We start from the raw sequence: 115,343 nt of genomic DNA on the forward strand, positions 1-115,343 counted from the left end.
AAGAACCAGGTCGGCTATAAGGCCGCCTCGGCGGGCTTTTGATCTGGGGGCCCCGTTGACCACGCTGGCCGAACGCAGGTATTGCGCAGTGGGCATCCCGGCATGGATGCCGGGATAGCCGCGCTGGGCCATGGATGGCCCTTCGCGGCGGGCCCACGGAGCAATGCCGGAGTGAGGGCACACCGAGCCTAGGCGAGGTGCCGAGTGGTGGGGCAAAGACTTTTTGGTTACTTTTGGGGCGTTTGCCAAAAGTGACCCGCTGTAAGAGCGGAACCATAAGCCGCCGTTACCGCAGCAATGGATATGTACTCCGTCAACAACATCCTGGCCGGCTGTCATGCCGCCATCGCGAGCAGGCTCGCTCCCACAATTGGATCGGGGGACAACCGAAAGAGATAAGCCCGCTCCCACAGGGGATTGGAGGTGTCGCAGATATCACCGGCAACACAAAACAACTGTGGGAGCGAGCTTGCTCGCGATGGCGGCGGGTCAGTCGACATAGATGCCAACTGAACGGACGCTATCGCGAGCAAGCTCGCTCCCACAGGTTTTGGCTGCTGACCAACGATCAGCAGCCCTCACTCAATCAAACATTCGGGCAAGGCACCGGTGCCCAGTCGCCCAGGTCCGGGTTCTTGCACATGCTGTTGACCTGAGTGGTACCGGCACTGGCAACCTGCTTGCTTTCATCCTGCTTGGCCTTGGCGGTCAGCAGGGTTTTCTCGGTGGTCACCGCTTCTTTCGGCACGGTCGGCAGGTCTTTCTTCTTCGCCGGCTGCACTTTCTTGATTTTCTTGTTGTTGGTGGTCTGAGCCACGACCGGCGTGGTATCGGCAGTGGCCACAGTCACCACGTCAGTACGCTGCACGCCCACTTGCTGCAGGTCTTTCTCGTAGGCCTGGGTGTAGTTGTTCAGGTCTTCGGAGGCTTTGCCGTTGACCGCGACGATCAGGTCGTTCGACTCTTTCAGGCCAGCGACGATTTCCGCCAGGCGCTTGCGGCCTTCGGTGTCGTTGACGGTCTTGGCCTTGCGGTCGGCAACCAGTTTGCTGAACGCGTTCTGGTAGCACTGCTGCGAGGTCTTGGCGTAGGCGGTGCTGCGGTCGATGTCGGAGACGCTTTTGTTGACGTCGGCGGCGTAGGAGGCGATGCGCTGGTTGTCGTCGGCGATCTGCTTCTGGCGCTCGGTGTAGTAACCGGCGGCACCACCGGCCAATGCACCGCCCGCGGCACCGATGGCGGCGTTGCGGCCACGGTCTTCCTTGTCGGCGGTCAGGGCGCCCAGCAGTGCACCACCGACGGCACCGACAGCGGCACCGGTGACGACCGACTTGGTCATGTTGCCTTCGGTGGAGCGCAGGTGCTGCACCGGCTCGTAGCAGTTAGGGTAGTACTCGACCTTGGTGCTCGACGCGACCTTGGAGGTCGGCGACGTGGCGCAGCCCGTCAGCACGGTGCTGAAGCCGACAGCCACCAGCAACAAATGACGCTTGGAAACCGAAGCAAAAGGTTTACGGGAGAAAAGCATAGTTGTGTTCTCGTTTAAGTTTTGACCAGCTCAGCGCGGCCCTATCGCCGCCTGAGTCCCTTCCAAGCTCGCTGACAACGAACACTCAAGACCGCTGAGCGTTCGATGCGAGCAATTCCTTCAATATCGCCGCCGGATCGGCTCGTTTTTGCTGACGATAATCCCCGACATGACGAACGAATAACGTTGCGCGCGCCACCAGGCTCTTGCCCAGTACCGGCTTGCGTTCCAACTCTTCCTTGATGCGCTGGAACTGCGCCTGGATCACGGCATCGGTGTAGCGCGTGCCGGTGGCCAGGTTGTCGATGTAGATCGCCACTGCGCCATCCAGCGCGCTGCGACCGTTGTCGATGGCCGTGGCGAACAGTTGCGCGCTGGCCTCATCCTTGGCATCCAGCGCGGCCTGCCGGCTGTTCTGCAGATTGGTCAGGCGAATGTTGTAGTTGTTGACGGTCTCGGCCACCAGGGCCGACGACTGGATCAGGTTGCCCGCTGCTTCCTCGCGCTGCTGGGCGATGAGCGAGACGTTGCGCTTGAGCTCTTCGTTGACCAGGCCCAGTTCGGCTTGCAGGCGCGGGTCGACGCTGGCGGCGATAATACTGTCCAGGCGTTTGGTCGGGTCGTCGGCGTCATCGATGGCGTCGGTCAGGGACGCGAGGCGCCCCTCTTTCTGCCATTGGGCGAACAATTCCTTGTAGCGCGAGCGTGGCGCCGACAACGCTCCAACGGCCACGCGGAAGCCGGTGGTTTCGTTGCTCTGCTCGGTACCGTCGGCGGCGAACAGCGGGTACTCGCGACGCATCCCGGTGAACAACGTGCCCTCGCCTTCCAGGTAGTTGCCGCCCTTGACCACGAAGCCGCCATAGGCGCCCTGGCGGCGACCGGCGTGCACCAACTGGAAGGACTCCTGGACCATCTCGGCCGCGTTGCCCACCACATCGAACAGGCCGATGGGGTTCGGCAGCTTGGTGCCGATGGGCATCAACCGCGCGGCCTGGCCGGTGCCGCCAGCGACCTGGTTGAACACCGCCCAATCGGCCAGCGGCCCGTCGCTTTCACTGCCTTCCAGGCGGCGCGGAAACAGGCGCCCTTCCAAGTCCTGACGGCTCACGGCCTGCCCGCCGCGGGCGGCGAATTCCCATTCGACTTCCGTCGGCAAGCGCACGAAGCCCAACCCGCCGTCTTCGGCGGAGGTGCCGCGACCGCTCACCGGCAGCAGGTCCTTGTGGTATTTCATCAACCAGGCGCTGTACACCGCCGAGAAGCGCTCGGCCTCGAACTTCGACAGTTTCACCTTGGGCAAACGCCCCGCCACGCCTTGGGGCAAATCGGCTTGCAGGGTTTCGCAGGCCGGCGCCGCTTCGCCGCTGGCCAGCGATTGCGCCTGGGCCATGACCTGGGCGTATTGGCGGGCCGTGACCTCGTACTTGCCGATGAAGTACAGCATCGGTTTTAGCGGCGTCTTGGCGTCGGTCTTGGGCATCAACGGCGTGATGGTCTTGTTCCAGTCCGTGGGCAGGTCCTTGAGGGTGAACTGGCCGTTGATGAAGTCGCGCCGGTAGCCGGAAATGAACGACTGCTGATAACCCGCCTCGCCTTCGCTGAACGGGTAACCGAGGCTGATCTCGCGGTCGTCCAGGGTGCCCTGGGCGAGGATGTAGACGTAGCGAAACACCATCTGGCCTTCGCACGGCAGCGGCAGGCTGACGTCGTCGGGTAATGGCTTGGGGTTGTCCAGCTTGTCCGTGCTTTCATCAGCCCAGACCAGTCCGGCCAGACTCAGCGCCACGGCGGCGCCCAATAACTTATACATCGCGAATTCCTTCACACGCCTGGATGCGCGCCACCCGCCAGCCACCACAAGCCGCCGCGACAGCGCTGACGCCGAGCACGGCCAGCAGGGCCAAGGTGTAATGACGCACCAGCAGATGACTGGCGTACTCACCCGGCATCTGCGCAAATAAATGGTTCAGGCCCGACTGCGCCAGGCCATACAGGCCGGCACTCAGCAAGGCGGCAAACGTGGCACTGTAGAGCGCCTGCAACACCACGAACAGCAACAGCGCAGCAGTGGAAACCCCCAGCAGGCGCAACACCGACAGCTCCCGGCGCTTACGCTCGACCGCCGCCAGGGCGCCGGCAAAGATCGCCGCGAACGCGCCGGCCAAGGCCAACCCGGCGATGATCCAGAACACGATCGACAGATTGCGGCTCAGCGATTGCACTTGTGCGATGGTCTGGGCCTGGGTCGAGACCAGCAGATTCTGCCCGGCGAAATACTGACGCAGCGGCTCGACGTCGCCAAGGCTGCGGGCATACAAACGAAACGCCGGGTAGACCCGTTGCCCGGCCACACTCACCGCATCGCCCGGCCAGCCAAACGCGGGCACGGCGCGGCCATCGCGGTAATCCTCGGCGGCCTCCAGCAAGGCCAGCGGTGCAAACAGGCCGTCCCGGGCGAAGGCTTCCAAGGGCAGTACGTGCAGGACCTGTACGCGGGTGCGCTGCGCCTCGCTGCGACCGGCCACCTGCCGGCCGAAACTGGCCTGCACCCAATCGCCGGCCTTGGCGCCGAGCTTTTCAGCGGCGGTCTGGCTGAGCACCACTTGATCCAGGCCTTGAGGCACCGGCAAATGCTCGAACAAGGGATCGTGGGCCGCGGTGGGAATCATCTCGACCGTGACAGCCGAAGCATCGCTGCTCAGCTCCGCCGTGGCGGCGATCTGGCGGGTACGCGGCAAGGCAAAGGCCACGTCGCCGCGCTGGCTTAACTGTTCGATGAATTCGGCACTGAAGCGACCGCCGCCCAAGGGGATGATTTCCCGGGTGGCCGGGTCGTTCTGCAAGCGCTCGGTCAGGCTGCTGACCAGGCCGAACTTCAGGCCGAACAACACCAGCAGCGGCGCCACCACGGCCACCAGCGCGAGCACCGAGCAGGCCGACAGCCAGGCATCGTTGCGGTAATCCTGCCAGGCCAGGGAAGCCACCAGTGCGCCGCGCATCAGCAAGCCTCCCCGAGGGTGGCGGTGACACCGCCGTCGGCATCGCGACGGCAACTGATGCGTCGCACCTGCAAACCGCTGGCGCGGGCCAGCGCCTCGTCGTGGGTGGCGACCACACAGCACACGCCATGTTCGCGAGCCTGGGCCACCAGCAACCGCATGACGCGCTCGGCGTTCAGCGGGTCGAGGGCGGCGGTCGGTTCATCGGCCAGCAGCAGGCGCGGCCCATGGGCCAACGCCCGGGCACAGCTGACCCGCTGGCGCTGGCCGACGGATAAGTCCGCCGGCTTCTTGTCCAGTTGATCGGCGATGTCCAACTGCCCAGCCAGGCGCGTCACGCTTGCGTCATCCTTCAAGCCCAGCAATTTGCGCGACAACGCGATGTTGCCGCGCACATCCAGGAAGCCCAACAGGCCGCCGGTTTGCAGAACATAACCCAGGTAACGGCTGCGCAGCTCGGCCAAGGTGCCCTGTTGCGACGCACGCCACAATTTGGCGATGTCCAGCGGCGTGTCGGCGGGCGTGAAGTCGAACTGCCCGGCCTGATCCGGTGCCAATACCAGCGCCAGCAGGTCCAGCAACGTACTCTTGCCACAACCGCTGGGACCGACCACCGCCAGTTGTTCACCGCCGCGCAATTGCAGCCGTGGAATCACCAGGCTGTAGCGCTGGCTGCCGGCGCCCCGGCTTTTGTGCACAGCGTTGAGGCTCAGCATCACGGCAGCGTCGACAACGGAACGCGGTACAAGGCATCGCCCGGCTCGGCGTCGCCGAAGCGCACCCAGTTGGCGAGGTCGTTGTGGAAGGTTTCGTAGAGGCGGATTTTCGAATCCAGCTCGTCGATGAAATCTTCCTGCTCGGCCACGCTCAAGGACAGCCACAAGTCCTGGGTCATGTTCAGCGACTTGCTGCGGTACGGCAGCCCTTCCAGGTACTCGCCCAGAATGCCGCCGTCGGCCAGGTTGCCGCCCTTGCGCAGGGCCGACGGGTCGCGGCTCATGTAGGCACTGGCGCTGGCGATTTCCTGGAAGAAATCCTTGGGCGAGCTCTGGGTCTTGCGGGCCGCGTCGACGATCAGTTTCAGCGACTGCTGCAGGTCGTTGAGTTGCAGCTTGGTCAGCATCACGCAGACCTGGAACGCCGGCAGCGCCGGGTTGGTCAGGTCGCGGTCGGCGGTCCAGGCGCTGACCAGTTGCGGCGCCTGGCTGGCGGATTTGCGCCCCAGGAAATCCATGTGCATCGCGTAGCCGACCGCGGCCGACTTGTCGGCCAGGCTCGGCGCGGCACTGAGCAGCGGCACGCTTTGCGCCTTGTTGCTGCGCACCTGATGCACCAGGTCGGCGAACACCGAACCGATCTCGTCGACCCGCTCGCCGAACTTGCGCACGTCGGCGCCCGGCACCGGAATGTACAGGTCCCCGATCTGCGGGTTGGCGTCGGCGGTCAGGGTGCGGTACTGGCTCTGGGCGCCGGCATGGGTTTTCTTGCCCGCGTCGCTGAGCAGGTGCAAGGCGTAGATCTTGATCTGCTTGCCCAGCGCCGCCTGGCGCACTTCGGCCTCGTTCATTTGCGTGGCGGCAAATGGATCGTTCTTGCGCAGGGCACCGGCGTCGGTGACCAACAGGATCAAGCGCCCGCCGTAACCGGACCAGTCCATGCCTTCAACGGCTTCCATGACCCCGGCGAACGCATCTTCGTTGAACGAATGGCTGGACACCGTCGATGCCTTGACCTGCCGCGCCAGCTCCATGAAGCGCTGCGGGTCGCGGCCCTGCTCGAGGGTGATCAGGGTCTTGGCGACGTATTCCAGGCCCGGGGTTTTCTTGACGCTGCTGCGGAAACCCACCATGCCGAAGCTGACGCTGTCCAACTCGCCGCGCTCGGCGATGCGGGTTTGCAGTTCGTGGACCACGTCGCGCACCTGGTCGATGTAGGGCTGCATCGACACGGTGGTGTCCACCACCAGCACTACGGCGGTGCGGAACGCGTCGGCGTTGGCGGTGGTGATCGGCGTGTTGCCCGCCGCCTTGGGGGTGTTGCCCGGGTCGATGGACGCCACGTTCAGCAACTGCACCGGCTGGCCGTTTTCATCGAGGCTTTCGCGGGAATCGAAGATCGGCAACAGATAGAACTGGCTCTGCGGCACCGCGCTGGCGGCCGGCTCAAGGGCCAGCACTTGCTGGTCGTCCTGCGGGCTCTGCTGGGCCTTGAGCAACACGTTCTTGGCGGCTGATGGGTTAGCCAGGAGCTTTTCCACTTCCCCAGGCTGACGCAGGAACATCACTGGCGCACGGCCGGAACGTTCGGTGAACTTGAGCACCAGGCTTTGCTTCCAGTCGCTGACCTGGGCGGCGGGCAACCAGCCGTCGCTGCGCCCGTCGGTGGCCGCGCCGACCCGCACCCACGCGCTGCCATCGACGTCTTTGCGCTGATACACGTACAACACCGAAAACGCCGGCAGTGCCTTGCCCGGTGCGGCACCCGGCGCCTCGGCGAGTTTCGCCCCCGGCTTGCTGAGCACACGCTGGAACAGGGTTTTCTTGCCGGCCATCAAGAGCGGACGCTGGCCACCGTCGGCCTCGGTCGCCACGGGGGGCTGGGCCGGCGGGGCGACGGGTGGCTTGACCGCCGGCACGTCCGGGGCCTTCGGCGGCTTCACTTCCGGTGGCTTGGCCGAGGGGGTCGTGGCCACCGGCGTCTTCACTTCTTTGCCATCGTCACCGGCCAACCACCAATAACCCGCGCCACCCAACGCCAGCGCCACGGCGACCGCAACGGCAGCCAGGGCGAACACCGGTCCCTTGCGTTGCTCCGACACCGAGGATTGAACCGTCGGTTTTATCGGCGGCGGAACGGGCTTGGACTGTGGCTGCGGTGGTGAATAAGCCGGGCCGCTGGGAATGTCGATGGACATGGGCGTCAAGCCCGCCAGGTCATCCACCGCAGGCGACGTGGTCGGCAGTTGCAACGACAACGGCCGGATCAGCGTCGCTTCCGACTCCTCAGGCAGGTTATCCAGCGCCCGCAGCAACGCCGCCGCGTCCGGGAAACGCTCCGCCGGGTCCTTCGCCAACAGTTTGCGCAACACGTCCTGATAACGGCCGTGGTGCACCGGTAACTCCGGCAACGGTTCGGTCAGGTGCGCCAGGGCCGTGGACAGTGCGTCGTTGCCGGTATACGGCAGTTTGCCAACGAGGATTTCGTAGAGCACCACGCCCAGGGCGTACAGGTCGGCGCGACCGTCGATGTCTTGCCCACGGGCCTGTTCCGGGCTCATGTAGCTGGGCGTACCGACGGCAAAGCCGGCCTGGGTGAACTGGGTGCGGTCGTCCAGGGACTTGGCGATGCCGAAGTCCGAGAGCACCGCCGTGCCATCGGCGCGGAACAGGATGTTGGCCGGCTTGACGTCGCGGTGGACCAGGCCCAAACCGTGGGCATACCCCAGGGCCGAGGCGATCTGGCGGATGTAGGTCAGGCCCTGCTCCGGCGTCAGGCCCGCGGCGATGCGTTCCTTGAGCGTGCCGTTGGGCAGGTATTCCATCGCCATGTAATACAGCTCACCGACGTTGCCGATGTCATGGATGGTGACGGTGTGCGGGTGCGACAGGCGCGCCAGGGTCTTGCCTTCGCGCAAAAAACGCTCGCAGAACGTCGGGTCGGCGGCCAGGGCCGCCGCCATCACTTTCAACGCCACCTTGCGCTCCAGCGAACGCTGGGTCGCCAGGTACACGCTGGCCATCGCGCCTTCGCCGATCGGCCCTTCGATGTCGTAGCCGGGGATGACAATGTTCAGGGTCAAGCTCATGACGGCACCTTCACGACCACCACGGTGATGTTGTCCGGCGCGCCGCGCATCAGGCCCAGGGACACCAGGCTGCTGGCGATTTCGCCGGGCTCGTCGTGGCTCAGTACTTCGCGGATCTCCTCGTCCTCGACGGTCTTGGTCAGCCCGTCGCTGCACAACAGATAGCTGTCGCCAGGCACCAGCAGCAGTTCGGTCAGCGCCAGGTTCAGTTGCGCCTCGACGCCAATGGCCCGGGTGACGATGTTCGCCCGCGGGTGCACCCGCGCCTCGGCTTCGCTGAGCAGGCCGCTGTCCTGTAGATCCTGGACGTAGCTGTGGTCCCGGGAGATCCCTTCGAGCACGCCGTCGCGCAGGCGATACAGGCGGCTGTCACCGGCCCACAGGCACATGCCCCGCAGGTCGCGGACGGCCAGTACCACCACGGTACTGCCCATCATGGTCACGCCACGGTTGGCGGTTTCTTCCCGCACGGCGGCGTTGACCCGTAGCAGGTCGCTCTGCAGCGCCGCGACGTATTCGTCCAGCGAACGCCCCATGGCGATGCTGCGCAGGCTGTCGACGATCAGGCTGCTGACGTAATCGCCCGCCGCGTGCCCACCCATGCCATCGGCCACCACCCAGAGGCCGTTTTCCGGCAGGTCCAGGCAGGCGTCTTCGTTGACCTGGCGGACCATCCCGACATGGCTCTTGCTTGCAGACTTGATTGCTTTTCCGGCACTTGGACGCATCTACACAACACCTTCTTGGCCGAGCAAAAATTGCGCAAAATCGGCGGCTGCCGGCAATCCCTGGCAGCGCATCAAACCCGGGGCAATGCGCTCCGACCCCTGGCCCCACCACAGGCTCGCGCCTTCGCAGGCCGCCTCGGCCAGGGCGCTCAGACGCCGCTGCGGATCGGTGGCGTCGAAGCGATGCAGGCTGGCGAAACGGCTGCTCGACGTGCGTGGCAGGTACATCGGGCTACCGAGGGTTTCCAGCTGTTCGTTGAACGCCTCGAAACTGGCCTCCACGCTCAACGTGCTCAGCAACAGGTTCTCGACCCGCTCGAACCACTCGTCCGCACCGCCCACCACGGACGCCGGGTCCGCGTCAGGCTCCAGCAGCACCGCGACGGTCAGCGGGAAATAACGGCCGACCCGGTCGATGCTCGGCATCACCACCCCGACGGCGGCGTCCGGGCCACACACACCCGGCGCGACCATGAAGCGCCACAACGGGCTGACCAGATAAGCATCCAGCCAGCGCTCGCCGAGGCTGCTCTGGCTGGCGAGCAGACCCGCCGCCAACCACGAATCCCACGGGCCGATAAACCCCTGGGGCAAACCCCGGCTGACGAAGTCGCCGCGGCTGGCCAACTTTCCGTAGAAGCCCGGCGTACTCATAGCCGCTCCGGCAGGCTGAAGCCGCTGAGCACCCGGCTCTTGAACGGGTTGAAGGCGCTGTTGGCCCGCAGCTCGTAAGAGGCGCTGGCACCATCGACCCGCAGCCGCAGGTTGAAGCGATCCGGCGAGTTGCCGGCGGTCAGGTCCGATTGCTCCAGCAAGCGGAACCAGGCCCACGGCCCGTCCAGGGTGATGCCGGAACGACCGCTGGAAGACGGCGGCATGATGGAGATCCGCACCACGCCGATGCTGCCCGGGTTCGGCCACTGCATGGCGGTCGGACGGCTCGGGCCGTGGTCGTAGCTCAACTGCTGGCCGTCGAGGTCGAGCAGGAACTGGGTGATGGTCGAGTCCATCGCCACCGGCTTGAGTTCGAAGCGCACCATCGGCTGGGTGCCGCCGGAACGGAAGAACGCATCGCGGATGGTCGCCGCGCGCTGGAAGGTCTGCAGCGCGCCGGGGGAGATGCCGAGCTTCTGCGCCGCGCCCGGCTGCCAGCGCCAGGTCGGCGTCGAGGTGTCGACGTAGGGTTGCAGGTACTTGCGGAAGTAGTTGTCCATCACTCCGCCGACGCCGAAGAACTGGCCGAAATCATCCAGGGTCGCGTCCCGCGCACTGCCCGGCGACATCGGATAGCGCCCGGCCAGGGACTGGCGATAGATGTTCACCACTTCGCTGGTCCAGGCGGCGTTCAGTTGGTTGCGCACCCCGCCCATCATGCTGTTGGTGGTGGAGTTGACCACCGACTTGACCAGGCCCTGCACCAGCGGCGGCTGGCGTTCGGCGTTGAGGCTGACCCGCGTGGCGGCGGCCGTGGCCTGGTTCTTGGCTTCGCCGAGCAAGGCGTCGCCGCTGGCCCCGACCATGGCGCTGACCTGTACGTACAGGGCGTTCATGTCGGCCAACAGACCGTCGATGGCCGCCGGCTCGCCTTCGCTTTTGCTGACGATGCTGTTGAGCTCGGCGAAGTGCGCGGTGATCGGGTCGTCGCTCGCCGCCGGCGCGTTTGGCGTCGCCTGCTCCTGGCCGAGCAAGCTGCCCAGGCGTTCCTTGAGCTTGTCCACGCCACCTTCCACCGGCGCACCTTGGGCGGCCAGCAGGCGTTCATCCTGTTGCAGGTCGGTTTCCTTCGCCACCGCCACCAGCAGTTTTTTCAGCGGCGAGGTCGGGCCGGAAATCACCCGCAGCACATCGGCGGCCTGGGCCACGCTGGTGATCGGCACGAAGTCGATGTCGGCCAGCAAGGCGTCCCATTGGCGCAGGTAGTCCTGGAAGTACAAGCGACGCACATCGGCGGCCAGGCTGGCGACGTTCTGCTGATCGGCTTGCTCAAAGCCCAGCACCCATTGCTCTTCGGCCAGGGTGCCGGTCTGGCTCAGGCTGGTGAGCAAGAAGCCCTGGCGGTAGCCTTTGACGGTGAAGAACCCACTCAGCGGCTCGCCCAGCGGCTTGCCGCTCTTGCGGCTGAACACCAGCGCCGCGTCACGCCCGGCGGCTTCGTTGATGCGGAAGTCCGGGATGCCTTCGGGCAGTTTCTGGCGCTTGATCCGGTCATAGACCCGCTGGGCCACCGGCAATTGCTGCAACTGGCGGCGCAGGTCTTCGACCAGGCGCGTGTCCAGGCGCGCGAGGGGCGGACGCCGCTCGAACAACGCCTGCAAATGCGCGGTCAGGGCCTGGCGCTGCTCGGCCGGCAAGTCCCGCGGCAGGCTGCGGTCCCAATCCAGGGCGATCCAGGCCTTGATGAAGTCGGCGTCGTAATGCTCGGTGTCGGCGAGCATCAGGTAGGCCTTCAAGCCTTCGTAGAGGAAATCCGAATTGCCGCCGCTGTGCAGTTGCTCTTCGATGCGCGTCAGCAGGCGTGGCGCGAACACCGCGATCAGCAGCTTGCGGTAGACGCTGCCGGACTCGGCTTCGAGCATGTCGCCCTGGTACAGGCCCAGGCCTTCGGCCCAGCTCGGGGCGTCGTCGGCCAGGTGTTTCACGGCGTTGAGCAATGGCAACACCGCGAGCACATCCCGTTGCGCCGGGCTGAGGTTCTGCACGGTCTGGCCCAAGGGCGCGACCTTCTGATCGACCTGGGCGATGTAGGCCTGGTTGGCACGGTAGCTGACCCACCACAACGTGCTGACCACCAGCACCAGCACCACCGTGGAGGCCAGAACGCCGCGGGCGATCCACTTGCGCCGACGCTCGACTTTCGGGTCGACGCCCACCAGCCCGCGCTCGGCGAAGGCCACGGCGGTGAAGAGTTTCTCGATGAAGTAGCTGCGCCCGGTGCCGGTCTGGCGCGCCAGGTGCTGACGGTCCAGGTTCATGCTCTGGGCCATGGAACCGATCAGGCGGTCGATCGGGCTGCCTTCCTGGGTGCCGCTGGTGAAATACACACCGCGCAGCAACACGCGCTCTTCGAAGGCGTTGGGTTTGAACACCCCTTCGAGGAAACTTTGCAGGCAATCCTTCAGGGCGCCGAACTGCTGCGGGAAGCCGTAGATCAGGTCGCGCCGCGCCGGGTCGCGCTCTTGTTGCAGGCGCTCCACCAGACGGTCGTTGAGGCGTTGCTCAAGGCCGGTGAATTCGCTTTGCAGGTGCGCCAGCGGGCTGTCGTTGCTCTTGCCATCGTCCAGGGCGAAGGTCATGCCCCAGACCTGGGCGCGCTCTTCCTTGCTCAGGGTATCGAAATACTCCATGAACCCGGGCACCAGATCGAGCTTGGTCAGCATCAGGTAAATCGGGAAGCGTACGCCCAGCTGGGTGTACAGCTCCTGGATCCGCAAGCGAATCGCCGCGGCATGGGCGGCGCGCTCGGCGTCGCTGCCCAGCAGCAGGTCGGACAGGCTGATGGCGATGAACGCACCGTCAATCGGGCGTCGGGCCCGTTGCTTTTTCAACAGCCCCAGGAAACCCAGCCAGGCGACCTTGTCGATGGTCGCGTCGCTGTCCTGGGTGGTGTAGCGGCCGGCGGTGTCGAGCAGGACCGCCTGGTCGGTGAACCACCAATCGCAATTGCGCGTGCCGCCGACACCGCGCACGGCACCGGCGCCCAGTTGCGCGGCCAGGGGGAAATGCAACCCGGAGTTGACCAGCGCGGTGGTCTTGCCCGAACCCGGCGGGCCGATGATCACGTACCACGGCAGCTCGTAGAGGTTGCGGCGCTCGTCCCCGCCCAGCTTGGCTTTCTTGAGCAGGGCCAAGGCTTCGTCCATGCGCTGGCGCAGGGTTTCGAGCTCTTCGGCGGTGGCGATGCTGGTGGGGTCGGGCGGGGTTTGCGCGGCCAGGCTGCGCATCACTTCGGCGGCCTGGCGGCGCGCCTGGATGATGCGGAACACGCGGTAGGCGATCCACACCGCGAACACCAGGATGATCAAGGCCCAGCGGCGGCCTTCAGGCACCAGCCAATCGAGCAGCGGGCCGACGAACCAGATGATCAGGCTCAGGGCGATCAGCCCCAGCAATGGGATGACCCAGCGGGTCATAAAACTGAAAAACGCCTTCACTCGACCCCCTCCGCCAATACTGTGATTTCAACCCGACGATTACGCGCACGCCCCTCTGGGGTGGCGTTGGACGCCAACGGCTCGGTGTCGCTGCGGCCTTCGGCGCTGAAGCGCTCGGGCTGGCCGGTCTTGGCCGAAAGGATTTGCAGCACCGATTGGGCCCGTGCTTCGGACAACGCCCAGTTGGATGGGAACCGGAGGGTGGCGATCGGCCGATTGTCGCTGTGGCCGGTGACCAGGACCTGGCCCTTGACCTTGCGCACCGCATCGGCGATGCGCAGCATCAGCGGCTGGAAATCGTCCTTGATGCTGGCGCTGCCCGAGGCGAACAGTTCGTCGCCGCGGATGGTCACCACCGAGCGGTCGACGGCGTCTTCCACGGCAATCCGGTTGGCCCGGATTTCATCGGCCAGAAAGCCTGCCAGGCGTGGGCGCTCGACCACTTTCGGCTGCACCACGGGGCGGTCGATGGTCTGCACCGGGATTTCGCCCAGGAAGTGTATGTTCTTGAACACCGGCTCGGCATCGGAAGCCAGTTTCATGCGCAGGCCGAACAGCAGCGCCAGCAGCAAGGCCGCGCCGATGGCCACGGCGATCCACGGCGGCATGAACTGCGCCAGTCGATCACGGGCCACGGTGACACCGCGCCAGTGCGGCGACAACTCGCGTTCGTAGTCGCCCCGGGCGCTGCGGATCACCGCACTGGTGCGCTCACGCAACGCTTCCAGTTGGCTGCGACCGTCGTTCATCACCCGGTAGCGCCCCTCGAAACCCAGGCACATGCACAGGTACAACAGCTCCAGCAGGTACAGGCGCTCGCGGGGGCTTTGCAGGCAATGCTCCAGCAACTGGAACACCTTCTCGCCGCCCCAGGCTTCGTTGTGCACGGTGATCAACAGGCTTTGCTTGCCCCAGTCACTGGTGCCGCCCCACGGCGTGCTCAACACCGCTTCGTCCAGCGCGGTGCACAAGGCATAGCGGGCCAGCAACACATCGTTGCGCACCACACCGGCGGCCTCGGCGCGCTCTTCGAACTGGCGCAGGTAGGCCAGCAGTTGCGCGCGCAAACTGGCCGGCGCCGGGTGGGCGATGGTGTTGCGCAGGCGCGTCAGCAGGGCCAACAGCGGGCCGGCGGCGCTTTCCAACGGGTTGAGGCCCTCGGCCTTGCCGGTCAGGACCGGCGCGGCCGGCATCGACAGCGGCGCCGGCTGTGGACGACCCGGGTCCGGACGGCCAGGGTCCGGGCGGAATGGATCGGCGCCACGGCCACCGGGCGTCGGCATGAATTGGGTACGATCGTCGTTGCTCATCGCGGTTTATCCTCGGATCGCCCAGAAAGCCAGGTTCAGCCCCGGGAACTGGCCGGCGATGTGGAACGCAAAGCCGCCGGAGTTGCTCAACTGCTGCCAGTGGTCGCTGCCCCGGTCGAGTTCGTAGTAGGTGGAGCCGGCGTGATACGGCAGTTGCCGTGGCGCCACCGGCAACGGCAGCAGGCCGATGCCCGGCAGTTGCAGGTTGACCAGGTCGCGGATGTGCTCCACCGAGCCGACCTTGCTCTGCTGGCCGAAGCGGCTGCGCAGGGTTTCGGCCGGCACATCGGCACGCACCACCAGGATGAAGCTGGCGCTGTCGAGCAGGGTCTTGTCGGCCAGCATCGCCACGTGGATGCCGTAGGCTTTCTCGACAATCGGAATCGGCGTCGCCTTGCTGTCGATCAGCATCGACAGGGCTTCGCGCAGGGCCTGCATCACCGGCGCGTAGCTGAGGGCCAGGTCATCGTGCTGGTATGGCGGGTATTGCTGCGGTCGTCGCCCCGACGCGGTGAACGTGGAAAACTCCCCGGCCAGGCTCACCAGTTCGCTGTAGAAGCGCTCGGGGTGCAGCGGGCTCAACTGGCTCAGGTGCTGGATCAGCGGCTGGGCGCGGTTGACCAGTTGCAGCAGCATGAAGTCGGCAATCTCCGAGGCGCCACCGGCACCGGACGCCACCACCCGCCCGGCCAAGGCTTCGCCGCGTTGATGCAGCAGGCCCAGCAGTTCGCTGCGAAACGCCGCCAGCGGTTTGGAGGCGATGACATCCAGCAGTGGCGGGATGTAGGTGTCGTCGAGCACCAAGGCACGGTCGGCACGTTTTTCCTTGATGCGTACCACACCGATGGCGGCGTAGTCGCCGATGCCATCCTGTTCGGTCAACAACCGCAGGGCCCGGGAGCCAAGGGCCACCGGCGCGCGGTTTTCGAACGGCGCGTTATCGTCGCGCACTTCGCACACCTGGCTCACATAACGCGCGGCGCCGAGGTCTTCGCCTTCGTCCACGGTGTCACGGGCGCCGGCGCGCTTGAGCGGCAAGGCCAGGTACACCAAGCCGTCGCGCAGGTTGTCGTCGACGTTCAGCGGTGTGGGCGCCAGGTCATCCTGGGGAATGTTGAAGGGCGTGCCGTCCGGCAACAGGCCCCGCGCCGAGATGATCGCCAGCTTGCCCTGGGCCAGCAGGCCCTGGTCGATCAGCAATTCGGAAAAACCCCAGGCGCCGGCCGACAATGGGCGGCTGCGTGCGTCGATGAGGTTTTCCAGGTAACGGTCATGCTGTTGGAAGTGCTGCGTTCCAATGAACATGCCTTCCGACCAGACCACGCGATTGTTCCAGGACATGGGGGCTCCGATTGCTTATTGGGCAGGGCTGGATGGGGGAACGACGACGGCGCTGCGCACGGCGCGCACATCGAGGCTGATCTGGTATTCGGTGTATTCGCGCGCCGGGACATTCATCACCGTGCGCCACAACGACTGGTCCAGTTCGCGATAGCCCACCAGTATGCCGATGTGCCGCGTGGCCGGGTCGAGGTCGCGTTGCAGGCTCAATTGCTGGCCGGGCTGGATCAGCACCTCGTCCTGGTCGATCAGGTCGGCACCCAGCGTGGCCTGGGCCCGCTCGGCCAGGGCGAAATAATCGGAACGGCCAAAGGTCGCGGCATTTTTCAGTTCGAAAATGCGCACCCGGACCGGGGCCGGCTGGCCGGTGGCACCGGGGTTGAGCCCGGCAATGGCATGGAAATGCAACTCGATGGCGGCGGTGTCGGCCTCAGCCTCTTCGGGCTGGGGATTGGCCGCATCCTTGGCGCACGCCGTCAGCAGAAGCGCGGTGGCGACTGCGAGTAAAAACCTGGGAATCATCCTGCGTCCTCAATGACGTTTGAGCTATCCGTTGTTGGCTGATCAATATTGTTCTAGGACGGCGCCGCTCAACGGCGTCGCTGTCGTGTGCTGTGTTCTTCGTAGGCGCGACTGAACTCGCGACCGAACAGGTCCTGGAAATCCTCCTGGGCTTCCCGGGAAATGTTGCTGTAGAGCTCGGTGAACTGCTGCCAGTACTGGGCCTGCCGCGAGCCGCTGAAAATCCCCGAAAGCCCACCGGGCTTGGCCATGCGCTCTTCCAGTTGCGCCGGCTCGAAGCGCCCCAGCAAATGCTTGATGGCCGCTTCCACACCGGCCATTACCGCCAGTTGGTGGGCGCGCAAATCGTCGAAACTGTCACGCACCGCCGCGTCCGGGGCCATGAACGCCTGGTTGCCGTGGCGCAACAGCAACAGCAAGGCTTCATCGACATTGGGGGCGAACTTCAGCGGGTTGTTTTCCACCGGCTGGATCATCGTCTGCTGGATGCGGAACTCACCCTTGAGGCTGCTGCGGGCGCGCAAGACATCGATCAGGCCTTCGACCATCAAGCGATAACTGCGCCCGATGTTTTCCATCTGTGCTTCGGCATTGGCCTTGTCCAGGCGCAACTGGTCCAGCCCGGCACCGCGCAGGAAGGCTTGCAGCAAGTCGGGTTGGGCGGCCTCGACCGGCGCGGCCGGAGCAACCGGGGTAACTGGAGCAACCGGCGGTGCGACCGGGGCCTCGACGCGGGTCACCGGTGCTTCACGCACGGGCGCCGGCGGCGGTGCACTGATTTCAGCAAAGATGTCGACGAGCGGAGGCTGCGAAACCGGGGTCGCGATCGGCTCAACCACCGGCGGTAGCGGCGGCGGGGTTACGGGCTGCGGGGTAACCGCCACCGGTGCCGGCTTGTCGCTGAACGGGTCCCAGTCATCCGGAATCACCGAGACAGACGGCGGTACAACCGGCTCGACCACAGGTGGCGGGCTCGGCCGGGCAATTGGCGTCGGCGGGCGGAAGTTGTGCTGCTCGGCCGGGACATGGTCAGGCTGGGTGGCCGGCGGGACACTGCTCGGGGTCAAGAAGTCGAACAGGTCCGGCAGGGTGTCCATGGCCGACACGCCCTGGAAATGCGCAGGCGAGGCCACCTGGATCGGTGACGGCACATGCGCGGCGGTGCTCTGCTGCCCCATCAAGGCCTCGAAACTGCTGGGCGATTCGGCGAACGGATTGCTGTCGGTGACCGGGAGGTTGAAATCGACGCGGGCCTGGATTTCATAGTCACCAATGCGGATCACTTCGCCATCTTGCAGGGGCTCGCTGTTGCCCTTGCGCAAGCGAACGCCGGCCTTGACCAATTCCACACCGTTGGTGCTGTTATCGGTCAAATAATAACGCCCGTCTTTGTATTGGATAACACAATGTTTACCGGAAACCAGGCGCTCGGGGTCCGGTAATACCCAGTCGTTATCGGAATTACGGCCAATTGCCATCACTCCCTGGTCCATGGACTTTTCAGAACACTGGCCTGGGGTAATTTTGTGATAACTAGTGATAGTCAAACACAGCGGCATCTTGCCTCCTTGCTGAATACTTCGCGCGCGGGCGGGGTGAGAGGGTTCAGACCCTGACGACCGCCGGCAACCTGCCAACAACCGTAAGAACGGCTTTTTGCCAGCATGATTGCTGATCATAACCGCCTTGCGTGACAAAAACCCCACGTCAGTTGCCGCTTCGACCGGCAGGTCGGGCAGGCTGTTAAGCGCATCACAACTGTTACATGGGGCATACACAGGCGAAATAGCTTACCTTGACAAGCGATAAGTACTACACCAAAAATGCACAACTTCTTGAATATACATGATGGCACTTTAGGATCATCGCAGATCTAAAGGGCTATTACCGTCAAGGAACATGTGAAGTTTCATTCGAAACTTGCGTGTGAACTGCCCGACTTCTATCAAGCGGGTGATAGGGAGATCGATCCAAGTGGATGTGCCTTTGCTGCTCGCCGCCGTTTCCGCGACTTCTCCGTGCGGTGAAGATCTGGAATATGACGCGGATTTCCTGCGCCTGGAACGCGACTCCCGGGGCCAACCCGAGCGCAGCATGGGCGATTCGATCCTGCCTGCCGAACCCCCTGAATGGCGCAGCATCCAGCAGCAGAGCCTGGACTTGCTGCAGCGCAGCAAAGACCTGCGCATCACCCATTTCCTGATGCAAAGCTCCCTGGCCCTCGAAGGCCTGCCGGGCATGGCCCGTGTGCTGACGCTGATCAGCGAGCTGCTCAAGCAATACTGGGCCGAACTGCATCCGCGCCTGGACGCCGATGACGACAACGACCCCACTGTGCGCATCAATGCCCTCGCCGGCCTGACGTCCGATGTCACCATCCGCCTGCTGCGTGAAAGCATCCTGACCCGTTCGCGGACCTTCGGTGCCGTCAGCCTGCGCGCCGCCGCCAACGCCAGTGGCCTGCAGAGTTTCCCGGATGAAAACCTCGGTGCCGAACAGCTCGCCGGGGCCCTGCTCGACAGCGACCCCGAGCAGCTGGAAATCACCCGCGCCGCCCTGCTCGAAGCCCGTAGCGCCGCCGAAGCCATCGAACAGCAGGTCAGCGACCAGGTCGGTTCCGCCCAAGGCGTGGACCTCGGCCCGTTGAAGCAACCTTTGAAGATGGCCCTGCAGATTCTCGGCCAGTTCGCCCCGCAGAGTGGCGACAGCGCCCAGGCCGATCCCGTCAGCGACAACAGCGCAGCGCCCGCTGAGCATGTAAATGTCACAAGCTCACCGCGTAATACCAACACCGTCAGCGGCGACATCAACAACCGCGACGACGTGCTGCGCAGCCTGGACCGGATTCTCGCTTACTACACCCGTCATGAGCCCTCCAGCCCGTTGCCGGTGCTGTTGAACCGGGCCAAGCATCTGGTGCACGCCGATTTCGCGGCCATTGTGCGCAACCTGATTCCCGACGGCATGAGTCAATTTGAAAACCTGCGCGGCCCAGACAGCGAATAAAAAGCGAGCGGATCACGCAGTCACGTCACCGGTACCCCCGATGACGCCAACACCGTCGCTCAAGCGACCAGGAGCAGCAACGTGGCGAAGCAAAGTTCTCAGAAATTCATCGCGCGCAACCGCGCGCCTCGAGTGCAGATCGAGTACGACGTCGAGCTCTACGGCGCCGAGAAAAAGGTCCAGTTGCCCTTCGTCATGGGGGTAATGGCCGACCTCGCCGGCAAGCCCGCCGAGCCTCTGGCCCCGGTGGCCGACCGCAAGTTCCTCGAGATCGACGTCGACAACTTCGACTCGCGCCTCAAGGCCATGCAGCCGCGCGTGGCGTTCCATGTGCCTAACGAACTGACCGGCGAAGGCAACCTGAGCCTGGACCTGACGTTCGAAAGCATGGACGACTTCAGCCCGGCGGCCGTGGCCCGCAAGGTCGACTCGCTGAACAAGCTGCTCGAAGCGCGCACCCAGTTGGCCAACCTGCTGACCTACATGGACGGCAAGACCGGCGCCGAAGAAATCATCATGAAGGCGATCAAGGACCCAGCGCTGTTGCAGGCCCTGGCGAGCGCGCCGAAGCCAGCACAGGACCAATGATCATGACTGACAATACAGCCCGCGAAGGCGCACAGAACCTGGGCGCAACCCAAGAAACCAGCGAGTTCGCGTCCCTGCTGCTGCAAGAATTCAAACCCAAGACCGAGCGTGCCCGCGAAGCCGTTGAAACGGCCGTGCGCACCCTGGCCGAGCAGGCCCTGGCGCAAACCGACCTGGTGTCCAACGACGCCATCAAGTCGATCGAATCGATCATCGCCGCCATCGACGCCAAGCTCACCGCCCAGGTCAACCAGGTCATCCACCACCCCGACTTCCAGCAACTGGAAAGCGCCTGGCGTGGCCTGCACTACCTGGTCAACAACACCGAGACCGATGAGCAGCTCAAGATCCGCGTGCTCAACATCTCCAAGACCGACCTGCACAAGACCCTGAAGAAATTCAAGGGCACCGCGTGGGACCAGAGCCCGATCTTCAAGAAGATGTACGAAGAAGAATACGGCCAGTTCGGCGGCGAGCCTTACGGCTGCCTGGTGGGCGACTACTACTTCGACCAGTCGCCACCGGATGTCGAGCTGCTGGGCGAGCTGTCGAAAGTCTGCGCGGCCATGCACTCCCCGTTCATCGCCGCGGCATCGCCGACCGTGATGGGCATGGGTTCGTGGCAGGAACTGTCGAACCCGCGCGACCTGACCAAGATCTTCACCACCCCGGAATACGCCGGCTGGCGCTCGCTGCGTGAGTCGGAAGACTCGCGCTACATCGGCCTGACCATGCCGCGTTTCCTGGCGCGCCTGCCTTATGGCGCCAAGACCGACCCGGTGGAAGCCTTCGCCTTCGAAGAAAACACCGACGGCGCCGACAGCTCCAAGTACACCTGGGCCAACGCCGCCTACGCGATGGCGGTGAACATCAACCGTTCGTTCAAACACTTCGGCTGGTGCTCGCGCATCCGTGGCGTTGAATCGGGCGGCGAAGTGGAAAACCTGCCAGCCCACACGTTCCCGACCGACGACGGTGGCGTGGACATGAAGTGCCCGACCGAAATCGCCATCTCGGACCGCCGTGAAGCGGAACTGGCGAAGAACGGTTTCATGCCGCTGCTGCACAAGAAAAACACCGACTTCGCCGCGTTCATCGGCGCCCAGTCGTTGCAGAAACCGGCCGAATACGACGACCCGGACGCCACCGCCAACGCCAACCTGGCCGCGCGCCTGCCGTACCTGTTCGCCACCTGCCGGTTCGCCCATTACCTGAAGTGCATCGTGCGCGACAAGATCGGTTCCTTCAAAGAGAAGGACGAGATGCAGCGCTGGTTGCAGGACTGGATCCTCAACTACGTCGACGGTGACCCGGCGCACTCCACCGAGACCACCAAGGCCCAGCATCCATTGGCTGCCGCCGAAGTGATCGTCGAAGAAGTCGAAGGCAACCCGGGGTACTACAACTCCAAGTTCTACCTGCGCCCGCACTACCAGCTCGAAGGGCTGACCGTGTCGTTGCGCCTGGTATCGAAACTGCCGTCGGCCAAGGGCGCGTAAAAACTTATTGAAACGGGTGGCGGTAACCCTGTGGGAGCGAGCTTGCTCGCGATAGCGGTGGATCAGCTTGCATTGATGTCGGATGTGACGCCGCCATCGCGAGCAAGCTCGCTCCCACAGGGGATCTCCAGCAGGTTGGAGATCGTCTTCCACCCCGTTCAGCACCCGTAATTTCGCAAGGTCAGCGTCAACCAAACAATGTGGTTAGAAACCACACAGGGAGAAAACATGGCTGTTGATATTTTCATCAAGATCGGCGACATCAAGGGCGAGTCCATGGACAAGGCCCACAAGGACGAGATCGACGTCCTGAACTGGAGTTGGGGCATGTCCCAGTCCGGTAACATGCACGTGGGCAGCGGCGGCGGTGCGGGCAAGGTCAACGTCCAGGACCTGTCGCTGACCAAGTTCGTCGACAAGGCTTCGCCAAACCTGATGATGCACTGCGCCAGCGGCAAGCACATCGACAAGGTCAAGCTGACCGTGCGCAAGGCCGGCGGTGAAAGCCAGGTCGAGTACATGATCATCAACCTGGAAGAAGTGCTGGTCACGTCCCTGAGCACCGGCGGTTCGGGCGGCGATGATCGCCTGACCGAAAACGTCACCCTGAACTTCGCCAAGGTGATGGTGGACTACCAGCCACAGAAAGCCGACGGCACCAAGGAAGGCGGCCCGGTCAAGTTCGGCTGGAACATCCGTCAGAACGTCAAGGTGTAATCGAGAATACCCCCGGTGCCACGCGCCGGGGGTGTTTGGTGCTTGCTCGAATCCAATCTGTTCCCTTTCGGTGTCTGAGTCATGGCCAAGCCTTCGTTTATCAATTTGTGGAAAGCCTATTCCGACCTGCTGGTTGCCCATCCTGACGCAAAACCCTGTGACGGTCCCTGGGCAAACCAATGCGCCATACGCATGAGCCTGACGCTCAATGCGGAGAAAACCATCAAGGTCAACAAATCCACCTACACCAAAGACCCCTTGTGCAAGCATGAACACGCCAGGGGCGCCGAATCATTGGCGAACTGGTTGTGGAAGCACCACCTGGGTGCTCCAACCAGACTCAGTAACAGCACCGAAAACCGACGCACGTTGATGGGCAAGACCGGCCTGATTTTCTTCAAGGACTGCTTCCAGCAATCAGGCGAGACTGCCGAAGGTCGTAGCGGCGACCATATCGATCTGTGGAACCGTGGCCTGACCCAAACCAGCGACCTTTTCTATCGATCCAAGGAGATCTGGTTCTGGGAGCTCACTTAATGAACAAGGCCTTGTTCGCCCTATGCCTGACGACTAGCCTGGTCAGCCTGAGTGCATGCGCCGAGCATGCGGGGACGCCGACGACCCAGGCGGTTTTCGTGGGCCAGCCACTCAGCCTGGTTGACGATCAGGGCCAATGCACGCTGGTCAGACCCGACCAGAGTCGCATGAAGCTGGACATGGAATGGCCGTGCGGCTTCAGCCTGGACAAACAGCAGAAACTGCGCGTGGAAATGTTCAACAACATCCCGATTTTTGCGGTCTGGCGCAGCGAACACATGCCCGCCCCCAGCCGCGATTGTCTGAGCAAAATGCAGGCTATCCGTCAGATGCCAGAAGGTTTCGAGGCGGGGACGGTCAGCCTGTATGCAGCTTGCGGCGCCGGCGGAGACCAGAAAATGTACGTGGCACCTTTTACGTGGTAACCGAAATCGCCACCCGCGATCGCCTCCAGCCCTCCCTATTGGACCGGTTGACCGACGACGATCCGACCAACCCCAAGGAAAGCGCCGACAAACGCGTGCTGTCCCTGACCCAATTGAAAGCCTCGGTGCTGCGTGACCTGGCGTGGCTGCTCAACACCACCTCATTGCTCGACGCCGATGCCACACTGCACACCCCGGCGGGCACCTCGGTGGTGAATTTCGGCCTGCCGGCGCTGGCCGGCAACAGCGCGTCGAACGTCGATGTCTCGGCCCTGGAAACCTTGATCCACCAGGCCATTGCCACCTTCGAACCGCGCATCCTGCGCCACACCCTGCGAGTGCGGGCCCGGGCGACCGCCGAGATGAACCACAACGCCTTGAGTTTCGAGATCGAGGGCGACCTCTGGGCCCAGCCGGTGCCCCTGCGCCTGATGCTGCAGACCGACCTGGACCTGGAAACCGGCCATGTGCGCGTGGTCAACGCCGACCAGCGGAGACGCTCATGAACCCGCGCCTGCTGGAGCTGTACAACCAGGAACTGCACCACGTGCGCGAAAGCGCGGCGGAGTTCGCCAAGGAATACCCGAAGATCGCCAGTCGGCTGACGTTGTCCGGCATGGACTGCGCCGACCCGTATGTCGAGCGCCTGCTGGAAGGTTTCGCCTACCTGACGGCGCGGGTGCAGCTCAAGCTCGACGCCGAGTACCCGACCTTCACCCACAACCTGCTGGAAATCGCCTACCCCCATTACCTGGCGCCAACGCCGTCGATGACCGTGGTGCAGATGCAGGCAGACCCAGACGAAGGCTCGCTGAGCAGTGGTTTCCCGCTGCCCCGCGATACCGTCCTGCGCGCCGCCCTGGGTCGCGAAACCCAGACCTGCTGCGAGTACCGCACCGCCCACGCGGTGACGTTGTGGCCGTTGCAGGTCAGCCAGGCTGAATACTTCGGCAACCCGTCCGTGGTGCTCGGGCGCCTGGCCGCCAGCGAGCCCAAGGCCAAGGCCGGGCTGCGCATCACCCTGCGCACCGGTGCCGAACTGCCGTTCAACAGCCTGGCCCTGGACAACCTGCCGCTGTACTTGAGCGGCGCCGACGAACAGCCCTTCCGCCTCTACGAACAACTGCTGGGCAACGCCTGCGCGGTGTTCGCCCGCAAGCCCGGCGGCGACTGGGTGGAGCGGCTGCCCCAGGATGCGTTGCGCTCGCGCGGTTTCGACGATGCCGACGCCGCGCTGCCGGTGGTGTCCCGGGCCTTCCAGGGCTATCGCCTGTTGCAGGAATACTTCGCCCTGCCCCACCGCTTCCTGTTTGTCGACTTCACCCAGTTGAGCCGCGCGGTCAAACGCTGCGACGGCCAGGAACTGGAGTTGATCGTGCTGTTCGACCGTCACGATCCAAGCCTGGAAGGCAGCGTCGGCGCTTCGCAGTTCCTGCCGTTCTGCACCCCGGCCATCAACCTGTTCCCCAAGCGCCTGGATCGCATTCACTTGTCGGAACGGGTCAACGAACACCACGTGATCGCCGACCGCACCCGGCCGATGGATTTCGAAGTGCATTCGCTCAGCGGCCTCACCGGTCACGGCACCGGGCCGGAGCAGCCGTTCTTGCCGTTCTACGCCGTGCGCGATCCGTCCCGCTATGGCCGCGACCAGGCCTACTACACCGTGCGCCGCGAACCGCGCGTGCTGTCCAGCGACCAACGGCGCAACGGCCCGCGCTCGACCTACATCGGCAGCGAAACCTTCGTCAGCCTGGTGGACAGCCAGCAAGCGCCCTACCGCCACGACCTGCGTCAACTGGGCGTGACGGCATTGTGCACCAACCGCGACCTGCCGCTGTTCATGGGCGTGGGCAACGGCAAGACCGACTTCACCCTGGCCGACAGTGCGCCGGTTGGCGCCGTGCGTTGCGTGGCAGGTCCCAGTCGCCCACGGGCCAGCCATGCCCACGATGCCAAGGCCTGGCGGCTGATCAGCCAGTTGTCGCTGAACTACTTGTCGTTGAGCGAACAAGGCCAAGGCGCCGCCGCCCTGCGTGAACTGCTGCGCCTGTACGGCGACAGCAACGACGCGGCGCTGCAATTGCAGATCGAAGGCCTGCGGGAAGTCAGCAGCAAGGCTTGCACCCGGCGTTTGCCGATGCCCGGCCCGATCGTGTTCGGTCGGGGCCTGGAGATCACCCTGGAATTCGATGAAAACGCGTTTCGCGGCACCGGGGTGTTCCTGCTCGGTGCGGTGTTCGAACGCTTCCTGGCACGCTACGTGTCGATCAACAGTTTTACCGAGACGGTGATCCGTACCACCGAACGCGGCGAGATCATGCGATGGAAAGCCAAGCCCGGACGTCGTCCGACCCTGTGAGTACCCTGGAGGCGATGCACCAGGAGCCCTGGGAATACGACTTCTTCCAGGCGTTGCGGCGCATCGAGTGCGAATCCCCCGAGCTGCCGCGCCTGGGCCATTCCCTGCGCCTGGCCGATGACCCGTTGCGCCTCGGGCAACAGGCCGACTGCACCTTCGCCCCGGCCACCCTCGCCTCGGTGCAACCGGGCGGCGACGGTACGCCGGCGCGCCTGGAGCAATTCTTCTTCGGCCTCGGCGGCCCCAACGGCCCGATGCCGCTGCACATCACCGAATACGTGCGCGAACGCCAGCGCAACAACGCCGACGGCACCAGCAAGCGCTTCCTCGACGTGTTTCACCATCGCCTGCTCAGCCTGTTCTACCGGGCCTGGGCCGAAGCGCGGCCGACTGTCAGCCATGACCGCCCGGACGATGACTACTGGTCGGCGCGCCTGGCGGCCCTCAGCGGCCGGGGCATGCCGAGCCTGCTCAACCAGGGGCTGATCCCCGACACGGCGAAGCTGCACTACAGCGGCCACCTGTCGGCGCAAACCCGTTACCCGGACGGTTTGAAGGCGATTCTCAGCGAGTACTTCGGCCTGCCGGTGGAGATCGAAGAATACGTCGGCCAATGGCTGGAACTGCCCGAACGCAGCCGCGTCGGTGTTAACGCCCGACTGGGCGTGGACTTCTGCCTCGGCCGCTTCGTGTGGGATCGCCAGCACAAATTCCGCATTCGCCTGGGGCCACTCAAGCTCGTCGACTACATGGGCATGCTGCCCGGCAGCCAGCCGTTCAATGAGTTGGTGGCCTGGGTCGCCGAATACCTGGGTCATGAGTTGGACTGGGACCTGAACCTGGTCCTGGAACAGCCCGAAGTCCCGGCGCTGCAACTCAACGGTCGTTTCCGCCTGGGGTTCAATACCTGGCTGGGTCGCCCCGAAACAGATGCCAACGATCTAATACTGGCCCGGCATTACGCCGAACAGGCCAACACCTCACAGACCTCAAGGAGCCATGAGCATGGGTGAAATCAGTCGCGCCGCGTTGTTCGGCAAACTCAACAGCGTGGCCTACAAAGCCATCGAAGCCGCCACCGTGTTCTGCAAGTTGCGCGGTAACCCTTATGTGGAACTGGCCCACTGGTTTCACCAGTTGCTGCAACTGCAGGACTCGGACCTGCATCGCATCATCCGCCAGTTCAACATCGAGCCGGCGCGCCTGGCCCGCGACCTCACCGAAGCCCTCGACCGCCTGCCACGGGGGTCGACGTCGATCACCGACCTGTCGTCCCACGTCGAAGAAGCCGTGGAACGCGGCTGGGTCTACGGCAGCCTGATGTTCGGCGAAAGCCAAGTGCGCACCGGTTACCTGGTGCTGGGCATCCTCAAGACGCCGAGCCTGCGCCACGCCCTGCTGGGGCTGTCGTCGGAGTTCGACAAGGTCAAGGTCGAAGCCCTGAGCGAGCGGTTTGACGAATACGTCGGCGACTCGCCGGAAAACGCCCTGACCGCCAGCGACGGCTTCAATGCCGGTGCCGTGCCGGGCGAAGCCAGCGGCGCCATGGCCCCCAGCGCCATGGGCAAGCAGGAAGCCCTCAAGCGCTTCACCGTCGACCTCACCGAGCAAGCCCGCAGCGGCAAGCTCGACCCGATCGTCGGCCGTGACGAAGAGATCCGCCAACTGGTGGACATCCTCATGCGCCGCCGACAGAACAACCCGATCCTCACCGGTGAAGCCGGCGTGGGCAAGACCGCCGTGGTCGAAGGCTTTGCCCTGCGCATCGTCGCCGGCGACGTGCCGCCGGCCCTCAAGGACGTGGAACTGCGCAGCCTCGACGTAGGCCTGTTGCAGGCCGGCGCGAGCATGAAAGGCGAATTCGAACAGCGCCTGCGCCAGGTCATCGAAGACGTCCAGGCCTCGCCCAAGCCGATCATCCTGTTCATCGACGAAGCCCACACCCTGGTGGGTGCCGGTGGCGCCGCCGGCACGGGCGACGCGGCCAACCTGCTCAAGCCGGCCCTGGCCCGCGGCACCTTGCGCACCGTGGCGGCCACGACCTGGGCCGAGTACAAGAAACACATCGAAAAAGACCCGGCCCTGACCCGCCGTTTCCAAGTGGTGCAAGTGGCCGAGCCGTCGGAAGACAAAGCCCTGCTGATGATGCGCGGCGTGGCCTCGACCATGGAACAGCACCACCAGGTGCAGATCCTCGACGAAGCCCTGGAAGCCTCGGTCAAGCTGTCCCACCGCTACATTCCCGCGCGCCAGCTGCCGGACAAATCCGTGAGCCTGCTGGACACCGCCTGCGCCCGCGTCGCCATCAGCCTGCACGCCGTGCCGGCCGAAGTGGACGACAGCCGTCGGCGCATCGAAGCGCTGGAAACCGAGCTGCAAATCATCGCCCGTGAGCACGCCATCGGCGTGGTCATCGGCACTCGCCAGACCCAGACCGAAAGCCTGCTGAGCGCCGAACGCGAGCGCCTGGCCGAGCTGGAAAGCCGCTGGGCCGAAGAGAAAACCCTGGTGGACGAACTGCTCGCCACCCGCGCCACCCTGCGCGAGCGCGTTGGCGTGGTGGACAGCGAGGACGCCAGCGAGGCGTCCGACAACGAAAGCCACGCCCTGCGCGAGAAACTGGTGGACCTGCAACAGCGCCTGACCGCCCTGCAAGGCGAAACCCCGCTGATCCTGCCCACCGTGGATTACCAGGCCGTGGCCTCGGTGGTCGCCGACTGGACCGGTATCCCGGTGGGCCGCATGGCCCGCAACGAACTGGAAACCGTGCTCAACCTCGACCAGCACCTGAAAAAACGCATCATCGGCCAGGACCATGCCTTGCAGATGATCGCCAAGCGCATCCAGACCTCCCGCGCCGGCCTCGACAACCCGAGCAAGCCGATTGGCGTGTTCATGCTCGCCGGCACCTCCGGCGTGGGCAAGACCGAAACCGCCCTGGCCCTGGCCGAAGCCATGTACGGCGGCGAACAGAACGTCATCACCATCAACATGAGCGAGTTCCAGGAAGCCCACACCGTGTCCACCCTCAAGGGTGCGCCACCGGGCTACATCGGCTACGGCGAAGGTGGCGTGCTGACCGAAGCCGTGCGGCGCAAACCGTACAGCGTGGTGCTGCTGGACGAGGTGGAAAAAGCCCACCCGGACGTGCATGAAATCTTCTTCCAGGTGTTCGACAAAGGCGTGATGGAGGACGGCGAAGGCCGGGTGATCGACTTCAAGAACACCTTGATCCTGCTGACCACCAACGCCGGCACCGAACTGATCGCCGACGTCTGCAAAGACCCGCAGAACGTGCCCGAGCCGGAAGAAATCGCCAAGGCCCTGCGCCAGCCGCTGCTGGAGATTTTCCCGCCGGCCCTGCTCGGCCGCCTGGTGACGATCCCGTACTATCCGCTCAGCGACGAGATGCTCAAGGCCATCACCCGCCTGCAACTCAACCGCATCAAGAAGCGCGTGGAGAGCACCCACAAAGTGGCCTTCGACTACGACGACGCGGTGATCGATTTGATCGTCTCGCGTTGCACCGAAACCGAAAGCGGCGGGCGTATGATCGACACCATCCTGACCAACAGCCTGCTGCCGGACATGAGCCGCGAGTTCCTGACCCGCATGCTCGAAGGCAAGGCCTTGGCCGGCGTGCGGATCAGCGCGGTGGACAACGAATTGCAGTACGATTTCAGCGACGCGGCCTGACCTGACAGGAACACGTCTATCTCCTGTGGGAGCGAGCCTGCTCGCGAATGCTATCTGTCAGTGACATCCATGTTGCCTGACACAGCGCTTTCGCGAGCAGGCTCGCTCCCACAGTGGGAATTCGGTTCCGTCAGTTACTACAACTTGCACGAGACACTCGATGTTATTCAACCAAGCCTCACGCCTGGCCAAGATCACCAGCCCCCTGGGACCTGAGGTACTGCTGCTCAAGGACATGAGCGGCGGCGAAGAACTGGGGCGGCTGTTCAACTACGAGCTGCAGCTGCACTCGCTGGACAACGCAATCGACCTCAATCAGGTGCTCGGCAAGCCCATGTGCGTGAGCCTGCAGCTCGATGGCGGTGGCGAGCGTTACTTCCATGGCATCGTCGCCCGTTTCAGCCAGAACGTCGACCAGGGCCAGTTCGCCAGCTACCACGCCACCCTGCGCCCGTGGTTTTGGCTGCTGACCCGCACCTCCGATTGCCGGATTTTCCAGAACCTGACCATCCCGCAGATCATCAAGCAGGTGTTCCGCGACCTGGGCTTTTCCGATTTCGAAGACGCCTTGAGCCAGACGTATCGCGAGTGGGAATACTGCGTGCAGTATCGCGAGACCAGCTTCGATTTCGTCAGCCGGCTGATGGAGCAGGAAGGCATCTACTACTTCTTCCGCCATGAGCAGGGTCGTCATGTACTGGTGCTGGCCGACGCCTATGGTGCCCACACCAAGGCGCCCGGCTACGGCTCGGTGCCCTACTACCCCAAGAACGAGCAGCAGCGCGAGCGCGACCACATCCACGACTGGCACCTGGCCCAGGAAGTCCAGCCCGGCTCGCTGGAGCTCAACGACTACGATTTTCAACGCCCCAGCGCACGCATCGACGTACGCTCGGCCATGCCCCGCCCGCACACGGCCGGCGACTATCCCCTCTACGACTACCCTGGCACCTACGTGCAGAGCCAGGACGGCGAACACTACGCCCGCACCCGCATCGAAGCCTTGCAGACCCAGCACGAACAGGTCGAGCTGGCCGGTAACGCCCGGGGCCTGGGCTCGGGGCATCTGTTCAGCCTCACCGGCTTCACCCGCCAGGACCAGAACCGCGAATACCTGATCGTCGGCGCCCGCTACTACATTTCCCAGGAAAGCGGCGAAACCGGCGGTGGCGCGCCTTCGGCGCAGTTCGAAAGCAGCCTGACCTGTATCGACGCCCAGCAAAGCTATCGGCCACTGCCCATCACCCATCGCCCTATCGTCAAAGGCCCGCAGACTGCGCTAGTGGTGGGTCCCAAGGGCGAGGAAATCTGGACTGATCAGTTCGGCCGGGTGAAGGTGCATTTCTACTGGGACCGTCACGACCAATCCAACGAAAACAGCTCGTGCTGGATTCGCGTGTCGCAGGCATGGGCCGGGAAAAACTGGGGCTCGATGCAGATCCCGCGAATTGGCCAGGAAGTGATCGTCAGTTTCCTCGAAGGCGACCCGGATCGGCCGATCATCACCGGTCGCGTCTACAACGCCGAACAGACCGTGCCCTATGACTTGCCCGCCAATGCCACCCAGAGCGGCATGAAAAGCCGTTCGAGCAAGGGCGGCACGCCAGCGAATTTCAACGAAATCCGCATGGAAGACAAGAAAGGCGCCGAGCAACTGTACATCCACGCCGAGCGTAACCAGGACATCGTGGTCGAGGTGGATGAAAGCCATTCGGTGGGCCATGACCGCAACAAGAGCATCGGCCACAACGAGACGGTGACCATCGGCAACAACCGCCTGCGCATCGTCAAGCAGGAGGACATTCTCTCGGTGGGCCAGCGCAAGACCGACAGCATCAGCCAGAGCTACGTGATTGAAGTGGGCGAAAACCTGCGCCTGGTATGCGGCGAAAGCATCCTGGAGCTCAACGCCAGCGGCCAGATCAACCTGACCGGCGTACAGATCAGCTTCTATGCCAGCGGCGATGCCGAGTTCAACACCGGCGGCGTGCTGCACCTGAACAACGGTGGCGGCCCCGGAGCCACGCCGGACGGCCAGGGCGTCAAGGGCAGCATCGATGCCAACATCCAAGCCGCGTTCCCTGCACCCAAGGGCTAACCTCGAGATTTTCGCGCCATGACTTACCGCCTCAATGAATTCCAGTTCCAGCTGCCGCCCAGCGAATTGCTGGACGCGACAATCAACATCCTCAAGTTCCCCGAACTGGGCACGTCCTTGATCGTCAGCCGCAGCTTGCTGGCCGAGGGCGAGACCCTGCAAAGCAACCTCGACGACCAGCTCAAGCGCCTGGAAAAACAGGTCCAGGACCTGCGCTGCCAACCGGGCGCCACCGTGCGCGTAGGCGCCAACCAGGAAGTCGAAGCCATCGAACTGCGCAGCCAGTTCAACAAGGGCAATGAAAAGGTCTTCCAGTTCCAGCTGGCCCTGGTGCTGCCCGGCACCCGAAAAATGCTTGCCCTGAGCTACGTGAAAGCCGAGAAACTGGGCGATGCCGAAGCCGCGCATTGGGCAACGATCAAGGGTTCGCTGCTGTTCGACGTTCAGGCTTGATGAGCACCTTGGATGTCTGACGCACTCTGGGCCGCTCGGCTAGGCGACGCGCTGAACCACACCTCGATGATGGCCGATATCCTCGGCGGCGTCCTGGAAGTGGCCGCGAACATTGCGATCACCGCGGTGGCGACGGCTGCCGTGGTCGCGGCCACGGGCATTACCGTTGCCACTGGCGGCTTGGGTTGCTTCCTGCTCGGCGCGGTGGTGGGCGCCGTGGTCGGCCTCGCCATGAGCAAGACCGGGGCCGACAAGGGGCTAAGCGACCTATGCGAGGGCATCGGCAACGCCCTCTTCCCGCCCACGGTGCAGGCCAACATCCTCACCGGCTCCACCAACACCTTGACCAACAACATCCCTGCCGCCCGCGCCGCCGGGGCGATCGAGTCCCATGTCGCGCCGGCCGGCACCGAACTTGAAGCCCCCGAAGCCGAACCCAGCTACCTGGACATGGCCGAGAATTTCTTCTCGCAGATGTGGCGTCCCACCGTCGCCGTGCCCGCGCCCGGTGCCGTGCCCAAGCCGCTGGACATGATCACCTGCATGAAACACCCGCCGATGCCGCCGCAGTTCCTGGCCGAAGGCTCGGACAAAGTCACCATCAACGGCCAGCCCGCCGTGCGCAGTGGCGACCGCAGCACCTGCGATGCGACCGTGGTATCAGCCGGGCTGATTTCACCTGACGTGACCATTGGTGGCGGTTCGGTGGTGGTGCGCGAGATCCGCAGCGGCAAGACCCCGGGCGTCGGGCTGGCGGTCACGGCACTGCTGATGCTCAAGGGCGGCAAGGGTAAATTCCTCAGTAACCTGCCCTGCATGTTGATCGGCGGTGCGGCGTCGATGGCGGTCAGTAGCGCGATGGGCGCCGCGGCCAACGCCGCGATGGGCTCGTCGAACCCCGTGCACGCCGCCACCGGGGCCAAAGTGTTGGGCGATGTCGAGGAGATGGACTTCGTCCTGCCCGGCATCTTGCCGATCGACTGGCAACGCTTCTACAACAGCCGCGACGAACGCCGCGACGGATTGTTCGGTGCAGGTTGGAGCGTGCCCTACGAGGTGCGCGTCGAAATCCTGCCCCATCCAGACGGCGGCGAAACCCTGGTCTACAGCGACGAACAGGGCCGACGCATCGACATGGGCTCGATCCCCCTGGGCGGTGCCGTGTTCAGTGCCGGTGAAGGCCTCAGCGTGCGCCGGCATGCCAACGGCGAGCTGCTGATAGAGAGCGCGGACGGGCTGTACCGCTTGTTCGAACCCACGCCAGCCAATGCAGCGCTGCTGCGCCTGAACCAACTGGGTGACCGCAACGACAACCGCATCCACTTGGAATACGACGATAACGGACGCCTGGCGCAACTGCGTGACACCTTCGACCTGACCCGCATCGCACTGGCGTATGACGAGCGCTGGCCACAACGGGTCAGCCGGATCGACCGCCTCTATGCCGATCAACGCCGGGAAGTGCTGATGCACTATGGCTACGACGGCCAGGGCGATCTGGCGCAGGTCCGTCAGTCCAACGACCAGGTAAAACGTCGCTACGCCTACGACGCCGGGCGGCGAATGGTGGAACACCAACTACCTACCGGGCTTCGCTGTTTCTATGAATGGGCGTTGGTTGAAAACCTGGAATGGCGCGTGGTTCGCCACTGGACCGACGCGGGCGACGCCTACACCTTCGAGTACGACCTGGCCGCCGGGACTACGCGCATCACCGACGGTTTGCAGCGCATCAGCACCCGTCGCTGGGATACCCGATATCAGATTACCGAAAGCACCGACGCGCTGGGTCGCACCTGGACCTTCCAGTGGAACGACGAAAGCCAGTTGCTGGGGGCGACCGATCCCAACGGCGGACAACATCAGTTCAGCTATGACGAAGCGGGCAACCTCTGCGAAACCCGCGACCCGCTGGGGCGCAGCGAGTCAACCCTGTGGCTCGAACACTGGGCCCTGCCCCTGGCTGAAACCGACGCCGCGGGAAATACCTGGCAATACCGCTATGACGCGCGGGGCAACCGCATTCGCGAAACCGACCCGCTGGGCCACGTCACCCGCTATCGCCACGACGCCCACGGCCAAGTGGTGGAGGTCATCGACGCCACCGGCAAAAGCAAGCGCATGCGCTGGACGGCGCTTGGACAACTCAGCGAACACACCGATTGTTCCGGTTACACCACACGGTTGAGCTATTGCGAGCGAGGGCTGTTGCTCAGCAGCACCGACGCACTGGGAGAGCGGACGCTTTTCAGCTACGACGACCAGGGTCGACTGCTGAGCAAGCAACTGCCGGACGGGCGCACCGAGCACTATCAGCGTGACGCAAGCGGACAGTTGATCAGCTATAGCGATCCGGCCGGGCATACGACAACTTTCCAACACACCCTAAGCGGTCAACTGCGGGTGCGCACCGACGCCCATGGCCGCCGGGTGGAGCTGAGCTACGACAACTACGGGCGCCTGCTGGCCCTGACCAACGAAAACGGTGAGCGCTACCGGTTTGCCTGGGACGCCGCCGACCGCTTGACCGCCCAACACAGTCTGGACGGCAGCCTCAAGCGCTACGCCTACGACCCGCTGGACAACGTCACCCGCGTGGAAGCGTTCGCGGTGCCTGGCAGCACCGACCTGGACCTCGCCCCCCAAGCCCCCATCATTCATGAGCTGGAACGCGATGCGATGGGGCGACTGGTGGCGAAAGTCACCGCAGACGGGCGCACCGAGTACCGCTATGACGCGCTCGACCAGGTCAACGCGATCACCTTCACCAGCCAGACCGGTGAAGTACAAAGCCTGGGCTTGCGTTACGACGCCCTGGGGCAATTGATTACCGAGCAAGGCTGGGCGGGGAACCTCGAACATCGCTATGACGAACTGGGCAACCTGAACCAGACGCTGCTTCCCGACGGTCGTTGGCTGAACCGCCTGCACTACGGCAGCGGTCACCTGCACCAGATCAACCTCGATGGCCAGGTCATCAGCGATTTCGAGCGCGACCGCCTGCACCGCGAAGTGCTGCGCACCCAGGGGCGCCAGAGCACCCGCAGCGAATACGACCGCAGTGGCCGCCTGCGGGCCCGCCAGCGGCGGCAACAGGGTCAATCCACGCTGCTGCAGCCTGTGGCGCAATCGCTGTTTGGCTATGACGCCAGCGATCAACGGGTGGAGCGCTTCGACAGCCAGCCCGAAGCGTCCCATCGCCAGTTACTGCACTATGACGCCACCGGCCGCATTCTTGCCAGCCAGGACAACCTTCAAGGCCAGCGTGAAAGCTTCGCCTATGACCCGGCCGCCAACCTGCTGGACGGTCTGGGCACAGGCCAGGTCGCGCATAACCGCTTGTTGACCTACCAGGACAAGCGCTACCGCTATGACGGTTTCGGTCGCATGGTGGAAAAACGCAGCGCCCGACGTGGCGTCCAGCGTTTTCGCTACGATGCCGAACAACGGCTGGTGGAAGTGCGCAACGATAACGGCTCGGTCGTAAAAATGACCTATGACCCGTTGGGTCGACGCATCGAAAAAGCCGAGTACGACCGCAACGCCACGCTGCTCAGCCGCACCCGTTTCACCTGGGATGCGTTGCAACTTTTGCAGGAACACCGCGACAGCCAGACCAGCCTCTACATCTACGCCGACGACAGCCACGAACCCCTGGCGAGGGTCGACGGCCTGGGCGATCAGCAGAAGGTCCGCTACTACCACAACGACTTCAACGGCCTGCCCGAACAGCTCTCGGAAGCCGACGGCCACACACTCTGGCGAGCCCGTTACCAGGTGTGGGGCAACACCGCCGAAGAGCTGCGCGAACCGTATTACATCGAAGAGCAGAACCTGCGCTTCCAGGGCCAATACCTGGACCGCGAAACCGGGCTGCACTACAACACCCTGCGTTTCTACGACCCGGACATCGGCCGCTTCACCACACCGGACCCGATCGGCCTAGCCGGTGGGCTGAACCTCTACCAGTACGCGCCGAACCCGGTGAGTTGGATCGACCCCTTCGGGCTGATGAAATGCTCGACGCCGCCCAAGGGGCGCAAGGTCAACCGAACGGTGTATCGCTTTGAAGAGCCGGGGCGGATCAGCACGACTTGGACAGCGCACAAGTGGAACGTCGCCTCCAGGCACCGTTACACCGCCCCCGGCCTGGGCGGTGTCTATGGCGCCAACTCACGCAAGACAGCCATGGGCGAAGTCAATCACTGGGGCGTGGACCTGTCCACACGGGTGCTGGTCAGCAAGAAAGTGCAGCTCAACAACGTCCTGGACCTGACCCGGGCCGATGTGCGCAAACAATTGGGGGTCTCCCTCAAGAGCATTACCGGCGACAAATACACCCAGACCCATCAAATCGGCGCCTGGGCCAAGGCGAATGGTTATGATGGGATCCTGGCGCCGTCGGCGCGAAACCCGACCGGCAGCAACTTGATTTCGTTTGCAGGTTTTTAAAATGGGACTGGAAGACGAATACGTCGGCGATGCCGATTGGCAGCATTTCGTGCGGTTGTACGAAGAGGACTACCTCGACGACAACGCCCGCGCGCTGGCCAAGGTCATGGATAACCACCTCGACATGGCCGTGGTGCTCTACGGCAAAAGGGGGCTCAAGGAAGGCTTATGGTGGCTGGAACAGACCGTACCCGCCCTGGGTAACAAACGCCCGGCCGATTGCCTCAAGACCCCGAAACTGATCAAGCGCCTGAGAATGGCCCTGATGAGCATGCCCTAACCCACAAGGACAGATGCAATGGAAGGCATCCAACTGCTTGAACACACACTCCCCAGCCACCCTACCCGCCTGAGCAACGTGCATGTCTGACGCGCTCTGGGCCGCCCGCCTGGGCGATGCACTCAACCACACCTCGATGATGGCCGACATCCTGGGCGGTGTATTGGAGGTGGCGGCCAACATTGCGATCACTGCCCTGGCGACCGCCGCCGTGGTCGCGGCCACGGGCATCACCGTGGTCACCGGCGGCCTGGGCTGCTTCGTCCTGGGCCTGGTGGTGGGCACCATCGTTGGCCTGGCCATGAGCAAGACCGGGGCCGACAAAGGCCTGAGCAATTTATGCGAGGGCATCGGCAACGCCCTCTTTCCGCCCACGGTGCAGGCCAACATCCTCACCGGCTCCAAGGACACCTTCACCAACAACATCCCCTCGGCCCGCGCCGCCGGGGCGGTGGTTTCCCATGTGGCGCCGGCCGGCACCGAACTGGAAATGCCCGAGCCGGAAGAAGAACCCAGCTACCTGGACATGGCCGGCAATTTTTTCTCGCAGATGTGGCGCCCGACTGTCGCCTCGCCCGCCCCCGGCACGGAGACCCGACCGGAAGACCTGGTGATCTGCACCAAGCACCCGCCCATGCCACCGCAGTTCATGGCCGAAGGTTCGGAGAAGGTCACCATCAACGGCCAACCCGCCGTGCGCAGCGGCGACCGCAGCACCTGCGATGCGACGGTGGTGTCGGCCGGGCTGATTTCGCCCAACGTAACCATTGGCGGCGGCTCGGTGGTGGTGCGCGAGATCCGCAGCGGCAAGACCCCGGGCGTAGGCCTGGCGGTCACCGCACTGCTGATGCTCAAGGGTGGCAAGGGCAAGTTCTTCAGCAAACTGCCGTGCATGCTGGTGGGCGGCGCGGTGTCCATGGCCGCCAGCAGCGCGGCGAACGCGGCCGCCAACGCCGCCATGGGTTCGTCGAACCCGGTGCATGCCGCCACCGGGGCCAAGGTGCTGGGCGCTGACGAGGACCTGGATTTCGTCTTGCCCGGCATCCTGCCGATTGACTGGCAGCGCGTCTACAACAGCCGCGACGAACGCCGCGACAGTTTGTTCGGCGCTGGCTGGAGCGTCGCCTACGAAGTCCAAGTGCAAATCCAGCCCCACCCCGAGGGCGGCGAAACCCTGGTCTACACCGACGAACAGGGCCGGCCCATCGACATGGGCTCCATCCCCTTGGGCGGCGCGGTGTTCAGCGCCGGCGAAGGCCTGGCCGTGCGCCGCCATGTGAATGGGCAATTGCTGATCGAAAGCGAAAACGGCCTGTACCGTTTGTTCGAACCCTCGCCAGCCAACCCATCACACCTGCGCCTGAACCAACTGGGCGACCGCAACGACAACCGCATCCACCTCGACTACGACGACGCCGGGCGCCTGGTGCGGCTGCGCGACACCTTCGACCTGGTGCACGTCGAGCTGATCCGCGCAGGCGAACGCGTCACCCACATCGAGCGCCTCTACCCCGACCAAACGCGGGAGGTGCTGGTCAGCTACGCCTACGACGCGGCCAACACCCTCGCCGAAGTACGCGATGCCAGCGGCCAGGTGCAACGGCGCTTCCGCTACGACGTCGGGCAACGGATGGTCGAGCACCAGTTGCCCACCGGCCTGCACTGCTTCTACGAATGGGCCCTGATCGACGACCAGGAATGGCGCGTGGTCCGGCACTGGACCGACGAAGGCGACGCCTACCAGTTCGACTATGACCTTGAGGCCGGCATCACCCGCATCAGCGACAGTTTGCAGCGCGTCAGCATTCGGCAGTGGAACAGCCAGCACCAGATTACCCAATACACCGACAACCTCGGCCAGACTTGGCTGTTCGAATGGAACGATGAGCGCCAGTTGCTCAGCGCCACCGATCCACAGGGCGGCCAGTACTCATTCAGCTACGACGAAGCCGGCAACCTGCTCAGCGAAACCGACCCGTTGGGCCGCAGCGAATCCACCCTCTGGCTCGAACACTGGGCCCTGCCGCGGGTGGACACCAACCCCGCCGGCCACAGCTGGAAATACCGTTACGATCAACGCGGCAACTGCACGGCAGAAACCGACCCGCTGGGCCACGTCACCCGCTACCGCTACGACGCCCACGGCCAGGTCGTGGAAATCATCGACGCCACCGGCAAAAGCAAAAAACTGCGCTGGAACCCGTTCGGCCAATTGGTGGAACACGTCGATTGCTCGGGTTACCCGACGCGCTTCAGCTACGACGCCCGCGGTTATTTGCAGACCATCACCGACGCCCTCGGCGAACGCACCCAATTCAGCTACGACGCTCAAGGGCGCTTGCTCGGCAGCCAGTTGCCGGACGGCCGCACCGAGCGTTACCAGCGCGACACCGCCGGCCAGCTCACCGGCTACACCGACCCGGCCGGGCACACCACGCTCTACCAACACAACCGCCGCGGCCAGGTCCGCCAACGCACCGACGCCCAGGGCCGGCAGGTGCAGTTTGTCTACGACAGCTTCGGCCGGCTGCAAGCGCTGACCAACGAGAATGGCGAAAGCTACCGGTTTGCCTGGGATGCAGGGGATCGGTTGACCGAACAGCGCAACCTTGATGGCAGCGCCAAGGGCTACACATACGACGCCCTCAACAACGTAAAACGAGTCGAAACCGTCGCCGCGTCGCGAGGTGGTCATCAGCCCAGTGAAAAGCCCCTTGTTCATCAGTTAGAACGTGATGCCATTGGCCGGCTGACCACCCGAATCACACCGGATGGACAGTCCCGGTACAGCTATAGCCCGTTGAATCAGTTAATCGAAGCCACGGTCATCGATAACGACGGCAACGAACAACGACTGGGCTTTGCCTATGACGCGCTGGGTTATCTGATTGAGGAGCAGAGTTCAGCAGGCGTTCTGAAGCATCACTACGATGAACTCGGCAACCTGATCCAGACCCACCTACCCGATGGCCGTTGGGTCAACCGTCTGTACTACGGCAGTGGTCATCTGCACCAAATCAACCTCGACGGCCACGTCATCAGCGACTTCGAACGCGATCGGCTGCATCGAGAGGTACTGCGCACCCAAGGCCAAATCAGCACACGGAGTGAGTATGACCGTAGCGGGCGCTTACGCAGCCGCCAACGTCGGCATACCCGCCAACCGGCGTTGATCCCTGCCGCCGATCAGACCCATTTCGAGTTTGATCCTGGCGACCACCTGGTGGGGCGCCTTGAGCGGCTGCCAACAGGTCAACAACGCCAATTGCTGCACTACGATGTGACGGGCCGGATCCTGGCCAGCCAGGGCACTCGGCAAAGCCAGAATGAAACATTTTCCTTCGATGCCGCCGCCAATCTCCTCGACGGTTCACCGGGTACAGGTGGGCGGGTTACGCACAACCAACTCAAGCGCTATCAGGACAAGCACTATCGCTACGATGGCTTTGGCCGAGTGATTGAAAAGCGCAGCAGCCGGCATGGCCTGCAGCGTTTCAGCTACGACTCGGATCATCGGTTGGTTGAAGTTAGAACGCACAAGTCCGACGGTGAAAGCATCGTCAGGATGCGCTACGACCCGTTGGGCCGAAGGATTGAGAAAACCGAACACGATGACGACGGACGTCTCATCGCCTGCACGCGTTTCGACTGGGATGGCCTGCAACTACTCAAGGAACATAAAAATAGCCTGACCAGCCTGTACCTCTACATCGGCGACAGTCACGAGCCCTTGGCCCGCGTCGACGGCATCGATGAACATCAACGCATCCGCTATTACCACAACGACCCCAATGGCCTGCCACAAGCCTTGACCGAAAGTGACGGCCACCCGCTATGGCACGCGCACTACCAGGTATGGGGCAACACCACCGATGAAGTCCGTGAGCCGTACTACATCGAAGAACAGAACCTGCGCTTTCAGGGGCAGTACCTGGACCGGGAAACGGGCCTGCACTACAACACCTTCCGCTTCTATGATCCCGACATAGGCCGCTTTACTACGCCCGACCCGTTGGGCCTGGCGGCAAGCCTGAATCTCTATCGCTACGCACCGAATCCATTTACCTGGATCGACCCGCTGGGGCTCAAAGAGAATGAGATTATCCGGTACATGGGCGAGAGCGAAACCGTCTCGTCCAAGGCTGCCAACGGAGGCAAAGGTGGCCTGGTTCCGAATATCCGAGGAGAGAAAGCGGTGTGGGTCAACCAGGACAGTAACCCTGGTTTCAACCCAGGCAATGAGAAGTATCGAGTAGTGGCCACCGTCAATAACGAAGGTGTGAGCATGCTCAATAATCACAAGGACATCTCTACCGTTGACTATAAAGAGACGGGCCTGAAAGATGGCGTGCTGTCCAAGACGAATGAGCCCAAGGCCAGAGGCATCGGTTTCCGATTATTGGATAAATTCAATAAAACCATTACGTCATTTCGTGTCGAGAAAAAAGGCCCGAACGGAAAATGGAAGACCTGCGGATAACGCCAGATGGACATATTCGATCTTCTCTCCTACAAGCTTGAAAACTTCCTCAACGTCCGGCCGTATCCGAAGGCGTTGGGTGCTGTTTTTTACGAAGAAGACGAGCCTGCGCTGCTGAGCGTTGTCGCCAGAAAACGCAATGGCGCGCCCTTCAGCGTTAGCCGCTGGCATGATTTGTTTTCCGTCAGCGCTTTCGAAAAAGCCATGTTGAAGAACGGCTTCACAGAACTCGACTGCTACGCCCTGCTGCTGGTCCTGTCGCGTTTTGGCTACCTGCTTGAAATCGACAACCGTCAACGAACCAACAAGCAGTACTTTATTTTCTTCTACCTGATCCAACTGATCAGCTTGAAGAACAGCGCCCTGGATGCCGACGCGCGCCTGAGGAACTACATGCTCAGGTTTCTGCTTTTCGAATTGAGCATCGATGACGAGGCTTATCGCCGGTTCAGCATCGAAGGCGATCAACTGATGATGGCGACCGACGGGCTGGGGTCCGTGGCTTTTCTGGACGTGATTGATCGGGTCTACAAAACGATCAAGGCCGACAGCAGGAAAGAGCATGAACTGCTCAGCACGTTGAAAACCTTTCAAACAAGCACCGTCAGATTACTCACCGAGCCCGACGAGACTCATTACCGCTTCGTGATCAATGATCGCCACAGCGAGCTTATGTACCCCGATGTATTTCTGCTCACGTACGCTCAGGACCCGAAAAAAATATTCGAGGCGTTGATCGATGCGGTCAATCCGCTTCAGTCAACGGCAAACCTGTTCGTCTCCAATATGGTTGTGATGAATTACGCCTTTCACATCCTGAAAGACAAACCTCGCGACGTGCTAAAACTGAAAAAACACGTCGGTGATGAAACGTTGTTTGGCCAATTGCTGGAGGTGATCATCCGGCGTCGCATGGGGGTCGACAAAGCGCTGTTCGAAAAAATTCCCACGGGGCAGGATCTTGCCTTGATCAACGATGAGCACACCTCGTTCTACAACATCTTGTACAGCCACGCAGGCTAAGCACAAATCCCCGTGGCGAGGGAGCTTGCTCCCGCTGGGTGGCGAAGCCGCCCCCGCTTGCCGAAAAAAATGCGCTTTGGCTTGGCCTCCCAACATTCTTTTGCTCGGCTCAGTCGCGGACATCGACTCCATGAGCTATACCAGAGTGCCATCATCGCCAAGCAAAGGGAGCCATGCGCCATGAAGGGGACCTTATTAGCTTTCATCATTATGTCTATCGCCGGCTGCGCCAACCTGAACAGCATCTACCGAACTTTTGATGTTTCTCGTGGGGAAAGCTCCCTGAGCGATATTCGACAGAGAGCCATACTGGTAGCCCCCAACGAGACCATAACCAAAAAATACGACCCGACCGGAAAGTTCGTTTCGGAGGAACACATAAAGAAAGGAACATTTGTGTGTGCAGAACCCAGCCCCGATGCAATGGCCTCCCTTGCTTATGAGTTGGCGGCAAAAGGGGGGTATCCAGGTAAGGCAAGCGGTGAATTGGCTTTCGCCATGCAGGATGGGGCCGCATTCACAGGCATACGCACACAAAGCATCCAGTTGCTCCGTGATTTCGGCTATCGCTTGTGTGAGAGCTACATGTCTGGCGCGATAAGCGACGCTCAATATGACCTTCTCATGAGGCGTTTCCAAAAAAATACAGTGGCCCTTTTGGCGATTGAGCAACTGACAGGAACGGTGAAGGCCCCTCCAATGGCCCTCACGACCAGTGGGCGGGCTGAAGCGACAAAATCACTTGCCGAACAAAGAGCCGAAAGAGAAAAGGTCAGCGATAGAATTTCTGCCCTAGAAACAGAGAAGACGGCCGTAGACAAAAAAATCAGTGATGCAAAAAAAGCGGACGCCAAGGCCGATACGTCGGAAATGGATCAAACCGCATCGGACCTGGCAGAAAAAATCAAAAACCTGAAAGACGATAGAACCGTTATCGACAGCGCAATAGCCGATACAAAAGGCGTCATTGCAGACGGAGAAATAAAGGTAAAAATAGAAACCACTGGCATGGGTAGCCAACGATCAGACGCCCACATACAACAAATAGCAAAAACAGTCGAAGGGATTGTGAATAACGTTGTGCTTGCCGATGATGAACAGCAATTGTGCATGTCGGCTCTTTTATTGCCAGACCCGAATGAGGGCCAGAAAAAATTCTCGGCTTGGTGCATCAAGGCAATGGATACCCAGGCTGAAGCCCGAGAAATAGCAATAAAAAATACGAAAACCAGATTGGAGCGAATAGAAGCCGATTTGCAAAGTGGTGCCAGTGAGGAGAAAAAAGCACCACTAAAAGCGGAGCGTGACAGCCTTTTAGAAGGACTTAAAAACCCCGGCCTGTACAGTCACACTTTGGATAAAAAACTTATGTAAAGACCCTGTGTGCCTACCGATACATCTCGGAGCGCACGGGTAGACAAAGGACAAGGGCACAAAACGAAGCGTCAAGACAGCATTGTCTCGACGCTTTTTATTGTTCGCACTTGGCTGTTCCAGAAAAGGTAAATTCATTGCTGGCGAACCGAGCGCTGGATAATGTCGACCCGCGCCAACCGGGATTTCGGTGACCACAGCTTAACTCTCTTCGATTGAGGCCACGACCCGATCGCGACTAAACGATAGAAGGTCAGTCGTAAGGCTTGAACTCATTATTATCCCGCGCCAGCAGTTGCATCAGTTTTGGGTGGATAAAGAGCTTTTCCTTGCCGACCTGCGCTTCTCGCAGAACACCAATGTCGGCGAGCTCTTTGAGGTAGCGAGAAGCAGCCTGGCGTCCGGCAATTTGTTTCTCGACGACATTATGGATGCGGCAGTACGGTTGTTCGAAGATCACATCCACCAATTCACGGGAATAGATTTTCGGCAATCGTTCACGAACGAATTGGGTAGAGTGTTCAGACAGGCTGCGGATGGCGGCGATTTTGGCGCAGGTCCAGCGAGCGGTTTCTTCCACGGCGCTGAGCATGTAGAGCAGCCAAGGCTCCCATGCCTGTTCACGAGTGACATCGAGCAGGAGGCGGTAGTAGTCGGCTCGGTGGGCAATGATGTAACGGCTGAGATAGAGGATTGGTAGGTTCAGCAGCCCCTCTTGAATCAGGTAGAGCGTATTAAGCACCCGCCCGGTACGGCCATTGCCATCGGTGAACGGGTGAATCGCCTCGAACTGGTAATGCCCAACGGCCATACGCACCAGCGGGTCCAGGTCCGTCTCGTTGTGCAGGAAACGCTCCCAGTTGGCGAGCAGATCACGTAAATGATCTTCGCCATCCGGTGGGGTGTAGATGATCTCGCCGGTACGGTCGTTGGCCAACTGGGTGCCCGGTACGCGTCGAATGTCCATGTTCACGCCCTTGAGCGTGCGGCAGATGTCAACTGCCGTGCCCGTGGATAATGGACGTTCGGTCAGCGACAGGAAGCCGTGGTGTAGGGCTTTACGATAGCGCAGGGCTTCCTTGGTCGCCGGATCGGCATGGCCGTCACGCTCCTGGGCATGCTGAAAGAGCAAGTCCGTAGTCGTCACGATGCTTTCGATCTCGGAACTGTCCTTGGCTTCCAGCAAGGGGATGGTGTTGATCAACACCGTTTGGTTGGGGATCAGTTCGGCTGCCTGCTTCAGCTCAGCCAAGGCCGTGCGCGCCTCGATACAGCGCTTGAGTACTGCACGGGTTTCCAGTTCGGCGGCTGGAGGCAGAGGCGGTAATTGGTTATACGGTTTATCGGCCTGCCAGATGGGAGGGGCTGCAGTCATCGGCGATCCTGATCCTTTAGATAAGGGGCTAGGGCGCTCGGTCAGCGCCCTCTCATGTCGTCAGTGTAAACACGACGGAATAACGTGTCGCTGTTTTTCGATTTTTGCGACACGTTATGCTCTCATGTCGCTGGCGACGACATGAGAATGGAACGTGTCGTCGAAATGGCTTTTTAGCGACACAATGGAGGCGTCCTGAATGGCTTCAGCGCTCATCGAGCCTTTGACGAACTGATCGATGAACTCCTGGGGGATCGAGGGCAACTCCCTCGCTAATCGCAGCACCACCCCCCGTGGCGAGGGAGCTTGCTCCCGCTGACTGTGGGAGCGGAGCTTGCTCGCGATGACGGCGGCACCTTCAACATCACCGGGTCAGACAAGACCGCTGCTCACTCCCACAGGGAAATGTCACCACCAAGACGAAACATCACCCCAGGCATCACGCAACTGAGCCGCACCAATACGCCGCTGCCCCGGATCAAGCGCCAACGCCATTCGCAGCGCCGGCCAGCAACGCCTGGGCAGGTTGCGCGGTGCCTTGAGCCCGCGCTCCAACCGGGCATTGCGAGCCTCGGTGGCGGGTAACCGTCGGAACGGGTGTTGGCCGCTCGCCAGTTCATACAGCACGCAAGCCACACCATAGACATCGGCCCCCGCTGACAGGCGTGCACCTTCAAGCAGTTCAGGTGCCGCGTAACCTGGCGTCCAGGCGTTGAGGCGCTCACGGTTCAGGTTCGGCAGGTGCTGCGAGGGCCCTTCCTCGGCCAGGCCCAAGCCAAAATCGAACAGACGCAGGCCCTCCTCGCTCAACATGACGTTGCTCGGCTTCATGTCGCCATGCAGTACGCCACGGCTGTGGGCGTACGCCAAAGCATCGAGCAGCGGCACGGCGATCGCCTTCAGTTCAGGCCAAGGCAGCCCCAGGGGCCGTTCGCAAAGCAGTTGGTCCAGGGTCAGGCCGCGCATCAGCTCCATAGTGATGAATGCTCGCCGTTGGCCAGCATCCACTTCGAAGGTGTAGGGACGCAAAATATTCGGGTGGTGCAATCGCCGCGTCAGGGCGAACTCGCTGTAGAGCAGTGCACTTGCATCGGTTGTCGCGTCGAATGCCTCACTGAGCATCTTCAAGGCCAGGTACGGATCAGGATCGGCGTATTGTTCGTGCAACAGATCCCGCGCACGATAAACAACACCCATGCCGCCAGCCCCAAGCAGACGTTCAAGGCAATAGCGCCCTGCGAGTATGTCCGGAGCTTCGCTGGCGCAACGCAGGTTGGATTTCACAATGGGTGCCCTATTGGCGAAAGCGAAATACGTGGGATGACCACCCTCTTCATTCACGGTCGGATCACTATGGCCGTCAGGTTATCCCGCGCCGGACCACGCAAGGCGTCATCGAAAAGCCGCTCCAACACCCTGCGTGGCGAAGCCAGGCCCAAGGCATTACCAAGGGCTTGTGCACCAAGGCCTTGATACAGACCGTCACTGCACAGCAAAAATGTGTCGCCCGGGTGAACATCCAGTTCCAGCACCTCCAACGTCAGTTCTGGTGCGGCGCCCACCGCGCGCGTCAATGCCTTGGCCGCAGGATGGGCACCGGCTTCATCGCGGCTGATGTGTTGCGTGTCGATCAGTTGCTGTTGCAGTGAGTGATCCTTGGTCAATTGGTACAACCGACGACCGCGCCACAGATAACAACGGCTGTCGCCCGCCCAGATGCAGACCCCACGGTTCCCTTCCAGCAACAGCGCCACCACCGTGCTGCCGGTAATGCCGGGATGATCTTCGGTGACGGTAAGCTCCTGGCTCAACCGGCGGTTGGTCCAGCGCAGGCATTGGCGCACCGCTTTCGAACGTTCATCCAAGTCCTGGTACAAGGGCAGTGCCGTCAGGTTGGCAACGATCAACTGGCTGGCGATGTCGCCGCCCGAATGGCCGCCCATGCCATCGGCGACCGCCCACACTCCCTGTCGCGGGCAGTCGAGAAAGGCGTCCTCGTTACGTGCCCGGGTCTTGCCAGGGTCCGTGCGCGCGGCGCTGCGCCAGGGGTCGGGCGCCTGTTTCAAAGCTGCACCGGCAGGCGAAATGTGCGCAGGACGCTCATGTCGAAAGGGTTCGGCGTGCGCTGGCTCGTCAGTAAGTAATTGGCGCGCAGGCCACCCAGGTCCGCCTTCAATACACGGACATCGCGCCCGGTCAGGTATTCGCTCTGCATCAGGTCGAACAAACGAAACAGCGACCACGGCCCGGTATTCTTCTCGATGCCGACGCCACGACCGATCATTTTATCCAGCACCAGGGCGGTCCGACCGTTCTGCGCGTCGGTTGGCCAGGTAAACGCCACCGGCAGGATCGGACCGTGGCGGTATTCAAGCGTCTGGTCGCCAAAGCGAAATTCAGCACGGCTCACCCCCGGATCCAGGGTGTACGGTTCAAGCTTGAACTGCACTTGCGGTTCGGTCGGGTTTTCGGCGAAAAAGCTCCGGCGGATGGTATGCGCTGTCGCCATCTGGTCAAGGTAGACCCGGGACATCGGCAAGCTCTGGCCGTCAATGCTGCGCAGGCGATAGTGTCCCGCAGGGCCGCTGACGAAGGGCTGCATGTAATGATCGAAGAATCGATCGACGATGCCCTGCTCCTTGAAAAACTCCCGGAAGTCGTTGAGCGCGACATCGCTGGCACTGTGGGCGCTGAACGGATACCGCTTGTTGATCGCCTTGCCGTAAAAACTGTACAGCTCGCTCTGATAACGCTGGTTCAGGTAGCGGTACGAGTCGTTGAGCACCAAGCGCCAGCTATCCTCGGCCAGCACGTTGAACCATGCCTTGACTGGCCGCGGCAGCCGGGCAGAGGCGTCGCGCAGGTTGCTCAGCGCATCGCGCTGCCCGCCCATGCGGTGCCTGGCCAGTTCGAACGCCGCTTGTTCCGGTGCACTGGCCCGGGCCAGGTTCGACAGCTGCAATTGCACCTCATCAAGGGCCCGCAAGGCCTGGACCAGATCAGCCGTGGGGCCACCATCGTCATCCAGAAGGCGATGCAGCGGTTCGAAACGTCGACGCAAGGATTTTTGCGCGGTATCCGGCAAATGCTCGGTCAGCGACGCAGCGGCTTTACCAGCCACGGCGACGAGGTTTGTCACGGCTTGTCCACCCTTCCCGGCCGCCGGCGCCAGATCGTCGAGCTGCTCGGCAAGCATATGGAGTCGAGTGTTCTCACGCACTTGCACCAGCAGCCGCAGAATCGGCGAATGAGCCGAGGTCAGACCCGCGAGTTGCTCAGCGCCCTCACCCGGATGGCTGATGGTTTGCAGGGCGACCTGGCCGACGGCTTCGCTCCAGTGGTCGGCATAATCACGAAAATACAGCTGTTCCAGTTCGACCATCAGGCGACGCATGTCCATGCCGCTGAGACCATCGCCCTCACCCAATACCCAGTTGTCTCGCAGCAATTCGGTGACCAGGGCCACGCCCTGGACCGAAAAATAGCGTTCGTAACCCTGGCGGGTGAAGAAACCGGGGATCACACGGTCGGTGCCAACCAGCAGCGCACCTTGTGAACCCAGGTGTTGGCTGAGTCGGTAGAGCGGCAGATGATTGGCCTGTTCGTGCAGCATCCTGTACACGACGACGGCCAAGGACTCACGGCGAAGGGCCTCCCGAGCCTGGGCCACCAGCGGCTCGTTGAGCTCATGGATGAAGGGCAGCTCCAACAGGCGCGCGAAGTGGGCATTCAAGCGCTCTTGCCGCGCCGTGTTGCCGGGGTAACGAAGCGATTCGTCGTTGGCCACCCGATCCTTGAGCCAGGCGATATCGCGGCGCTCTTTCAGACCCAGCATCAAGTACGCACGCAGGCTGTTGAGCAGTTGCTCGCGGTCAGCCCGGTTGTTGCGGACATGCTCTTCCAGCCTCTGTGCAATCTTCGGCAACAGTTGCGCCTGAAGCTCACGCTCGTAAGCGTCGGCCACAGCAGCCTTGATCGCTTCCCCCTGATACAAGCCGACACGCTCATGCAACGGCACCGCACTGTAGGGTGGGAAAACCCGAGTGGCCTCCAAACGCGTATCCAGTGATTCAAGCAGCGCACTCCAGTCATCAGCGTTCACCTGGGTCGATTGCTGCTGGTCCCAACGTTGCGCCAGCGTACGCAGGTTGTCTAGGCGCTCGTGGTTGGTTGAAAAACCCTTCGCCCACAACAACCCGCACAGGCCAACGACTGCCAGCGCTCCAAGGTATAGGGCCCGCTGCCTCCAATGGATACGGCGGCGTTCGCGTTGAACGAGGTCGCTCAAATCGGCTTCCGGAAAGATCACCCGGCTGAGCAAGTGATGAATGAATCGCGAGCGCCTGCCAGGTGCGATATGGCTGCCCCCCAACCCCGTGTAGCCAGGCTCGGCGGTCGAGGTCGCCGTGCGATCCGGCGACGATGCGCAGGTCAAATAGAAACCACGCAACGTCCCGACGTTACCGCTGAACACCTGTTCGACCAGCAGGCACAGGCTGGTGCCGAGCTGTCCAAGTCGATGAGGGAAATCAAGCATACGGCTACGGCGCAGCGTGTCGCGCTCCTGATGCATGCGCATAATCATTTGGCTATTGAGCCGCTGCAACAGCGCCTCGAACTCGGCACGTAGCACGGTGATGTCACTGCCGCGCGAGTCCCGGCTGAAACTCGCCCCCAGCACCTGGTCGTTTTCCTCACGCGTCAGCGAATCAAAGAACTCATTGAATCCAGGCACGCTGTCCGCTTTGCTCAAGACCAGGTAAATCGGGACATCGATGTGCAGTCGCCGTTGCAGCTCCTGCAGGCGACCACGAATCTGGCGGGCCAGCGTGGTCACTTCGTCCTCGCTGCCCTGCAACAGCAGCTCGGCCGGCACCGTCACCAGCACACCGCCCAACGGACGACTGCGGCGACGCTTGCGCAACAGTTCGAGCAGTACCGCCCAGCCGTGGCCATCGACCTCACTGTCCGTCTGAGTCAGGTAGCGCCCGGCGGTGTCGACCAGCACGGCGTGCTCGGCAAAATACCAATCGCAATACCGAGTGCCAGATGCGTCGCTGACAAAGCTGCGCTCTAGTCTATTGAGAGGAAACTCAAGGCCCGAGCACTCCAGCAGATGGGTCTTGCCGCTGGCAGGCGAGCCTACCAGCAGGTACCAGGGCACATCTCTGCGGCCGGCATAAAGGTTCGAGGACCTGGACGTGGTCAAGGCCTGCTTGAAGCGCGAGCGCACTTCGTGCCGCTCATCGTCGATCCTGGCTTGGTGCAGGACCCGAGCCTGGTCGGGAACGTTTTGTTGGGAGTTGGCGCTGGAAGCGGCGCGCTCATTGATGAAAACCATGCCTAGGCCCCAGCCCAGCACCAGCACGCTGGCGGTCAGCAATCGCGCCGTCGGACTCGCCCAGAACTTGTAGTCATTGACGGCCAGGAGTGGCCCGGCGAACCACACCAACAGCGTGACACACAGCACCAGCAACAGCGTCCAAACCCAGGTCTGGCGCACCCAGGCGCCGGCTTTCCTGAAAAGCAATTCCATGACACGTCCCTGTTTACGGCAGCGGCTTTGCAGCGACCGGTTCTGACAGTTGATAAGATTGCAATACGCTTTTGCGTTGCGCGTCCAATACCCAGGCGAAACTCGCGTACATCACTCCTAGGCAGGCCAGCGTGAACACCGCCACCGTCCAGGTCGGGACAATGCGCACCGGACGGCGTCGCGCACCGTCGAGGCCTTCCCAGTGAGGCGACAGTTCACGCGGGGTGTCGCCGCGGGTCTGGAGAATCAGCCGATACAGGGTATCGCGCAGGCTTTCGAGTTCGAGCATCCCGCGGGTCTGAATCCGGTACTTACCCTCGAAACCCAGGGACAGGCACAGGTACAACAACTCAAGTATCGGCAGGTGCTTGACGGGGTTCTTCGACAAGCGCTCAAGCAATTGAAAGACTTTCTCGCCGCCGAAGGTTTCATTGTGGAAAGTGCTGAGCAGGCTTATCTGTGACCAACCACCTCCGTGGCCCCACGGCGTGGTAACAATCGCCTCATCGATCACCGTGCACAGCACGTAACGCGCGGCGATCAGCTGACTGTTTTCGACACCGCCCTGCAAGGCACAGGCTTCGAACCGCTCCAGGCCCCGCTTCAGCTCCCCTTTAAGGGCGTGCAGGTCCTCGCGTTCGCGCCCGTGCTTGAGCTGCACCATGTGCGACAGCAATCCGGACGCCGCCGCAACCAGCGGATTGAGGCTGACCGTGAATACCTGGGGTTGCGGCAGGTGCGCGGCGTAGATCATTCGCTCTTGCAACTGTTCGAAACGCGGCGGCGCGGCAGCGTCGGTCAAGGGCCCTGAAACGGGACGTTGTCCATGGTGGTCGAGCAGGACCGTTTTTTCGTCCTGGGGACTTTCCTTATCCATTTGGTTCAGTTCCTGATGGCCCAGAAATTCAGTTCAAGCTCGGCGAAATCACCGCTGACATGGAACGCAAAACCTGCGGAGCGCTTCAGTTGCGCCAGGTCTTCGGCGTTGGGCTCGAGAATGAAATAGGTTTTGTTGGCATGGAATGCAATCTGCCGAGGGGCCACGGGCAAAGGCCTGAGCTTGATGCCGGGCAGATGCAGGTTGACCAACTGGCGGATACGTTCCACCGAACCGACCTTGAGATGCGCAGGCAATCGATGGCGCAGTTCTTCGCCGTCGCAGTGGGCACTTGCCGCCAGTACGAATGAAGCGGTGTCCAGCAGTGACAGATCCTGCACTGGCGAGACGATGATTCCGTATTGACGCGGCTGCAGTTGCAGCTCGATAGCGTGTTGCTCGAGCACCATCGATAGAACCTGGCGGATCGCTTGCATCAGGGTTCGAAAACACGCGCCTTGGTCGCTGTGCTGGTAGCGGTTGTTGAGCGGAGGGCGCTTGCTGTCACTGGAGAACGTTGCCAAGTCACCCAGCAAGGCCAGCAGCGCTCGGTACAGTGTTTCGGGGTGTACCTGCTCCAGGTCCAGGTAATGACGTAGCAACAGTTCGCTGCGGTTGATCAGTTGCAGCATCATGAAATCGCCGACTTGAGCACCACCGGCCTTGCCATTGAAGCGGACCCGCTCGGCCAGGCTATCGCCCCGATGGGCAAGCATGCCGATGATCTCCTTGAGGCACGCCAGCAAATAATGGGAGGAGCGGGCCTGGATGAAGGTCGGCACAAAGTTCGGATCGAGCCTGATGACACCATCGGCCGTGGTATCGAGCACCTCGCAGAGCTTGAGCTTCACAAACGCATGGTCACTCTGCTGTTCGCCCAGCAGCAGGCGCAGGTCCGGGCGGCCGCAACTGACCTGGCTTGCACCGGCATCCCAGGCGTTGGAGTCGGTCACTCGCGCGTCGTAGAGGGTGTAGCGTGCCAATACATCAGATTGCTCCGGACGACGGGACTCGATGTGATTGCCGGTCACCAATGGCAGCGCGAGGTAGATCGGTGTATTGCAGGTATTGGACGGTACTTCCAAGGCCAGCGGCTCGGCGTTGCCACCCAGCTCGAACAGACTGCCGTCCGGCAGGACCCCGCTGGCCTTGCTGACCACCAGTTGCCCCATGTTGAGGAATTGCAGATCGATCTCCAACGCCAGGAATCCCCAGGCGTAGCTGGCCAGCAACCGGGTGCGAACCTTCAACTGGTGGTCGAAGTAGCGATCGTTGTGTTGTAGATGTTGCGGGCGCAACAGCATGCCTTCCTGCCAGATGACCTTATCGTGATTCATCGGTCATCCACCTTGGCCAGTTGCTCAAGCGTGTTGGCAATCCCATCCTCGTCGAGTGTCAGGTTCGCTTCATTCAACTGCGTCGCCGCCACCGGCAGTGTGTAGCGCCAGCGGACGTGCGGCAGGTCACGGTACGCCGCGAGTATGCCGACGTAACGGCCATCCCCGCTGATAGCGAGCCTGAGCTCGACGGTTTCGCCTGGGCGCAGTTCCAGCTCCTCGCTGGAAACCAGATCAGGTGCCAGTGTTTCCCTTGCGCGCTCATAGAGACTGAAGAAATCTGCGTTTTCATAAGCCACGGGGTGCTTGAGTTCGAACAACCGCACCACCACGGGCGATGGCCGTCCATTGAGGTCGGGGTTGAGTCGATCACTGGCCGTCAGTGTGAGATCGAGCTTGGTCATCGTCGAAAAGGGCGACAACGCGGAGCAACCAGCCAGCAGCAGGGTCGTGGCTAACGCCGGCAAAATCTTGGATAAGTGCATCGTGCAGTGCGGCATGGGCATCATCCTTGAAGGTCGATTTGCAGACCGGCAATCAAACGAACCCGCTCTTCATAGGTCTGGGCCTGACGCCATTCGCTGTTCAATTCCGAGCGAGTACGCAGGCTCTGTTGCAAAGCCTGGATGCTTTGTTTGAGCAGCAGCGCAGCGTTGATCGCCAGGGCTTCGCGGGCCTCGCCATCCAGGCTGTCGAGATCCATGCCCAGGGCGGTACCGAAGCGCTGCCAAAAGCCTTCGTGAGGGTGATCAATAACGTCGGCGGGCGGGCCTGGTTCAAGGGGGGCTTCGACCAACTCCGGCCAGAGCAGGTTTTCCATGTCGATACGCGCATAATCCGGCCGCCCAAGGGCATCCGGCGGCACGACAGCGGGGTTTATCAGCTCATCGACGTCCAGCCCGGCCCGCTCCTGCTGATCCAGCGCCTTCAGCGGGTCGAGTTCCAGAAAGGCGTCATCCGGAATGAGGCTGTCGACCGGCATCGGACGGCTCGCTTCGGCAAGGTGGCCCGCCGGTCTGGAGACCAGCCGTGCGAGGACCTCGAAATCGCCCATAATGTAGGCGTCTCCGTCCTGTATCCGTACCGGCTCGCCCTTGGGCAGACGCGCGCCGCTTTCGCGATGAGTCGTACCGTTGCCACTGGTGTCGGTCAGGAAAAATACACCGTCACGGAAACTGACCTGCGCATGACGCTTGGACAGCAGGCGCTCGCGGTCATGGATGACCCAGTGGCAGCCCTCGCCCCGCCCGATCACGCCGCCGGCCGGCCCAAAGGTCTTTTGGCACAGCCGTGACGGGACGAACTGGTTGGCGTTCAGTATTTCGAAAACAAGTTCCATCTATCAAAGGCTCCTTGGGATCACTTGCCGCGATTAACCGCCTGTGGATCACCCAAAGGGCGATAGCCACTGTCGTTGAATGTGTAATTGGCGCTGCATCCGCCCAGAGTGAGTGACACGAAAACCGTCAACAGGACGGCTTGCCAGGGAAAAACAGGCATCGAAAAGTCTCCAGGAATGAAAGGATTGGGCTGGAACGGCTACGAATAGGGCGAGGTCGGGGTCAATCATTGAAATCACTGCGCTGGACGTTCAGGCGCGCGAGGCGATATATCAATGTGCGCAGCGGCAGGCCGAGTTCGCGGGCGGCGCGGGTCTTGTTACCCGAATGCTCGCGCAGGCAATCGATCAACAAACCTCGTTCGATCTGCTCCATTCGCTCACGCAGGTTGATTCGGCCGCGCTCGGAGGGCGGGTCGATGTGCAGCGCAAAATGCTCGATAAGCAGTTCGCCGTTCTCGCACAGGAGCACAGCCCTTTCCACGACACTCTTGAGTTCACGGACATTGCCCGGGAAGCCGTAGGCAGCCAGGTGATCGAGCGCTGCGTCTGACCAACGCACAGGATCACGCTGCAGGAGTGCGCAAGCCTTGCCAGCAAAATGCCGCGCCAGTTCGATGATGTCGCCGTCGCGCTGACGCAACGCCGGTAATTGGATCGGAAATTGTGCGAGGCGGTAATACAGGTCTTCGCGGAATTTACCCTCCTCCATCAGCTGCTTGAGGTCGCGGTGAGTGGCGGCAACGATGCGTACATCGACGTGATGAGTGTCGTTGGACCCCAACGGGCGAATTTCGCCCTCCTGCAACACTCGCAACAACTTGGCTTGCAGGGACAACGGCATGTCGCCAATTTCATCGAGCAACAGCGTGCCACCGTTGGCCGCGTCGAACAGCCCGGCACGGTCCCGGTCGGCACCGGTGAACGCGCCCTTGCGATAGCCGAACAGCTCACTCTCCAGCAGATTCTCGGGAACCGCCGCACAGTTCTGCACGATAAACGCCTTGGATCGACGCGGGCCGTGGTCATGGAGGGCCCGAGCCACCACCTCCTTGCCGGTGCCGGTTTCACCCCGCAGCAAGACGGTATAGGGGCTGTGCAGCACTTTACTGAGCAATGAGCACGTCTTGCGCATCGCCACGCTCTTGCCGATCAGGCCATAGCTGATGCCACTCGGCAGGCTTGAGGTAACGGATACGGACTCGGCGACAGGACGCTGCAGGCGCTGCAGCAGATGCATCTGGCCAAGGGCAAAGACCCCGAGCTGCCTTAGGGATTCAGCAACCCCATGCAGGTCGAGGTGCTGATCGCTGGCACACAGCAACAGGCCCCCGACACGATCCTGCGGGCCGACCAGGGGCATGCACAACAGTGACTGCCAGGGTGTGGCCCGGGTTGGCAGAAAGCGGGTTTCGTGCACGCTGTCGCCCAACGCGCCGAGGCACACCACACGGTTCTGGCCCAGGGAAAACTGCAGCAACTGCTCAGCGTGATAATCGGAAGGCAGGCTTTGCGGATCACGAAACTGCAACTGGCCTTCCAGGCATTCGGTGTTCATTTCCAGGCGGGTACCGGTGGCATCGAGCACGTACAACTGCACCAGCTCACAGCCGCTGAGCCGTGCCACGCCCTGGATGAACTGCCCCACCAACACCGCACCGTCCGTCAAGCGTGAGAGGTTGAAGAACTGCGCCAGGAGTGCTTCGGCATAGTCCAGCGGCTGCGAGAGCGTCTTGAACATGGCGCCCATCTCAGGAGAACTCGCACGCGATGCTGGCTTCACCCTTGAGTACCGCATGTACATGCCGTAGCGGCTCGCCACCGGCCATGGCCGCGAGCAAGCGGTCGGCCACCAGCGGCATCAGGTGTTGGTCGAGCAGTTGGTCAATCAGCCGCGCACCACGGTCATTGCGGCTGCAGCGCTCGACCAGGTGACTCACCAGATACCCGCAATAACTGAAGCCCAACTGCCGACGACGCAACCGCTCGCCCAGGCGGTCGAGTTTGATTTCCACCAGCTCACGCAACACCGGCCCACTGACCGGGTAATACGGGACCACGCACATGCGAGCCAGCAACGCTGGCTTGAAATGCTCGCTGAGGATCGGGCGAATGGATTCTTCAAGGCGCTCGGCGCTTGGTTGTGCGCCGTTTTCGCACAGTGCGTCGATACGTTCACTGCCCAGGTTCGACGTCATCAGAATCAGGGTGTTGCGAAAATCAATCTCCCGCCCTTCCCCATCGTTGGCCAAGCCCTTGTCGAAGATCTGGTAGAACAGGTTCAACACATCGGGGTCGGCTTTCTCGACCTCATCGAGCAACACCACGCTATAGGGCTTTTGCCGCACGGCTTCGGTGAGCATCCCACCTTCACCAAAACCGACGTAGCCCGGCGGCGCGCCGATCAGCCGGGAAACGGTGTGTTTCTCCTGAAACTCGGCCATGTTGATCGTGGTGATGAACCGCTCACCGCCATAGAGCAGGTCGGCGAGGGCATGTGCCGTTTCGGTCTTGCCAACGCCACTGGGGCCTACCAACAGAAATACGCCCACCGGGGCATCGGGTTTGTTCAAGCCTGCTGCGGCGGCGCGCATCGCACGATCAAGGGCCCGCACAGCCGGTTCCTGCCCACGAATACGCGCACGCAGGTCCGTGGCGAAACTGGCGACTTTCAGATTGTGCTCGCGTGCCAATTGCGCCAGCGGTACACCGGTCCACGCGTTGATCACCTCGGCTATCAGTCGCGGGCAAACTTCGAAGCTGACCAGACGCTCCTGGGTTTGCGCGGCCACCAGCGTGCCGTATGTTTGCTCCACCGCCGCTTCCAGGGCTTCAATACTGAGGGCTTGATCCACTGCGCTTTCCCGTGCCCTGGCCAATTGCTGACGCAGCGACAGCAAACGCTCCGCGAGAATTCGTTGCTCGGTCCATCGGATTTCCAGCGTTTGGCACTCTTCTTCGATGGTCGCCAGACCTGCCTCCAACGCTTCCAGCGCCTGAAGGTCAATGGATAGGCCCGCCTCGGCATCGCGCCGCAGCGCCCGGCGTTGGCGCTCGCCTTCGGCCAGTTCGCCGCGCAATCGCTCCAGACTTTGCGGGGCAGCGGCCAGGCTGATGCGCACGCGAGCGCAGGCGGTGTCGAGCACGTCCACGGCCTTGTCCGGCAACTGACGACCGGCCAGGTAGCAGGCCGATAATTGCGCTGCCGCGACCACCGCATCATCACGCAGGTAGATGCCGTGACTGTTTTCGTAAATACGGGCCAGGCCACGCAGAATGGTCACCGCTTCGCTGACGGTCGGCTCGTGCAATTGCACCGGTTGGAAACGACGGGCCAGGGCCGGGTCTTTTTCAAAGTATTTTTTATACTCGGTCCAGGTGGTGGCCGCGATCGTACGCAGCTCGCCCCGGGCCAAGGCCGGCTTGAGCAGGTTCGCCGCATCGGCACCTCCGGCGTTGTTGCCCGCGCCGATCAAAGTATGGGCCTCGTCGATGAACAGGATGATGGACTTGGGCGAAGCCTTGACCTCGTCGACCACCCCCTTGAGACGACGCTCGAATTCCCCTTTGATGCTGGCACCGGCCTGCAGCAGCCCCATATCCAGCGAAAGCAGTTCAACGCTCTCAAGCACCGGGGGTACGTCCCCGGCAACGATGCGCAACGCCAATCCCTCAACGATGGCGGTCTTGCCCACCCCCGCCTCACCGACCACGATTGGATTGTTTTTGCGGCGACGAACGAGAATATCGATCATCTGCCTGATTTCGTCATCGCGACAAAGCACCGGGTCGAGTTGGCCTTCGCGGGCCTGTCGGGTCAGGTCATGGGTAAAGCACGCCAGCAGAGAGTCGTCCGGCGTGGCGGGCTGGTCGGCAACCGGTTGAGCCTGTTGCGACAAGGCGAACGCTTTCAGCCGATCGACGTTCAGTCGGGTCAGCAGCGCCAGGTAAGCACTCCCGGCGTAGCGGAGCGGATTGCGCAGCAGCGCCAGAATCAACGCGGCTTGTCCGACCTGACTGTGGCCGAGTTCGAGATTGGCCACCAGCAGCGCATCCTGCAACCACTGCACCAGTTCCGGGGCGAATACCGGGTTGCGCGAAGCACTGTGCCCCATCCGCGGTTGCAAGGCCGCGCCCAGTTCGCCGGCACTGACCTGGGCGTCCTGCAAGGCACGCGCGAGCAGCCCCTGCGGACGCTCCAACAAGCCCAGCATCAAGTCCTCCACCAGGACCTTGTCTGCGCCGCGGGCCACGCATTGCTCGGCCGCGCGCTCCAGATCACGCCTGGTTTCGGCGTCCAACGCCTGGATCAGTTGCTGAAGGTCAACGTTGATCATGTCATCCATTCCTAATGAATTTTGCTGCCAAGGGTCACCATGCCATCGGCGCGCTCGTGTCCCAGCCAACTGGTCCATCCCAGGCGGCAGGTGTTCTGTTCACCGATGCACAGCTGACGAATCTCCTGCTGGCGCAGGACCAGGCGAATGTCATATTCAAGGGGATCACGCAGGGTGAATCGCACCAGCGAGCACAACGGCTGGTAACCGCTTCCGATGGGCAAAAATTCGTGGAAACGCTGCCAGTCCAACTCGCAGATATGGATCCGGAACTTGCCGCTGCGGTCGCGCACCCGCTCGCCGAGCACCAGGTCCTGGCTGAGCAGGCTATTGGCGCTTCCCAGGCGATTGCGCTGTTCCTCAAGGATGTCCACATGCCGCTCGATGCACTGTTCGAGGTTCAGTTCGGCGTGCTTGAAGTAATAACGCAGTACGGCTTCGATCAGCGCCGCCGAATGGGCACGCAGGCTCAGCAAGCCCAGGTATGGCAGCAGACGTTTCCAGTTCAGTTGACTGGCCTTGCGAATCTCTTCGCCCCCCAAACCGATCAACGCGTACAACTGTTCGGAAAATGGATCTCGGGCACCGCTCTGAAAACTTGCGCAGTAACGGTACTTGCGCCAGATCGGCAACATCAGCCGTTGGAGACGATGGTGAAAGACATCGAGGAAGTCCCGTGTCGGGTTGTTCTTTTCCTCCCCCAGGGCCTGCTCACCATAGAACGCCGGCAGCGGCGACCCCGCCCCCACCAACCCAATCAGGTTCAAGCACAGACGCGCCCGCACCTGGCCGTGTTCTTCGAAAAACTCCACACGATCAATGTCGCTGGCCGGGAACCCCAGGCTTGGGTTGGCCTGGAATTCCAACCGGTCGTACAACGCGTCGTCATCCAGGCCTGGGCGAGCCTCGCGCAGCCGATCAATGACCAGCAACACAGCCTGGAATAACGAGTACTCGCGTATTCCTCGTGTCAGCACGCTCAGAGAAGCGGCTGTTGGCCCATGCGGGGTGTCCATTGGTACACCTCTCCCTGTGTGCTGTTCACCCGCAGTTCGTGGTACGAATTGAGGCTGGCATACAACGCGAAGAACTCGTTGAGAACCGAGGCGAAGACGAACAGGTCGCCCTCGCCGATGTAACCCTGCGGGTCGACGGTCAGTTCGGTGCGCAAGCCACGCACCGGCAAGCCCTGGTGCAGGCGGTCGACGTGCTGGTGCCGGATCGACTTGAGCCCCTCCAGCAAACGCTTGCTGACTTTCTCTGCCTGCTCGTCGTGGTAACGCGGAAAATCGTAGCTTTCGAGAATCACCTTGAGCGCATTGACGTCTGCCAGTGACAGGTAGTTGAGAGACATGTTGCTGATCAGCTTCCAGAGGAAGTCGTGATTGAGTGGCGGCGCGAAGCTTGGCGTGACGGGGCCGATGTTGCGGAAACTCAGCCCCTCGGGGCTTTTTTCGCCGGGTTGGTCGATATCACCCGGCTTGAGCTGGCGCGGCAGGTTCCGGTTGGTACACATCAACTCGATGGACAGGGTTTCATGTGGGTGAGTGTGTCGGACACCAAAGCCCAGGCAAGTGTCCAGACCGCCGTGCAACAACGAAGGTCGCTGACGAACGCTGTAGTAGGGGCGGCTGTGGGGCACATCGAAGCTTGAATCGTGCTCGAAAGACTCGAACGGCACATAGGCCTGATAACCCAGGCCTCCGGGGGTCCAGCCAGTGACGCTTTCGACCGAAAACACGCCGCAGTGCGCCTGGTCGTAATCGGCCGGCAACAGCAGATACTCATCCTGTTTGCCGTCCAGGCGGATCGGCTGGGCGTCATGCTTGAACAGATTGACGATCGGCGTGCAGTACAGCTTTATGTTATCCAGCGTCGGACGCATCCGCTGGATACCACTTTTGCCGATGTCGAAGCGCAGCTCCAGGCCTCGCATCTGTTCGATGTTGCCACGCGGCAAGGCGTTGATCACGTCCAGGCCATCGATGTCGACGAACAGGAACTTGTCCTGGAAAGCGAAATACTCTTGCAGGTAGCGATAGCCGCGAAATGTATTCAGAGGATACGGGACCAGTGCTTCCTCTTCGGCAAACCCTACCGGCTGCACACGGTCGGCGGGGAGCCTGAACGTGATTGGACTGCCATCCGCAGCCCGCAGGGCCACACCAGTGCCGTCCAGCGGGATCAACTCGATAACCTCAAGGTTACGTAGCAGGCTGAGATAGAGCATCTGGCTGATGTAGCGCTCGCCAGTCAAGTGCAGGCGCAGACGGCTCAGTTGCAGCTCGCCTAAATGACCGTCGCAACACATCTCCAGATGCAGGCTCAACAGCGACCCCTCCCCTTTCAAGGAGTAACTCAACCGAGTCAGATCAAGCGCAAGGACTTGCGTGGGGTAACACGTCAGGAAACGACAACGCACCTGCTGGACAGGCTTGCTTTCGACCGGAGTATCGCGCTCGACCCGCAACGCGGGGCCGGATCGCTGCAGCGGATCGAACTGTAAAATGCCGAAGGCTGGCAAAGGCCGCATGTAGTTCGGCCACAACAGCTGCATCAGCGAATGGCTCAGCTCCGGCAACTGGTCATCAAGCTTCTGGCGCAGTCGCCCGGTCAGAAATGCAAACCCTTCCAGTAGCCGCTCTACATCCGGGTCCCGTCCAGCCTGTCCCAGAAAGGGAGCCAGCGCCGGGTTACGCTCGGCGAAACGTCGACCCAACTGGCGGAGCGCTGTCAGCTCGCTCTGGTAGTAATGATTGAACGACATCAGTGGCTATCCTTGACCTTGACCTGACCGCTGCCGTCCAGACACGCGGAAAAACTGACCTGCCGCTTGATCCCTTCCACATCCAGCAAGGCGTCGATGCGCAAGGACAGGCGAAGCTGATTGGCGTTACTCGGCATTGAAACGACACAGACGTTGCGCAGACGTGGCTCGTAGGTATTGATAAAGGTCTCGATCGCCTTGCGGGCCTGGCTGCCCGCATCGTGCAGGCTCAAGCGCATGTCATTGAGGTCCGGCAGCCCGTAATCCGCGAGCGTCTGCACGCTACCCGCCCGGGTGCTGAGCATCTTGGCCAGATGCGCAGCCACGGATGTGACGACGCAGGCCTCGCGGCTCAAACCCGCACGCTTTTTAGCATCACCGGCCAGGCGCTCGAAAAGGCTGCCGTAAGTCATGGGTGCTTACGCCTTGTCCAATTTGCCAACCAACGACAGCGTGAAATCGGCGCCCATGTACTTGAAGTGGGGCCGAACGTTGAGGCCAACGCGGTACCAGCCCGGCTCACCGTCCACGTCACTGACAACGATCTTCGCCGCACGCAATGGACGGCGGCCGCGGACTTCGGCACTCGGGTTCTCCTGGTCGGCCACGTACTGGCGGATCCAGTTGTTGAGCTCACGCTCCAGGTCCGTACGCTCTTTCCAGGACCCCAATTGCTCGCGCTGCAGCACCTTCAAATAATGAGCCAGGCGATTGACGATCATCATGTACGGCAACTGGGTGCCGAGTTTGTAGTTCAGCTCGGCATGCTTGTCCTCGGCACTGTTACCGAAGAACTTCGGTTTCTGCACGGAGCTGGCGGAAAAGAACGCGGCATTGTCACTGCCTTTGCGCATGGTCAGGGAGATGAAGCCTTCCTCGGCCAATTCATATTCGCGACGGTCAGACACCAGCACTTCGGTCGGGATCTTGGTTTCGATTTCGCCCATGCTTTCGAAGTGGTGCAACGGCAGGTCTTCGACCGCGCCACCGCTTTGGGGACCGACGATGTTCGGGCACCAGCGAAATTTGGCGAAGCTGTCGGTCAGCCTCGTACCGAACGCATACGCCGTGTTGCCCCACAGGTAGTGCTCGTGGCTGTTGGCAACGGTTTCCTTGTAGACGAACGACTTGACCGGGTTCTCTTGGGGATCGTATGGGGTGCGCAACAGGAAGCGCGGTACGGTCAGGCTGAAATAGCGGGCGTCTTCCGATTGACGGAAGCTCTGCCATTTGGCGAATTGCGGGCCTTCGAAATGATCTTTCAGGTCCTTGAGGTCCGGCAGTCCGGTGAAGCTCTCCAAGCCGAAGAATTTCGGACCGGCCGCGGCGATGAATGGCGCATGGGACATGCAGGCGACACTGGACACGTACTGCATCAATTTCACGTCCGGCGAGCTTGGGGACATGAAGTAGTTAGCAATGACCGCACCCACCGGCTGTCCACCGAACTGGCCGTACTCTGCGGTGTAGATATGCTTGTACAGGCCCGATTGCATGACTTCCGGCGAGTCCTCGAAGTCGTCCAGCAAATCATCCTTGGACACATTGAGCATTTCTATCTTGATGTTTTCGCGGAAGTCGGTGCGGTCCACCAGCAACTGCAAACCGCGCCACGCCGACTCCAACGCCTGGAATTGCGGGTGGTGGAGGATTTCGTCCATCTGGCGACTGAGCTTGGCATCGATTTCGGCGATCATGCGGTCGACCATGGCCTTCTTGACCGGCTCGCCGCTGTTTTGCGGCTTGAGCAACTCCTCGATGAACGCGGATACTCCGCGCTTGGCAATGTCGTAGGCTTCATCGTCCGGGGTCAGGCGGGTCTGGGCGATGATGCTTTCCAGAATGCTGTAATCCGCGTTGTCCTGGCTCTGCTGCTGCACTGCATGGGTACTCATGTTTCGGCTTCCTTGGCTGAAATAATCAAGCGCTCTTCGCTGTGGTATCCAGACCCAGCTCATCCAGTACGCGGCGGCGGGAATCGTCGTTGGCGAGTACGCCTTCGATGGCTTTACGAAACGCCGGCGCGTTACCCAATGGGCCCTTGAGCGCTACCAACGCGTCGCGCAGCGCCATCAGTTTGTTGAGTTCCGGCACTTGCTCGACCAGGCTCGCCGGGTTGAAGTCTTTCATCGAGTTCAAGCGCAGCTGCACCGCCAATTCCTCAGTACCGCCTTGTGCCTGGAGACGATTCGGCACGTTCAGGGTCAGGCTCAGCGCTTGCTTGGCCAGCACTTCGTCGAAGGTCATTTTGTCGATGCCAATCGGCTTGCGATCCTCGACCTTGCGTTCGTCCTTGCGGTGGGTGTAATCACCGATCGCCAACAATTTCAACGGCAGTTCAATGTCCTCCTGAGCACCGCCGGTGGCGGGTTTGAAGGTGACGTTGATGCGTTCCTTAGGGGCGACCGAGCCTTCTTTGGCCATGACCTTCTCCTTACAGTTTGGGACCCTGGGGCCTATTCAATGACCCGTTCCAGGTCGAGGTGACACAACCTGCGATGGGTCTCTTCCTTGCACTCACGTACAGAGTGGTTCTGTGGCAACAACTCGCAGCAACTGTGCAACAGGTGCAGCACCTGCAGCTGCAGGAGGGGTTCCCAGATGTTCAGGCCTGCGTTTCGTAGCGTCTGATCGAGTACCTCCAGTTGAATCTTGGTGAGTTCGTATTTCCTGGCTGAGAAGCACAGGCGAGCCAGCGCGAACTGCCAGAGAAATCGCTCGCGTGTCCCATGGGCGCCTTGCATGGCTTGCCTGAGCGACTGAACGGCAGGTTTGAGACCGTCCTTGCGCAGGATCGCCTCGGCCTCCTCCAGCGCCAGTTCCCAAGGCGCATGGTTGTCGGCGACATCGGCTATGGGTGCCCCGCCGGGGCTTTGCAGGTGAGGCGTGACCTGGGTAGTGATCCAACCCCGGGTGGCCGCGTCGGCGAACGGCGTACCGTCATGCCAGCGCAACTCGATAATGCCCGGCAGGCGCTTGATGAATAACGCGAAGTGGACTTCCACCTCACTCATGGCCAACTCGGCGTTCAGCCCTTGCAGGCATTCCCAGGCAAGCCTCTGGCCATCGAACCAGAACGGCGCCGTCCCCAGGCTCGCCTCGATCTCCACAAGCAGGTCTGCGTAATCGCCCTGCTGGAGACGGTCCTGATAAGCCTTGAGTTTGTCCGCCGGCAGGCCACGCAACTGGGTGACCTGCTCGGCGTTGCGCTCGGGCAATACATCGATGGCCAGCCAGAGCATGGTGCGATTCAGGCGCAGGGCACGAGCGTCAGTCGCTTTTTGTTTGAGCCACCAGGTGCATAACGGCCGCGCACCTTCCTGCTGGGCACGCAAGGCCTTGTGGGCTTCCTTTTCATTTTCGATCGGAGTGCCGGACGTGAGCAGCTGGGTGGCAACGTGCTTTACCTGAGCCACAACCGTTCCAATGGCACCAGTCTGCGGCAGGTTTTCGGTGGCCCGCTGGATCATGGTATTGAGGCGCCGACACAGCGGCAGCAGTAGAGGCGCGTCATCACCCAAGTGGGTGGTGCAAGCAGCGTCGAGGCCTTCCAGTTGTTCCGCCAGATGACGGAACAGCGGCAACTGCTCCTTGATCGCAATGTCATCGCCGAACGCTTGCTCCAGGCGAGGCATCAACCAATTGATGCTGGCGGCACGGGTTCGATTTTTGAGCGGATGGATGTCCAGCCAATGGTGCCGGCATAAATGCTGCAAAAGTCCGAGACCCGCCAGCAACCCCTGGAACGACTCACGCTGATACAGCGCCCATACCAGCCAGGCCACCACCCGCAGATCCTTCGACTGGGTGCGCAATAGCGCTTCACTTGCCTCAAGAACCTTCAGCCAGTCGACATGGCCACTTTCGTGCATCGACTGGGCTTTGTTCACCTCGCGTTCCAAAGCTTCGTATTCATTTGAAAAACGCACATCCGCACCCGCAAAACTCTCCTTGGACACAGGAGTTTTGGCGAGCGCCAGATAATGGACGGACAGTTTTTCGGAATACGACATTCACGCCCCTGCTAAGACAATTCGGTTTGTGGCATGGGTTGTTTGGACAGCATGATTATTGAAGGTAAATATTCAGTTTCGATTGTAGGAAGTTTCGCCAAACATAATCCAGCCACTTCCCCCTGAACTCACACCGCTTTTTTACCAGTCGAACGCCGCGAAGAATGCCAAGGTTTTCAGGATAAAAAAGTAGGAGCTTTCCTTTTTTCAAAGAAACAAATCCAAATAGACATTCGCTGAAACATCCGAAGACGAAACGGTCGTTGACAACGTTTGACCATCCAGTCCAGGAAACGAAAACCACTTCAAATTATTTCATTCGCAACCTCTTTCTCTTCCAGAGAAAAGTCCTACATCCTTTTCTTTTTTTACCAGCGCCTGCGCGCGCATCCATCAAGGCTGCTTCACTGAGAGCAGGAGTCAAAGCCACAGCCCAAGGACGCTCGCATGTTCCATACCCTTGATTTGCCCAGCTTCCGTCTCACGATTACGGACCTCAAACATGATCTCCAAGTCGTGGCCTTCAAAGGTTACGAAGCCATCAGCGCACCCTATTCGTTCGACATTGAACTCGTCAGCGAACAAAGCGACATGAATCTGGAGAGTTTATTAAACAGACAAGCCTTTCTAACATTCGATAAACAGGGAAGCGGTGTTCACGGCCTGATTTATCGCGTAGCACAAGGCGACACCTGCAATCGCTTGACTTACTACAAAGTAAGATTAGTGCCACGACTGGCTTACTTGGAACACCGCACCAATCAGCGAATTTTTCAACAAACCAGTGTGCCGCAAATCATCACAACGATTTTCAAGGAGCACGGCATTCTCACGGATGCCCATTATTTCCAGTTAAGTGCAAGTTATCCGCCTCGTGATTACTGCGTGCAATATGGAGAGTCCGATTTGCACTTCATTGAACGCCTGTGTCACGAAGAAGGCCTGCATTACCACTTCCAGCACAGTGGATCGGGCCATCAGTTGGTATTGGGTGATGACCAGAGCGTGTTTCCCCGACTTGAACAGCGCACTGTTTATAAACACGACAACGGGATGGTTTACGACGAACCGGTTATCCATCGGTTCGGCCTGCGGCTGGAGCCCCGAACCAGCCGCGTCACGCGCCGTGATTACGATTTCAAGAAATCGACACGCCTATTGGAGAGCAGTTGCCAGCCCAGCCGCGAAACGGTCCGGCCAGACTTGGAGGCCTATGAATATCCGGGTGACTTTACCCAGGAAAAGCGCGGCAAGTTATTGAGCCAGAGGACCTTGGAGCGCCATCGCGCCGATTACGTCCAGGCTGAAGGAAAGAGCAGTCAGCCGGCGCTGACGACGGGACACTTCCTGGCATTGAGTGAGCACCCTCGCCAGGAATGGAATGACCTATGGCTCCTGACCCAGGTGCATCACGAAGGCAAGCAGCCGCAGGTGCTGGAGGAAATGACTTGCGACACGGGTAGGCATAAAGACCACTTCAACCAGGGCTATCGCAATCGCTTTGTTGCCACGCCTTGGAGCTCGATCTTCCGCTCGCAGCGGGTTTATCGAAAACCACGTATATCGGGCAGCCAGACGGCAATCGTCACGGGGCCCAAGGGTGAAGATATCCACTGCGACCCGTATGGCCGGGTCAAGGTCCGGTTTTTCTGGGATCGTGCGGGACACCTCGACGACGGCAGCAGTTGTTGGTTGCGAGTCGCCTCCAACTGGGCGGGCAACCGCTACGGCGGCGTCACGACCCCGAGGGTGGGCATGGAGGTGCTGGTGACCTTCATGGAAGGAGACCCCGACAAGCCGTTGATCAGCGGGTGCCTGACCAATAGCGCCAATGCGGCACCCTACCCGTTGCCGGCGCACAAGACCCGCACGGTGTTTCGTTCTTGCAGCTCGCCGGGCAGCCAAGGCTTCAACGAGTTGCATCTGGAAGATCGCGCAGGTCAGGAGTTGATCTATCTGCGGGCCCAGCGCGACATGGAACAGAAAATCGAAAACGACAGCCGCCTGGAGATTGGCAACGAACGGCGAGAAACCATCAAGGGCAACAGCATCACCGTGCTGCACGCCGAGGAACATCGGACCACGGCCACCGACCGCTCGGTCCAGGTCAAAGGCAATGATTACCTGCGCGTCACCAACCGACATACCCGCGTCGATCAGACAATGGTCGTCGAGGCCGGGCAACACGTGCATATCAAGGCGGGTGCCCATCTGGTCCTTGAAGCAGGTGCGACCCTCAGTTTGAAAGCCGGTGGCGAGCACATCGTGATCGACCACAGCGGTGTCTACAGCAGCAGTGCAATCCAGCTCGGCGGCGCGCCCATGGCCAGTATCACCACATCGTCGTTCACGCCAGGCTCAACGGATCCCTCGCCGGAGCTCGCCCCCACCCAACGTGCCCTGATGGCGGCCAGCAAAGCAGCGGGACTGGATTTCTGCCCTGTCTGCGAGGCTTGCCGTGAGGGTTTCTGTCCAACGGAAGCCGCCGCATGACTCGCTCATTCCCGCACCGATGGCTGATCGAGCAGCAACGTCTCGGGCATGCCTTGTGCGTCGTCCTGGACTCAGAAAATGAGCACCCCATGCGCCAGACACTGCTCAAGAGGCGTCGTCCCGACCAATACCTGAGCATCTACGCCCAAACCCCGGTTGCCGAGCTGGGTGGCGCCGGGCCCTTTGTGTTCAGCGTCGAGCGGCCCGGCGACTAACCTATCAATGAATTGCTCAACCGACCGGACAGCCACTGGGGATGGCTTGCCAGCCTTCCCCAAGGGGGCCTGCCAAAACTGGTGGAGCACTGGCGTGAGCGGTTGATCATTGGAGAACGTCCTCATCAGGTACTGTATCGCTTCCATGACAATCGAGTCCTGGCCCGGGCGCTCAAACATTTGCCCGTTGAAGCCTATCCGGCTTACCTCGGACCGGCGCTCAGTGTTTGCTATTGGCAGGACACGGGTTGGGCAAGCACGGGCAACCCGGCACCTGGGACATATCCGGTGCCTGATTCACCTCTTTGGTTGCAGATGCCTGCTACCCCGCAACAAGCAACGCAAGCTCGCCTGCTCAATGCCCGCCGTTTCCTGTTGGCCGAGCATGTCCAGGCCTTCGCCACACTCGCCGAACAACAGGACCCGGAAATGTGGTTGCGCGCCACGCTCGATCAGGCCGGGGCATGGCACTGGCAGACGCCTGAGCAGTTGGAGTTTTTGCTGATCCAAGGCCTGCAAGCTCCCGCCTGTAGTCGGGCGTCGTACTGGCAAGTACGCCCGGCCGAAAAACCTGACGAGCATTTTGAACGGGTGCGCCTGATGACGGCGTTCTGCCAAGGAGACGCGCCGCTATGAACCTTGCCCTGCGAATTGCCGCTTTGAACGGCTGCCTGGCGATGACGACAGGTTGTGCCGACAAACATCCGAACACGTTTATGTTCACGGCAGATTTGCCGCCTGACTTTGCCTATCGTGCGGCGGTGTACTACGTCCCCGCCCCAGGCGAAACCTGCACCGTCGAGACTCGATATAACAAAGCACCGGTGTTCAACAGGGCGTGGCGCGAGGCCTACAAACCTGATTCCGAAATCGTCATTCGCCGCACCCGCATGGGCTGCCCGCTGGTGATCAATCGCATCGAACTCGAAATCCACTCCGCCTACGGCGAGGATTGGAGCGATATCAGTCAGGACTCGGCCAATGTCGTGATTCGCGATGACCTGGAAGAACACTACAAAGGTGTTTTCAGCGAAGCGGGTGAAAGCACTTTCTACGGCCAATGCCAATGGTTGTTCCGCACCTCAGGCAAGCCTCGCATCCTCAGGAAAATCCTCGACTGCAAAAAAACCGACCCACAGGGCGAGATCGGGCGCGGGCGCCCTTTCTCGGCGTACACCCTTGCTCAGCTCCCGGGTAAAACCGTGAGGATGAAGATCAACTTGGCCCGCGAAGAAAGACCTTACATGGGTGATACCTGGGTGAAGGTGCCGAACGGCTGGAAGCGCTGCATGGGCGATAGTTTCGAAGACCCATACGCATTTTGTTTCGGTAATCACAAAGACTTCAGCGGTTTTCAGATGCCCGACGGACGCAAATGCACTATTTACCCCGGTTGTACGGAATAAGGAGATCACGTATGACGTCGTTTCAAAAGGAATTGGAATCAAGGCTGAGCAGCCGCAATCTGAGCTGTCCTGTAGGGGGTAGATGGACCAGCTTTCAACTCGTCGATGAATTGGGCTGTGGTGAACCCTATGCGGGGCTGGCCTATGTCGCTACCGATTCGGAAGGACAAAGATATCCGGGCAATCTGGATACCAGGGGTATCGGCAAGGTCACCAATCACTACGCCGGGCCCATTGCCCTTACCTTTGAGCAACCGTATCAAGGGGAGGAAAAACTCTATATCGAGCTTCAACGCAGAGCTCACTACCCCCTCAAGATCACTGAACTGCAAGTTCGCGCCGAGCAAACCCGCTACCTGAACCCAAACGCCACCCGCACCCGGGAAAACCCGGCAAAAGCCTGCGCAGACGACTTTTTCCAGGTGGAAGTGCGGCATCTGGTCGAGCACGTCGCCCATTTGCCACCCGAGGTGTACCGCCATTACCCGCACCCGGTAGGGCCGGCACGACTGATGGGCGAACATGGCAAGCTCGGCGTGGCTGTGATGCCGCAAAAACACACGGTGCTAGAAATACGGCCGTTGCGTGCCCTGCGGCCCATGCTGTCCACCGCCTCAGCATTCTGCGCGCTCAACTTGTACCAGTTGGCCCTGATGTCGACACTGACCTATTGTGCCTTCGGCCAGAAACCCGACAAGGCTCCGATCACAACAGCGGTGAGCTTCCCTCGACAGCCAAGCGTGGGGAACTGGTTCGCCGATGCACTGGCCAAGTCCGAGGAACTCGGGGAGTGCTATCCAGGGCAAAGAAAACCCTACTACCCGCTGTATGAAGACGTGCCCTACTCCAGACGCCTGGAGATCGTGCCATTCGACCCGGCCCTCTACGGGGTCAACGATCCCGAATTGGGGATACATCAAGAGCATCCCGCCAACGTCCATTTTCTTGACGACACCGGCGAGGAAGACAGCACGGACACCCAGGCCTACATCACCCACAACGACGAGCTGATCCTGATAGCCGTGCGTGGCACCCAGCAACTCGCCGACTTCCTGCGCGACACCGATGCACGTCAAGTGCCGTTTGAGGAAGGTGTCGGCCAGGTGCATCGAGGATTCTATGGCGCCGCCAAAAAAACTGCGGCCTTCGTGACGAGCTATCTGGACCGGTTCTACGCCGGGCAAAAACTGCTGATCTGCGGTCACAGCCTGGGCGGCGCAGTGGCATTGCTGCTCGCAGAAATGCTGCGGCGCAGGCCGGAAGGCTACACTCTCCAGCTCTACACCTATGGCGCACCTCGCGCCGCCGATGCCACCTTCACAAAAAACGCCGAATCCCTGGTGCATTACCGAATGGTCAACCACAACGACCCGATACCCAGCGTGCCCGGCAGTTGGATGAATACCAAAGGAAGCGTTTATGGCACAGGATTGGCCCTTGCATTCGCCAACGTACCGGTCGGCCTTTCCGTGTTCGTCGCGGGCATCACTCGCTGGACGGGCGAACCGTATGAACACCACGGGATCTTGCGACATTTCCTGCCGGTGGAGTTCGATCGCAAGGAGCGCTCTTCGATCCTGTGGATGCCCCGTTGCGACACCATCACCCAACACGCCGCCTGCGAGGTGGCCCTCGAGCATAAACATGGCCTACCGGACCGCCCGGCATTACTGGCCCAACTCATCCAGACCGGCAACCATTTCATGCTCCCCAGCTACATCCCCGCCTGCTGGGCGACCTTGCGGCGCTGGCAGGAAGCGCACACAACCGGAAGCCCACTGGCGACAAAACGCGAATATGAATGGATCGACAATGCGCTGGCACGCATTACCCAACAGCTGCGTGATGCAGAGCGCTCCCTGGCGGGACGGGGCGCACCCAATGGACGTAGCGAAAGCGACATCAACATTGCGCTCATTCGCGAGGTCGACAAGCTGCACAGCACCCGCGCGCGCCTGGCGACGCTGCGCACTGCGTCGGTCAGCGAAAAAGACGTCTATGGGAGCTTGTCGGAACACCCCGAGCAACTGGCACAAAACCTGGCCCGCTGGCAGGCACACCCGGAAAACAGGGAGGTGGAGCAACTGGCGATGGCACCGACCAGGGCTGACGACAGTGAATTGATCCGTGGTGCTCACGGGTACGCCATTGGTGAACCGTATACGCTGGATCTCGATTCAATCGTTTGACCGGCGCAGCCGCCCCCGAGCGAGGAGCAAGCACCGTCGCCAACCAGCTACAAGCCCGTCCTAATGCGCCCAGGATCCTTATAGGTCAAAAAATGATCTATGATTAGCTTATTAGGCTTATTTAGCTGTTCAGCTAAACACCTAGTTTGAGCTAAGGTATTGCTTCTCGCAGAGGTTTTGCTGGCCAGCTAAAGATGGGATTGGAGCTAAGATATGGAACGACATCATGATTGGGACTCCAAGCTTGAGGGTCAGGTCTTGGATAGCTTAGAGCACAGTCTCACTGACGCCTTTGGTCACGAGGCACACGTTAAAGTGCACTCAGGCCTGGATTTTTATCATGGGCATGAAGGCCTAAACGCAAGTCCCGACGGTGTGATTGAGCTGAGCATGTCAGCTAAAGACCTAAAGATCCTCGTCGAGGTCATTGGCAGTGCTTACCCCCGAGACATCCGAGACGCAGTCTGGCGCCTGGACAGTTTTGAACGAAATCGCCTCCGCGATGTGGATAGTGTCCGGATGATTGCAGCGGAATCGCTGAGTCCTGGCGCAAAGAAAGAACTGAAAGAGAGAGACATCGCATTTTTTGAGCTAGGTGGAAGCCTCTACCTAAAACATGGCCACTGGCTAGTTGATATACAGCGGCCATCAAAACCCAACACCTCAAGGCGAGCGATACAGCTTTTTACAGGTGCTCGCGAAAACGTCATTCATTCGCTGCTAATGCACAGTCATGAATGGCTGACGGGAACCGAGCTATCGAATTTGGCAGAAACCTCTCAGTACACCTGCTCACTGGTGCTTCAAGAGCTAACGCAGCGCGAATGGTGCGAGTCTGTAGGTGGAGGGCCGACCCGCCGGAGACGGTTGGTCAACCCTGGAGCCTTACTCGACGCGTGGGCCGAGCAATGGCAGGCGCGAGCACGTGAGAACTCATCCACTTGGTATACGTTTGTGGAAAGCTCAAAGCACCTACTTGCCCGGGTTGCAGAAACGGTTGCCGAAAAGCAGGTCGATTATCCATGGGCATTCACAGGGACCGCTGCTGGAAACGTATTCGCCCCCTTGCTCACAAGCACAGACACCGTCGACCTGATTGTTCCTAAGGGGTATACGCAGGACATGGCGGATATGCTCGGGCTCAAGCCCGCAAAAAAAGGGTCGAACGTAACCATCACTGAGCGTGAAGGCGCTAGCTTGCTGTTCAGGCAGCCGCACCCTGAATACCCTGCATATTTTGCAAGCCCATACATTCTGTATCTTGATCTCCTTGATGGTAGAGGGCGAAACAAAGAGCTGGCTGAGCACATCAGGAATTTTTTGGAGATTGAATGGGCAAGGAATTGAAACCCCGCACGGCTGCGGGGTACGACGCTGATGTGACGCACGCCTGTGAGAGGACCTTGCTTACGCTACTCAGTGCGTTTGGTAATTTGAAGGACACATTGCGTTTAGTCGGCGGCCTAGTGCCTCGCTACCTGACTCCAGAGGCGCCACCAGAGGTGCCAACGCATGCGGGTACGTCTGATGTAGACATTGTGCTGAACCTGGAAGTCCTAGCGACCGGCGACGAATACGTTAGCCTTGCCGATCAGTTGAAGGCGCGAGGATTTGTACGTTGGGTCGAGAATGGAAAACCAACGTCTTGGAGATGGCGCAGACAAGTTGATGAGCATATTGAGGTCGTCGTAGAGCTACTGCGTGATGCCGGTGACGAGCAACCTGGAAAGGCCGTAAGCGTCAGCGGTGAGCAGGTCTCAGCACTCACCATTAAACACGCCAGAATCGTGCACGACTGGTATCAAGAAAAAGAGGTCGGTGCTCAACTGCTCGACAGTGGAGGAATGTCGGTCGATATCATACGTTTTGCAGACGTGCCTGCATTCGTGATTCTGAAAGCGCTTGCCCTTGACCAGCGGCAAGAGAACAAGGATGCAGCGGATCTCATCCATGTAGTTCGGTACTCAGGCTCACTTGAAAATGTTGCCAGGCTTTTTGTCGAGCGAATTCGCACGGGGCGGCATGGAGAGGCCGTAAGCGATGGGTTGGCTGCATTGGCCCGGCGCTTTGGCGATGATCATTTCAGCGAAGGTTTTGAAAAGGTGGGGGCAGTCGCATACGCACGGTTTCATGGCGGCGAAGATGAAGACGACCTCATTAGCGCACAGCGTTATGCGGCAGGCTTAATTCAAGGCTTGCTCGCAGAAATTGAAGCTCAAATGGCCTGACTTCAGGTTGTTCAAACACCTTGAGACTGCACTCTGGCATGACCGCTGTGCTGCCGCCATCGCGAGCAAGCTCGCTTCCACAAGGCGGTAGCGGTAAACGCGCATTCTGTGGCGAGGGGATTTATCCCCGCTGGGCTGCGCAGCAGCCCCAAAAAAACCGGAGCATTCCTACAGAAAAACCGCTGCACCAGCGAGCGGGAACGAACTCCTTCGCCCCGAATCTTGGGCATTACGAAGGCTTGTTTATTCTCCCTCCGCAACGCTTCCGCCAAGCTACGAATCCTTGCGCCATTGCCTACAACTACGCCAGAATCCGCCCGCTTGTGCGCCTTGCCCCCGGGTTCTATCGTTTCCCTGCCACTGCCCATCAGTGGTCGGGCTTGGCGGCCCGTTACACGAAAGGCGCAACAGCCCCTCTCAATAGGATTGCGATGCCTCTGGCATTGGCACTCCTACGTTATGGCGGGTTGCGCAAGGATCCCTTCGGGGATGCCGGGTTCCTTTCGTTCCGGTCCGCCAACCTTGTGTAATCCGTCACCCCATCTGCTTGGCGGCAGACGGTGATGGTTCCTCTTACGAAAGGAGCTCCACCATGTTCAAAATCACACCAAATCCCCCCGAAGCAGATCGCACCTCTGCGTCCACCCAATCCAAAACGAAGAAACAAAACGAAGCAGAAAAGCGCGCCTTGGATTACTACCTGCTACCGAAACCGGAAAAGTCCGAAGATGCATCCAAACCGGACCAGCTCTTCACCGTGGCAAAAAATGCCGACAACGAATGCCTACTCGCCAACCTCAGCGAAAACCTGGCATCCGCCGACGCGATGATCAGCAACCTGGCTTTCGACCTGGAAGGCCCCCGCCGCCACATCGCCCTCGGCATCCAGCAACTGATTGAACTGAGTTCATTGCTGGCAAACCGAGTGCTGGATAACGTCGACCCACGCTAGTCGCTACAGCATCAATCCCGTGGCGAGGGAGCTTGCTCCCTCGTTACGGATCGCCTACACCTCAAAAGCATGCATGTAACCCGCTGCCGCCTTCGCGAGCAGGCTCGCTCCCACAGAGAATTGGTGGAGGGCGTCTGTTCGGTGGAACTCTGCTTTACTATTTTTCAGGTGTGCTGCGAGTTAAGAAAAAATCAGAAAAACCGCCTCAACTGAAGATTTTCTTGGCCCACTTAAGAAAATCCTGACCAAGGGCAGAGAATTAAGGATTTGCCACGGATACGCGGCTGGACGCCTGTGGACTACAGGAATCGTGAAAGGCATCGACGATGCGGTCGAATGAACCTCAAATCACCTTAGCGACATCCCGACTGACATAACGTCTGTTTCATTCTCCCCATGATGAATCTCCCTCTAGCCGCGGACTGCAACCGGCCATATGAGATCACGTGCCTTCTCTGCGACCTGAATGAATGCCTATCGGATAGGCAGCAGAGCGCCAAAGGCCATGAAAAACCCACCACACACTCGATTGAAGCGCCGCCCAGCCCGCGCCATCCAAGGGCGCACCCGGTGGGCTGCACTGGCAACTAACCATTCAACTGCAAACTCCACGACGGCATAGGTCAATGCCATGACCGTTGCCTGCAGCACTAAGTTTTTATGCGGATCGATGAAGGGCGTGATGAACGCTGTGAAGAGCAATAGCGCTTTGGGATTTGAGATGGCAGACAGCAATCCTTGGCGAAACAGAGACCAATCGCTCAATTTGGGAATCGCTTCCAAAGAGAGCGCTACCGGCTCTGATCGCCAAAGATTGATACCCAGCCAAATCAAATACAGTCCGCCAACGATTTTCAGAGCAGTAAGCCAGACGAGAGACGTCATTAGCAGAGCGCCCAGCCCCAGAACGCAAAGTGCAATCATCCCGACAAAACCGATCACTCCTCCGCTGATGGTAAACAGCGTCTTCCGGTTGCCATGAAGCGCTCCATGGGTCAGTACGAGCAAGGCGTTGGGGCCGGGAACTACCGCAATGCCAGCGCAGGTGAGTAGATACAGCAACCAAGTATCGATTTGCATGGTTTCTCCAGATTGAAGTCGACAGTGCGGCATACAAAGCATGGAGCAGCTGCAACTGGACGGAAAGCGCATATTCTGGCAATCAACCATTCGAATATCGAATAGAGGAAGTGAGATGGCCCTTGGGGATTTGCAGATCGACTGGCTCAAGTGCTTCGTTGCAGCGGTGGATTCCGGATCACTGTCGAGTGCTGCCAGCGAAGTCCATCGATCTCAGTCTGCGGTCAGCATGCAGCTCAAGAAGCTTGAAGCTGCCCTGGGGAAGCAGGTACTCATCAGAGGGCCTAGACACCTTCAGTTGACCGAAGACGGCCAACTGCTCTTGGGCTACGCCCGACGCATGCTTGCGTTGCATGCAGAAACACAGGCGGCCTTTCGGGACGATCATTTGACCGGGCTGATTCGGCTGGGCGTCGCGGAGGATTACGCCGCGCATTACCTCACACCTGTCTTGAAACGCTTCGCTCCTCGGCATAGTGGCGTCGACATTGAACTGACATGCGAGCAGTCGACCGCCCTCATTCCTCGCATCAACAGTGGAGAACTCGATCTGGCCTTGGTTTCGCGTGATGATTCAAGACGGGGTGCATTCATTTTTCAGGAAACGATGGTCTGGGTTGGCGCGGCGCCATTTGAGTTGTGGCGCAGAGATCCACTTCCTATTGCCGTCTATGATTCCGCTAGCCTGGCACGGCGCAGTGCCGTTGAAGCACTCAACAAACAGGGTCGGCGATTCAAGGTGGTCTACAACAGCTCGAGTCTGGCCGGTCAGATTGCTGCGGTCGAAAGCGGGATTGCTGTTGCTGTGCTGACCAAGTGCACAGTACCTATGCATCTTCAAATCCTGGGGCCAGAACATAATCTCGGTCCGCTGGAACCAATGGATGTTGCGGTTTACCGGAGCAAAGCGTCGCAGGGGTCCAGGGCAGTTGATAGTCTGCGGGGCTTTCTGATCAAAAACCTTCGTAACCACACCGCTCCAACGAGCTGACTGACGACCGCCCACGTCCGGTCAAACACAGCCGTTCCTGTGCGGCAGGTATCGGCCAAGAGCGGACGTTTCGAGCAGAGAAATAAATCTGTTCTCTTTTTCCAATGGACATCACCGCGGCGTACGCAGGGCTATCGCGTGGTGCGCGCAGCGCTCTCTACAAAGGCACCTGAGCACTTGGCGCCGCGCAATGAGGCGAAGCACGGACTTCGCGTACGCATAAGGTTATGCCTGAGCCAATGCATTAATGAACCACTCGTAGAGTGCCTGTGGGTGGTATTGGGGAAAATACACAACTAGCGCGGTTGTAGTTACAAGCACAAGCACCACCAACAGCCCGGTAAGTAGCGTTACCAACGTCGAGAGAGGTGGATTGGGCGGGCCGTATTTATTCATCGCTTTACGCCCCGGAAGCATGATGAGCGGAAGCGTTATCACAAAGCCGATAACAGGGACCAAGCAGAGAATTCCCCATATCGGACTCCAGCCTAGATCACGTGCCCTGCGTACCAGTAGAGACACGTCGAGCAGGATGGCAGGAACGACAACGGTGACACCGACTATCAGCAAAACCACCAGTTCATGGCGCAACCCCACCATAAAGAACGCCAGCAAAATGCACGGAAGAACCACCGCCAAGGGCACATGAATCAGCCAGAAGCGCGCCAGAGAAATACGCCCGGAAAAATCTAAAATCCTGGGTTTTGAAAACGTGACAACCTCGTCGTCAATCAGTTGGGCGTCGCCCGGTTGGTATGGGTTTTCGATTTCGCCGCTGATGCTGCCGAAAACGGGTTCTATTCTTGCCATTTAGTGCTCTTCCCTGTGTTTGATGGCGCTATTCATGTCACAACGTTTACGCCTCGTATCTAATCGAAGGCCAGCATCAAACTCAAGCAAAGACGCTATCGTGCAAGAGGGCTGTGTGCACCACAGCATGTGTGGGTCTGTCACATGGTGGGCGCAGTACACTTATGACAGCGAATTGATCCGTGGTGCTCTCCGGTACGCCATTGGTGAACCGTATACGCTGGATCTCGATTCCATCATTTATCGACGCCACCACCCATACGACGGCTGCGCCGTCGAGCGGGAGCAAGTTCACTCGCCACAGGAGATGGGTGGCGGCTGATACATCTGCGAGGAGTGAAAGGCTGTCATCGCGAGCAAGCTCGCTCCCACAGAGGATTGGTGGTGGGTGCCCAGTCAAGACACGTCTTGGACCCATCAACAATCACATCGCAATAAAATAACCATAATTCATATTATGAACCACAATTGACTAAATGGTTTTTAAGGTAGACGATGGTCCATCTCTTCTACTTCGGAGGAGCTTTTCCAGAGTCATTCCCTATGAACGATGTTGAAAAGGCCGAAACGGTCTCCTACACGCTGCGTAATTTGAGCAGCAGCCTGGACAGGACCATTGCCGCTGTCGCCAATACCCTTGGCAAATCGAAAAACGCCTTGATCCTGGAGACCTTGGAGCGGGAGTTCTACGCCTACATCTCCACCTACGCCCGGTCGAATCTGCTGGTTTCGGCGATGGATGCCGAGCTGGCGAAAAAGTTCGGCATCGAGATTCTTTCGGAATGGTATGAAAGCGACCACACCATTCGGTACGACCGCTACCTCAGCGGCGAACTCAAACTGGACAGCATCGATAAGGTGGATGCTATGTTCAAGGCGAACCTCCCATTGCTTGAACTGCGTGCCAAGCAACTTATAGACAAAGGTTACTTCCGGCTGCCACGGGGCATCTCTTTGACGTTTGCCGTGTTCATTGAGATCGCCAAGCAAGATGAGGCTCTCGTTCACAAGATCTACAGAGGGGCGTTCGGCAACACTGAGGATTTCTACGCGTCCTTGAACGCAATACGTGCAGCCATTTCGCTTCCCGCTATCAAACCTGAATAGCCAATGCCCAGGGGGCTTCCCCCGTTAACCCGCGCATTCGTTCAGCTAACAAATGAACAAGGAAATATGACGCATGCTCCTCGATCACCTGAGTGAAATTACTGACAACCAGCACTACCTTGTAAAAACCAGCATTCATTACGACGAGTACCTACACGCGCTGAATAAAATCCTCAACTCGCTTCAAGCTAAGATAGGCGAGAAACCAGTCAAGCGTCTCATCCGAGATAAATTGCAAGTTCGCGCCGGGGTTTTTAACGAAAGTCAATATATACAGGCTGCTTGCGAGCTAACAGCCATGAGTGATTTTATCGACTACCCCAATGCGGCATTCGTCTACGAAGATAAAGTCACGTCGCCTAAAGATGTTGACTTCAGCGTAACTGTAAAAGGGGAAAAATATAATCTCGAAGTAAAATGTGCCTCTTACAAAGATGAAGTACGCCCCCCTGACGAAGTGACGCTTACCTTTTCAAACAGAATGCCCCACAACGCACTCCGCGAGCAGGCGCTTAGAGAAGCGCGTGAGCGCTTGATGCCTCAAGGCAAGACAGTGAAAGAAGGGAAAAATCTAGATAACGTAATGAAGGATTTTCTGGAATCCACCCAAGCAAAAGTCAAGCAATGCAGAGTCGAAGACACCAACATATTAATTGTGTGCTGTCACAAAGAGATTGACATGCAACTGTGGCGTGGCTACCTGTTTGGTGAGGGTGGTTTTTTTACCGAAGACAGTCCAATTGAGCATGAGCGATTCGATCTTGTGGATTTTGTCTTGCTCACCAATATCTACAACCGGCATTTCAACTACTTCAATGACCTCAGGGTATCCAATCACTGGCGCCTTTCGTCCTCTTTCAATCTGTTGTACCCCAATAGGTTTTCAAAGAAAAGCAAGTCCATAACCATAGAAAGTGGACGAAAAAAACTAAATGAGCTAAATAAAATATTTCCCAACCACAATGTAAAATTTGAAGAATTCCTAAAAAACCGGGACGATGTTCCTTCCGGAGAAAAGGAAGCAATGAAGCATATTCTTGGCGTTGCTTGGTACGCCGACAAATTCAAGACCAACGGTGTTTTCTATTTTCAACAGAGCTGAATCACGAGATCTTGCGTGATCAAAAGTGTTATCCATTACAAGCAAAACCACTTGAGCACCTCTAAATGGCCTCGACCCCTGACGTTTTCATTATTGAAACACTTAATCCTGACGATGAGGGCAATGGCCGCTTTGAAGGGGGTGTTATTTCTTCAGTCTTAAGGCTACACGAAAAAAAACCCATCTACCGTTATGTCAGGACACGACATCAGTTCATCGAAGCCGTTACAGAATTCGGGAAGTCGGGATATCGGTACCTGCACATCTCTGCTCATGGGAACGAAGATGGATTGTTCACGACCAATCAGAATGAGATCGGCTATACGGATCTTGCAAAAATACTAGAACCTCACCTGAAAAAACGTCGCCTGTTCCTATCCGCTTGCTCCATGATCCATGACAAGTTTTTATCTGCACTTTTCTCTACTACAAAGTGCATCTCAGTCGTGGGCCCTCGTGAGGACATCTATTTTTCGGACGCAGCTGTCACTTGGCCTGCCATTTACCACCTTATGTTTTCAGAAAATACTGATCGCATGACTCGATCTCATCTCAAAGCACAGCTCACCCACGTCCGCGCTCTTTTTAAAATCGACCTGGCTTACTACTCCAAATCAAAAAAGAAATGCGGCTATACCCACAATCTCTAGTCTGATTAGCCCCCTTCTGCCCCAACCCCGCGCACACCCGCGCCAACAAGGGGCGATTTACGGTCAAACCTTTTGGCCATTTCGATCCCCTTTTGGCCTCTCCTGCCGTTCTCTGAAACGCCCCACGCCGCAAGACTGTGTTCAAACCGACCAGCCTTGCGGAGAACAAAAAAATGCTGACGATCTACTCAGACGATCACCACCTGCACCACGGGCGTTGCGAGTTAATGGATGGGCAATTGATGCCTTGCTTCGAGATGCCGTCCCGGGCCGATCATGTGTTGGAGCGGGTCAAGGCGCGGGGGCTGGGGCCGGTGGAGGCGCCGCAGGATTTTGGCCTGGGGCCGATCCAGCGCATCCACAGTGCGGCGTACCTGGAGTTTTTCAAAGGCGCCTGGGACCGCTGGGCCAAGTACAACCGCGACGGTGATTTGTTGCCCTTCACCTGGCCGGCGCGAACCCTGCGCTCGGTCATCCCCACGAGCCTGCACGGCCAGTTGGGTTATTACAGTTTCGACGGCGGCGCGCCGATTACCGCCGGTACTTGGCAGGCGGCCTACAGCGCCGCGCAAGTGGCCCTCACCGCTCAGGCGGACATCCAGCGCGGCGCGCGCAGTGCCTTTGCGTTGTGCCGCCCACCGGGGCACCACGCCGCCGGCGATTTGATGGGCGGTTATTGCTACCTCAACAACGCGGCCATCGCGGCCCAGGCCTTTCTCGACCAGGGCCATCGGAAGGTCGCGATCCTGGATGTGGATTACCACCACGGCAACGGCACCCAATCGATTTTCTATGAGCGCAGCGACGTGTTGTTCGCCTCGATCCACGGTCACCCCGAGGCGGAGTTTCCGTTCTTTTTGGGGTATGCCGACGAGCAGGGCGAGGGCGACGGCGAGGGCTTCAATTTCAACTACCCTTTGCCGGCCGGCTCCGGCTGGGATACCTGGAGCGCGGCGCTGGAGCAGGCCTGCGGGCAAATCCGGGGTTACGACGCCGATGTCATCGTCGTGTCCCTGGGTGTCGACACGTTCAAGGACGACCCCATCTCGCAATTCAAGCTCGACAGCCCGGATTACCTGGCGATGGGCAAGCGCATCGCGGCGCTCGGCAAGCCGACGCTGTTCGTGATGGAAGGCGGCTACGCGGTGGCAGAAATCGGCATCAATGCCGTGAACGTTCTTGAAGGTTTCCAAAGCGCCCCATGAGGAATCACAGCATGAATAGACTCAAGCGTTTTATGGCCCCAGCCGTGTGCGCCGCGCTGCTTTGCGGCGCTGTCCAGGCCGAGGAGCGCACCTTGCGCGTCTACAACTGGTTCGACTACATCACGCCCAAGGCCTTGGACGATTTCAAGGCGCAGAACAGCCAGGTCAAGCTGGTCTACGACATCTTCGACACCAACGAGGCCCTGGAGGCCAAGTTGCTGACGGGTAACTCCGGCTATGACGTGGTGGTGCCGTCCAACGTGTTCCTCGCCAAGCAGATCGAAGCCGGGGTATTCCAGCCCTTGGACCGCAGCAAGCTGCCGAACTGGAACCACCTCGATCCCAAGCTGATGAAGCTGATCGAAGCCAACGACCCGGGCAACAAGTTCGCCGTGCCCTACATGTACGGCACCATCCTGATCGGCTTCAACCCGGACAAGGTCAAGGCCGCCCTGGGCGACAACGCGCCGGTGGACAGTTGGGACCTGATCTTCAAGGAAGAGAACATCAGCAAGCTCAAGCAGTGCGGCGTGGCGCTGCTGGATTCGCCGTCGGAGATCCTGCCCCTGGCCTTGCAGCACCTGGGCCTGGACCCCAACAGCAAGAAGCCGGCGGACTACGCCAAGGCCGAAGCGCTGATGATGAAGATTCGCCCCCACATCACCTATTTCCACTCGTCCAAGTACATGGCCGACATCGCCAACGGCGACATTTGCGTGGCGGTGGGTTACTCCGGCAGCTTTTCCCAGGCGGCCAACCGCGCCAAGGAGGCCAAGAACGGCGTGACGGTGGACATGCGCCTGCCCAAGGAAGGCGCGCCGATCTGGTTCGACATGCTCGCCATTCCCAAAGGCGCCGCCAACCCAGGGGACGCCTACGCCTTCATCAACTATTTGCTGCAACCGCAGGTGATCGCGCCGGTCAGTGATTTTGTCGGCTATCCGAACCCGAACAAGGACGCGACCGACATGGTCGACCCGGCGATCCGCAACAACCCTAACCTGTACCCGACCGAAGCGGCCATGACCACGCTCTACACCTTGCAACCGTTGCCACGGGATGCCGAACGGGCGCGGACGCGGGCCTGGACGCGGATCAAGTCCGGTCAGTGAGTTCATCAAGCTAAACAGAAAACCTGTGGGAGCGAGCTTGCTCGCGAAGACGCCGGCACATTCAACATCACCGGCGCCTGATACACCGCTTTCGCGAGCAAGCTCGCTCCCACAGGCGTTATCCACGTCCCATACATAGTTACCACCTTCCCCGTTTTGAGCCGCCCTAGCATGGAAAACCCCGAGCGTTTCGCTCCGGGAACGCCATGGATCACAAGACAGGGAGACTCAGATGACATCTACGTCTAACACCAGGCCCAAAGCCGACCCCAAGGAAGCGGTGTACAACCAGTTGCTCGCAGGGCCCACCTATCCAGAGGTCGCGGCCGTGCTCCTGAGCGATGGCCTCAAGAAGCTCTACCCCATGCTCAACCTCGATCCGCACAATACCTTGGTCGGCGAGCCGTCCTGGGACATTGTCGATGACGAAATCGTGCGGCGCCCGACCCGCTACGAAACCCTCAGCGAGATGCTGGCCGGGCTGGTGAATGAAAAAAGCGACCCGGTGCTGCTGATCGAAGGCTTGCACTTCCTCACCCAATTGCCGCTCACCGAGCCTGAAGTGCATTTGCCGGTGCGCATCGACCAGATCGGGCGCCTGCTCAACGAACTGGTACCGGCCATGCTGACGGCCTGTCAGGAGCAGCAACTGGTGTATTGGAATGCGCCGCAGAGCGAGTCCGGCCCACTCTGGCATGAACTCTCCAATACTTTGCGCAAGGCCTGGGATGTCGGGCGCATCAAGGGCTGGACGGCCACTGAATGCGCCATGGCCCGGCAATTGTTTCATTCCCCCGACCGCAAGGACCGTAAGGACCACGACCCTTATGACAGCCACGCGTACCTGATCGACATCGATAACGTCGATGGCCCTGAGGTCAGACGCCTGGGTGACACCTCGCTCGTGGTGCTGATCGGTACGGTCGATAAAAAGGAAGTCATCCTGGCCTACTCGCTCAACAACGGCTACGAGAAGTTCGATTCGCGGCAAGCCTTTGGGGAGTCCTTGCCGTCCCACTTCGTTCCGGGCAGCTACCGGAAACTCCAATGGCGGCTGTACGAGCCCGACGGCAATATTTTCGATCACAAGGCCTGCGGGATCATCGCCGAGCAAGTCAGGATACTCGGGACCTTTCCGCAAACATGGGCGATCTACGAAAACACATCGCCCGCGGCCAACGAAGAAACGGACGACGATGCGCTCGTGGCCTTGTTCCAGAAACAAATGCCCGATTGGTTGTTGGGGGCCTCGCCGACCGACCAGATCCTGTTCGCCCAGCACATGAAGCGCCTGTCGATATTGAATCAGGTCCATGCCGGCAAAACCTACCTGGATGAGATTCCTCCCCTCAAGGAATATGCGCTCGGCCTGCTGAGGAAGCGGATGGTCTCGAAGCATGCCGACGCCTCGAAGCTCGACCTGGAGGCCATCGAGATCGAGGTGCGCAGCCCCGTGGTCTGGGGCACCTTCGTGGTGCCCGGCAAGATCGAGACCACCCGGTTCAGCCTTGTCGAGCTCGCCTTGCAAAACCTCATCGCACTCCCCCTTGGCGACAAGATCGTCAAGTTCGTGGACGACACCGAGTTGCCCGACTGGATGACCGTCGAGTACGTCGAGAGCCTCATCACCCAGGTCGACATCGGCCGTGTCTACCCCGAACTGATCAAGCAAAAGCTGCTCGACGATCCGGCAGAGTCGAGGCGCCGCGAAAAGCTCTACACCTCCCAATTACGCATCCAGCTCCCGATGCTCGCGCTGGAATGCAAGATCCGTGGCCTGGGTCACCTGGACGATCGGGGCTACCGCTACGTCGCCGCACTGATGCAGCCCGAAGAAGCCAACCGCAAGGTGGACGGAAAAACCATCGTCCTGCGCAGGCTGGCCTTCGTGCCCGAGCTGCAACTGGGCGACGCGGAGGATGTCGTGACCAATATGTTCATCATCGGCCCCGAGGACTCGAGCGCCGGGCCCTGCTTGCTATACCGCCCCATGATGGAGCCGCAGTTGAGCCAGTACCCGTCGTTCAGCAACCTGTTGTACGCGATCAGGCAAACCCCTTCTTTGCGTCAATCGGTGCTGGCGTGGTTGCCCGATGGGGTGCGCGACGATTACGGCCGGTTCGTCTTTCCCGACTTGCTGCCCTCCCCTTGGAGCATCGTGGCGTTCGTGGCCGCCCCGTTGACGTCATTGGCCAATAGCGGCCCCGTCAGGTTGACCGACAAGACCCTCGGGGCGGATTTCCTGCCGCTGTTGTTCAAGGCCAACGCCGATGCCCTGGTGGAGCTGGCCGATCGGCAAGCGGTGTCCAACCGTGAAAATCGCTGGGAGACCTTCAAGCGGACAGGCTGGCTGATTTTCAACCTGGTCTTGCCTTACCTGGGGACCACCGTCGGCACTGCGGCCTGGCTCTGGCAGATCATGGACGACATCGACAAGCTGACGCAGCGCAACGACGAAGCCAATCGCCCGGCCAAGTGGGAGGCGTTCGCCGATCTGCTGCTGAACATCGCACTGGCGATCATCACCCACGCCATCGACCGCGCCAGGGCCGCCAGGAATTCGGATCGGGCACAGCCATCGAAGGAGGTGCGCGAACTCGAGAGCCTGCCAAAACCCGAACATCAACTGGTGATAGAACAGCTCGAACCGTTGTCGAGCTCGGCGCTGCCGACCGAACACTACGAGACCATCCGTTCCAGTGGCGCCTTGATGGGACGCTCGAGGGAAAGCACTCGGCTCCTGGGCGCCTTGAGCATCGACGAGCCCGCAGAGCCCGGGCAGCTCCAGGCCGAAGGCGCACTGAAAGGGCTCTACGAACGAAGCGGGAACTGGTACGCAAAAATGGCGGGGAGCTGGTTCAAAGTGAAAGTCCAAGGCGAATCGGTCTCTATCGTCGACGGGAAAGATCCCACCCGCGAGGGGCCGCCCTTGATCAATGATACCCACGGCACATGGCATATCGATACGCGCCTGCGATTACGCGGCAGCGGCTCCAAAGGCGTCCGGCAAAAAGTCATCGCCGACGCGCAGCGACGCCGGACCGAGCTGCTGGCCTCCTTGAACCGGTTCGAAGAAAAGAAGCCGCAGAACCAGAAACTGCTGACCATGCAAGCCAAGGAAATGAACGAGGCTGCGGGGCCGGCCAAGGAAATAAAGCGCGACGAATATGTCGACCTGCTGAAAACACAGCGGGAAAACTACGAGAAAGCGTTGCGGACACTGATGGAATGGCCGCTCTTCCAGTCAAGGCCCGACTACGCTCGCACCCGGCTCGGCTACCTGAACGCGCAGATCGATTTCACCTTCGCCGAAATGGAGGCGCTCCAGGAACGATTCATACCGGCCTTGACCAAGGCCAAGGGCATGATCACCTCCGGGGTCGAGGTGCTGGAGCAACAGCACATCGACGCCGCCGAGAGCATGATCAGCGTCGGCGACGACATGATCGAACGCCTGGACTACATGGAAACGCGCTTCACCGAGCTGAAGACTGTGGGCTACGAAGGCTTCGAATTTGTCCATCGACACCGCAAGAAGATGCCGCTCTACACGGGCGCCGACCTTCGTATGATCAAGCTGGATATGTATCGCCATCTCTGTCTGTCGCTGGAAAGCGTCGAGTCGATGCCCGAAGGCTGGGAGGCGCTCAACCAGGTCGTCGATAACGCCACGGTGGCGTTCCAGAGCCTGCGTGACGCGATCGATGAGCGAAGCGTGATCCGGCTGGACGAGCGAATCGACGCATTCGGCAGCCTGGCCGAACAGTTCGCCGCCATCGGCGAGCACCTCCAATACCTGGGTAACGAATACAAGGGCAGCGTGCAGCCGCTACAACTGGCGCGACTGCGCTCGGGGATCGCCACGCTGGAGCAATGGACGCTGCGTCACCTGGGGGCCGCCTTGGATGAAAGAAAGAATCAGCGAAGCTCGGGGGCGCCTTACGAACAACGGCCCAGGCCTCGGAAAAAATTCATCCGCGCGCGCTTCTGGGGCCTGGTCAGTGGCGAGCCGCGCTTGTCCAAGCTCATGGAGGAAACGGACTGGGTCGATGTGAAAAAACCTTTCTCGGGGGAGATCATCGTCACGTTCCACCGCAAGGAAACCGGCGAATGGATTCCCCACCTGAAGCCCGATGCGGCACCGGCCGCTGTGCCGGCGTTGAACATCAGCGTCGCCAAGGGCAATGACCTGATCAACGGCCTGGCGGCGTTCAAGGCGCAGATCGCAGAAACCGCAAAGACCCCCACCCAAACGCCCACCGGGCTCGGGATGATCCTCAACGCCCACGCCGGCAGGATGGAGAAAATCAGCGCGGCAATCAAAAAAGCGCTCGACCAGGCGCAAGGCGTGGCCTCCAACGAAACGTTCGAACTGCCGGCAGAGCAACGACGCGCGGCGGAAACCTTGCGCGCGCAACTCGAAAGGGAATCGAGCGCCCTTTACATCCTGGGCTTCGACACGGTCTTGAATCTCATCAAGCAACGCCCGCCGACCATGAGCAGCATCCTGTGGCTCAAGAGCCGCAACCAGATTTCCATCACCAAACAAAAGAGCCGTCAACGCATCAAGACCCCACCCCACGGCTATCTCGACCGATACGAGATCAAGGATGTGAAGACCAATAAAACCCTCTGGTTCGCGGATTTCCGTTACTCGAAAAGCTGGGTCCCCGCCTACGCATTTCTTTCTGCACGCTTGAAAACCATCGAGCAAGCCAGCCAGGAAGCCGTCGATGTCGAAGACACCCAGTCCCTCACCCAGCGTCAACTGGTCGACCATTACCGCAGCGAAATTGCCGTGGACCAGGCCAAGGAAGTGTTCTTTCATAAAGCCCGTTCATGAGCCCAATGCAATTCATTTAGGAATGATCGAGCTGTGGCGAGGGAGCTTGCTCCCGCTCGGCTGCGAAGCAGTCGTAAACCGGCGGGTGCGGTGTGCCTGATACTCCGCATTGGCAGGTTTTGGGACCGCTTCGCGGCCCAGCGGGAGCAAGCTCCCTCGCCACGGGTTTGTCGATTGCCTTAAGTGAACCGTATTACGGTCATGAACCGGGGCGTCAGGGCCTCCAGGCTTGGGCCAGGCTCGCCAACGCGGTCGCGATCGCTGCGGGCGGAACCGCGGCGAATCCCAGCACCAACCCGCCGTGGATAGCCGTAGTGGTGCTGGGCAACCAGTAGCTGCTCAGGCCATTGACTTCAACCCCCGCCGCCGTCGCCTGGGCAATCAGTTCGCGTTCCCGGGCGAGGCTGTCCACCGGCACCGTGACATGCAGCCCGGCCACGACGGTCGGCAAGGTGCCAACCCCTGGAATGTCTTTGGGCCAACCCGCCAGCAGCGCGTCCCGTCGGACCAGCGCGGCCCGCCGCATGCGCCGGATGTGGCGCTGGAAATGCCCGGCGGCCATGAACTCGGCCATTACCGCCTGGGTGCTGACTTCGGAATGGCGCACGTCCACGGCGCGACGCCGGGCGAAGGCGTTGACCAGGCCCGGCGGCAGCACCAAGTAGCCCAGGCGCAGGGCCGGGAACGCCACTTTGCCGAACGTACCGACGTAGAGCACCCTCCCCTGGCGATCCAATGCCGCCAAGGGCGCCAGGGGCGCGCCGCTGTAGCGGTACTCGCCATCGTAGTCATCCTCGACGATCCAGCCGTCGTTGCGCTCGGCCCAGGCCAGTAGTTCCAGGCGCCGTGGCAGGCTCATGACCACCCCGGTCGGGTATTGATGGGACGGGGTGACGTAGGCCAGCCGGCAATGGCTCAGCCCACCGAGCGCCGTGCAGTCCAGGCCCTCATCATCGACCGGCACGCCTCTGACGTCGGCACCGGCGACGGCGAACGCATGCCCGGCCGCGCGATAACCGGGATTTTCCACCGCCACGACGTCGCCCGGGTCCACCAGCAGCTGTGCACAAAGGCTGATGCCCTGTTGTGCACCACTGGTGATCACAATTTGTTCAGCCGTGCAGTTCAGCCCCCGGGAGCTGCGCAAGTAAGCGGCGATCAGCCCGCGCAAGCGCGCATCCCCTTGGGGGTCGCCATAACACAGCTGTTGCAGATCCGGCTTGCGCCAGAAAGCCGCGTTCAGCTTGGCCCAGACGTCGAAAGGGAACAGATCGAAAGCCGGCACACCGACCCTGAACGCTCGCGGCGGGCCACTGGGCGGCAGGGGTAAATGGTGGTTTTCGACCCGATTCAACCCATCGCTGTGGATAACTTTACTGGATGAAACCACAGGCAAATCCAGCCAATCTGTGGATAAGGTTGTGGGTAAGCCTGTTGAAAACCCTGTGGATACTTTTGTGGATATGTTTTTCAGCGGCAAGGTCGTCGAGGACAGTTTCGCCACATAAGTACCGTCCCCTACCCGCCCTTCGATGAAGCCCTCGGCGTAGAGCTGATCGTAGGCCCGCACCACGCTGTTGCGCGAGATCGACAAGGCCGCCGCCAGGTCACGGCTGGCCGGCAGGCGCGTGCCGCTGGCCAGGCGTCCGTCCAGCACCCGGGCGCGCAACGCCTGGTAAAGCTGGCGGCTGAGCCCCTGGCGGCGATCCAGCTCGATGCCAGCGGGGTTGAACGACAGTGGCGGCACGACGTTGTGCATGGCAGCCCTCGCGAATGGACCTATCGAATTGGCTAGAAGTGGCTCTTACAACAGACCAATAGCCTGCCTAGGATGCTCCCATTCGCCAAGGAAAATCATCATGTACAACCCCAAAGCCTTTGCCGTCGAAGACTTGCCCCAATTGCACCAGATGATGGGCGATTGCCGCCTGGCCGTGCTCGTCACCCACGGTGAACACGGTGTGCAGGCCAGCCATCTGCCGCTGTTGCTGGACACGCAACAGGGGCCGAACGGCACCCTTTACGGGCATATGGCCCGGGCCAATCCACAATGGCGCGACTTGCAAGCCGGTGCCGAGGCCCTGGTGATATTCGCCGGTGCCGAGGCCTACGTCAGCCCGGGTTTCTACCCGAGCAAGGCCGAACACGGCAAAGTCGTGCCGACCTGGAACTACGTGGCCGTACACGCCTACGGCAGCGCTGAGGTGTTCAGCGACGCGCAGCGCCTGCGCAACCTGGTCGGCGCCCTCACCGACCGCCACGAAACCGCTCGCGAGCAGCCGTGGAAAATCGACGATGCACCGCCGGAGTACATCGACAGCATGCTCAAGGCCATCGTCGGCTTCGCCCTGCCCGTCCAGCGCCTGGAAGGCAAGCGCAAGCTCAGCCAGAACCGCAGCCCCGCGGATGTCGCCGGGGTACGCAGCGGTCTTGCCGCCAGCCCCGACCCGCTGGACCGGGCCCTCGCCCACCTGATGCCTGAACCATCGTCCAAGGAGTGAACATGAGCCAACTCGACATCCGCCGCGTCAGCGCCGACGATCACGCCGCCTGGCTGCCGTTGTGGCAAGCCTACCTGCGCTTCTACAACACCGAACTGCCAGAGGCGGTCAGCCAAAGCACCTGGCAGCGTTTGCTCGATGAGCGTGAACCGACCCATGCTGCCCTGGCCTGGAAGGGCGACACGGCGGTGGGCCTGGTGCACTTTATCTATCACCGTTCGAACTGGAGCATCGAGAACTCCTGCTACCTGCAAGATTTGCTGGTGACAGAACAGAGCCGTGGCACCGGTGTGGGTCGCCAGCTCATCGAGTTCGTCTACGCCACCGCCAAGGCCGATGGCTGCTGCAAGGTGCACTGGTTGACCCACGAAACCAACGCTACGGCGATCCAGCTGTACGAGCGCATCGCCGAGCACCCAGGCTTCATTCAATTTCGCAAAGCCCTTTAAGGAGCACCCCATGTCGTCTTCACTCGCTGATTGGAAAGGTGTCCCGGCGCCGTCTGCGCAGTTGCTCGAAGGGCGTTTTATCCGCCTGGAAAAACTCGATCCGGCGCGGCATGCCGACGGCTTGTGGCAAGCCCTCGAAGGCCCCGGGGCCGACCCGAAACTCTGGGATTACTTGCCCTATGGCCCGTTCAAGGATCGCGGCGCGTTCGATGCCTGGCTGAACAACCACGCCGCCAACACCGACCCGTATTTCTTCAGCGTGATCGACCGCGCCAGCGGCGAGGTGCAGGGCATTCTCAGCCTCATGTCCATCGTCCCGGCCCAGGGTCGCATCGAGATCGGCCACGTGACCTTCGGCGCACCGATGCAGCGCTCGCCGAAAAGCACCGAGGCGGTCTACCTGTTGGCGAAGGAGTCTTTCGCCCTGGGTTACCGCCGGCTGGAGTGGAAGTGCAACAACGGCAACGCTCGCTCCAAATACGCCGCCGAACGGCTGGGGTTCACGTTCGAAGGCGTGTTCCGCCAGCACATGGTGGTCAAGGGCCAGAACCGCGACACCGCGTGGTATTCGATGCTGGATTCGGAATGGCCCGCTATCGGCGCCGGGTTCGAGCGCTGGTTGAGCGACGAGAACCAAAGCGAGGGCGGCCAGGTACGTAGCCTGACAGAGTGTCGCTCAGCCTGATGAATGATCGCCACCGCGCATCCGTTCGCGGTGGCGATCATTCAAAACGGCCTATCAGGACTCAGGCGGCTTCCTCGTGGCCAGGAACGGCTTGAGCACCTCGGGCGTCACCCCTCTTCGGGCATACGGCCAGGCCCACTGCGGTATGGCCCCATGGGCATTCACATAACTGGCGAAATTCAGCCGGCTGTGCCCCGCGTCCGCCCCTGAAAAATTGAAATTGTAGAGGAAGTACTGGGCTTGCCTGTCGCTCATGCTGTAGGCATCCAGAATCAGCCGATGCGCCTGCGCCTCGTCCTGGGTCAGGCTGTCGATCAAGGCGCTCGCGAACGTTGACTCGCTGTCGAGCGCACCGGGTCGGCCCAGCACGAACCGGATGTTGTCGTTGCTGAAGTGCGGCCCCATCAGATCCTGCCAAATGCTCCGGGCGCTTGCGCGCGTGATCCCGCGCATGGCGAGAATGGACCACCACAGGTCCGGCCTGTCGAACAGGACAGCGATCCGGCTATTGGAAAACGGCTGGCCCGGCGTACTGAACAACCTGGCGACAGCAGACAAGTCGCTGTCCCTGACGTATCGGGCCTCCAGCATATAGCCGGAGAACTCCAGCAGGGCCTTGCGATGCGTGAACAGGTTTTGCAGATTCCAATCGTCGAACGGCTGCATCCAACGGATATCGACGCTGCCGTACAGCTCCAATTCGTCATAACGGCCCGTGAGATATTGGGCAATGAGTTCAAGCCGCGCCTCGGATAAGCCTGGGGTGCGTATCCATTGCGAAAGCAGGTTCAAGGGGAACAGCCCGCCCAGATTGGAAGCGATCAAGGGGGACTTGAGCAGGATGGTCGCCCGCCTCGACAAGATAGGGAATCGTTGGAGGGCGACGGTCAGCAGGTCGACCAGGTCCTCGGCCCGATCGTATTGGATGAATTGCGCCAACAGATCTTCATCGTCGAACATGCTGCGGCCGGTTTCCTCCTTGAACCTTGTCCCGACCTTCTTCAAGTCGCTGCTGTCCACCAGATAGGCACCGTTGAGCGTGTTTTCGAGCTGTTCTTCGCTGAGATGACCATGCACGGCCTGGTCGTAGCGGACGTACGCCATGCTGTTCTTGGGGTGGTGATCGGTCAGGTCCCGGGCCTTGACCCCGTATTCGAGCATGATATGGAGCACGTCCTGGGAGAACATGAGGAATTCATTGTTGAGCAGTTCTGCCACTTCCGTAGGCTCGACAGGCGCCAGCAGCGTGTCCTCGAAAAAGCTCCGCAAGGACTGATCGTTCTGGGTGTAGTAGGGAATGCTGCTCAGCACCGGTCGCCCTGGAGCCCGGGGGGACAGGAAACTGCCGATGTGGCGCAGCATTTCCGGCGGCAAGGCGGCGTCCGATGCATGGTTCAGCAGCCTGCGCGCCATGTCGTCTGCATGCAGGTGCAAGAGCCTCAGCAGCGGTTGAAACAGGTTATGCGGGTTGCGCGTCCCGTAGACAATCTGGCTCAGGTCGAATACCGCTCCCTCGCCCAACAGGTTCTCCAAGGAACGGGCATTATCGACGAGCGCCTGCTGCAACCCAGTGGGCTGCGTCACCAGGTAATTGTTGAGCTCCGGGTGCTGATCGATGTAGGCGGCCGCTTCATTGCGCAGTCCCTGCATCGAAAACGACGGCTGCGCCTGCCCCTCGTTCAAGCCCCGCGCGAGGGCATTGAAGAAGCAATCGCCGTCGGCCGCGAACGTGACGTCCGTATCGTCGGCCAGCCTCAATGTGTAATGGTTTTCCCCCGTGCGTATCAACACCACGTCGGTGCTTGACCTGAGCGGATGCGTGCCCGATGGGTAGCTGCTTTCGTACTGCCCTGGGGTGAAACGCACGGTCCAATCACGGTGCCCATGGCGTCGGTCGATGATCAGCAAGCTGCGATTTCGCGGCCAACTCGCAATGCGGGTGATGAACGAAGGCACCAGTTCCATGATCTGGACGTCCCATACCCCCGGCGTACGGATCAGGTCGGAAACGGCGCGAAGCGATGGCGCCGATTGCTTGGGATCTGAAGGACCCGGCTGGGGAGAGCCTTGCGACGGCCGCTTGCCTCCTCCGCCCAGGCCATACCCTACGGCGCGCCACTCGCCATCGGGCCCACGGGCCACCGTGCTTCTCATCACGCCACTGGAGCGGATACTCAACCCCGTGGCCGGGTTGACGATGGTGGCCTCGGTGGCCTTCAGCGACGTATGGTCGTGCACCCGGAACACCGTCCCATCGGGTTGCCGTACATACACCTGGCGCGTGACGCGGCCCGTGGCGACATCGGTGATGGCGGGGCGATAGAAGCCCCGGGCATCCGCTGACAGCCCACGGAGCAATGCGGTATCCGTCACGGCATAACGGCGATACAACGCGTCCTCCAAGGGCAATCCGAGCAGCGCTTCAGTCGAGTTCTGCCGAGCCGCTGCCGGCAGGAAAGTCCCCTGGCCTCGCACCTTGAATGGCACGCCGCCGAGGCCTGGCGACCGTCGGGTGTTCGCCACCGCGTGCACGAACATCAGCGTGTCCAGGTGCGTGGGCACGGCACCGGTCTTGAGCACCAGCAAACCCGTCTTGACCGCACGCGTCAGCATCTGGAAACCGGGGATAAGCAGCAGGCCTGCCAGGTCCATGACCAGCTCCACCACCATCATCGCCAGCCTCATGGCGGTTTGGTGGCTGATATCCCGGTTGCTGTTGGAGCGGTGATCGGCATGGGCGCTGTGGAAATTGACGTGGGCCCGGTGAAATTCTTCGAGGAAATGGCCATTGATCAGGAACCCACGGACCAGGGGGCGACCGCGATATTGCCCCAGCGCACGCTTGATCTCCTCCGGGTCGAGGGTGGACATGCGCGAACGGAAGTACGTGCGCCATTCTTCTTGTTGCAGCAACCCCGTGACGCCGTCGCTCAGGTCCGAAAACTCATGGAAGTCATCGCCATGAGGGCTGTCCGGGAAATAGACGCCCACAGTTCCCGTAATCTGCGGCCCCGGCTGGTCTGAAAGAATCAGCACGCCATCGATGCTGATCGCGTTGCCCGTCGTGCCATGCTGCAAACCGACGGTGCCGCCCAAGAGAAGTCCGTAGACGCGCACGCTGCGCCCGCCGACCGATGCGCGCTTGGCGGCGGTGGGCGATTGCAACAGCGCCTCCAGCCAGCCCGCGACCCGCTTTTGCGCCTTCGGTGGGCTGGCGTCGGGATTGATCACAGTCGCCTTGAACACATCGTCGCCCCGGAGCCCGGCCGCGTAACCTTTGAACTCGAGGTTGGCCAGGTACGCCGCCTGCCAGGCCGCCTTGTAGTGCGGCGTATTCATTTGTTCGCGAAGCAGGATTTCATAGCGGCCACCGGCATCGATGCTCGACGCCATCCGGGCCAGTTCGCTTCCGGTCACCGTGATCAGGAAACCGCTTGCCGGGTGCCGGACACGTTGACCATGCCGGTCGACCAAATCAACGGCCAGCACTTCTCTCATTGCGTTCGGGTACTGCGGTGCACGCAGATTATCGAGCATTAACTGCGTCAGGCTGCTGGTCCGGGACTGCCTCGGATTGGCCCGATCGCCGAAGAACAGCTTGACCATGGTCCGGTCCGGATCCGGCTCTATGCGCGGGTGGATGCTTTGCTGAAGGTATTGCCGGATCTTCTGGCGAGTGAACTGCACCAGCGTCGGGACACCGCTTCCCAGCGCATAGACGGCCTGGAATACCCGGTCTTCGAGCTGGCGATAGCGGGCCTGTTCGGCCCGCGTCGCGGCTTTGTAGAAAGCCGGGCGACGATTGTCCACCAAGGTTTCCTGGCGGGCCGCCAGTGGCCCGGTCAGGGACAACATAGGCAAGCCAAGGGCAGCTTCGGTTCGCTGGGCAAAGACATCCACCGGCACCGTTGCGTTGTCCGGTGCAGTCAACACCGCCTCCAGGGCGGCACTTTGCAGCTGCAGTAAGTCCGCTGCCGCCGCCTCGAACACATGCCCGGCCAGTTCAGAGGACATATCCCGGATCGAGCGTTCCTGGCCGTCATGGAGCGGACGGACGTTGTCGACCAGGTCCTGGAAAGAATGAAATCGCTGCAGCCCGCGTTCCAGGGAATACAGGAACAACGAGGGCCGATCGGTGAACTTGATCACCATCGCCGCGGGCCATTTCTGCGGCGAAACCGTGCCCTGGTCGAGCAGGACGGTATAGACATGGGGAATGGGCGCCCGTAGCAGCCGGTTCCTGTCAGCCTGGGAAGGATGGGTGGTGATGAGGTCCAGCAGGCGATCGTCATCGGCCTGCTGGATGCGCGCAGCTTGGGTGAGTGGAGCGGCAGGATCCCGATCCGCTTTATACAAGTTGAACAGGTGCAGGAATCGTTGGGAAAGCAATTGGGCGAGGACCGCTTCAGCCGTGGACGGTGCGGTCGCCTCGCTGGCGTCGCCCCGGTTCTTGCCCAGGCGAAAGCGCGCCAGTTCGTCACGGAACTGACGTATTACCCGTTCGTTCGCGGTGGGCCGGGGAAAGTGGAACACCGACTCCAAGGCCCGTAGCATCTGCGCGTCCGGTTGCCGGGCGAATACACTGTCGGCCTCCTCCAGCGAGTCCGGACGGGTGAAGAAGCCGACGCCACCGTTCGTGAAATCAGGCGCCGTGTCGCTGAGCAAACCGTTGCGCAGGACATCGGTGAAACGCTCCGAGGACGTCAGGGCGCGATCACCGGAATGGTCCGTGGTAAAGCGGTTCACGTAGCAGTTATCCGGATCGATATCCGCAAGCAGCGATGGGCGGAATCTGTCGGCGGGAATCTTCGCCTTGAGCAGGCTGACCAGCAGGTTCCCAAGCACCCCGTCGAACGTGGGAAGGCCTGCAAACAACCGGGTGAGTTGAATCTGGTTGTTGTCCAGCAACTCCAGTTGCCTGAGTTGCACCCTTGCCTGGGCACTGAGCGGTTCGCCCTGGGGGACGACGGCGTTGGCCGGGTCGCCTTTGGAGAAAGTAGCCATCTGAATGGTCCGGTTCTGATTGAAGAATCCGGACCCTATCGCGCCGTTCGACCCGAAACGGCATACATATGTATGGCTTGGCTACGTCATTCAACGAAAAACGTAATCGCGGATGTCGCTCAGCTAAGCCACAAACCCGTGGGAGCAAAGCTCGCTCGCGATTGCTGGGCATGAGCCAGTACAGGTGTCGACTGACTTATCCCTCTCGCGAGCAAGCTTTGCTCCCACAAGCTTTGCATCGTTTTGACGATTGATTCATTCATCTGCCGACATCGCCAGACAACTCAACCCAGTTGCTGTGCCAATACCGCAATATGCTCCGGCCCGATCCCGCAGCAGCCGCCCAAATGGCTGGCCCCGCGCTTGCGCCAGTCCGCCGCCCATTGCAGGTAACCCGGTGGATCGAGGTCTTCGCGCAGCGGGTCCAAACCGTCGTTGGCGGTCGCTTCTTTGGGTTGCGGCGGAAAGGCGTTGGCATAGGCGCCGATGTGGATCGCCACGCCCAGGCGCTCGAAGGTTTCGCGGGCAGCGTCAATCGCCGCGCCGATCACTTCCGGCTGGCTGCAGTTGAACAGCAGCACCTCGACGCCCAGTTCGGCCGCCACCGCCGCGGCCTCTGCCACCGGTTCGCCGGAGCGCAGGCGCGGCACTTCATCGGTGTCTTCGTCTTTCAGGGTGAACGACAGCCAGAACGGCTTGCCGTCCTTCGGCAAACCGGCGTGAATCGCCCGCGCTTCGACCGTGGAGCTTTGGGTCTCGGCCAGCCACAAGTCGATATGGGGGGCCAAGCCGTTTACCAGGGGCGCCAACAGTTCACTGGCGCGGGAAGCGTCGAACAGGTCCGGCCGATAGGAACCGAACAGCGGCGGCAACGACCCGGCCACGCGCACCGCTTTGCCTGAGGCCTGCACCGCCCGCTGCGCCAACTCGCCAGCCAATGCGGCCAGGGCCTGGCCTTCGGCGGCGAAACGCGCTTCGCCAATATGGAACGGCACCACCGCATAGCTGTTGCTGGTGATCACGTTGGCGCCGCTGGCAATGTAGGCCGCGTGCACGGCTTCTACCGCCTGGGGCGCTTCGCTCAAGGCCAGGGCCGACCACTCGGGCTGGCGGAACGGCGCGCCCCGGCGTTGCAGTTCGCGGCCCATGCCGCCATCGAGAATGACTGTCGTTGCTGCGCCCATATACGATTCACTCATAAGCTTATGAAAAATACTCACTACCGGAGTTGTTCTTATAACTATTTAATACGCACCATTCAGAGAACTACAACTTATTTTTCTAACAGGCCCCTCACATGAAACGACAACCATTGCTGGCCCTGGGCCTGACGCTGCTGGCCGCCTCTTCGCAAGCGTTTGCCGGTGCCACACTGGATCGCATCGAACAGAAAAAAGAACTGGTCGGCGTGTTGATGGAAAGCTATCCGCCCTTCTCGTTCCTCAACGATCAGAACCAGCTCGACGGGTTCGACGTCGACGTGGCCAAGGCCGTGGCGCAGAAACTGGGGGTGAAGCTGCGCCTGGAGACGCCGTCCTGGGACGTGATCGCTGCCGGTCACTGGAGCGGGCGCTATGACATCTGCATTTGCTCCATGACACCGAGCAAGGCCCGCGCCGAAGTGTTCGACTTCCCGGTGCAGTACTATGCTTCGCCCGCGGTGATCGTGGTCAACGCCAAGGACGACCGTATCCACGGTGCCAAAGACTTGAGCGGCAAGAAAGTCGGCCTGACCAGCGCCTCCAGCTACGAAAGCTACCTGAACAAGAACCTGGTGATCGAAGGCGCCGAAGATACCCAACTGAGCTATCCGTTCGAGGACGTGCAGGTCGCCCCGTACGACACCGACAACGTGGCGTTCCAGGACCTGGGCCTGGGCGCCGGGGTGCGCCTGGACGCGGTGCTGACCAACCTGGTGACGGCCCAGCCGCGCCTGACCGAAGACAAGCGCTTCAAGCTGGCCGGCCAGCCGCTCTATTCCGAACCGAACTCGGTGGCCATCGAAAAAGACGACACCCAGTGGGACAGCAAGGTGCGTGAAGTCTTCGCCCAGTTGAAACAGGACGGCACCTTGAGCAAACTCTCGCAAAAATGGATCGGCGCCGACATCACCCAATGACTTCTTTTCCACCCCCTCAGCCACCGCCATCGGTGGCTGAGTCACGCCTGCAGAAAATCTTCGGTTTCCGCACCCGGCTGTATCTGACCTGGGCGGCCATGCTGGTGCTGTTCGCGAGCTTTTTCCTGAGCTTCGACCTGAAGTTCTCCATCATCCTCGACAAACTGCCGAACCTGCTGGGTGTGCACCTAGCACCCAATGGCTTTTTGCAGGGTGCGGTGCTGACGTTGTTCCTGTGCCTGTGCTCGATCGTCGCCTCGTCATTACTGGGCTTCATCACCGCCCTGGCGCGGCTGTCCAGCAGCGCGGTGGCGTTCGGCATCGCCAGTTTCTACGCGTCGTTCTTTCGCGGCACGCCCCTGCTGATCCAGATCCTGCTGATTTACCTGGGCCTGCCACAACTGGGCGTGGTCCCGGGCGCCATCGCCGCCGGGATCATCGCCCTGTCGCTGAACTACGGCGCCTACCTGAGCGAAATCTTCCGCGCCGGCATCCTCGGCGTTCCCAACGGCCAACGCGAAGCCTCCCTCGCCCTGGGCCTGAGCGAAACCGTGATCTTCTGGCGCGTCACCCTGCCCCAGGCCATGCGCACCATCATCCCGCCGACCACCAACCAATTCATCTCGATGCTCAAGGACTCTTCCCTGATCTCGGTGATGGGGGTCTGGGAGGTGATGTTCCTGGCGCAGTCCTATGGTCGTTCCAGCTATCGCTACATTGAGATGCTCACCACCGCGGCGATCATTTACTGGTTGATGTCCATTGCGCTGGAGCTGATCCAGGCGCGGATGGAGCGGCACTATGGGAAAGCGTATCTGAATAACCGCTGAGCTGTTGCCAGCGTTGCCGGTATGACTCACTCACATGGGTTACAAATCAGTTCAAGCACATAGGTAACAGTTTTTACTGCAAGCCGGGAGCTCACAACATTTGCACACGACACAAAAACTGTGGGAGCGAGCTTGCTCGCGATGACGCCGACACAGCCAACATCATCGCAAACTGCCTCACCGCCATCGCGAGCAAGCTCGCTCCCACAGGAGGAACGCGTTCACTCTAAGCCAGGCCGGCTATAAGGCCGCCTCGCTTTGGCTTTTGATCTCAGGCGCCCCGTTAACCACGCTGGCCGAACGCAGGTATTGCGCAGTGGGCACCTCGGCATGGATGCCGAGTGGTGGGGCAAGAGCGTTTTGGTTACTTTTGCGCTTTTCAAAAGTGACCCGCTGTAAGAGCGGAACCATAAGTGGCCGTTACCAAAGAAACGGATATACACATCATCCCTAAAATCCCACCCGGCTCAACGGTTAAACGGAAATATCCGCCCGACGTGTAGCCGAATCGCTAGCAGATGAAGTTTGACGATCACATCCACCGATGCTCCACCCCAACACTTCCAGCGCATCGCAACCATCCTGCAACAACAAATGCGCGGCGTTGGCGAAGTGCTCCAAGTCATAACCCTCGGCGTTTTTCAGGCATAGGCAGGAAACGCTATTGAGTAAGTCTCGAGCGGCTTTGATGCGATGTGCAGCCGTTTCCAAAAGATCGGAAGCACCAGCTTCTGTGTCGATAAACAGTGTGGCGCCGACGCTGGTATTTGCTTGAAGGGGGTGGAACTTGATCATCGGGTTGCTCTCTTGAGTTAGGAGCTACCACCGTTCGCGGCTAAACGAATGTAGGTGGCAGCTGTACGCGGGTTAGCCGACCGGACAAGAGAATCCGGCACACCCGAAGATGTCCCCCGCACAGCCGCCATAAATGTAAAAACACAGGCAGCAAAAAGCGCCGCCATTGGGGGCGCTCGTGCACTCTTGTTCGACCGGCTAAGATCGATCACCGATTGGTCGGTGACGAGAGAACTATAGGCGAGGCCCTGACGATACAACGCTGAGTTTCTGTATCTCGGAACCATCCTACGCGAAACACAGAATAGGTTTACAGAGCTCAATTTTGATCGGCCGGAAGCCTACCATCGCGAGCCCAATCTGTATCGAGCAGTTGATACCCGACAAAATTGAAAGGTCCGTGCGGGCTGTAAGGCAAAGCTTCGAACCATGAAAGCCAACGAACCGCCACGCTGATCACAGCATGAGCAGCCTACAGATTTCATCCGCCGAATCTTGCCCGCGGTGAGAAAACGGCTGGCATCGCCGCCCAGGTGAAATTTTTAAAGTGCGACCTCTTCCATCAGAGGTCCCATTCGATGCCTACCCAACACCTGTTTCTGCCCCAGCGTCTCGCGCTGGCAATTGCCTTGGCACTTGGTTGTGTCGAGGTTTCGATGGCGCAGTCCGTTGACGGGCCACCTCGTCCATTCGAAACAACCGCCGAAATGCAGGCTCGCCTCAAGGCGTTCGCAGCTACGCCGGGCATCCATATCAAGCGGGTCACCAACGCCCAGGAAATGCCGCTGTCGCAGGACGACGGCGACGATCTGGTGATTGTCAGCAGGCAGGGCGAACTCGTCGGGCTCACCGACGGTGGCGGCGGTGCCAATGTCTTGCAATTGGAGATCGCCAAGGGAGGCGAACTGGGTGAAATGGACCATTTCCAGGATCTGTATTTGAAGCGAGGCGAATGGTCGAACAGCAAGGCTTTCGACAGCCAAACCTTGATCGATTCGGGTGCCGAACTGATTAACATCGGCCGTATAGGTGGGGCGGTACACGTTCTTGGTGAGTTCGCCAACCAGGGCACAGTGACCGGGCCTGTCTTCGTGGGGAAAAAGGCCAAGTTCAGCGGCAACGGGACGGTCAACGCATTGGATGTGGCGGGGACGATGGAAGTCGGCCCTGTAATCGGCGCCCCTTCAATTGCCAACGACCTTAAATTTTCCAAGAACGCGACGATGGTCTACGGCATCGGCACAGAGAAAGGCAGCGCCACGATCAAGGTCGGTGGTACCGCGACACTGGGCGATGCGACCCTGAAAGTTGTCGCCGTGCCAGGCGAATATGTCGGCAGCAGCAACCACATCGTGCTCGAAGCGAAGGAGGTCGTGGGTAAGTTTGGAAAGATCGACAGTGACCCGGCTTTTTTGGAAGTGAAACCGGACTACACAGAAACCCAAGTCAGCCTGACCTATGCCCGCAACAGGGTGCCGATAACGCAGGCAGCGAATACCGATAACGCGCAATCATTTGTGAAGGCGATTGAAGACGTGCAACAGGTCAAACCGAACGCACCTGAGCTTATCGAAGCGCCCACCGTTGCCGAGGCAGTTGGTGGCCAGCCGGATGTAGAGGCCCTCGCAAATCCACTCGTCGAATCACCCAAGCTCATCAGCACTATCCATTCCCCCACCGTCCAGGCTCAAACCATCGAGCCCCAACCAGAACCCAACAACGCCATCAACGCCCTGCTCGGAACCAACTTGGTGACCGCCGCCGACGCCATCGACCAGCTCACTGGCTACGATGTGACCGACCTGGGCAATGCCACTTTGAGCAGCATCATCCCCATCAGCAGCGGGGTGCTCGCGGCCATTGGCCAGAACACTTCGCAGGGCCCCCATGGCAATGGGCAGGTCTGGGTCCAGGCCATCGGCAACAGTGGCCGCATCGGTAAGCATCTGGACGACTACGCGCTAAAGCATTCGACAACAGGTTTGCTGCTGGGAACCGACTGGGCGATCAACCCGACTTGGCGCCTGGGGGTCATCGGCGCCAAGAGCGAGACGCGGCTGGACGGTCATCGATTCGAGGGTCGACTCGACAGTTGGCATGTCGGTGCCTATGCCTTGCGCCAGGATGGGCCGCTGGCGCTACGCCTGGGCGCGGTGTATGGCGATCACGACGGCAGCACCAAGCGCCACGTGGCTTTCAACGGTTTCAGCGATCGGCTCAAAGGTCGTTACGACGCCAACACACAGCAGGTCTTCGGGCAAGTCGGCTACAACCTGGACGTCGGGCATTTCGATATCGAGCCCTATGCCCAACTGGGCTACCAGCACTACCAACGCGACCGCTTCACGGAGAAAGGTGGCGACGCGGCGCTGCGGTTCGAGAGCCAGACCCAAGACCACTCCACCAGCGAACTGGGCCTGCACCTCGCCCGCCCCTTCGTTCTTGACCAGAGAGCGCGGTTGACGCCGCGCCTGAATGTCGGCTGGAAACACCTCTATGGCGACGTCCGAGGCAGTTCTCGGCAACGTCTGGTCGGCGGCGGCAAGGCCTATACCGTCGAGGGCATCGAGCTGGACCGCGACAGTTTGCTCCTGGAAGCCGGCCTGGACCTGGCCGTTTCGCCACGACACACCTTAGGGGTGAGCTACCAGGGTGAAACCGGCCAGGACAATCGCAACGGCACGCTGATGGGGCAGTGGCGGATGATGTTCTGACTCATTTTCGGCAGACACCACCATCCCCTGTGGGAGCAAAGCTTGCTCGCGATGCAAGCGACTCGGATCCAGCTTGGTACCGAGGCGCTACTATCGCGGGCAAGCCTTGCTCCCACAGGCTCGCTCCTACAAGGACTGCGGAAAATTGGGCAAAAAAAAGGGGAGCACATGCCCCCCCGAGGTTAAAACGTTGTATCGAGGCTATTCAGTCAGCCTTCGATCTCGATCAGGATCTCGCCCGGGTTGACCCGGTCGCCCTTGGCCACGTGAATGGCGGTGACCTTGCCGGCGATGGCCGCCTGCACTTCGGTTTCCATCTTCATGGCTTCGGTGATCAGCACCGCTTGGCCGGCCTTCACCACGTCGCCTTCCTTGACCAGGACATCGACGATGTTGCCCGGCATGGTGGTGCTGACATGGCCCGGCGCGGTGGCTTGCTTGCGCTTGCTGCTGCCGCCGCTGACAAACTCGTTGAGCGGTTCGAACACGACCTCTTCCGGCATGCCATCGATGGACAGGTAGAAATGACGCTTGCCTTCGGCCTTGACGCCCACACCGGTGATGTCGACGCGGTAGGTTTCCCCGTGAACGTCGATGACGAACTCAGTCGGCACGCCTTCGCCGCCCGCGGAGCTGACGCTGCCCGCCTCGGGGATTGGCAGCAGCACTTCCGGGGTCAGGGTGCCGGCGTCGCGCTCTTCGAGGAACTTGCGACCGATGTCCGGGAACATGGCATAGGTCAGCACGTCCTCTTCGGACTTGGCCAGCGCACCGATTTCGCCACGCAGCTTGGTCATTTCCGGCTTGAGCAAATCGGCCGGACGCACGTCGATCACCTCTTCGCTGCCGATGGCCTGGCGACGCAGCTTTTCACTCACCGAACCCGGCGCCTTGCCGTAGCCGCCCTGCAGATAGAGCTTCACTTCGTTGGTGATGGTCTTGTAGCGCTCACCGGCCAACACGTTGAAGAACGCCTGGGTGCCGACGATCTGCGAGGTCGGGGTCACCAGCGGCGGGAAGCCGAGGTCTTCGCGCACCCGCGGGATCTCCGCCAGCACTTCGTTCATCCGGTTCAGTGCGCCCTGCTCTTTCAACTGGTTGGCGAGATTGGAGATCATCCCGCCCGGTACCTGGTTGACCTGGACGCGGGTGTCCACTGCGGTGAACTCGCTTTCGAACTGGTGGTACTTCTTGCGCACGGCGTAGAAGTACAGGCCGATTTCCTGCAACAGCTCCAGGTCCAGCCCCGTGTCGAATTCACTGCCTTTAAGGGCCGCGACCATGGATTCGGTGCCCGGATGGCTGGTGCCCCAGGCGAAGCTGGAGATCGCGGTGTCAATATGATCGGCGCCGTTTTCGATGGCCTTGAGCTGGCACATCGCGGCCAGGCCGGCGGTGTCGTGGGAGTGGATGAACACCGGCAACGATTGCTCGGCCTTCAGCGCCTTCACCAGTTCGCCGGTGGCATACGGGGTCAGCAGGCCGGCCATGTCCTTGATCGCCACCGAGTCGCAACCCATGGACTCCATCTGCTTGGCCTGGGCCACGAACGCCTCGATGGTGTGCACCGGGCTGGTGGTGTAGGCGATGGTGCCCTGGGCATGCTTGCCGGCGGCCTTCACCGCTTCGATGGCGACCCGCAGGTTACGCACGTCGTTCATCGCATCGAAAATCCGGAACACGTCGATGCCGTTGACGGCGGCCTTGGCCACGAACGCCTTGACCACATCATCGCTGTAATGGCGGTAGCCCAGCAGGTTCTGGCCTCGCAGGAGCATCTGCAAGCGAGTGTTGGGCAGCGCCGCGCGCAGTTGGCGCAGGCGCTCCCATGGGTCTTCCTTGAGGAAGCGCACGCAGGCGTCGAATGTCGCGCCGCCCCAGACTTCCAGCGACCAATAGCCGACTTTGTCGAGCTTGTCGCAGATCGGCAGCATGTCTTCGGTGCGCATGCGAGTGGCGAGCAGCGATTGGTGGGCGTCGCGCAGGATTGTGTCGGTAACAAAGATCTTCTTGGACATGGTCATACTTTCCTTACAGGCCTGCGTGGGCGGCAATGGCGGCGGCGATGGCCAGGGCCAGCTCTTCGGGTTTGCGCTTGATCGAGTAGTTGGTCAGTTCAGGGTGGCTTTCAACGAAGCTGGTATTGAACTGGCCGCTGCGGAATTCCGGATTTCGCAGGATCTCCTGGTAATACGCGGCGGTGGTCTTGACCCCCTGCAGGCGCATGTCATCCAGGGCTCGCAGGCCACGGTCCATCGCTTCTTCCCAGGTCAACGCCCAGACCACCAGTTTCAGGCACATCGAATCGTAGAACGGCGGAATGGTGTAGCCGGTGTAGATCGCCGTATCGGTGCGCACACCCGGGCCGCCAGGGGCGTAGTAGCGGGTAATCTTGCCGAAGCTGGGCAGGAAGTTGTTTTTCGGATCCTCGGCGTTGATACGGAACTGCAACGCGAAACCCCGGTGCAGGATGTCCTCCTGCTTGACCGACAGTGGCAGCCCGGAAGCGATGCGGATCTGTTCGCGAACGATGTCGATACCGGTGATTTCTTCGGTGATGGTGTGTTCCACCTGCACCCGGGTGTTCATTTCCATGAAGTACACCTCGCCTTCGGCGAGCAGGAACTCCACGGTGCCGGCATTCTCGTAGCCCACGGCCTTGGCCGCGCGCACCGACAGGTCGCCGATGTAGGCGCGCTGCTCGGGCGTCAACTGGGGGCTCGGGGCGATTTCGATCAGCTTCTGGTTACGGCGCTGGATCGAGCAGTCACGCTCGAAAAGGTGCACCACATTGCCGAAACTATCCCCCAGGATCTGCGCTTCGATGTGCTTGGGGTTGACGATGCATTTTTCCAGGAACACTTCCGCCGAACCGAATGCCTTGGTGGCTTCGGAGATGACCCGGGGGAAGGCCTGTTCGAGTTCTTCACGGCTGTTGCAGCGACGGATACCGCGACCGCCGCCGCCAGACGTGGCCTTGAGCATCACCGGGTAACCGATCCGATCACCTTCGGTCAGCGCTTCTTCAATGCCCGATACGTTGCCTTCGGTGCCTGGCGTGACCGGCACACCGGCCTTGATCATGCTGCGGCGCGCTTCGGTCTTGTCGCCCATGCGGCGAATGACTTCTGCCGACGGGCCAATGAATTTGATGCCGCGTTCAGCGCAGATGTCCGCCAGTTCGGCGTTTTCCGAAAGGAAACCGTAACCGGGGTGCAAGGCATCGCAGCCGGTTTCCACTGCCAGGTTCACCAGTTTGCGCGGGTTGAGATAGCCGGCCAGCGGATCGGCGCCGATGCTGTGGGCCTCGTCCGCGCGCTTGACATGCAACGCATGACGGTCCGCGTCGGAGTAGACCGCGACCGAGCGAATGCCCATCTCGGCGCAAGCGCGCACGATGCGGACGGCAATCTCACCGCGGTTGGCGATCAGGATCTTTGTTATCAATTGGAGGTTCCCTTGAGCCGGTGATACCACGGCCTGAGGTCCAGGCCGACGCGTGACCAGATGTAACAATTGGTCGCAGCTCCACACTAGTCCTGGCTGTGGATTAACAAAAATGAATAATTATTGGGTCATGCATAAGCAAAGACTTATAGTTGCGTTACCCGCCCCACCCCAGAGTACCTAGAAAATGCGTAAGTCGTTGATGCGTATGACATTGCGTCAATTGCAGATTTTCAACGAGGTGTGCGACCTGAGGTCATACAGCCGTGCAGCCGACGAAATGTCTCTCACACAACCGGCCGTTAGCCTACAGATTCGATCCCTGGAGGAGCTGATTGGTCAGCCGCTGTTCGAGTATGTCGGCAAGAAACTCTACATGACCGAAGCCGCAGAAGCCCTGCAACGTGCCAGCCGAGACATCTTCGGGCGCCTGGAAAACCTCGATATGCAGCTCTCGGACATGCAGGGGTCGCTGCAAGGCCAATTGAAGCTGGCGGTGGAATCCAGCGCCAAGTACTTCGTCCCGCACCTGTTCGCCGCGTTCAAGCGCCAGCATCCGGAGGTCAATCTGAACCTCACGGTGGTCAATCGCGGCCAGGTCATCCGACGCCTCTCGGACAACCGTGACGACCTGGTGATCATGTCCATGGTGCCCCAGGACATGGGCCTGGAGTTCCTGCCCTTTCTCAACAATCCGATCGTCGCCGTGGCACCGCCCGATCATCCGCTGAGCCACCTGGGTCCGCTGCGCTTGCAGGACCTGGAGCCCTACACGCTGCTGTTGCGCGAACCGGGGTCCGGCACACGACTGGCCTGCGAGGAGTACTTCAAGGAGAAACGGGTGCATTTCACCCAGACGCTGGAAGTGGCGTCGGCGGAAGCCCAGCGCGAATGCGTGGTGGCCGGGCTGGGCGTGGCGCTGTTGACGCGCCACGCCGTGAGCCGGGAGTTGTCGTCCGGCGCACTCATCGAGTTGCCGGTGGAGGAATTGCCGCTGTACCGCAGTTGGTGCCTGGTGCAGGCCAGGGCCAAGCGCCTGTCACCGGTGGCCCACGCCTTCCTGGCGTTCGTGCGCGGCGAGCGCGCTCAGATCATTGGCCTGGTTGAGCGTTTCGACGGGAAGCCGCCGACGATGCCTGCCAATAGTTGAATTCTGCCACGTCAGGAAATTCGCTGATCTCGGCCAGGAGCTGGCGCTGCTCATAGCGGTCTTCGATGGCACGACGGAACGCCATGCGGCGCTGATCTTCCTGCTGACGACGGGTTTTGACGGCGCTGCGTTCTTCGTAGGACTGGGTCATGTCGAGACTCCCAAGACGTATACGGGAGTTTCACGATGAAGGCGCGCGATGACCGTTTGGCGGCGCGGGGGTTACAGAACGATGAATTCGGGCGATTGGATCTTTTGGAGGGTAAGCCTGTGGCGAGGGGATTTATCCCCGTTGGGCTGCGAAGCAGTCCTCCCAAGAAGCCCCCACTTCAAATAGATACCCCTGAGGACAGCTTGGGACTGCTGCGCAGTCCAACGGGGATAAATCCCCTCGCCACAAGAGCGCTTGCCCTACTGACTTGGGACTTAGTCGTCCAGCGCCTTCACCGACTTGGGCGATAGCCGCAGGCTGCGAAGGCTGCGCTTCACGCTCTTGAGGTGGTTGACCAGACTCGGGCCACGGGCCATGGCGACGCCCATTGCCAAGACGTCGATCACCACCAGGTGGGCGATGCGCGAGGTCAGCGGCGTGTAGATCTCGGTGTCTTCATGCACGTCGATGGCCAGGTTCACCGTGGAAAGCTCCGCCAGCGGCGTCTGGCTCGGGCACAAGGTGATGAGCGAGGCACCGCTTTCACGCACCAGGTTCGCGGTGATCAGCAGATCCTTGGAACGCCCCGACTGGGAAATGCAGATCGCCACATCGGTGGGTTTCAACGTCACCGCCGACATGGCCTGCATATGCGGGTCGGAATAGGCTGCCGCCGTCAGCAGCAACCGGAAGAACTTGTGCTGGGCATCGGCCGCCACCGCGCCCGAAGCGCCGAAGCCATAGAACTCGACACGCTGGGCCTGGGACATGGCCGTGACGGCTTTCTGCAACGCCACCGGGTCAAGCTTCTCGCGAACCTCCATCAGCGTATGCAGGGTGGTGTCGAAGATTTTCAGGCTGTAGTCCGCCACCGAGTCATCTTCATGGATCGCAAACTGACCGAAGCTCGCCCCGGCGGCCAGGCTTTGCGCCAGCTTGAGTTTCAGGTCCTGGAAACCCGAGCAACCGATGGCCCGGCAGAAGCGCACGATGGTCGGTTCGCTGATGCCGACGCTGTGGGCAAGATCGGCCATGGAGCTATGCATCACGGCCGCGGGATCGAGCAGTACGTGATCGGCGACTTTCAGCTCCGACTTGCGCAGCAAGTGGCGTGACTGGGCGATGTGTTGCAACAGGTTCAAGGGGCTGGACTCTTGTTATGGGCAAATGCCGGGATGTAGCAAGCTTGTAGTTATACTACAAGAATTGGCGCTTTGCCCGTCCAAAACGTAACTGGATTGCCGCGCCGCCCCTTTGTTTTGGCCGAGGATCGCCAGATGTAGCAGCCTGCGCCTTGCGCAAACCCTCTGCGTCGCCGCTCCACGGGTCCCCAGACGTGACCTGAGCCCTGGCTGGGGAAAACCGTCTATTCAATCGCCGACTATTTGCTACTTCCCCAACAACATACTCCGGCGGTCATCGATAACATGACCAACGAAGCACCTGACAACTCACTCGGCAACTAACGTCTTCTTACAATACCCATCTCAATTTTCCAGACACTATCAAGTCAAAGTCGATATATTGGCTCCCGCAGGACGCAATCAACTTAACTACAGGAGTTACTCACATGAACATCACAACCAAAGATTGGACCGCACAAATCGATCGCATGCCAGGTGCCGCGTCGTTCCGTACCTTCGGCACTGTAACCGTACCCCACACCGGCATTACGCCAACGCTGGTACGGAGCCCGATGCAGGACAAGTCCTTTGATCTTCGACTGGAGTTGAAACTTGAATCCTCCAATGAAGTTTCACTGCCGGTCATCACCGACAAAGTCGTCGAATACAAAGTACCCGGCGAGTCTCATGTCAGCGGCGTGAGCATTTTTTTCGAAGGGCAGTTGCTGCATCACATTGATGAAGTACTCGTGACCAACTAAGCGCATGTTAACAACTTCCCGCCAGACACTAAAAACGTCTGGCGGGAAGTTCCAAATCGAGGATCGGGTTCATTCCGCCAAGTACTGCATCCGCAACAACCCGGCCAACCCGTCAGCTTCCACTGGCCGACTAATCAGATACCCCTGCACCTCATCGCAACGCTCGTTCCTGAGGAAATCGAGCTGCTCCTGCCGTTCGACGCCTTCGGCCACTACCTTGAGCGACAGCCCATGGGCCATTGCAATGATTGCCCGGGTAATGGCGGTATCCACGCTGCCCTCGCCCAGCCCGCGAATGAATGCCTGATCAATCTTCACGTAGTCCACCGGGATACGCTTGAGGTAGCTCAGGGAAGAGTAGCCGGTGCCAAAATCGTCGATCGCCAGCTTGACCCCGAGGTCACGCAATTGCTGGAACGTGGCGATGATGTGTTCAACGCTGTCGAGCAACTGGCTCTCGGTCAACTCCAGCTCCAGGTACTGGGGCGCCAGACCGGTTTCTTCCAGCACTTGTCGCACCAGGCTGACCAGCTTGCCCTGGCGCAATTGATGCACCGACAGATTGACCGACACCCTGATCGGCTCGAGCCCCTGGCGCTGCCACTCGCACGCCTGCCAACAGGCCTGGCGCAACACGAATTCGCCAATCGGCCCGATCAACCCGGTCTCTTCGGCCAGGCCGATGAAATCCCCCGGCGGAACCCGCCCCATGGCCGGATGATCCCAGCGCACCAGCGCCTCGGCGGCGTTGAGGCGACCGGTGGCCAGACACAGTTTCGGCTGGTAAAAGACCTTCAGTTGTTGCTCTTCCAAGGCCTTGCGCAGCTGGTTTTCCAGTTGCAGGCGCTCCAGCGTGCTGGCCTGGAGGCTCTCGGTGTAGAACTGGAAGTTGTTGCCCCCCAAATGCTTGGCGTGCTGCATGGCCATGTTCGCCTGGCTGACCAGCGTGGCAATTTCCCGCGTGTTGTCAGGTAACAGGCTGATGCCGATGGAAGCACTGAGCACCAGTTCATGGCCTTCGATGGTCAACGGCACCCGCAGTTTGGCGGCCAATCGGGTCGCCACCCGCGCCAGGCTTGAAAGGTTGCCGTAGGCATCGAACAACACCGCAAACTCATCGCCGGACAACCGGGCGATGGTATCCGCCTCGGGCAGCGCGTTGATCAGGCGCCGCGCCATTCTCTGCAACAGCTGGTCGGCGATGTCATGGCCGAGGCTGTCGTTGAGCAGTTTGAAACGGTCCAGGTTGATATGCAGCAACGCCAGGCTGCGCCGTCCACCCTGGCGCACCCGCTGATGCGCTTCGTTCAGGCGTTCGCGAAACAGCGAACGATTCGCCAACCCGGTCAATTCGTCGTAATGGGTCAGGTAGCGCATCCGCTCTTCGGATTCGCGCCGTGCCGAAAGATCGGCGAAGAAGCCCACGATGTGGCTGACGTTCCCCCGAGCATCACGCACGACGTTCAGTTGCAGCCACTGCGGATACAGCTCGCCGTTGGCCCGCGCCTCCACCAACTCCCCTTGCCAGGTGCCGTGCTGCTTGAGCGATTGGCGAATGACGGAGTAGTGCCGGCGCGCATCGCGGCTGCACGGCAGGTCGACCACGTTGCGCCCGAGCATGTCCTGGATATTGAAACCGGTGACCCGCGTGAACGCCTGATTGGCGGCGAGCAACAGGTAGCTGGGGTCGAAAATCACAATACCTTCGCTGGCGGCCTCGAACACCGTGGCTGCCAGCTGGCGTTGCTGCTCGAGTTCCTTGCTGACGCTGATGTCGCGCCGGGTGCCGACCATGCGCAGCACCCGTCCACTCGTGCTGCGCTCCACGGCCCGGCCACGGTCTTCGATCCAGACCCAGTGACCATCGCCGTGACGCACACGGTATTCGATCTGGTAATCCTCGCTACGCCCCTTGAGGTGTTCGACCAGGGCCCGCTTGAGCGCTGGCACGTCCTGGGGGTGCAGGCGCGGGGTGAGGTGGCTGAGCATCGCCGTGACATATTCGGGCTCCAGGCCGAACAGCTCCTTGAGTTGGGTGTGATGGACTTCGTCAGTCTGCAGGTTCCAGTCCCACAACCCCAGCTCACTGGCCTTGAGGGCCAGGGCCAGGCGCGCCTCGCTCTTGCTCAGGGCCTGGCTGGCAACCTCCAGTTCAAGGCTGCGTTGCGCGACCCGCGCCTCCAGGCCAACCTGGGCCGCCCGCAGCTTCTCCTCGGCCGAACGACGTTGCTCGACCTCCCGGGCCAGCGCCTCGTTGAGTGACGCACTGCGGGTTTGGGTTTGCTGCAGGTGCTCGATCAGGGCCTGGTTCTGGAAGCGTCGCAGCATGCCACTCTGGATCAAGCGATTGACTTGCCAGGCCACCACGATCAGGGAAACCAGCACAATCAGCCCCAGCCAGCCCCAGCCACGTTGCTGCTCGTCGCCGCCCCAGAAGAGATAACCGATGGCCGGTAACAGGCAGGGCAAGGTGAAGGACAGGAACGCTGGAAGGCTCACGGCATAGGCCACACTGGCCGACAGCGCCGCCGCGCCGATCAGGCCGAACACCCAGGCCTGCTGCTGGAAGCTGTCGGCCGGGACCAACGCGATGCCGGCCCCGGCCAGCGTCAGGCCGGTCATCGCCGAGCCCAGCAAAAACATGCGCAGCCAGATCGGGTGCGCCTGGCGGCTTGGCATCGCCGAATCGAAAGCCGCCACTTGGATCACCCGCAGCGCCACCAGCGACAACAACCAGACGAGCCAGACGCTCACCAGGAAATAGCGCCGCGGCTCCCATAACAGCGCGGCGCAGACCAGACCATTGAGCAGCATGAACAGCGTGGGCAGCAGTGAGCCTTGATACAACAGACGTGTGCGCTCGACCGCCATCTCCGTGGCGTACTGCTTGCAGATGACCCGCGGTTCCACACAGGGGCCCGCCGGATCGGAATTGAGGGTCATTGGCACTGTTCTTGTTCTTATTCAGTCAAGCATGGAGAACCCGAAACGAGCACCGAGCATACACAAGCCATGGGCCATCCCACACTGCCCCAGCTCATAAAAACAGGGAAAAAAGTCGCTATTTCATTGGGTGGCGCCGCTCCCGAGCGAGTCCCGCCAACGCCTGTAGCCTGTGACCCGCCGGTCATCACCCAGTGGTCTTTTATCGGCTGATGCAAAGCTCGGTTTGCCCGGGGTGGCGCCGCACCCTAGAATGCCCCGATGCGCGATGATCTCTCCCTTCTGCTGAACTCCCTCAACGATGCCCAACGTCAGGCCGTAGCTGCCTCCGTGGGTCGTCAGTTGGTCCTGGCCGGTGCCGGCTCCGGTAAAACCCGAGTGCTGGTGCACCGTATCGCCTGGTTGATCCAGGTCGAGAACGCCTCGCCCCATTCGATCCTGTCGGTGACGTTCACCAACAAGGCCGCGGCCGAGATGCGCCATCGCATCGAACAACTGATGGGCATCAACCCCGCCGGTATGTGGGTCGGCACCTTCCACGGCCTGGCGCACCGCTTGTTGCGGGCGCACTGGCAGGAAGCCGGGCTGAGCCAGACCTTCCAGATCCTGGACAGCGACGACCAGCAGCGCCTGGTCAAGCGCGTGATCCGCGAGCTGGGCCTGGACGAACAGCGCTGGCCGGCTCGCCAGGCCCAATGGTTCATCAACGGTCAGAAAGACGAAGGCCTGCGCCCGCAGCACATCCAGGCCAGCGGCGACTTGTTCCTGGCGACCATGCGCAGTATCTATGAAGCCTACGAGGCGGCGTGCCAGCGTGCCGGGGTGATCGATTTTTCCGAGCTGCTGCTACGGGCCCTCGACCTGTGGCGCGACCATCCAGGCCTGCTGGCCCACTACCAGAAGCGCTTCCGGCATGTACTGGTGGACGAATTCCAGGACACCAACGCCGTGCAATACGCCTGGTTGCGCTTGCTCGCCAAGGGCGGCGACAGCCTGATGGTGGTGGGTGACGACGATCAGTCGATCTACGGCTGGCGCGGCGCCAAGATCGAGAACATTCACCAGTACTCGGCGGACTTTCCTGACGCCGAAGTCATCCGCCTGGAACAGAACTACCGCTCGACCGCCGGCATCCTCAAGGCCGCCAATGCCCTGATCGCCAACAATACAGGGCGCCTGGGCAAGGAACTGTGGACCGACGGCGGCGAAGGCGAGGCGATCAACCTCTACGCCGCCTTCAACGAACACGATGAAGCCCGCTACGTGGTGGAAACCATCGAGAGCGCGCTGAAAACCGGCCTGGCCCGCAGCGACATCGCCATCCTGTACCGTTCCAACGCCCAATCGCGGGTGCTGGAAGAAGCGTTGCTGCGCGAACGGATCCCGTACCGCATCTATGGCGGCCAGCGCTTCTTCGAGCGCGCCGAAATCAAGAACGCCATGGCCTACCTGCGCCTGCTCGAAGGTCGCGGCAACGACGCGGCCTTGGAGCGGGTGATCAACGTACCGACGCGAGGCATCGGCGAAAAAACCGTCGAAGCGATTCGCGATCACGCGCGACACAGCCATGTGTCCATGTGGGAAGCCATGCGCCAGTTGGTGGCCAACAAAGGTGTGACCGGTCGCGCCGCCGGCGCCCTGAAGGCCTTCATGGACCTGATCGAAGACCTGGCCGCCAAGTGCGGGGAGATGCCGCTGCACTTGATGACCCAGACCGTCATCGAGCAGTCCGGCCTGATCGCCTACCACGAAGCGGAAAAAGGCGAGAAAGGCCAGGCCCGGGTGGAAAACCTCGAGGAGCTGGTCAGCGCCGCGCGCAACTTCGAGAACACCGAAGAAGACGAAGACCTGTCGCCACTGTCGGCTTTCCTGGGGCACGCCTCCCTGGAGGCCGGCGACACCCAGGCCGACGAACATGAAGACAGCATCCAGCTGATGACCCTGCACAGTGCCAAGGGCCTGGAATTCCCCTACGTGTTCCTCGTGGGCATGGAAGAAGGCCTGTTCCCTCACAAGATGAGCCTGGAAGAACCGGGACGCCTGGAGGAAGAACGGCGCCTGGCCTACGTTGGTATCACCCGGGCCATGCAGAATCTGGTGCTGACCTACGCCGAAACCCGACGCTTGTATGGCAGCGAGACCTACAACAAGGTGTCGCGCTTCGTACGTGAAGTGCCGAAGGGCCTGATCCAGGAAGTGCGGCTATCCAACAGTGTCAGTCGACCATTCGGTGGCGGCCAGCAACAAAGCACCAGCAGCCTGTTCGGCGGCAGCGACATCCCGGAAACCGGCTTCAGCCTCGGCCAGACCGTGCGGCACTCGGTGTTCGGCGATGGCGTGATCCTCAATTTCGAAGGCGCCGGCGCCCAGGCCCGGGTGCAGGTGAACTTCAGCGAAGGCAGCAAGTGGCTGATGCTGGGGTATGCCAAGCTGGAAGCGATCTGAAGATTTATGTAGGCCCCTGTGGGAGCGAGCTTGCTCGCGATAGCGGTCGATCAGTCATTATTGATGCTGACTGACACACCGTTATCGCGAGCAAGCTCGCTCCCACAGTTGTTCTGGGAAACATTTCCGATAGAACTTGTTCCTCTTTCCTACAGCCCAAAGCGAACAGGCCCTCTTGCACAGCTGAAGCTGAACCTCACCTGTCACGCAAAAGCCCGAAACACTCTGCCGCTAGCCAGCAACAGTTCAGCTGTGCAACATGGCGCGCGTGCTATCCACAAATGGGAATGCCTTTATATGAAACGTTTTCTTAGCATCGCCATGGCGTTGTGCATCGGCCTGACGATGGCCATCGACGCCAATGCCGCCAAGCGCTTTGGCGGTGGTAAAAGCTCGGGGGCAGCCCCGACTCACCAGACCAGCCAGATGGCGCCGTCTTCTGCCGCCGGCTCCACCGCTGCCACCGCAGGTGCGGCCGGTGCAGCTGGTGCCGCCACCAAGGCCAGCGGCGCTTCGCGCTGGCTCGGCCCCCTGGCCGGCATCGCCGCCGGTGGCCTGCTCGCCTCCATGTTCATGGGCGACGGCTTCCAGGGCATGCAGATCTTCGACATCCTGATCATGGCGGTCATCGCCTTCCTGGTCTTCCGCTTCATTGCCGCCCGTCGTCGCAAGCAACAGGAGCAACTCGCTCCAGCCGGCCATGCTCCGATGCCGATGCAGCGTGAAGTGTTCAACCAGCAGCCCGCCAGTGGTTCGATCTTCGGTGGTTCGGCAGCGCCTGCGGCCGCTCGTCCGGTGATCAATGCGCCGGCCTGGTTCAACGAGCAGCGCTTCATCGAAGCCGCCCGCAACCACTTCATGGCCCTGCAGCAGCATTGGGACGC

81 protein-coding genes and 2 pseudogenes (1 of these 83 running past the window's edge) are annotated in these 115,343 nt (G+C 60.8%); 43 read left to right on the forward strand and 40 right to left on the reverse strand.

Annotated elements, in window-relative coordinates; all coding sequences use genetic code 11:
* Positions 1-586 precede the first annotated feature (586 nt).
* The 12 genes from tagQ to tagH (BLU85_RS14035) all read right to left on the reverse strand — a co-directional run bounded on the left by tagQ (position 587) and on the right by tagH (BLU85_RS14035) (position 17,946).
* A complete protein-coding gene (tagQ, locus tag BLU85_RS13980; RefSeq protein WP_092200537.1) occupies positions 587-1,528 on the reverse strand; it encodes a type VI secretion system-associated lipoprotein TagQ in 942 nt (313 codons plus the stop codon).
* Positions 1,529-1,613: 85 nt separating this feature from the next.
* Complete coding sequence (locus BLU85_RS13985; protein ID WP_092200535.1) at positions 1,614-3,341, reverse strand: formylglycine-generating enzyme family protein; 1,728 nt, start codon at positions 3,339-3,341, stop codon at positions 1,614-1,616.
* Complete coding sequence (locus BLU85_RS13990) at positions 3,334-4,530, reverse strand: ABC transporter permease (protein WP_092200532.1); 1,197 nt, start codon at positions 4,528-4,530, stop codon at positions 3,334-3,336. The genes BLU85_RS13985 and BLU85_RS13990 overlap by 8 nt, the downstream gene beginning before the upstream one ends.
* Complete coding sequence (locus BLU85_RS13995) at positions 4,530-5,246, reverse strand: ABC transporter ATP-binding protein (protein ID WP_092200529.1); 717 nt, start codon at positions 5,244-5,246, stop codon at positions 4,530-4,532. The genes BLU85_RS13990 and BLU85_RS13995 overlap by 1 nt, the downstream gene beginning before the upstream one ends.
* Positions 5,246-8,335, reverse strand: a complete 3,090-nt coding sequence (locus tag BLU85_RS14000; protein WP_092200527.1) for a serine/threonine-protein kinase — start codon at positions 8,333-8,335, stop codon at positions 5,246-5,248. The genes BLU85_RS13995 and BLU85_RS14000 overlap by 1 nt, the downstream gene beginning before the upstream one ends.
* Positions 8,332-9,063 carry a PP2C family protein-serine/threonine phosphatase gene (locus BLU85_RS14005; protein WP_092200524.1) on the reverse strand — a complete coding sequence of 244 codons (732 nt, stop codon included), beginning with the start codon at positions 9,061-9,063 and terminating at the stop codon, positions 8,332-8,334. Before BLU85_RS14005 ends, BLU85_RS14000 begins: the two co-directional genes overlap by 4 nt.
* On the reverse strand, positions 9,064-9,717 hold the full coding sequence (gene tagF, locus BLU85_RS14010; RefSeq protein WP_092200521.1) for a type VI secretion system-associated protein TagF: 654 nt from the start codon (positions 9,715-9,717) through the stop codon (positions 9,064-9,066).
* On the reverse strand, positions 9,714-13,214 hold the full coding sequence (tssM, locus tag BLU85_RS14015) for a type VI secretion system membrane subunit TssM (RefSeq protein ID WP_092200518.1): 3,501 nt from the start codon (positions 13,212-13,214) through the stop codon (positions 9,714-9,716). The genes tagF and tssM (BLU85_RS14015) overlap by 4 nt, the downstream gene beginning before the upstream one ends.
* Complete coding sequence (locus tag BLU85_RS14020) at positions 13,211-14,524, reverse strand: DotU family type VI secretion system protein (RefSeq protein ID WP_072407488.1); 1,314 nt, start codon at positions 14,522-14,524, stop codon at positions 13,211-13,213. Before BLU85_RS14020 ends, tssM (BLU85_RS14015) begins: the two co-directional genes overlap by 4 nt.
* A 6-nt stretch (positions 14,525-14,530) precedes the next feature.
* On the reverse strand, positions 14,531-15,865 hold the full coding sequence (gene tssK / locus BLU85_RS14025; protein ID WP_072407490.1) for a type VI secretion system baseplate subunit TssK: 1,335 nt from the start codon (positions 15,863-15,865) through the stop codon (positions 14,531-14,533).
* 15 nt (positions 15,866-15,880) lie between these two features.
* Entirely contained in the window at positions 15,881-16,387 is a 507-nt protein-coding gene (gene tssJ / locus BLU85_RS14030) for a type VI secretion system lipoprotein TssJ (RefSeq protein ID WP_060740022.1), read from the reverse strand.
* A 68-nt stretch (positions 16,388-16,455) separates the two neighbouring features.
* The gene (gene tagH, locus BLU85_RS14035) at positions 16,456-17,946 is read right to left on the reverse strand and encodes a type VI secretion system-associated FHA domain protein TagH (RefSeq protein ID WP_092200515.1); all 1,491 of its coding nucleotides are present in this window, start codon (positions 17,944-17,946) and stop codon (positions 16,456-16,458) included.
* Between the two features lie 415 nt (positions 17,947-18,361).
* Between tagH (BLU85_RS14035) and tssA (BLU85_RS14040) the strand changes: the two genes are divergently transcribed.
* The 17 genes from tssA (BLU85_RS14040) to BLU85_RS14120 all read left to right on the forward strand — a co-directional run bounded on the left by tssA (BLU85_RS14040) (position 18,362) and on the right by BLU85_RS14120 (position 43,377).
* Entirely contained in the window at positions 18,362-19,393 is a 1,032-nt protein-coding gene (gene tssA, locus BLU85_RS14040) for a type VI secretion system protein TssA (RefSeq protein WP_092200512.1), read from the forward strand.
* 81 nt (positions 19,394-19,474) lie between these two features.
* Positions 19,475-19,981, forward strand: a complete 507-nt coding sequence (gene tssB, locus BLU85_RS14045) for a type VI secretion system contractile sheath small subunit (protein ID WP_003177230.1) — start codon at positions 19,475-19,477, stop codon at positions 19,979-19,981.
* Between the two features lie 2 nt (positions 19,982-19,983).
* A complete protein-coding gene (tssC, locus tag BLU85_RS14050) occupies positions 19,984-21,480 on the forward strand; it encodes a type VI secretion system contractile sheath large subunit (RefSeq protein WP_072407496.1) in 1,497 nt (498 codons plus the stop codon).
* A 228-nt stretch (positions 21,481-21,708) separates the two neighbouring features.
* Positions 21,709-22,197 (forward strand): Hcp family type VI secretion system effector, encoded by a 489-nt coding sequence (locus BLU85_RS14055; protein ID WP_072407498.1) that lies wholly within the window; start codon positions 21,709-21,711, stop codon positions 22,195-22,197.
* Between the two features lie 81 nt (positions 22,198-22,278).
* A complete protein-coding gene (locus BLU85_RS14060; RefSeq protein WP_092200509.1) occupies positions 22,279-22,734 on the forward strand; it encodes a type VI secretion system amidase effector protein Tae4 in 456 nt (151 codons plus the stop codon).
* Positions 22,734-23,159, forward strand: a complete 426-nt coding sequence (locus BLU85_RS14065; RefSeq protein WP_092200506.1) for a hypothetical protein — start codon at positions 22,734-22,736, stop codon at positions 23,157-23,159. Before BLU85_RS14060 ends, BLU85_RS14065 begins: the two co-directional genes overlap by 1 nt.
* The gene (tssE, locus tag BLU85_RS14070) at positions 23,153-23,665 is read left to right on the forward strand and encodes a type VI secretion system baseplate subunit TssE (RefSeq protein ID WP_058542707.1); all 513 of its coding nucleotides are present in this window, start codon (positions 23,153-23,155) and stop codon (positions 23,663-23,665) included. The genes BLU85_RS14065 and tssE (BLU85_RS14070) overlap by 7 nt, the downstream gene beginning before the upstream one ends.
* Entirely contained in the window at positions 23,662-25,521 is a 1,860-nt protein-coding gene (gene tssF, locus BLU85_RS14075) for a type VI secretion system baseplate subunit TssF (RefSeq protein WP_060740016.1), read from the forward strand. The genes tssE (BLU85_RS14070) and tssF (BLU85_RS14075) overlap by 4 nt, the downstream gene beginning before the upstream one ends.
* On the forward strand, positions 25,485-26,534 hold the full coding sequence (gene tssG / locus BLU85_RS14080) for a type VI secretion system baseplate subunit TssG (protein ID WP_092200503.1): 1,050 nt from the start codon (positions 25,485-25,487) through the stop codon (positions 26,532-26,534). The genes tssF (BLU85_RS14075) and tssG (BLU85_RS14080) overlap by 37 nt, the downstream gene beginning before the upstream one ends.
* Complete coding sequence (gene tssH, locus BLU85_RS14085) at positions 26,527-29,217, forward strand: type VI secretion system ATPase TssH (protein WP_092200500.1); 2,691 nt, start codon at positions 26,527-26,529, stop codon at positions 29,215-29,217. Before tssG (BLU85_RS14080) ends, tssH (BLU85_RS14085) begins: the two co-directional genes overlap by 8 nt.
* 160 nt (positions 29,218-29,377) lie before the next feature.
* Positions 29,378-31,315: a type VI secretion system Vgr family protein gene (gene tssI / locus BLU85_RS14090; protein ID WP_092200497.1), complete on the forward strand. Its 1,938-nt coding sequence runs from the start codon at positions 29,378-29,380 to the stop codon at positions 31,313-31,315.
* Between the two features lie 18 nt (positions 31,316-31,333).
* Positions 31,334-31,768, forward strand: coding sequence for a DcrB-related protein (locus BLU85_RS14095; RefSeq protein ID WP_072407508.1), 435 nt, complete (start codon positions 31,334-31,336; stop codon positions 31,766-31,768).
* Positions 31,769-31,780: 12 nt separating this feature from the next.
* Positions 31,781-36,220, forward strand: a complete 4,440-nt coding sequence (locus BLU85_RS14100; protein WP_092200494.1) for an RHS repeat-associated core domain-containing protein — start codon at positions 31,781-31,783, stop codon at positions 36,218-36,220.
* A gap of 1 nt (position 36,221) precedes the next feature.
* On the forward strand, positions 36,222-36,500 hold the full coding sequence (locus BLU85_RS14105) for a hypothetical protein (RefSeq protein ID WP_092200491.1): 279 nt from the start codon (positions 36,222-36,224) through the stop codon (positions 36,498-36,500).
* 82 nt (positions 36,501-36,582) lie between these two features.
* The gene (locus tag BLU85_RS14110; protein WP_256572855.1) at positions 36,583-40,980 is read left to right on the forward strand and encodes an RHS repeat-associated core domain-containing protein; all 4,398 of its coding nucleotides are present in this window, start codon (positions 36,583-36,585) and stop codon (positions 40,978-40,980) included.
* A 6-nt stretch (positions 40,981-40,986) separates the two neighbouring features.
* The gene (locus BLU85_RS14115; protein WP_092200488.1) at positions 40,987-42,003 is read left to right on the forward strand and encodes a hypothetical protein; all 1,017 of its coding nucleotides are present in this window, start codon (positions 40,987-40,989) and stop codon (positions 42,001-42,003) included.
* A gap of 180 nt (positions 42,004-42,183) precedes the next feature.
* Positions 42,184-43,377, forward strand: coding sequence for a hypothetical protein (locus BLU85_RS14120; protein ID WP_092200485.1), 1,194 nt, complete (start codon positions 42,184-42,186; stop codon positions 43,375-43,377).
* A 253-nt stretch (positions 43,378-43,630) separates the two neighbouring features.
* Here BLU85_RS14120 and fic read toward each other — a convergent pair whose 3' ends face one another.
* From fic to tssA (BLU85_RS14205), 17 genes and pseudogenes are all read right to left on the reverse strand, one after another.
* Entirely contained in the window at positions 43,631-44,752 is a 1,122-nt protein-coding gene (gene fic / locus BLU85_RS14125) for a protein adenylyltransferase Fic (protein WP_092200482.1), read from the reverse strand.
* A 408-nt stretch (positions 44,753-45,160) separates the two neighbouring features.
* The gene (locus tag BLU85_RS14130; RefSeq protein WP_092200479.1) at positions 45,161-46,093 is read right to left on the reverse strand and encodes a serine/threonine-protein kinase; all 933 of its coding nucleotides are present in this window, start codon (positions 46,091-46,093) and stop codon (positions 45,161-45,163) included.
* Positions 46,090-46,818 (reverse strand): PP2C family protein-serine/threonine phosphatase, encoded by a 729-nt coding sequence (locus tag BLU85_RS14135; RefSeq protein ID WP_092200476.1) that lies wholly within the window; start codon positions 46,816-46,818, stop codon positions 46,090-46,092. The genes BLU85_RS14130 and BLU85_RS14135 overlap by 4 nt, the downstream gene beginning before the upstream one ends.
* Entirely contained in the window at positions 46,815-50,288 is a 3,474-nt protein-coding gene (gene tssM / locus BLU85_RS14140; protein WP_092200473.1) for a type VI secretion system membrane subunit TssM, read from the reverse strand. The genes BLU85_RS14135 and tssM (BLU85_RS14140) overlap by 4 nt, the downstream gene beginning before the upstream one ends.
* Positions 50,289-50,301: 13 nt before the next feature.
* Positions 50,302-51,165, reverse strand: coding sequence for a type IVB secretion system protein IcmH/DotU (gene icmH, locus BLU85_RS14145; protein WP_092200470.1), 864 nt, complete (start codon positions 51,163-51,165; stop codon positions 50,302-50,304).
* A 5-nt stretch (positions 51,166-51,170) separates the two neighbouring features.
* Complete coding sequence (gene tssK, locus BLU85_RS14150) at positions 51,171-52,502, reverse strand: type VI secretion system baseplate subunit TssK (RefSeq protein ID WP_092200467.1); 1,332 nt, start codon at positions 52,500-52,502, stop codon at positions 51,171-51,173.
* Complete coding sequence (gene tssJ / locus BLU85_RS14155) at positions 52,499-53,002, reverse strand: type VI secretion system lipoprotein TssJ (protein ID WP_092200464.1); 504 nt, start codon at positions 53,000-53,002, stop codon at positions 52,499-52,501. Before tssJ (BLU85_RS14155) ends, tssK (BLU85_RS14150) begins: the two co-directional genes overlap by 4 nt.
* Positions 53,003-53,061: 59 nt before the next feature.
* Positions 53,062-53,841, reverse strand: a pseudogene (gene tagH, locus BLU85_RS14160) (type VI secretion system-associated FHA domain protein TagH); the annotation flags it as partial.
* Between the two features lie 20 nt (positions 53,842-53,861).
* A complete protein-coding gene (locus tag BLU85_RS31405) occupies positions 53,862-54,002 on the reverse strand; it encodes a type VI secretion protein (RefSeq protein WP_092200458.1) in 141 nt (46 codons plus the stop codon).
* Positions 54,003-54,064: 62 nt separating this feature from the next.
* On the reverse strand, positions 54,065-55,582 hold the full coding sequence (locus BLU85_RS14170; protein ID WP_092200551.1) for a sigma-54 interaction domain-containing protein: 1,518 nt from the start codon (positions 55,580-55,582) through the stop codon (positions 54,065-54,067).
* A 10-nt stretch (positions 55,583-55,592) separates the two neighbouring features.
* The gene (gene tssH / locus BLU85_RS14175) at positions 55,593-58,178 is read right to left on the reverse strand and encodes a type VI secretion system ATPase TssH (RefSeq protein WP_092200454.1); all 2,586 of its coding nucleotides are present in this window, start codon (positions 58,176-58,178) and stop codon (positions 55,593-55,595) included.
* An 11-nt stretch (positions 58,179-58,189) separates the two neighbouring features.
* Entirely contained in the window at positions 58,190-59,194 is a 1,005-nt protein-coding gene (gene tssG / locus BLU85_RS14180) for a type VI secretion system baseplate subunit TssG (RefSeq protein WP_092200451.1), read from the reverse strand.
* Complete coding sequence (gene tssF, locus BLU85_RS14185; RefSeq protein WP_092200448.1) at positions 59,158-60,945, reverse strand: type VI secretion system baseplate subunit TssF; 1,788 nt, start codon at positions 60,943-60,945, stop codon at positions 59,158-59,160. Before tssF (BLU85_RS14185) ends, tssG (BLU85_RS14180) begins: the two co-directional genes overlap by 37 nt.
* Positions 60,945-61,358: a type VI secretion system baseplate subunit TssE gene (gene tssE / locus BLU85_RS14190; protein WP_092200445.1), complete on the reverse strand. Its 414-nt coding sequence runs from the start codon at positions 61,356-61,358 to the stop codon at positions 60,945-60,947. The genes tssF (BLU85_RS14185) and tssE (BLU85_RS14190) overlap by 1 nt, the downstream gene beginning before the upstream one ends.
* A gap of 6 nt (positions 61,359-61,364) precedes the next feature.
* Positions 61,365-62,840, reverse strand: coding sequence for a type VI secretion system contractile sheath large subunit (gene tssC, locus BLU85_RS14195; protein WP_092200442.1), 1,476 nt, complete (start codon positions 62,838-62,840; stop codon positions 61,365-61,367).
* 25 nt (positions 62,841-62,865) lie between these two features.
* On the reverse strand, positions 62,866-63,369 hold the full coding sequence (gene tssB / locus BLU85_RS14200) for a type VI secretion system contractile sheath small subunit (protein ID WP_092200439.1): 504 nt from the start codon (positions 63,367-63,369) through the stop codon (positions 62,866-62,868).
* Between the two features lie 32 nt (positions 63,370-63,401).
* The gene (gene tssA, locus BLU85_RS14205) at positions 63,402-64,958 is read right to left on the reverse strand and encodes a type VI secretion system protein TssA (RefSeq protein WP_092200436.1); all 1,557 of its coding nucleotides are present in this window, start codon (positions 64,956-64,958) and stop codon (positions 63,402-63,404) included.
* A gap of 447 nt (positions 64,959-65,405) precedes the next feature.
* On the opposite strand from tssA (BLU85_RS14205), the gene BLU85_RS14210 reads away from it, so the two are divergent.
* From BLU85_RS14210 to BLU85_RS14240, 9 genes and pseudogenes are all read left to right on the forward strand, one after another.
* Positions 65,406-67,451 (forward strand): type VI secretion system Vgr family protein, encoded by a 2,046-nt coding sequence (locus BLU85_RS14210; RefSeq protein ID WP_092200433.1) that lies wholly within the window; start codon positions 65,406-65,408, stop codon positions 67,449-67,451.
* Positions 67,448-67,666 (forward strand): hypothetical protein, encoded by a 219-nt coding sequence (locus BLU85_RS31735; RefSeq protein ID WP_371914240.1) that lies wholly within the window; start codon positions 67,448-67,450, stop codon positions 67,664-67,666. The genes BLU85_RS14210 and BLU85_RS31735 overlap by 4 nt, the downstream gene beginning before the upstream one ends.
* A gap of 12 nt (positions 67,667-67,678) precedes the next feature.
* Positions 67,679-67,843: pseudogene (locus BLU85_RS31740) on the forward strand (DUF4123 domain-containing protein); the annotation flags it as partial.
* Between the two features lie 111 nt (positions 67,844-67,954).
* Positions 67,955-68,302 (forward strand): hypothetical protein, encoded by a 348-nt coding sequence (locus BLU85_RS31745; RefSeq protein WP_371914241.1) that lies wholly within the window; start codon positions 67,955-67,957, stop codon positions 68,300-68,302.
* Entirely contained in the window at positions 68,299-69,072 is a 774-nt protein-coding gene (locus BLU85_RS14220) for a hypothetical protein (RefSeq protein ID WP_092200430.1), read from the forward strand. Before BLU85_RS31745 ends, BLU85_RS14220 begins: the two co-directional genes overlap by 4 nt.
* Before the next feature lie 11 nt (positions 69,073-69,083).
* Entirely contained in the window at positions 69,084-71,261 is a 2,178-nt protein-coding gene (locus BLU85_RS14225) for a lipase family protein (RefSeq protein ID WP_092200427.1), read from the forward strand.
* A gap of 213 nt (positions 71,262-71,474) precedes the next feature.
* On the forward strand, positions 71,475-72,608 hold the full coding sequence (locus tag BLU85_RS14230) for a type IV toxin-antitoxin system AbiEi family antitoxin (protein WP_092200423.1): 1,134 nt from the start codon (positions 71,475-71,477) through the stop codon (positions 72,606-72,608).
* On the forward strand, positions 72,593-73,489 hold the full coding sequence (locus BLU85_RS31410) for a hypothetical protein (RefSeq protein WP_092200420.1): 897 nt from the start codon (positions 72,593-72,595) through the stop codon (positions 73,487-73,489). Before BLU85_RS14230 ends, BLU85_RS31410 begins: the two co-directional genes overlap by 16 nt.
* Positions 73,490-74,081: 592 nt before the next feature.
* On the forward strand, positions 74,082-74,441 hold the full coding sequence (locus BLU85_RS14240) for a DUF6124 family protein (RefSeq protein WP_092200417.1): 360 nt from the start codon (positions 74,082-74,084) through the stop codon (positions 74,439-74,441).
* Between the two features lie 474 nt (positions 74,442-74,915).
* Here BLU85_RS14240 and BLU85_RS14245 read toward each other — a convergent pair whose 3' ends face one another.
* Positions 74,916-75,521, reverse strand: coding sequence for a LysE family translocator (locus BLU85_RS14245; RefSeq protein WP_092200414.1), 606 nt, complete (start codon positions 75,519-75,521; stop codon positions 74,916-74,918).
* A 115-nt stretch (positions 75,522-75,636) separates the two neighbouring features.
* Here BLU85_RS14245 and BLU85_RS14250 point away from each other — a divergent pair, with 115 nt between their 5' ends.
* Positions 75,637-76,512, forward strand: a complete 876-nt coding sequence (locus BLU85_RS14250; RefSeq protein WP_092200411.1) for a LysR family transcriptional regulator — start codon at positions 75,637-75,639, stop codon at positions 76,510-76,512.
* 225 nt (positions 76,513-76,737) lie between these two features.
* Here the strand turns inward: BLU85_RS14250 and BLU85_RS14255 are convergent, their stop codons facing one another.
* Positions 76,738-77,322 (reverse strand): DUF805 domain-containing protein, encoded by a 585-nt coding sequence (locus tag BLU85_RS14255; RefSeq protein WP_092200408.1) that lies wholly within the window; start codon positions 77,320-77,322, stop codon positions 76,738-76,740.
* Between the two features lie 543 nt (positions 77,323-77,865).
* On the opposite strand from BLU85_RS14255, the gene BLU85_RS14260 reads away from it, so the two are divergent.
* From BLU85_RS14260 to BLU85_RS14290, 6 genes are all read left to right on the forward strand, one after another.
* Positions 77,866-78,429 (forward strand): hypothetical protein, encoded by a 564-nt coding sequence (locus BLU85_RS14260; RefSeq protein WP_092200405.1) that lies wholly within the window; start codon positions 77,866-77,868, stop codon positions 78,427-78,429.
* Positions 78,430-78,502: 73 nt separating this feature from the next.
* Positions 78,503-79,531: a hypothetical protein gene (locus BLU85_RS14265; RefSeq protein ID WP_092200402.1), complete on the forward strand. Its 1,029-nt coding sequence runs from the start codon at positions 78,503-78,505 to the stop codon at positions 79,529-79,531.
* Positions 79,532-79,596: 65 nt separating this feature from the next.
* On the forward strand, positions 79,597-80,181 hold the full coding sequence (locus BLU85_RS14270; RefSeq protein WP_092200399.1) for a hypothetical protein: 585 nt from the start codon (positions 79,597-79,599) through the stop codon (positions 80,179-80,181).
* Between the two features lie 173 nt (positions 80,182-80,354).
* Entirely contained in the window at positions 80,355-81,386 is a 1,032-nt protein-coding gene (locus BLU85_RS14275) for a histone deacetylase family protein (RefSeq protein ID WP_092200396.1), read from the forward strand.
* 11 nt (positions 81,387-81,397) lie between these two features.
* On the forward strand, positions 81,398-82,498 hold the full coding sequence (locus tag BLU85_RS14280) for a polyamine ABC transporter substrate-binding protein (protein WP_072348088.1): 1,101 nt from the start codon (positions 81,398-81,400) through the stop codon (positions 82,496-82,498).
* Positions 82,499-82,730: 232 nt separating this feature from the next.
* Positions 82,731-87,341 (forward strand): dermonecrotic toxin domain-containing protein, encoded by a 4,611-nt coding sequence (locus BLU85_RS14290; protein ID WP_092200390.1) that lies wholly within the window; start codon positions 82,731-82,733, stop codon positions 87,339-87,341.
* 214 nt (positions 87,342-87,555) lie between these two features.
* On the opposite strand, the gene BLU85_RS14295 is transcribed toward BLU85_RS14290, so the two are convergent.
* Positions 87,556-89,100 carry a MocR-like pyridoxine biosynthesis transcription factor PdxR gene (locus BLU85_RS14295; protein WP_092200387.1) on the reverse strand — a complete coding sequence of 515 codons (1,545 nt, stop codon included), beginning with the start codon at positions 89,098-89,100 and terminating at the stop codon, positions 87,556-87,558.
* 100 nt (positions 89,101-89,200) lie between these two features.
* Here BLU85_RS14295 and BLU85_RS14300 point away from each other — a divergent pair, with 100 nt between their 5' ends.
* The 3 genes from BLU85_RS14300 to BLU85_RS14310 are packed head-to-tail and all read left to right on the forward strand — an operon-like array spanning position 89,201 to position 90,976.
* Positions 89,201-89,842, forward strand: coding sequence for an FMN-binding negative transcriptional regulator (locus BLU85_RS14300; RefSeq protein ID WP_092200384.1), 642 nt, complete (start codon positions 89,201-89,203; stop codon positions 89,840-89,842).
* A 2-nt stretch (positions 89,843-89,844) separates the two neighbouring features.
* Positions 89,845-90,291 (forward strand): GNAT family N-acetyltransferase, encoded by a 447-nt coding sequence (locus BLU85_RS14305; protein WP_092200381.1) that lies wholly within the window; start codon positions 89,845-89,847, stop codon positions 90,289-90,291.
* A gap of 10 nt (positions 90,292-90,301) precedes the next feature.
* Positions 90,302-90,976 (forward strand): GNAT family N-acetyltransferase, encoded by a 675-nt coding sequence (locus BLU85_RS14310; protein WP_092200378.1) that lies wholly within the window; start codon positions 90,302-90,304, stop codon positions 90,974-90,976.
* Positions 90,977-91,030: 54 nt separating this feature from the next.
* Here the strand turns inward: BLU85_RS14310 and BLU85_RS31415 are convergent, their stop codons facing one another.
* Positions 91,031-95,980, reverse strand: a complete 4,950-nt coding sequence (locus tag BLU85_RS31415; RefSeq protein WP_256572854.1) for an OTU domain-containing protein — start codon at positions 95,978-95,980, stop codon at positions 91,031-91,033.
* Between the two features lie 284 nt (positions 95,981-96,264).
* Entirely contained in the window at positions 96,265-97,164 is a 900-nt protein-coding gene (locus tag BLU85_RS14320) for a homocysteine S-methyltransferase family protein (protein WP_092200375.1), read from the reverse strand.
* 113 nt (positions 97,165-97,277) lie between these two features.
* Between BLU85_RS14320 and BLU85_RS14325 the strand changes: the two genes are divergently transcribed.
* A complete protein-coding gene (locus BLU85_RS14325) occupies positions 97,278-98,099 on the forward strand; it encodes an ABC transporter substrate-binding protein (protein ID WP_092200372.1) in 822 nt (273 codons plus the stop codon).
* A complete protein-coding gene (locus tag BLU85_RS14330) occupies positions 98,096-98,929 on the forward strand; it encodes an amino acid ABC transporter permease (RefSeq protein WP_060739974.1) in 834 nt (277 codons plus the stop codon). The genes BLU85_RS14325 and BLU85_RS14330 overlap by 4 nt, the downstream gene beginning before the upstream one ends.
* 474 nt (positions 98,930-99,403) lie before the next feature.
* Here the strand turns inward: BLU85_RS14330 and BLU85_RS14335 are convergent, their stop codons facing one another.
* Entirely contained in the window at positions 99,404-99,724 is a 321-nt protein-coding gene (locus BLU85_RS14335) for a hypothetical protein (protein WP_092200367.1), read from the reverse strand.
* Between the two features lie 656 nt (positions 99,725-100,380).
* Between BLU85_RS14335 and BLU85_RS14340 the strand changes: the two genes are divergently transcribed.
* The gene (locus BLU85_RS14340) at positions 100,381-102,438 is read left to right on the forward strand and encodes an autotransporter outer membrane beta-barrel domain-containing protein (RefSeq protein ID WP_256572853.1); all 2,058 of its coding nucleotides are present in this window, start codon (positions 100,381-100,383) and stop codon (positions 102,436-102,438) included.
* Positions 102,439-102,647: 209 nt separating this feature from the next.
* Here the strand turns inward: BLU85_RS14340 and oadA are convergent, their stop codons facing one another.
* A complete protein-coding gene (oadA, locus tag BLU85_RS14345) occupies positions 102,648-104,456 on the reverse strand; it encodes a sodium-extruding oxaloacetate decarboxylase subunit alpha (protein WP_072407549.1) in 1,809 nt (602 codons plus the stop codon).
* A 13-nt stretch (positions 104,457-104,469) separates the two neighbouring features.
* The gene (locus tag BLU85_RS14350) at positions 104,470-105,885 is read right to left on the reverse strand and encodes an acetyl-CoA carboxylase biotin carboxylase subunit (protein WP_025216234.1); all 1,416 of its coding nucleotides are present in this window, start codon (positions 105,883-105,885) and stop codon (positions 104,470-104,472) included.
* 187 nt (positions 105,886-106,072) lie between these two features.
* On the opposite strand from BLU85_RS14350, the gene BLU85_RS14355 reads away from it, so the two are divergent.
* Positions 106,073-107,035, forward strand: a complete 963-nt coding sequence (locus tag BLU85_RS14355) for a LysR family transcriptional regulator (protein WP_092200361.1) — start codon at positions 106,073-106,075, stop codon at positions 107,033-107,035.
* On the opposite strand, the gene BLU85_RS14360 is transcribed toward BLU85_RS14355, so the two are convergent.
* Both BLU85_RS14360 and hexR read right to left on the reverse strand, forming a co-directional pair.
* Complete coding sequence (locus BLU85_RS14360) at positions 106,977-107,186, reverse strand: PA3496 family putative envelope integrity protein (protein ID WP_092200358.1); 210 nt, start codon at positions 107,184-107,186, stop codon at positions 106,977-106,979. The two genes, BLU85_RS14355 and BLU85_RS14360, sit on opposite strands and share 59 nt — an antisense overlap.
* 275 nt (positions 107,187-107,461) lie before the next feature.
* Positions 107,462-108,328: a transcriptional regulator HexR gene (gene hexR / locus BLU85_RS14365; protein WP_003187110.1), complete on the reverse strand. Its 867-nt coding sequence runs from the start codon at positions 108,326-108,328 to the stop codon at positions 107,462-107,464.
* Positions 108,329-108,756: 428 nt separating this feature from the next.
* On the opposite strand from hexR, the gene BLU85_RS14370 reads away from it, so the two are divergent.
* Entirely contained in the window at positions 108,757-109,071 is a 315-nt protein-coding gene (locus BLU85_RS14370; RefSeq protein WP_092200355.1) for a hypothetical protein, read from the forward strand.
* Positions 109,072-109,140: 69 nt separating this feature from the next.
* Here the strand turns inward: BLU85_RS14370 and BLU85_RS14375 are convergent, their stop codons facing one another.
* Positions 109,141-112,014: a putative bifunctional diguanylate cyclase/phosphodiesterase gene (locus BLU85_RS14375; RefSeq protein WP_092200352.1), complete on the reverse strand. Its 2,874-nt coding sequence runs from the start codon at positions 112,012-112,014 to the stop codon at positions 109,141-109,143.
* A 261-nt stretch (positions 112,015-112,275) separates the two neighbouring features.
* Here BLU85_RS14375 and uvrD point away from each other — a divergent pair, with 261 nt between their 5' ends.
* Positions 112,276-114,459 (forward strand): DNA helicase II, encoded by a 2,184-nt coding sequence (gene uvrD, locus BLU85_RS14380; protein ID WP_060739967.1) that lies wholly within the window; start codon positions 112,276-112,278, stop codon positions 114,457-114,459.
* Between the two features lie 297 nt (positions 114,460-114,756).
* A protein-coding gene (locus tag BLU85_RS14385; RefSeq protein WP_092200349.1) for a Tim44 domain-containing protein crosses the window boundary here: on the forward strand, positions 114,757-115,343 show its 5' portion. 295 nt of this gene lie beyond the right edge of the window; the window shows 587 of its 882 coding nt (coding positions 1-587); the start codon lies at positions 114,757-114,759; the stop codon falls past the right edge of the window.

Source organism: Pseudomonas sp. NFACC14, assembly GCF_900106885.1.
In the GTDB taxonomy this organism is placed as follows: Bacteria; Pseudomonadota; Gammaproteobacteria; order Pseudomonadales; family Pseudomonadaceae; genus Aquipseudomonas; species Aquipseudomonas fluorescens_AA.

Coding starts and splice junctions, on each gene's coding strand:
- BLU85_RS14275 (WP_092200396.1), top strand. CDS start 80,355: ATGCTGACGATCTACTCAGACGATCACCACCTGCACCACGGGCGTTGC.
- tssG (WP_092200503.1), top strand. CDS start 25,485: ATGGAAAGCCAAGCCCGGACGTCGTCCGACCCTGTGAGTACCCTGGAG.
- BLU85_RS14330 (WP_060739974.1), top strand. CDS start 98,096: ATGACTTCTTTTCCACCCCCTCAGCCACCGCCATCGGTGGCTGAGTCA.
- BLU85_RS14290 (WP_092200390.1), top strand. CDS start 82,731: ATGACATCTACGTCTAACACCAGGCCCAAAGCCGACCCCAAGGAAGCG.
- BLU85_RS14120 (WP_092200485.1), top strand. CDS start 42,184: ATGAAGGGGACCTTATTAGCTTTCATCATTATGTCTATCGCCGGCTGC.
- BLU85_RS14065 (WP_092200506.1), top strand. CDS start 22,734: ATGAACAAGGCCTTGTTCGCCCTATGCCTGACGACTAGCCTGGTCAGC.
- BLU85_RS14230 (WP_092200423.1), top strand. CDS start 71,475: ATGGAACGACATCATGATTGGGACTCCAAGCTTGAGGGTCAGGTCTTG.
- BLU85_RS14245 (WP_092200414.1), bottom strand. CDS start 75,521: ATGCAAATCGATACTTGGTTGCTGTATCTACTCACCTGCGCTGGCATT.
- tssH (WP_092200454.1), bottom strand. CDS start 58,178: ATGATCAACGTTGACCTTCAGCAACTGATCCAGGCGTTGGACGCCGAA.
- BLU85_RS14335 (WP_092200367.1), bottom strand. CDS start 99,724: ATGATCAAGTTCCACCCCCTTCAAGCAAATACCAGCGTCGGCGCCACA.
- BLU85_RS14060 (WP_092200509.1), top strand. CDS start 22,279: ATGGCCAAGCCTTCGTTTATCAATTTGTGGAAAGCCTATTCCGACCTG.
- BLU85_RS14325 (WP_092200372.1), top strand. CDS start 97,278: ATGAAACGACAACCATTGCTGGCCCTGGGCCTGACGCTGCTGGCCGCC.
- BLU85_RS14310 (WP_092200378.1), top strand. CDS start 90,302: ATGTCGTCTTCACTCGCTGATTGGAAAGGTGTCCCGGCGCCGTCTGCG.
- BLU85_RS31735 (WP_371914240.1), top strand. CDS start 67,448: ATGACTCGCTCATTCCCGCACCGATGGCTGATCGAGCAGCAACGTCTC.
- BLU85_RS14250 (WP_092200411.1), top strand. CDS start 75,637: ATGGCCCTTGGGGATTTGCAGATCGACTGGCTCAAGTGCTTCGTTGCA.
- BLU85_RS14000 (WP_092200527.1), bottom strand. CDS start 8,335: ATGAGCTTGACCCTGAACATTGTCATCCCCGGCTACGACATCGAAGGG.
- tssJ (WP_060740022.1), bottom strand. CDS start 16,387: ATGATTCCCAGGTTTTTACTCGCAGTCGCCACCGCGCTTCTGCTGACG.
- BLU85_RS14320 (WP_092200375.1), bottom strand. CDS start 97,164: ATGGGCGCAGCAACGACAGTCATTCTCGATGGCGGCATGGGCCGCGAA.
- fic (WP_092200482.1), bottom strand. CDS start 44,752: ATGACTGCAGCCCCTCCCATCTGGCAGGCCGATAAACCGTATAACCAA.
- BLU85_RS14105 (WP_092200491.1), top strand. CDS start 36,222: ATGGGACTGGAAGACGAATACGTCGGCGATGCCGATTGGCAGCATTTC.
- oadA (WP_072407549.1), bottom strand. CDS start 104,456: ATGTCCAAGAAGATCTTTGTTACCGACACAATCCTGCGCGACGCCCAC.
- BLU85_RS14005 (WP_092200524.1), bottom strand. CDS start 9,063: ATGCGTCCAAGTGCCGGAAAAGCAATCAAGTCTGCAAGCAAGAGCCAT.
- BLU85_RS14270 (WP_092200399.1), top strand. CDS start 79,597: ATGGCCTCGACCCCTGACGTTTTCATTATTGAAACACTTAATCCTGAC.
- BLU85_RS14300 (WP_092200384.1), top strand. CDS start 89,201: ATGTACAACCCCAAAGCCTTTGCCGTCGAAGACTTGCCCCAATTGCAC.
- BLU85_RS13985 (WP_092200535.1), bottom strand. CDS start 3,341: ATGTATAAGTTATTGGGCGCCGCCGTGGCGCTGAGTCTGGCCGGACTG.
- BLU85_RS14170 (WP_092200551.1), bottom strand. CDS start 55,582: ATGTTCAAGACGCTCTCGCAGCCGCTGGACTATGCCGAAGCACTCCTG.
- tagQ (WP_092200537.1), bottom strand. CDS start 1,528: ATGCTTTTCTCCCGTAAACCTTTTGCTTCGGTTTCCAAGCGTCATTTG.
- BLU85_RS14280 (WP_072348088.1), top strand. CDS start 81,398: ATGAATAGACTCAAGCGTTTTATGGCCCCAGCCGTGTGCGCCGCGCTG.
- BLU85_RS14360 (WP_092200358.1), bottom strand. CDS start 107,186: ATGACCCAGTCCTACGAAGAACGCAGCGCCGTCAAAACCCGTCGTCAG.
- tssI (WP_092200497.1), top strand. CDS start 29,378: ATGTTATTCAACCAAGCCTCACGCCTGGCCAAGATCACCAGCCCCCTG.
- tssK (WP_092200467.1), bottom strand. CDS start 52,502: ATGAATCACGATAAGGTCATCTGGCAGGAAGGCATGCTGTTGCGCCCG.
- icmH (WP_092200470.1), bottom strand. CDS start 51,165: ATGGATAAGGAAAGTCCCCAGGACGAAAAAACGGTCCTGCTCGACCAC.
- tssC (WP_072407496.1), top strand. CDS start 19,984: ATGACTGACAATACAGCCCGCGAAGGCGCACAGAACCTGGGCGCAACC.
- BLU85_RS14265 (WP_092200402.1), top strand. CDS start 78,503: ATGCTCCTCGATCACCTGAGTGAAATTACTGACAACCAGCACTACCTT.
- tssA (WP_092200436.1), bottom strand. CDS start 64,958: ATGTCGTATTCCGAAAAACTGTCCGTCCATTATCTGGCGCTCGCCAAA.
- tagH (WP_092200515.1), bottom strand. CDS start 17,946: ATGCCGCTGTGTTTGACTATCACTAGTTATCACAAAATTACCCCAGGC.
- tssJ (WP_092200464.1), bottom strand. CDS start 53,002: ATGCCGCACTGCACGATGCACTTATCCAAGATTTTGCCGGCGTTAGCC.
- BLU85_RS14020 (WP_072407488.1), bottom strand. CDS start 14,524: ATGAGCAACGACGATCGTACCCAATTCATGCCGACGCCCGGTGGCCGT.
- tssF (WP_092200448.1), bottom strand. CDS start 60,945: ATGTCGTTCAATCATTACTACCAGAGCGAGCTGACAGCGCTCCGCCAG.
- BLU85_RS14210 (WP_092200433.1), top strand. CDS start 65,406: ATGTTCCATACCCTTGATTTGCCCAGCTTCCGTCTCACGATTACGGAC.
- tssB (WP_092200439.1), bottom strand. CDS start 63,369: ATGGCCAAAGAAGGCTCGGTCGCCCCTAAGGAACGCATCAACGTCACC.
- BLU85_RS13995 (WP_092200529.1), bottom strand. CDS start 5,246: ATGCTGAGCCTCAACGCTGTGCACAAAAGCCGGGGCGCCGGCAGCCAG.
- tssK (WP_072407490.1), bottom strand. CDS start 15,865: ATGTCCTGGAACAATCGCGTGGTCTGGTCGGAAGGCATGTTCATTGGA.
- BLU85_RS31410 (WP_092200420.1), top strand. CDS start 72,593: ATGGGCAAGGAATTGAAACCCCGCACGGCTGCGGGGTACGACGCTGAT.
- BLU85_RS14255 (WP_092200408.1), bottom strand. CDS start 77,322: ATGGCAAGAATAGAACCCGTTTTCGGCAGCATCAGCGGCGAAATCGAA.
- BLU85_RS14340 (WP_256572853.1), top strand. CDS start 100,381: ATGGCGCAGTCCGTTGACGGGCCACCTCGTCCATTCGAAACAACCGCC.
- BLU85_RS31415 (WP_256572854.1), bottom strand. CDS start 95,980: ATGGCTACTTTCTCCAAAGGCGACCCGGCCAACGCCGTCGTCCCCCAG.
- BLU85_RS14240 (WP_092200417.1), top strand. CDS start 74,082: ATGTTCAAAATCACACCAAATCCCCCCGAAGCAGATCGCACCTCTGCG.
- tagF (WP_092200521.1), bottom strand. CDS start 9,717: ATGAGTACGCCGGGCTTCTACGGAAAGTTGGCCAGCCGCGGCGACTTC.
- BLU85_RS14370 (WP_092200355.1), top strand. CDS start 108,757: ATGAACATCACAACCAAAGATTGGACCGCACAAATCGATCGCATGCCA.
- BLU85_RS14225 (WP_092200427.1), top strand. CDS start 69,084: ATGACGTCGTTTCAAAAGGAATTGGAATCAAGGCTGAGCAGCCGCAAT.
- uvrD (WP_060739967.1), top strand. CDS start 112,276: ATGCGCGATGATCTCTCCCTTCTGCTGAACTCCCTCAACGATGCCCAA.
- tssC (WP_092200442.1), bottom strand. CDS start 62,840: ATGAGTACCCATGCAGTGCAGCAGCAGAGCCAGGACAACGCGGATTAC.
- BLU85_RS31405 (WP_092200458.1), bottom strand. CDS start 54,002: ATGCCTGTTTTTCCCTGGCAAGCCGTCCTGTTGACGGTTTTCGTGTCA.
- BLU85_RS14295 (WP_092200387.1), bottom strand. CDS start 89,100: ATGCACAACGTCGTGCCGCCACTGTCGTTCAACCCCGCTGGCATCGAG.
- BLU85_RS14305 (WP_092200381.1), top strand. CDS start 89,845: ATGAGCCAACTCGACATCCGCCGCGTCAGCGCCGACGATCACGCCGCC.
- BLU85_RS14095 (WP_072407508.1), top strand. CDS start 31,334: ATGACTTACCGCCTCAATGAATTCCAGTTCCAGCTGCCGCCCAGCGAA.
- tssE (WP_092200445.1), bottom strand. CDS start 61,358: ATGACTTACGGCAGCCTTTTCGAGCGCCTGGCCGGTGATGCTAAAAAG.
- BLU85_RS14055 (WP_072407498.1), top strand. CDS start 21,709: ATGGCTGTTGATATTTTCATCAAGATCGGCGACATCAAGGGCGAGTCC.
- tssF (WP_060740016.1), top strand. CDS start 23,662: ATGAACCCGCGCCTGCTGGAGCTGTACAACCAGGAACTGCACCACGTG.
- BLU85_RS14355 (WP_092200361.1), top strand. CDS start 106,073: ATGCGTAAGTCGTTGATGCGTATGACATTGCGTCAATTGCAGATTTTC.
- tssG (WP_092200451.1), bottom strand. CDS start 59,194: ATGGACACCCCGCATGGGCCAACAGCCGCTTCTCTGAGCGTGCTGACA.
- BLU85_RS14375 (WP_092200352.1), bottom strand. CDS start 112,014: ATGACCCTCAATTCCGATCCGGCGGGCCCCTGTGTGGAACCGCGGGTC.
- BLU85_RS14260 (WP_092200405.1), top strand. CDS start 77,866: ATGAACGATGTTGAAAAGGCCGAAACGGTCTCCTACACGCTGCGTAAT.
- BLU85_RS14100 (WP_092200494.1), top strand. CDS start 31,781: ATGTCTGACGCACTCTGGGCCGCTCGGCTAGGCGACGCGCTGAACCAC.
- BLU85_RS14115 (WP_092200488.1), top strand. CDS start 40,987: ATGGACATATTCGATCTTCTCTCCTACAAGCTTGAAAACTTCCTCAAC.
- BLU85_RS13990 (WP_092200532.1), bottom strand. CDS start 4,530: ATGCGCGGCGCACTGGTGGCTTCCCTGGCCTGGCAGGATTACCGCAAC.
- tssM (WP_092200473.1), bottom strand. CDS start 50,288: ATGGAATTGCTTTTCAGGAAAGCCGGCGCCTGGGTGCGCCAGACCTGG.
- BLU85_RS14220 (WP_092200430.1), top strand. CDS start 68,299: ATGAACCTTGCCCTGCGAATTGCCGCTTTGAACGGCTGCCTGGCGATG.
- BLU85_RS14110 (WP_256572855.1), top strand. CDS start 36,583: ATGTCTGACGCGCTCTGGGCCGCCCGCCTGGGCGATGCACTCAACCAC.
- tssH (WP_092200500.1), top strand. CDS start 26,527: ATGGGTGAAATCAGTCGCGCCGCGTTGTTCGGCAAACTCAACAGCGTG.